Below are 112,014 nucleotides of genomic sequence, written 5' to 3'. Positions count from 1 at the left end.
GTCGTTCCCCAGCTCGGTGCGGACGGCGGCCAGCCACTGCCGCGCGAACTCCAGGTCGGGCGGGAAGGTCACCGCCACCGACCCCGCCTCCGCGGTGGCCGACCCGGCCGCGAACAGCTCCGCCGCGAGCTCGTGCTGCCCCCGCCGGGCGGCCACCACCGCGAGCCCCGGCACCGTGTAGACCAGCGTCCAGGTGGTGCCGACGTCGGCGGCCAGCGCAGCGGCCTCGGTCCACTGGTCGAGCGCGGTCTCCTCGTCGTCGGTGAGGAGGGCGAAGCTGGCCTGCACGTTGAGGACCGTCGCGAGGGTGAACGGGCCCCCCAGCTCCCGGGCCAGCGTCTCGGCCTCGGTGAGGGCGGCGATCGCCGCGGCGGGATCCCCGGCCTGGAAGAGCAGCTGGCTGCGGGCCAGGGCCGCGTGGGCGCGCACCCAGCCCGTACCGGACAGCGCGGCGACCTCAGCCAGCCCGGCTTCCGCCGTGGCGAGGTCGCCCAGGAACGCCGCGGCCGAGGCCGACAGCACGAGCGCCTGGGCGAGCACGTCGTCGTCCCCGATCGGCCGGGCGGCGTCGGCGGCGGCCGTCGCGGAGGTCAGCGTGCCGGGGACGTCGCCCGACGCGAACCGCAGCCCCGCCACGGTCAGGTGCAGCGCGGCCCGGTCGGCGAGGGCGTCGGCGTGGACGCGCGACATCCAGCCGAGGCCCTCGACGGCGTGGGCCCGCAGTGCCCAGTACAGCCAGGTGTCCGCGCCGAGCCGGGCCGCCGTCCCCGCGTCGCCGCGCTCGATCAGCCGGCGCAGCGCGGCGCTCAGGTTGTCGTGGTCGCGGTCCAGGCGCGCCAGCCACTCCGCCTGGTCGGCAGTCCGCAGCCCGTCCCGGGCCGCCGCGGCGAGAGCGGCGAAGAAGTCGGCGGCACGGTCGGCGAGCGCCGTGGCCTCGCCCGCCTCCTCGAGCCGGGACGCCGCGTACTGCCGGACCGGCTCGAGCATCCGGTACCGGTCGCCGTCCTCGGGGATGACCAGCGACTGCTCGACCAGGGCGGACAGCGCCGGAACGACGTCGGCGCCCTCGCCGGCCACCTGCTGCGCGGCGTCCAGGGAGAAGCCGCCGGCGAAGACCGACAGCCGGCGCAACAGGCGCTGCTCGTCCGCGGTCAGCAGCTCGTGGCTCCAGTCGAGGGTCGCCCGCACCGTGCGCTGGCGGGCGGGGAGGTCGCGGCTCAGCGGGGAGCTGATCGCGGAGTCGAGCCGGCCGAGCAGTGCCGCAGGGGACAGGAACCGCGCGTGCGCGGCGGCCAGCTCGAGGGCCAGGGGCAGCCCGTCGAGCCGGCGGCAGATCGCGGCGACGTCGGCGGCGGTCGCGGAGGTCAGGGCGACGGAACGGCCGGCGTCCCGGGCCCGGTCCAGGAAGACCTGCGCCGCGGCGGAGGACGCGACGGCCGCGGGATCGGACCCAGCCGGCAGCGACAGGGGCTCCAGCGGCCGGTCGCGCTCCCCGCGCACCCGAAGCGCCGCCCGGCTGGTGGCCAGCACGACCAGCCCGGGGCAGCGGGCGAGCAGCCCGGCCAGGTCGGCCGCCGCGTCGAGCACGTGCTCCACGTTGTCCAGCACGAGCAGCTGCCGGCGGCTGCCGAGGAACGAGGGGAGCGAGTCGACGAGTGGCGGAGCGAGCTGCGTCGCGCCGAGGGCCCGGGCCACCGTGGGCAGCACCAGCCTCGCCTCGGAGACCGGCGCCAGCTCGGCGAGGGCCACGCCGTCGGGGAAGTCGGCCGCCAGGGCGCGGGCCACGTCGAGGGCCAGGCTGGTCTTGCCCACGCCGCCGGGTCCCGTGAGCGTCAGCAGCCGGGTGGCGCCCGACCGCAGCAGCTCCACGACCTCGGCCCGCTCGGCTTCGCGCCCGATCAGCGGCGTGGCGGGAGCCGGGATCCGCGCAGTGGGGACGGCGGTGCGGGAGTCGCCGGCCCGTGCGGCGGCGGTGAGGGCGTCGCGCTCGCCGTCGTCCAGACCGAGGGCGTCGGCCAGCGCCCGCACCGTGTGCGGATAGGGACGCCGCCGTTCACCCCGCTCGAGGGCGCCGACCGCCTTCCCCGTGAGGCCCGCGCGGGTCGCCAGCTCCTCCTGGCTGAGGGCACCGCGCTCCCGGAACCGGCGGAGCAGCTCGGCGAACTCCGCGGGGCCCTCGCTCACCGGCGGAAGATAACGGACCTCAGGCGGCCGGCGGCGCCCCCCGCAGCCGGACGACGGCGGTGCGGAAATTGCGGCGGCCGACGACGCGCCAGGCGGTGCGGGCGGCGGGGGAGAGACCGGCGAGCAGGCGGGCCCGGTCGAGCGCGCAGGCGTCCTCGAGGGCGAGGCCCAGCACCAGCATCTGCTCGCGGCCCGACAGCGTGCTGACGGCCGCGCGGCGGACCGCCGTCCACTCGCCGTCCGGCAGGTACCGGGCGAGCAGCGGCAGCAGCTCCCTCTCCTCCGCGGCGGTGTGCGCGTCGACGGCGGCGGCGACGCGGGCGCAGGCGCGGACGAAGGCATCCCGGGCGGGGAGCGTCGTGGCCACGGCCCACTGACGCCCGACCGTGGACAGGTCGCGGAGGCCGTGGTCCAGCAGCGCGGCCCGGGTCGTCCAGTCGGCGACGACCACGCGGACGGCGTCCTGTTCCCAGGCGGGCACGGAGGCGAAGAGCGCCGGCCAGAGGTGCTCGCGCTCGGCGGCGTGGTGCTGGATCAGGACGCGGCCGATCAGGTCGGCGTGCCGGGTGAGCTCGGCGGTGCGCTGGGCGTCGTCCGCCGGGGCCCAGCTCGCGAGCTCCGCGAGCAGCCGGAACTCGCGGCGGACGGTCCGGTGCAGGACCTCCTGGTAGCCGACCGCGGCGGTCCGGCGGGGCAGCTTCTCCGTCGACATCCGGGGCATCGGGATGAGTGTCTTGGCGGAGCGGGGGAGGACCGCGGCGGTCATGGAGGCACCTCGGGGGCTCGGCGGAAGCGGACGGCTCACGCTAGGAAGAGGCGCGTCCCGCCCGACAGGTACAGATGTCCCGAGAATCCCGGGAATCCGTCCCGGCGACGGGCCGTCAGAGACGGCTCGTCGTCCCCTCGTCGAGGACGCCGTCGAAGTACTGGTCGAGCACCGCACGGAAGACCGGCTGGTCGGGTGCCGCCTGCGCGAACAGGGTCATGGACGACTGCAGCTTCTGGGCGTCCACCGGGCCGAACACGCGGACGGCGTCCGTCCCCTCCAGAGCGGTCAGCGCACGGGCGCACTCGACGAGCCGGTGGCCCAGCACCGGATGCGCCAGGTAGGCCCGGGCCTCCGCGAGGCCGGAGATCGCGTAGTGCTGGGCCATCGGGCTGCTGCCCAGGCCCTCCACCTGCGGGAAGACGAACCACATCCAGTGGCTGTGCTTGCGGCCGGCCTGCAGTTCGCGCAGCGCCTGGTCGTAGGTGCCGTCGCCGTCCTGCGCCGTGACGAAGCGGTGCAGGCCGAAGGGGTCGCTCACGCTCGCAGGTTGACGCCCTGGGTCATTGTCGGCAACCCGATGACTTCCCCGTCCGCCCGCAGTCTCAAGACACATGCAGACCAAGACTCCTGAGCTGGCCCCAGCCGCTGCCGAGGTCGCCCACGTGGTCGCCGGCGTCCGAGACGACCAGCTCGACGGTCCGACGCCGTGCGCCGGAACCTCGGTCGCCGGTCTGCTCGACCACCTCGTCGGCCTGACCCTGGCGTTCCGGATGGCCGCGGAGAAGACCCCGATGCAGGGCGCTCCGAGCGCCGACGCCGCCCAGCTGCCGGCCGACTGGCGGGAGCGGCTGCCGCAGCAGCTGGACGCTCAGGTCGCGGCGTGGGCGCAGCCGTCGGCGTCGGAGGGGACGGCGGAGGCCGGCGGAGTGGAGATGCCGGCACCGGTGATGGGCATCGTCGCCCTGAACGAGGTGCTGGTGCACGGCTGGGACCTCGCCGTCGCCACCGGCCAGCCTTACCGTCCCGATGCGGGCGCCGCGCAGCGATGCCTCGGGTTCGTCTCCGACTTCGAGAAGGAGGCCCCCGAGGCGCGCGACGGCATCTACGGACCCGTCGTGCCGGTGCCGGAGGACTCCCCGGTGTTCGACCGGCTGCTGGGTCAGACCGGCCGCGACCCGGGGTGGGCCTCCCGGTAGGTCCACCACTCGGCGCTGCGCCGGCCGAGCGCGACGGCGTGGGTCAACCGCAGGCCGCCGCTGAGCCACAGCAGGATGTCGTGCAGCCGCAGGACGGTCAGCGGGGGATCGCCGTCCAGCAGCTCGGCGGCACGCTCCTGCAGGAGCCCGAGCACCGCCTCGTTCGCCCGGACCTCCCGGCGGATCACCGCCTCCACACCGCTGTCGCCCTCCTGCACGTGCGGAAGGAGCTGTCGCCGGGTGCCGCGGCTCAGCAGCGGGAACAGCGAGGGACGGCGGTGGTGCAGGGCCGCGTTGACGTGCTGGGCCGAGACGGCCGGTGTGTCGGAGCAGCGCTCCCAGATGCGGCGGAGGCCGGCGCCGACCGTTCCGGGTTCGGCCAGCACGGAGAACTCGTCGTCCGGGAGCTCGGCAAACGGACGGCCGGCGGCGCGGTCGGTGGCGGCCTCCGCGAGGGGAGCGACGTCGTCCAGAGCCGCCCGCGTCGCCGCCCACGAGTCCGGATCCAGGCGGCCGTGCAGCCCCTCGGCGGGGAGGATGTCCGGCTCGCCGAGAGGCTCGGGAGAACCGGGGCGGCGGTCGAACCGCTCGTAGCCGAAGGCGGGGATCTCGACCCACCGGCCGGTGTGCGCGTTGGGTGCCCGGAAGTACAGCGGTCGCCGTCCCAGGGCGTACCCCAGGATGGCGGCCACCGCGGTGTCGAGGGGAAGCGGTTCGGGGCCGGCGCTCGGCAGGATGAGCTGGTCGTCGTCCACCGGCTCCCCCTCCCGATTCGGTGCGGCCATCGTCGCAGCTACCCCGCCGAGCGATATGCGCGCGAAACACCTATCGCTTTCAGTAGTGGAGTGACTACAGTGCGCGCCATGGAGGTCGAGGCCGTGGGCGCAGTGCCGTCCCCTCGGCGACCCGTCCAGCCGTTCGGCGTGACCGCCGAGCTGGCCGGGACGCGCACCAAGCTGCGCGAGGCGGCACCCCCGGACCGGTGGGACGCCGTCCAGGCGGAGGTGCACCGGCTGCAGTTCGAGCAGGGCATGTCGCCGCTGGCCGCGCTGCAGGCCGTCTACGCGAGGATCGCCTCCGGCTGGGTGCCGACCACCCCTCGCTGACCCCGGGTCAGGTGCGGGACGTCGGCGGCTGGTTCTTGGCCCAGAGCAGGAACTGCGTCGCCAGCTGCAGGTTGGGGATGTCGTTGCCGACCAGCGAGCGGAGCAGGTCGTTGCTCCAGGTGGCCAGGCGCCCGATCGTCCACGACGTCTTCGCGGCCGGGGGCAGGTCCAGGTCGAAGACCAGCTTGGCGATCTCCTTCTTGCCGTCCGCCGGGGCGGAGTACTTGAGAATCGGCAGCCACCGGTCGGGCTCGACGACGCAGAGCACCTTGGTCAGCAGCGGCTCCTTGTTGAACGAGGGGAAGCCGAGCCCCTTCTTGCCCTCGATCAGCTGGGTCAGCCGGTCCTCCAGGCGCAGGCTCTCGGGGCCGTAGAGCAGGTACTCGATCGACTCGCGGACCTTGTGCGCCGCCTTGTCCTGGCCCTGGGTCTTCCACGCGCGGTTGAGCCCGGACATGTTGCCGGGGGAGGCGATCGTGGCCGAGTTGGCGAAGTGCAGCAGGTCGTCGGCCGGCGCCGTCGACAGGTTCTCGCGGCTGAACAGCTCCTGGTAGCGCTTCCGGTAGTCCGCGACCTCCGGGTCGGGCTCGGGGCGGTTGAGCAGGAACTCGGACTCCAGGATCGCCACCCGCTCACGGATCTCGTGGCGGACGGCGGCGGCGGTCGGGAACTCGGCGTGCAGCGAGTCGATCGTCTGCACCGCCGGGCGGCCCGGGTCGCGGCGGGCCTCGCCGCGCAGCCACTCGGTGCCGCAGTCGTTGCAGTGGATCAGCAGCCGGCTGTCCGCCTGGGGCGTGCCGTTGATGTCCTCGCTGTTGCACTTGGGACAAGCGATCAGAGCCATGAAGTTCCCGTTCGTTCGGTGGGTCCGTGCACGAGCACCGGCCGGCCCAGTCGTGCCTCGGTGTCGTCGAGGCCGTTCGGGGAGGACGGCGAACCCTCGCCAGGGGTGCGTCGCCGTCGGTCAGCTGACTGGATCCTCCCACGCCGGGGCCGCCCGGCCGTCCCGCCCGGCTCACCCCGGAACGGCCGACGCGAGATCGGTCACGGCCGGAAGCGTCCCGTGATGCCGGGAAGGGTGCCGATAAGACCAGGGAAGGCGACGGTCACCGCGACCCCGTCGCCAGGGGGTGCACCGCATTGAAGTTCCGACGAGGGCGGATCGGCAACGGCCTGGCCGTGCTGGCCGGCGCGCGACCCGACGTGCTGGTGGCGGCGCCGGGTGCCCGCGCCAAGTTCGTGGCGCTGGGCGGTGTGCTGCTCAGCACGGGTGGGCTCGCCCTGGTCTCCATGGCGTTCGCGGTGCACATGGCCCTCGGTGTGTGGTGGCCGTTCGCGGTGCTGATCGGCCTGGGCTGGGGCTTCGTCGTCGTCAACCTCGACCGGATGCTGCTGGTCGGGATGGCCCACGACTCCTCGCTCAAGCGGAACCTGGTCCTCGCCGTCCCCCGGGTGGGGCTCGCCCTGATCCTCGGCGTGGTCATCGCGACGCCGCTGACGATGCAGGTGTTCTCGAAGGAGATCGACACCGAGATCGTGACGATGCAGTCCGAGTCGGCCGACGCCTATCGGGCCTCGCTGTCGGACGACGCGCGGTTCGCGCACCTCCCGGAGCTGGAGGAGCGGATCGCCCTGTCCGAGGCGGTGGTGGCCAGCGGCGGCCGTGCGGACGACGGCCTCGCCGTGGTGCGCGCCGAGGTGACGGCTCGCCAGGCCGCGCTGGACGCGGAGATCGGTACCGCGCGGGCGCTCGAGGCGAAGGCGCAGTGCGAGCTCGACGGGTCGTGCGGCACCGGCGACGCCGGGACGGGCCAGGCCTACGTGGAGGCCCGGGCCGCGGCCGACGCGCAGGCGGCGGTCGTGGTCTCGGCGCGCGCGGCCCTCGACGACGCCGTCGCTGCGGCGTCGGCGGCCGAGGGGCGCAGCGCCTCCCTGGCCGCCTCGTCGCTGGACACCGACCGGGCCGAGCTGACCCGGCTGACCGAGGAGCAGGACCGGCTGCAGGCGTCGTTCGACGCGTCGAACGAGGTCTCCGGCGGCCTGCTGATGCGGCTGGAGGCGCTGGACCGGCTCGGCGACCGGAACGGCACCCTGGCGGCGGCGCAGTTCATGCTCTCGCTGCTGTTCATGAGCGTGGAGATCCTGCCGGTGCTCATGAAGCTGCTGCTGAACTTCAGCCCGCCGACCGCCTACGACCGGCTCGCGGCGTTGCGCGACACCGGCGACGTGGAGATCGAGGAGCTCGCCCAGGAGTCGCGGAAGACGGTGGCGCGGGCGAAGGAAGAGCTGCTGGTGATGGCCGAGCGGGAGCGGATCGACCGGCAGAAGGAAGCGCTGCTGGCGCGGCGCCGGGCGGCGATCCTCAATCTCACCGCGCCGAAGGCCGAAGCCGCCGCCCCACCGGCTCCCTCGGAACCGTCGCGGCAGATGTGGGACACCGGCCCGATCCGGGAGCTGGCGCGCAACGCCGCCGTCCGGACCGTGCGGAGCGTCCGCCGCCGGCCGCAGGAGCGGGTGCCGGAACCCGTCTGAGGCCGGGCGGTGGTGTCAGGGGCCCGTCTCGTCCAGCTCGTCGGGCGGGAAGCCGAGCTCGTGCCGCACCAGCCGCCGGACGTTCAGCGAGATGATGACTGCGGAGTCGTCGTCCTCCTCGACGTCCAGCTCGAGCCTGTTCACGGCCATGGCGACCCAGCGCAGCGCCTGCTCGAGGTCGCCGGCGAGGTCGAAGTTCTCGGCCATCGCGGCGATGTCGACCAGTCGCGGTCGTGAGTGGCGGAGGTCGTCGGCGACCTGCCGCGCCTCGTCCGGCCGACCCGCCTGGAGCAGCGCCGCGTGCAGCGTGCACCGGGCGTCCGGCGTCGTCGTCCCTTCGGCGTCGAGCGCCCGGCGGTGCAGCGCGAGCGCCGCCTCGGTGTCACCCGCCTGATCGAGATGCCAGCCCGCCGCCGACAGCAGGTCGCCGGGGGTCACGTCGTCGGCCGGGTTCCGTTCCTGCGCCCACTCCACCAGCTGTGCCGCCGCCCGCCGGTGGGGCCTTCGGCGTCCGGGCGGAGGCTTCGACCCGCTCGACGTCGTCGAAGTCCAGCTCGTCGCGCATGCCGGCAACCGTAGGGATCAGGCGCACAGCAGGTCGAGGGCTGCCTGACCGTTCCGGCGGGCGTCCTCGGGGAGCGGCAGCCACGCCGGCGCGGTCGGATCCGCGAGGTGTCGGCGCAGGTGCAGCAGGCGCGACCGGTCGCTCCCGGATGGGGCCCGCTCCTCGAACGGGTCGACGCAGGCCAGCAGGACGGCGGCGTCGGTCAGGTGGCGGTCGCGGTCGCGGGCGTCGGCCCTGTGCGCTGCCGCTTTGAGGATCAGCGCACCGAAGGCGTCCGGCACGCTGACCGTGGTCGGTGCCGATCCGGTGATCCCCAGTTCCGCACGAACCGTCCGCCGGAGCGCCTGGGTCCCGCCCGCGACCTGCACGAGGTCGTATCCCCGGAACCGCTCGAGTGTGCTGGGCGGCGCGTGGTCGGCCGCGACCACGTCGACGACGGAGGGTTCGACGCCGGAGCCCACGAGGTCGACGACGGCCTGACCGCGGACGAACCGGTGCGCCGTGCCGGTGCGGGGATCGATGCTCGGAGCCAGCTCGTATCCCAGTTCCTCCAGACCACGGGCCACCTGCGCGGCGCGCCCTCGCCCGGTCTCGACGTGCAGCAGGACGTCGACGTCGTTGGTGGGTCGTACCACCGGGAGACCCGCGGCGACGCCGTGGAGCTGCACCATCAGTCCGCCGATCAACGTCCATGCGGCCACCGGTACGGCTGCGGCGAGCTCCGCGACGTCCGGCCACGGGCGGCCTCAGCCACCGGCCGGCGTCGGTGGCCGGAGGACCTCAGCCACGCAGTGCCCGCACGGCACGGTCGAGGATGCGCTGGCCGGCCGAGCGCTCACGGGGATCGGTCGAGCCGGCGAGGTCGAGGCCCGCGAGCACGTGCCGGCGGCCGCGCGCGACCTCGGCGACCACGTCCACCGGCATGTCCGTCGTCCGCAGGGTGACGTTGCCGGCCGGGTCGGCGCTCAGGCGGTAGCGCTGCACCAGACGCGGTAGTGCGGACGCGGCGACATATCCGTCGAGCCGGTCCATCGCTGCCGTCAGCCCGCCGACGCCCCGGGTGGCGCCGGACTCGACGATGTCCCGGGCCAGGCGGCCCACGGCCGACGGATGCGCGTGGAAGCGGTGGATCCCGGCCCTATTGCGGCTCCGCGCGGTGAGCTCGACCGCGCTGGTTCCGGCAATGGCGGTCTTCAGGCGGGACCGTTGCGCCTGGCCCAGCCACGTCGCCGCTTCGCCTTCCAGCAGTGCGATCGCGGCCCAGGCCGTCGGCTCCTCCCATGCGCGCAACCGGCTGCCCTCCCGCTGGGCCATCCACTGGGCGACGGACTCGGCGTCGATCCGGTCGGGGCCGATCGCAACCACGTCTCCACCGGCGACCAGTCGCTGGACGTGCCGGACCGATACGCCGAGCCGGTCGGCGGCCTGCTGGGTCGTCACGAGCGCCATACAGACAGTGTCGTCACAGCGACACTGTCCATCAAGTCGAATGTCGTCTCGGATCTGCTCCGGTTGGGGCTGCCGCAGTCCCGGGAGCTGATGCGGTGTCGCCGGGCCGCCGTCAGGGCGTCTCCTCGAGTACGCGCGGACGGGCCGGCACGGTGACGAGCAGGATCGCGGCCGCCACGGCGACGGCGCCGACCACCAGCCCGACGGAGAGCCGCTCGCCGAAGATCAGCACGCCGTAGACGGCGGCGAGGATGGGCACGGCGAAGATGTAGCTGCTCACCACGCCGGCGTCACCCCGCTCCAGCAGCGCGAACTGCAGCAGGTAGCCGATGGCCAGCGAGACCACCCCGGCGTAGAGGACCGACACGACCAGCGACCCGGTCCACCGCACCGGTTCGTCGGCGGTCGTCGCGAAGACGGCCAAGGGCACCGAGCCGTAGACGAACGCGAGCAGCAGCGCCGGCGGCAGGGGCACCGCGCGGGGCCCCGAGGTGACCGCCTTGACCACCACCGTGCCGACGGCGAAGCACACGGCCGAGCCCAGGAAGAGCAGGGCGGCCTGCCACACGCGCGGACCGGGGTCCGCGCCCGACAGCTCACCCAGGACGGCGAGCGCGATGCCCGCCCAGCCGACGAAGAGCCCGACGACCTGACGCGCACTCAGCCGCTCGTTCAGCGTCACGCGGGCGATCCCGGCCACGAGCAGCGGCTGCGCGTAGATGAGCACGACGCCGAAACCGATGCCCGAGAACTCCAGCCCCACCGTGGAGAGCATCAGGAAGCCGGCGACGAGCGTCGCGCCGAGCACCAGGCCGACCACGTGCACGCGGGGCCGGCGGAGCGCTCGGCCGAGCCCGGCCGCGTCCCGGATCAGCAGTGCCGCGAGCAGGACGGGAGCCGCGGCAAGGGCCCGCTGGGCGGCGAAGACCTCGGCCGGGGCGTCGCGCAGGGCCAGCTTGACGAAGATGAACGCCGAGCTCCAGACCAGGCAGAGCACCACGGCCAGCAGCGGAGTGGAGATGCGGGGTCGCACCCGGGCGTCGGCCACCCGGCCATCCAATCCCGAGGCCGTCGACCGACGTGGGCGGGGTCCGCGCTGCGCCCGGTGACCGGGGGAGCGCGGAACGTCGGCCGCCCGCCAACCGGCGCGTCGGGACGGGAGCACGCATTGACCGGGCTGCGCCGCCGTCGGGACGCTGGCGTCCCACGGATGAGGGGAAGCCATGAGCCGCAGCGACATCGACGCCCTGAACGCCACGTTCATGAAGGGGATGGAGACGGGCGACGCCGCCATGATCGCGTCGGTCTACGCACCGGACGCCCGGGTGATGCCGCCGGGCGCGCCGGTGGTCACCGGCGGCGAGATCGAGCAGTTCTGGCAGGAAGCCCTCGGGATGGGGATCACCGGAGGCGCGCTCGAGACGGTCTCGCTCGAGGAGCGCGACGACGTCGCGGTCGAGGAGGGGGTGTACGAGATGCGCGTGGGCGCCGACGTCGTCGACACCGGCAAGTACGTCGTCGTCCACCGCAGGCAGCCCGACGGCGCGTGGCGCCTGAACCTCGACATCTGGAACTCCGACTCGACGCCGCCGCAGGGGTAGCGCCCGCCCGGGATCCGGTCGCCGGACGGGCATGCATTAGACAGTTCGCATGACCGACGTGACGACGGCGACCGACGCTGGCTGGCTCGCACCCGAGGAGATGGACGCCGCCCGTGAGCGGCTGCCGATCCTCTACGTCGACGTGGTGCCCGTGCGGGTGGACGACCACGGCACCGTCACCAAGGTCGGCCTGCTGCTGCGGGCGGGCGGCGACGGGCAGATCAAGCGCGCCCTCGTGTCGGGGCGGGTGCTGTACCACGAGCGCGTGCGGGCGGCCCTGCTGCGGCACATGGAGAAGGACCTCGGTCCGCTCGCGCTGCCGCGGATCCCGCCGGCGCCGCAGCCCTTCACCGTCGCCGAGTACTTCCCGACCCCAGGCGTGACGCCGTTCCACGATCCGCGGCAGCACGCGGTGTCGCTGGCCTACGTCGTGCCGGTCGAAGGGGACTGCGCGCCGCAGCAGGACGCGCTCGAGCTGACCTGGTTCTCGCCGCTCGAGGCCCGCGACCCGGCCGTGCTCGCCGAGTTCGAGAACGGGCAGAGCACGCTGCTGCTGCAGGCGCTGGCGCACCTCGGCGTCTGACCGCCACTCCCGCCAGGTCGCGTCAGCGCGGAGAGGTCGCGGCGCGGCCTCCGTTGAGCCGCAGCCGCCAGCACAGCAGGGCGAGGTCGAGCGCGGTGCGCGTCTCGCGCTGCTCCAGGTCGACCCCGCCCAGCAGCTGGCAGATGCGCTCGACCCGGCCGTAGAGGGTCTGCCGCCGCACGCCGAGCATGTCCGCCGCGCGGCTCTTGCTCATGCCCGCGACGAACAGCGTGTCGAGCGTCATCACCAGGCCGGCGCCGGTCCGGGCGTCGTGCTGCAGCAGCGGGCCCAGCTGCCCGGTGGTGAACTGCTCCAGCGCCGCGTCGTCGACCATGGTGCGGAGCAGCTGGTACAGCGCGACGTCCTCGGACAGCACCAGGTCCGACGCCGTCGCCATGCGGACGGCGAGGTCGGCGGTGTCCAGCGCCGACTGCAGCGACCCGGCCAGGGCGGGGACGTCGTCGACCAGCGGCCCGGCGCACACCAGCACGCCGCCCACCGCGCCCAGCCGGCCGTTCAGGTCGGCGGTCATGGCCGCCAGCTGGCGGCGCGCCGCCGCCGCCGGGACGGCGGCGCCGACGAGCACGTGTCCGTCCTGCTCGGCCACCATCGTGGCGCCGAGGTGGCGGGACGAGGTCTCCTGCACCGTCTGCAGCCACCCGGGCAGCGTCGAGCGCGACGACCGTGGCCGGACGACGCAGCCGACGACGGAGTGCCCCGGGCGGACGGCGAACCCGACGCCCAGCGCCCGCGAGGCGAGATCGCGGGTCGAGGGGTACCGGCCGCTGACCAGGTCGGAGAGCAGCTGCGCGGCGGACAGCCGTCGGCTGCTGGTACCCGCCGGCGAGCGCTGCACCTCCAGCGCGACGAGCGGACCGGCGGCCTCCAGGGTGGCCCGCGCGCGCCGGCCGGTCGGCCCGTGCAGCGTGAGCCGGCCCCAGACCCGCCCGCCGACGACGACGTCGACGCCCTTGTCCTCCCCGTCGTCCTGGCCGCTCTCCGGGACCGACGACCCGGCCACGAGCTCGCCGTCGGCGGTCACGAGGCTGGCCGGCTGCCCGGCCAGCCGGGAGCACGCACCGACCAGACCGACGACGCCGGGGCTCTCGGCCATGGCCTGCAGCAGCCGGGTGCGCTGCTCGGCGACCTCCCGCAGCGCGGTGACCTCCTGGGCGAGGATCGCGGCGTGGGCCTCCTCGGTCACCTCGATGAAGGGCACCACGCCGTGCAGCAGGATCACCGGCAGGCCGACTCGCGCGGCCTCGTCGAGCAGCGCCGGCGGCGCGGTGGGGAAGCTGCGCCCGAGCTCCAGCAGCAGCGCGGCCACCCCCACCCGGGCAAGCGCGGCGGCGTAGGCCCGGTGCCCCTCGGCGGGCAGGGCGACCAGGCCGAGCCCGGTGGTGAGCAGTGCCTCGCCGCCCTTGAGCAGCGGCGCGATGTCGTGGATCTCGCTGGTGTGCACCCAGCGGACGACGCGGCCGTCCAGGCCGTCCCGTGACCCGGCCGGCTCCGGGCGGGCGCTCTGCACCGACGGCAGCGCCAGCAGGTCGCTCAGCGTGAACGGCACGGGCGCACCGTACAGAACGTCCAGCCTTAACCGGCTGGTGATGACGCCGCGTCTCTTGGGTCGGATGCCCCTCGGGCCCTAGCGTGCTGACAGCCGACCGCCGGGGTCGCCTGAGGGAGGGAAGGCCATGTCCTCGATGTCCACCACGCAGCAGCCCATCGCTCGACGGCACCGGAGGACAGCGCTCGTGGCCGGCCTGGCGGCGTCGGCCCTCGTGCTCGCGGCCTGCGGTGGCAACACCGGCGAGGAGGAGGGCGGCGGGTCGTCGTCCGCCGGCGAGGACACGATCTCGGTCTTCGGCGCGTTCGCGACGCCCCTGGAGGAGCCCTGGGACGGCGCCATCCACGCCGCGCTGACCGCCGTCGCCGAGGACGGCGCGATCACCTACGAGCACGTCGACGACCTGGCCACCGCCGACGAGATGGAGCGGTCACTGCGCGACATCATCGCCACCGAGAACCCCGACGTCATCGTGGGCGACGCCTTCGCCGCCGAGGACGCCGTGCGCGAGGTGGCGAAGGAGTTCCCCGACACGGCCTTCGTCTTCGGCTCCGGCGGCAAGGAGCAGGCGCCCAACTTCAGCGTGTTCGACAACTGGCTGCAGGACCCCGCCTACCTCGCCGGGATGATGGCCGGCGGGCTGACGAAGACCGGCACCATCGGCGTGGTCGGCGCGATGCCCATCCCCGAGGTCAACCGGATCGTCAACGCCTTCACCGCGGGTGCCCAGGAGACCAATCCGGCCGCCAGGGTCACCGTCTCCTTCATCAACTCCTTCTTCGACCCGGCGACGGCGAAGCAGGCCGCCGAGGCGGCGATCGCCGGCGGCGCCGACGTGCTGTTCGCCGAGCGCGACGGCGTGATCGCCGCGGCCGAGGAGAACCAGCTGCCGGTGTTCGGGATGATGGTCGACCAGAAGGACCAGGCCCCCGAGTACGTGGTGTCGTCGCTGGTCTGGAACATGCGGCCGACCATCGAGGCGGTCGTCGCCGCGGTCGAGGACGGCAGCTACGAGGCGCAGAACCTGGCCGAGTACTCGTTCCTGAAGAACGGCGGCAGCTCGCTGGCCCCGATCAACACCGAAACGGCCTTCGAGATCCCGGCCGACCTGATCACCATGGTCGAGGAGCGGCAGGCCGAGATCGAGGACGGCAGCTTCACCACCCCGGTGAACGAGGAGGAGCCGGCCGGCTCCACCACGGTCGGGGGGTGACCCCGGCCGACGCGGCCCGGGGTGGGGAGCTCTCCCCGCCGCGGGGCGCCCCGCTGGTCGAGCTGCGCGGGATCACCAAGCGGTTCGGGTCGCTGCTGGCCAACGACGCGATCGACCTGTCCGTCGACGCCGGCGAGGTGCTCGCGCTGCTCGGGGAGAACGGCGCGGGCAAGAGCACGCTGACCCGCATCCTGTACGGGCTCAGCCGGGCCGACGCCGGTGAGATCCGCATCGCGGGGCAGCCGGTGACGGTGAGCTCGCCGGCCGACGCGCTGGCCGCCGGCGTCGGCATGGTGACGCAGGAGTTCACCCTCGTCGGGCCGATGACGGTCACCGAGAACCTGATGCTGGCCGGCTCGCCGCTGGGCCGGGTCGACCGCAAGGCCGCCCGGGCCCGCGTGCTGGCGGCCTCCGAGCGGCTCGGCGTCCCGGTCGACCCCGACGCCGTCGTCGAGCGGCTGTCGGTGGGGGAGCGGCAGCGGGTGGAGATCCTCAAGGCGCTGCTCGGCGACTGCCGCGTGCTGGTGCTCGACGAGCCCACCGCGGTGCTCGTGCCGGCCGACGTGGAGCTGCTGTTCGCCTCGATCCGCCGCCTCACCGCGCAGGGCATGGCGGTCGTGTTCATCTCCCACAAGCTGCACGAGGTGGTCGACCTCGCCGACCGGATCGGCATCCTGCGCCGGGGCAGGCTGGTGGCCGACCTGCCCGCCGAGGGGCTCGACCCGGCGGCGATCGCGGCCCTCATGGTGGGGGCCACGGCGGCGGCCGAGGTCGAGGACGAGGCGCTGGCCACCGCGGTGGGCCTGGACGTGGGGCTCGAGGGTTCCGGCCCCGAGCCGACGGCGCCGGCCCCGGTGGCCGACCGGTCCCGGCCCGCGGCCCTGGAGATCCACGGACTCACGCTGGCCGGCGACCCCCGCCCGCGGGTGGACGACGTCTCGCTGACCGTGCGCGCCGGCGAGATCGTCGGCGTGGCCGGCGTCTCCGGCAACGGCCAGACCGAGCTGGTCGCCCTGCTCTGCGGCACCACCCCGGCCACCGCCGGCACGGTGCACGTCGGCGGCAGCGACGTCACCCGGCTGGACGTGGCCGCCCGGCTGCGCGCCGGGCTGGGCCGGCTGACCGAGGACCGCCGGGGCAGCGTCGTCCTCGGGTTGAGCGTCGAGCAGAACCTGGTGCTGGAGGACCTCGACCGGTTCCGCACCGGCCCCTTCCTCAGCCGCCGACGTGTCCGGGCGCACGCGGAGTCGCTGATCGAGCGCTTCGACATCCGGGCCGCCCCTGCCGACCCGATCCGGTCGCTGTCCGGCGGCAACATGCAGAAGGTCCTGCTCGCCCGCGCCATCGAGCGCGACCCCACCGTGCTGGTCGCCTCGCAGCCCACCCGCGGTCTGGACGTCGGCGCCTGCGAGTACGTCTACGCCCAGCTGCGCGCCCTGCGCGAGGCGGGCAGCGGCGTGCTGCTGGTGTCGGAGGACCTCGACGAGCTGATCGGCATCGCCGACCGGATCGTCGTCCTCTCCGGTGGCCGACTGGTGGGCGAGGTCGCCCCGGCCGACGCGACCCGCGAGGCGCTCGGCGTCCTGATGACCGGCGGCCCCCGGGAGCCCGCGGCATGAGGTTCGTGCTGCGCTCCCGCGAGCCCCGCTGGCTGGCCCCGGCCTCCGTCGGCGTCGCCGTCCTGCTCACGCTGCTGCTGACCGCCGGGCCGATCCGGATGGCCGGGTCTGCGCCGGTGGCGGCGTTCGAGCGGTACGTCGTCACGCCGCTGACCACCCCCAACGGCCTGGCCGAGGTGCTGCTCGCGGCCACCCCGCTGCTGTTCACGGGGCTGGCGGTGGCCATCGCCTTCCGGGTCGGCTACTACAACATCGGTGCCGAGGGGCAGTTCCTCGCCGGCGCGATGGCGACCACCGCCGTCGCCCTCTCCCTGCCGGACCTGCCCACGGTCGCCGCGCTGCCGGTGGGGCTGGTCGCCGGCGCGCTGGGCGGCGTGGCGTGGGCGTTCCTGCCCGCGTTCCTGCGCCGGCGGGCCGGCATCGACGAGGTGGTCACCACCCTGCTGCTCAACCCCGTGGCGGTGCTGCTGCTCCAGGGGCTGCTGAACGGGCCGTGGCGGAACCCCGAGACCGGGTTCCCCGACTCCGAGCGCTTCGGGTCGGGCTACGAGCTGCCGTCGCTGTTCGGCACCCGGGTGCACGCCGGGCTGCTGCTCGGGCTGGTGCTGGTCGCGGTCATCGCCGTCGTCCTGCTCGCGACGCCGCTGGGCGTGCGGCTGCGCGCGGCCGGGCAGTCGCCGTCGGCGGCGGAGTTCTCCGGCGTCCCGGTGGGGCTGCTGCAGTGGCGCAGCGCGCTGGTCTCCGGGGCGCTCGCCGGGCTGGGGGGCGCCTCGCAGGTGATGGGCGTGCAGCACCAGCTGACCGGCAGCCTGGCCGCCGGGTACGGCTACACCGGCGTCGTCGTCGCCACCCTGGGCGGGCTGTCCGCGCTCGGCGTGCTGGCCGTCGCGCTGCTGCTGGGTGACGTCCAGGTCGGGGCGCAGAACGCCTCGATCAGGCTGCAGCTGCCCAGCCAGATGGGCGGCGTCCTGACCTCGGTGCTGCTGCTGACGGTGGTGGCGGCGCTGTCGGTGCGCCACTACCGGCTGGTCCGGCGAACACCCCGATCAGCCGAGCCCCTCCGAGCGGGAGGGGGCTGACCCGTGGACTTCCCGATTCTCGCGGTCCTCGCCGCGACCCTGACCATCGCCACCCCCCTGGTGTTCGGCGGGCTCGGCGCGCTGCTGGGGGAGCGGACCGGCGTCCTCAACCTCGGCATCGAGGGAACGCTGTACGCCGGTGCCTTCGTCGGCTTCCTGGTCGCCTCGCGCACCGACTCGCTGGCGATCGCGACGCTTGCGGCCGTCGTCGCGGGCGCACTGGCCGGTGCGCTGATGGCGCTGCTGACGGTGACGCTGGGGGTGAACCAGCACGTCGCCGGCATCGGCACCACGCTGCTGCTGGTCGCCGCCTGCGACTTCACCAACCGGCTGCTGTTCGGCGGCGGCGAGCGGACCGTCACGGTGAAGTTCGACCGGCTGTTCTCCGGCGGCGGGATCCTCGCCCAGTACCCGATGACGTTCGTGGCATTCCTGCTGCTGGCGCCGGCGGTGTGGTGGGTGCTCCGGTCGACCGGGGCCGGCCTGCGGCTGACCGCCGTCGGCGAGAACCCCGAGGCCGCGGACACCGCCGGCATCTCGGTGGCCCGCACCCGGTGGACGGCGCTGGTCGTCGGCGGGGCGCTGATGGCGCTGGGCGGGTCGTTCCTCACCCTCTCGGTGCTGGGCACCTTCACCCTCGACATCGTCAGCGGGCGCGGCTGGATCTGCATCGCCCTGGTCATCTTCGGCCGCTGGAAGGTGTGGCCGGTGGTGCTGGGTGCGCTGCTGTTCGGCTTCTTCGACGCGCTGCAGCTGCAGTTGGCCATCACGTCCGCCTTCGGCTCGGTCCCCAACGAGCTGCTCATCGCACTGCCCTACCTCGTGGTCATCGCCGCCCTGGCGATCCGCGGCCGCGGGGTGCGCTACCCGGGCTCGTACCTGACCCCCTACCGCCGGGCCTGACCCCTACCTCTCCAGGAGACCCCTCATGACGTCGTCCGCTCCCTCCGCACCCGGGCCGTCCCCGGCCGAGCTGCTGGCCGCCGCCGTCGCGGAGGCCCGCCGCGGTCGCGACGAGGGCGGGGTGCCGATCGGTGCCGCGCTCGTCGTCGACGGCTCGGTGATCGCCGTCGGGCACAACCGGCGGGTGCAGGAGGGCAGCGCCATCAAGCACGGCGAGACCGACTGCCTCGAGGCCGCCGGCCGGCTCCCCGCGTCGGTCTACGCGCGGGCCACGATGGTGACCACGCTGTCGCCGTGCGACATGTGCACCGGCGCGATCCTGCTGTACAAGATCCCACGGGTGATCATCGGCGAGAACCGCACGTTCCTGGGCGGGGAGGAGCTGCTCCGCTCGCGGGGAGTCGAGGTCGTCGTGCTGGACGACGCCGAGTGCATCGAGCTGATGGAGGACTTCATCGCCCGCGAGCCCGCCCTGTGGAACGAGGACATCGGCGAGGAGTGACCCCTGCGCCGCAGGTGGCGACGGGCGCGTCGAGCGCTACTTCCAGCGGTTGATGAACTCGACCGTCGCGGCGTTCACGGCGTCGGGGTCGGTGGCGCTCAGGAAGTGCTGGCCGCCGTCGACGACGCGGAGCTCGGCGCCGGCGCTGTTGACGAAGAGCGTGATCTCGTCCTGGGCGTTGGCCACCGAGTAGACCCGGTCCGCGGTGCCGTGCATCCACAGGACCGGGCACTGCACGCTGTCCAGCCGACCGTGCAGGCCGTCACGGTCACGGAGGTTGATGCTGCTGATCCGGAGCCGCGCACGTCCGTCGTCGCCGGTGTAGTTCTTCTGGTGCGTCTCGTGCCAGAACGCGCGGTCCTCGGCCGGCACGTCCTCGCCGAAGCCCTCCGCGAGGACGGCGTCGACGAGCTCGACCGGGATGACCCAGTCGTCGCTGACAGACGCGGCGAGCGCGTCGATGGCGGGCGTGCAGAACTCGACCCCGTCCCAGCACCCCAGATCGCGACTGCGCTGGCTCTCGAAGTCCATCGAGGTGCCGAGCGGGATGATGCCCTTGACGGTGCCGGGAGCGAGCATGGCCATGCGGGCCGCGATCCACCCACCTTGCGAGGTGCCCAGCACGAACGCCCCGGAGATGCCGAGCGCGTCGAGCACCTGCAGCCCCGCGATGGCCGAGTCCCAGTAGGTGAACTGCCCGTACGTGGCGCGGGTCCGGCCGTGCCCGTACGGCTCGAGCGCGAGCAGGTTGGCCGTGGCGGAGAGCTTCTCGTCGACGAACTGGGGCCGGTACAGCTCGACGGAGGTGCTGAACGAGTTGACCATCACCAGGGTCGGGAGCGACGCGTCGTAGGCCTTGCCGAACCGGTAGCCGATGGTCGAGCCACCGAGGTGGGGAATCTGGATCGTCTCCGTGTCGCTCATGGTCTCCCTCGTCGTCATCGACTGGCGGGCGCAGGTCCGTCGGCGACCTGGTGGATCCGGCCATCGTGGCGTCCAGCTCGACACGGGTCAATCGGCGACGGGAGGCAGCGAGCATCCCGGTGTGGATCAGGCGGTCCCCTCGGTGGCGATCAGCTCGGCGACGTCGTCGGGCATCTCCGAGCAGTCGTCGTCGCTCGCCGGCTGGTCCTGAGCGAGCCCTTCGACGCCGGCGTCCTCGACCGGGGTGAAGCCCTTCTCCTCCAGGTGCCGGGGCACGCGGTTCTGCGCGTTGATCACGTGCGAGCGGGACAGCCAGCCGAGGCCGTCGTCGACCTGGAAGTCGAGCCCGCCGCCGGGTGCGCGCCGGACGTGGCCGGGGGAGGGCAGCAGGCCGACCAGCTGCACGGCCTCGCCGACGGAGAGCGAGGACGGCGGGGAGTCGAAGTAGTACCAGCTGGCCGCGCAGGCGCCGTAGATCGTGGGGCCGAACTGCGCGTAGTTGACGTAGAGCTCGAGCATGCGGCGGTCGTCGACCATCATCGCCAGCTCCGAGGACAGGCCGGCCTCGAGCGCCTTGCGTAGGGCGCTCGGCTCGGCGGTCAGGAAGATGTTCTTGGCCACCTGCTGCGGGATGGTGGAGCCGGACGGGTCCTCGCCGCCGCGCAGGTGCTCGGTCGCGCGGCTGAACATGTCGATCCAGTCGAAGGCGCCGTCGCGGTAGGGGAGCTCGGCGTCCTCGTGAGCGATGACGGCGGCGAGCAGGTTGCGCGAGACGTGCTCGACCGGCACCGACTGCTGGATGGCGTCGCCGGGATTGGCGACCATGAACGCCGTAGTCGGCGGATCGATCCAGCGCAGGGACAGCATCAGGAGCGCCTGGACGAGGAAGGCGATGACCACCACCCGGGCGATGCGGAGCGACAGCCTCCTGCGGCGGCGGGGCTTCGGTGCCTCGGGCGGCGGTTGTTCCCGGCGGCGGCCGAGGAGCGGACGCCGTTCGGGCTGCGGCGGGCCTGGCTCGGCGGGCGGACGTTCCCACGGCTGGGGCTGCGCGGGCGGCCAGTGGTCGTCCGGGACCGGCCGGGGCAAGGGGCGCGTGGCAACCCGGTCGACCGGTGGCTCGGACGATTCCTGGCGACGACGTGGCGCGAAGCGCATGCGCTGCTGTCCCCCTCCGCCGAGAATTTCGAGTGGCCAGGGTACGGGCGGAACCTGTGAGAACCCGGCGCCGTGGCTGCAGCTCGCGGCTCCGCGAAGGTTCAGGCCACCTGGAGGTGGGCGTGCAGGAAGCGGGTCATCGCGCCGGCCAGTTCCTTCCGGGACGTCGTCCGGCGGAAGACGTGCCCCTCGCCGGACAGTTCCAGGTACTCCACCGTCCGGCCCAGCCCCCGCAGGGCCGCGACGACCTGGGAGGCCTCGCCGATCGGCACGTTGGTGTCGTGCTCACCGTGCACGACGAGCAGGGGGACGTCGATGTTGCCCGCCGAGGCCAGCGGTGAGATGTCCTCCAGCAGAGCGCGGTCGCGCTCGGGGTGCCCGTACTTCGTGACCGCGGCGGCGGCGATCCACGGCTCGGTGTCCCGGTAGAAGGTGACCAGGTCCGACATCCCGCAGATGTCGATGCCCGCGGCGAACACGCCGGGGGAGAACGCGAGCGACGCCAGCGTGAGATAGCCGCCGTAGGAGCGCCCGGTGACCGCGACGCGGTCGCGCTCGGCCAGTCCGTGCGCCACGAGGTGGTCGGCGCAGGCCGTAACGTCGGAGAACGCGGCGTACCGGCCGTGCAGGTCGTCGGCGTGCACGAACTCGCGCCCGAACCCGGACGAGCCGCGGATGTTGGGCGCGAACACGGTGATGCCCGCTGCGGCCAGCGCCTGGTGCTGCGGATCGAAGGTCGGGCGTTCCTGCCCCTCGGGGCCGCCGTGCAGGGCCAGCGCCGCGGCGCCGATAGGTGTCGTTGACCGGTACAGCCAGCCGGTGAGCGGCAGGCCGTCCCGGCCGGCGAACCGCTCCAGGGTCGGGACCACCAGCGGGCGGTCGGGCACCTTCGGTCCGTCGGTCACCCGGTGCCAGGCGTGCGTGCGGGTGTCGAGGTGCCACAGCTCGCGCGGCCGCTCCGGACCCTCGACGCCGAGGATCACGCTGGACCCGTCGCGGGAGAGCACCGGCGTGGAGGCGACCAGGCCGGGCAGGCCCCTGATCGGCGTGGACGACCTGGTCGCGGTGTCGAACAGCTCGATCTCGCTCGCGCCGGCCACGTTCCAGACGAGCAGCAGGAGCCGGCCGGCGTCGTCGGCGTCCACCCACTCGAGGTCGGCGTCGTCCCGGGCGGCGAGGGTCCGCGGCTCGCCGCGCCACCCGTTGGGTCCGAACGGCAGCCCGATCAGCACCTTGCGGGGCAGGCCGACGTCGGAGGCGAGGTAGACGTACACCGGGCCGGCGTGGTCCTCGGGGGCCGGCCGGATGAGCCCCTGGTCGGTCGAGCCGGTCGCGCCGTGGGTCAGCGCGCTGAAGTCCTCGTCCATCAGCCGGTCGATGACCGACACGTACTGCTGCCCGCGCTCGCCGTCCTTGAGCACGAGGAACCGCTCCTCGAGCGAGATGTCGAGGACGTGGATGAGGTGCCCCTCGGCGAGCGGGTCGAGCCGGCCGGTCAGCGGGTCGGCCAGGTACGACCTCGTCGGGTGCCCGTTGCTGAGGCCGGGGAAGGTGACCACGAAGCGGTGTCCGCTGCGGGTCCACGGGCCGAGCTCGACGTGGGTGTGGGCGTCGCCGGCGATGCGGCGGGCGTCGGAGCCGTCAGGCCGCACCACCCACACCTGCGTCCGGACGCCGCCGTCCGTCGCGATCAGGCAGGTGAGCCAGCCGCTGTCGGCCGCCCAGCGGACCGCGAGGACCGGGTCCTCGGAGAGCGGAACGTGCCGGGCGGGGGGCGGGGATCCGTCGAGCACGACGTCCTGGACCCACAGCTGCGGGATGCCGGAGCGGTCGCTGATGAAGGCGACCTGTCGCGCGTCCGGCGTCATGTTGGGGCCCCAGCTGCCCCAGGCGTCGACGAGTTCGGACGCGAGCTCGACCGCCTCCTCGACCGTGCCCGTCGCGACCTCTGCCGTCACCGTCCGACGTCCTCCATCTTCTGCAGCCACATCTCCAGCAGAGCAAGCTGCCACAGTGCGTTCGACCCGAGGGTGGTCCGGGTCGCGTTGGGGTCGGCGAGCATGGCCTCCACGGCGTCCGGGCGGAACAGCCCGCGCCGCTTGGCGGCGGGGTCGGTCAGGGCCTCGCGTACTCGCTCCAGGTACGGGCCCTCGAGCTGGCGGATCGCCGGCACGGGGAAGTATCCCTTGGTGCGGTCGATGACCTCGTCGGGCACGATCCCGCGGGCCGCCCGCTTCAGCACGCCCTTCCCGCCGTCGGCGAGCTTGAGTTCCGGCGGGATGCGGCCGGCCAGCTCGACCAGCTCGTGGTCGAGGAAGGGCACCCGCGCCTCCAGGCCCCACGCCATCGTCATGTTGTCCACCCGCTTCACCGGGTCGTCGACGAGCATGATCGTCGTGTCGTTGCGCAGGGCCGCGTCGACCGAGGTCTCGGCCCCGTGGCGGCCGAACTGCTCGGCGATGAAGGCGGTCGGGGCGTCGTCCGCGACCATCCACTCCGGCTCCAGAACCGAACCCATCGCGGCCCAGGGGCGGTCGAAGAAGACCCGGGAGTAGGCCTCGACGGCGCCGTCCCTCGGGACGCCGGACAGCGGCGGGTACCAGTCGTAGCCGCCGAGCACCTCGTCGGCGCCCTGCCCGGACTGCACCACCTTCACGTGCTGCGAGACCTCCTCGCCGAGCAGGTAGAAGGCGACGCAGTCGTGGCTGACCATCGGCTCGCTCATCGCGGCGACCGTGGCGTCCACGGCTGGGAGCAGGCGGGCGCTGTCGATCCGGATGCGATGGTGGTCGGTGCCGAACCGCTCGGCGACCAGGCTGGAGTACTCGAACTCGTCGCCGGACTCGCCGCCCGCCGACTCGAAGCCGATGCTGAACGTGCTCAGGCCCGTCTGGCCGGCCTCGGCCAGCAGCGCCACGACCAGGCTGGAGTCGATGCCGCCGGAGAGCAGCACCCCGACGGGCACGTCGGCGACCATCCGCCGGTCGACGGCGACGCGCAGCTTGTCCAGCAGCGCCTCCTCCCAGTCGCGGGCGGTCCAGCCGCGGCGGTCCGGGTCGCGGGTGAACTCCGGCGTCCAGTAGACGGTGTCGCGGCTGGCGCCGTCCGGTTCGACGACGCGCACGGTGGCCGGCGGCAGCTTGCGGACGCCGGTGAGGATGGTGCGCGGCGCCGGGACGACGGAGTGGAAGGTCATGTAGTGGGCCAGCGCGACGCGGTCGATCGACGTGTCGACGCCGCCGCCCGCGAGCAGTGCGGGCAGCGTCGAGGCGAAACGGATGCGGTCGCCGCGCTGGTCGACGTAGAGCGGCTTGATGCCGAGCCGGTCGCGGGCCAGCACCAGGCGCCCGGTGCGGTGCTCGAAGACGGCGACGGCGAACATGCCGAGGAAGCGGTCCACGAACGCCGTGCCCCACTCGGCGTAGGCCTTGAGCACGACCTCGCTGTCGGACGTCGAGAAGAACCGGTGCCCGGCCGCCTGCAGCTCGGCGCGCAGCTGCTTGTAGTTGTAGATGATCCCGTTGAACACCACGGTGAGCCCGAGGTGCGGATCGACCATCGGCTGGGCGCCGTTGACCGACAGGTCGATGATCGACAGCCGCCGGTGGCCCAGTGCGACGGGGCCGCGCGCCCAGGTGCCGGAGCCGTCGGGGCCGCGTCGCTCCAGGCACCCGGTCATGCGCTGCAGCGTGGCGACGTCGGCGACGGTGCCGTCGAAGCGCAGCTCACCGGCCAGTCCGCACATCAGTGGCCTCCCTCGGTCGGTCCGGTCACGATCCAGGTGTCCTTGGCGCCGCCACCCCGCGAGCTGTTGACGATCAGGCTGCCGGGCGGGGCGACGCGGGTCAGCGCGAGGGGTGCCAGGCGGTAGTCCTCGCGGCGAGGCCCGGTGAGGTAGACGAACGCCCGCAGGTCGACGCGGCGGGGTTCCATCCGGCCGGCCTCCAGGCAGGGCAGCGAGGACAGCGAGACGACCTCCTGGGCCACCCAGGCATCCGGACCGGCCGCGATCTCGGCCCGGCGCTGCGCGACCTCGGCGGCGGTCGCCGCGGGGCCGATCAGCACGCCGGCGCCGCCGTAGCCGTCGACCGGCTTGGTCACCAGCTCGCCGACCCGCTCGAGGACGCCGCGCCGCTCGATCTCGTCGGCGGTGCGGTAGGTGGGCACCGACTCCAGGGCGGGATGCTCGGCGAGGTAGTACGTGATGAGTTCGGGGACGAGGGGATAGGTCGACTTGTCGTCGGCGATCCCGTTGCCGGGGGCGTTGGCGAGGACGACCCGGCCGTCGATCGCGACGTCGAGCAGCTGCTGCCCGATCGGCCGGCCCGATCCGTCCACCAGGTCCCGGAGCTCGACGTCGATGCGCAGGTAGAGGACGCCGATGGGATCGCCGCCGTCGCGGTGCACCACCCGCCCATCAGTGACGTCGAGGTCGTCGGGGAGGACCAGCCCCAGCCCGGCACCGTCGGCGAGGCGGCGGTGCTCGAACCAGGCGCCGCTGCCCGGGCCGCTGGAGAGCAGCACCGCCCGGGTGCCCGGCTGCGCGGACGACAGCAGGGTCGAGCGCAGCAGCTCGTAGGCCGCTGCCGGGTGCGCGAGGCCGGGCGGGCGGGGAAGTTCGGGCAGGACGGCGTCCATCAGCCCCCGGAGCGCGACGGCGTACGCGACGCCGCTGGGGGAGCGCAGGTTGTCCTCGAGCACCCGCCAGCCGCCGTACTCGTTGCGGACGAGGTCGAAGCCCATGACGGGGGCCCGCACGACCCCGGGGGGCAGCCGCGTGGCCTCCTCCGCCCAGCCGGGGCAGCGCCGGACGACGTCCTCGGACAGGACGCCGTCGCGGAGGATCCGCTGCTCGCCGTAGACGTCGCGGAGGAAGGACTCGAGCGCCCAGGCGCGCTGCGTCAGGCCGGTCTCCAGCCCGGCCCACTCGTGCGCGCCGATGACGCGGGGGAACAGGTCGACGGCGAACGGGCGCTCCTCGCCGTCCCGGGCGTACGTCAGGCCTTGCCGGGCGACCCAGTCGTCGCGAACGGAGTCGCGGTCCCGCAGCTCCGCCGGCCCCAGCCCCTGGAGCGTGGCGACGATCCCGCGGTAGGCCGGGCGGGGCACGGATCCGGGCCCGAGGGCCTCGTCGCCGGCCCGGGCCCGGTACCGGCGGAGAGCGGGGGGCGCCTCGTCGGGCCGGACCTCGGAACCGCCGCTCTCCTCGACGACGAGCCGCATGACGTCCTCGAGGCTGCCGCGTTCGGCGTAGGCGGCGCGTTGCCGGTCGGCGGAGTTGCCGCGGGCCAGCACCGTCTCGGTGAGGTCGCTGACGGTCTCCCAGTCGCCGAACTCCTCCAGCTGCGGACGGAGCCGGGAGACCAGGTCGCGGACGACGTCGTGCGCGGGCCGCGGTCGCGGCCGGCCGGTGCCGTCGACGAGCTGCCGGGACAGCCCGCTGCGGGCCGCCTGCCAGATGCCGGCGCGGTGCAGCGGCGCGAGCGGGGCGACGTACGGGCGGCCGGCCTCGATGTCGAGCTCGGCGGCGCGGGCCATGCCGCGGAAGAGGCCGGCGATGAGGACGGCGTCGTCGACCAGGGGGCAGGCGTCGGCGACCCGCAGTTCCAGGGTGGGCGCGTGCGCGGACGGCCGGACGTCGAAGTAGGCCATCTTGGCGTCGGCGATCACGCCGGAACTGATCAGGTCGCCGATCAGCTGGTCGTACTCGGCGGCGGAGGTGACCCGGCCGGGGGAGCCGGCGCTGGGCCACCGCTGCCAGATGATCGTGCGGATGCTGGCGTAGCCGGTGTCCTGGCCGTTCCAGTACGGGCTGCTGGCCGACAGCGCGAGCAGGACGGGGAGGTCGCGGGCGATCCGCTGGCCGATCTCGACGGCCACGTCGCGGTCGGCGACGCCGACGTGGATCTGCGTACCGCAGATCAGCTGCTCGTCGACGAGCAGGCGGTACTGCTCCTGCATCCGGCTGTAGCGGCCGGTGCTGGTCAGCTCGAAGTCGGCGTAGGTCGAGCGGGGTGCCGTGCCGACCGCGGCGACGCCGAGGTTCTCCTTCGCAGCCACTTCGATGACCCCGGCCCGCAGGCGCAGGAGTTCCTCGCGGAGATCGCTCAGGGAGCGGACGACCGCCGTATTTGTTTCAACTGTCGTCCGCTGTATTTCGGCTGAGTAAAATTCGCTGGGCAATCGCGAGAGAATCTGCGGGGCCCTGGCGGACAGTTCCCATCGATCCAGGTCGATGAGGTGCAACTCTTCTTCCGCGCCGAGGGTGAATTCAGCACCCATTCCGAAAACCTAACCACGAAACGGTGCGTTGGCGACTGTCCGCGCTGCTGAAATCTGGCGGGCTGTCGGCCGACGACGTCGCGGCCCGAGACATCGGTCAGACAGTTCCCATGACCGAGATGACGGCGGCGACCGACGCGGGATGGCCGGCCCCGGAGGGGATGGACTCCGGCCGTGTGCGGCTGCCGATCCGCTACGTCGACGTGGTGCCCGTGCGGGTGGACGACCAGGGCACGGTCACCGCCGTCGGCCTGCTGCTGCGGGCGGGCAGCGGTGGGCGTCGGTACATGACGGCCGCTGAGTACGACGACGGGTCCGCCCAGTGGTGGGGAGAATGCAGCTGCCCGGTCGGCGCCGACTGCAAGCACGCCACGGCGGTGCTCATCGTTGCCAGGGAGGCCCTCGACGCAGCGCCCGAAGAGGCTCCGCCCGCCTCGGCCTGGGAGCTGGCGATGGCCGACCTGGCGGAGTCCGCCCCGTCCGCGCACGGCGGAGGCGCCCCGCTCGGGCTGCAATTCGACATCGAGCCGCCGGGCCGCGGCTCCGCAGCCGGGCAGCAGTCGGTGCGCCTGCGTCCGGTCGTGCCGGGAGCGAAAGGCCGCTGGATTCGCACCGGCGTGTCCTGGCGAGGACTGCAGTACGACTATGACCAGCAACGGGATCCCATGCGGGCAGCCGCGCTCCGCGGCCTGTACCGGGCACACGCGGCCGGCGACGACGGTCCCGGCTACTACCACGGCGCCGGCGACGCGCCGGTACGGCTCGAGGACTTCGGTCCGCCCTGTGGCCGGCCCTGCAGCAGGTGATCGACGACGGTGTGCCTCTGCTGACCACGCGCGGCAGGCGGGTGCGCGTCGTCGTCGAGCCGGGAGCGCTCGCCGTCGACCTGCGTGGGGACGGCGACGCCGACCTGCGGGTGGAGCCCGTGGTGGAGCTGGGTCCCGACGATCGGGTCCCGGTGGGGTCGGTGCGGCTGCTCGGCTCCCGGGTCTCGAAGGCGGCTCGTCGTTCGAGCTCACGACCGAAGTTCTGGTGGAGCCGCACAGGACACCGGCTCGTCGGGCGCGGCGAGGCGAGGAGCCTCATCGACAGTGGTCAGCGCGCGGGCGCACTCGACCAGCCGTCACCCCATACGGGATGGGCCAGGTGGGCCGCGCCTCGCCGCGCGGATCGGGAAGCCTTGCGCCATGCCGCTGAGCCCGGGCCCGCGAGCTTGCGGGAGGACGTACCACAGCCGATGGGTGCGCGTGCGCCCGTCCCGCAGCTCGGCGCCGTACTCAGACCATCTCGGGCACCCGCAGGTGGTGGATGGCCACCTCCATCTCGACCACCTCGGTGATGTCGACGCCTATCCGGCCGGCGAACTCGGCGCGCATGCGCCCGGCCGCGTCGCGTGACGCGTCCAGCGCCTGCCGGGTGTCGAAGCACATGGTGCCGACGCCGCGACCGGCGGCGCGGTCGACCATCAGGCTGACGCTGGAGAAGCCGTCGAACTCCTCCATGCGGGGCAGGATGTTCGCTTTCCACGCCTCGATGACGCGGTCGGCCTGACCGGCGTCGTGGAGCCGGCTGTAGGTGAGGCGGGCCCAGGCCCCATCGCCCATGGCGTGGGCACGGTGCATCACCGCGATCTCCCATTCGTCGACGTCGAAGCGGCCACCCATCACGTCGGTGGCCTGCTCGCGCATGGCACGGACCGCTTCCCTGCTGGCGCTCATCGACTCCTCGGAGTCCCAGCTCGTGGTGACGATGCACCGGCCGGAGTCGCGGTCGGAGAGCATGGACAGCCCCATGCAGCCCGGCATGCCCTGCACTGCCGGCATGACCTCGTCGCGGACGTAGCGGATGCCCTCGTCGATGCGCTGCGGGTCGGCGTGGACCGTGGTGGTTCGGGCGTACATGCCGCCCTCCTCTCGGGATGGCGGGCGGCGCCCCAGCGGCGTCGCCGCGAGGGTCATGGTGCTCGCACAGGGGACCCCTGCCCAGTGCCCCCGGCGCGCCCCTCTCGGTCGGTCGCCGGGCCGCTGCCTCCTGGGGTCAGGCCATCTCGGCAGGTCGGAGGTGGCCGATGAACGAGGTCGAACGGCCACCTCCACGACGTGCGGGCCCGCGGTCGAGGAACTCCGCGCGGATCGTGACGGCCTGCCCTTGACGCGGTTCATGGTCTGGCGGCTCTCGTACGTGGCGGCGGTAGCGCTGCCGCCGCTGTCGTGGTCGACCAGGAACCGACGCGGTAGCAGCCGAGCAGCAGCTCGGCTGGGGGAAGACGATGGCACGGAAGCCCTGCACGGTGGAGGCGTGGGTCATCGCGGAGCTGATGCCGCCGCTCGGCCAGTCGGCCAACTCTGCCGCCCGTTCGGCCGTGTCCGGGAGGCTCGGCGGCGGTGGCGGACGGCCACAACGGAGGCCCGGGGCTTGAGTGCGACGAGCCAGGGTCGCTGATGCGAACCGTCGTGGCGTCGCTCCCGGACGTCGACTGGATGAGGTCGCTCGTCCGGGTGACGCCCCCGGCTCCGGGACCGGCTTCGTGTCAGAGGCGTCCGGAACCCTGCTCGCGAGGCATGGTGGTCCGGACGTCATCCGGCCGGACGACGGAGATCGGGAGGCACGGGGCGATGCAGCGACTCGACGGGCAGCTGGTGCTGAGCCCGACCGACCTGACCCACCATCAGGAGTGCCGGCACCTCACCCGGCTCGACCTCGGGGTGGCCACGGGGGAGTGGACGGGGCCGGACGTCGAGGTGTCCGAGGAGCTGCAGTTCGTCTTCGACCGTGGCATCGCGCACGAGGAGAAGTACCTGGCCTCGCTGGAGGCAGCGGGCCGCACGGCCGCGCGGATCGACACCGTCTTCGACGCCGAGGGACGTCGCCGGGCGGAGGAGCAGACCGTCGAGGCGATGCGCCGCGGTGTGGACGTCGTCTACCAAGGCACGTTCTTCGACGGGGCCTGGGGCGGGCAGGCCGATTTCCTGCTGCGCGTCGAGACACCGTCGGACTTCGGTGATTGGTCGTACGAGATCGCCGACACCAAGCTCGCCCGCAAGCTCAAGGTCGCCGCGCTGCTGCAGATGGCCACCTACGCCGAGCGGCTCACCGTGCTCCAGGGGGTTGCGCCGGAGTTCATCCACGTCGTCACCGGGGACGGCGTCTCACGACCGTGGCGGCTGATCGACGTCGCGGCCTACGCCCGCCGCGCGCGGGCTCGGCTGGAGACCTTCGTCGACGCGCCGCCGTCGACGGGCCCGTCGCCGATCGGCTACTGCGAGCAGTGCCGCTGGGCCGATCGGTGCAACACCGAGCTGCGGGATACAGACGACCTCGGCCTGGTCGCCTTCATGCGCGGCGACCACCGGGACCTGCTGCGGGCGGTGGGCATCGCGACCCTGTACGACCTGGCGACAGCGCCCCCGGAGCTGCTGAAGGCATCCGGCATCGGCGCCGACGCGCGCACCCGGCTGCAGCAGCAGGCCGCCGAGCAGCTCAAGGAGCGGACCACCGGACAGCAGTCGTGCACGCTCCTCGCCCCGCAGCCTGGCCTCGGGCTGCTGCGCCTGCCGCCGCCGAGCCCCGGCGACCTCTACCTCGACTTCGAGGGCGATCCCTGGTTCGAGGACGGCACGGGCATCGAGTACCTCGCCGGCCTTGGGGATCGGCTGGGCGGGTTCACGGCGCTGTGGGCGCACGACCGTCCGGCGGAGAAGCAGATGGTCGCCGACCTGATCGACCGGCTGGTCGAGGCCGTGAAGGCCGACCCGGGGATGCACGTCTACCACTACGCGCCCTACGAGGTGACGGCGCTCAAGAAGCTGACCGGCGGCTACGGCGTCCGCGAGGCGGAGCTGGACCAGCTGCTGCGCGAGGAGCGGTTCGTCGACCTCTATCCCGTCGTCCGGCAGTCGATGCGGATCAGCAAGGAGTCGTACTCGATCAAGGAGGTCGAGGCGTTCTACGGCCGGTCGCACGAGGGTGCGGTGGCCAGCGGGTTCGGCAGCGTGCTCGTGTACGAGCAGTGGCTGGCCGACCGCGACCAGCAGAAGCTCGACGACATCGAGTCCTACAACAAGGACGACGTCGACTCGACCCGTGAGCTGCACGACTGGCTCGAGCAGCAGCGGGCCGAGCTGGTGGCGCTGCACGGCCCGCAGCCGCGTCCTTCGTCGAAGGCGGACGAGCCGGTGCAGCCGGTCAGCGACGTCGAAGCCGCGGAGCTGGCGCTCGCGGCGCGGTTGCACGACGCCGGGCACCAGTTGCTCGGCGACCTGGTGGGCTGGCACCGCCGCGAGGACCGCCCGGCGTGGTGGGAGGTCTTCCGGCTGAGCACGCTGGATCAGGAGGCGCTGATCGAGGACGGCGCCGCGCTTGGTGGCCTGTCCGAACCGGTCGACCGCGGCGCGGAGAAGCGCAGTCATCTGTACGAGTACGCGTTCCCGGTGCAGGACACGAAGCTGTCCACCGGGGACGACGCGCTCGACGTCGACACCGCGAAGAAGGCCGGCACGGTCTTCGAGCTGGACGCGGCGGACGGCCGCCTGGTCCTCAAGACGACGGCAGTCTCGCCCCGGCCGCGGGGTCTCGGGCCGGGCGGACCGCTCAACACGAAGAGCCTTCGCGAGGCGATCCAGGCGACGGGGGAGGACGTGCTGGCCGATCGCGACTGCCTCGGGCAGGCGCTGGTCGAGCGACGCGTCCCCGCGGGAACCCAGCTGCGCGAGGGCGAGTCGACGACCCAGGCGATCGTGCGCCTCGGGCTCGCGCTCGACGGCGAGGTGCTCGCGATCCAGGGCCCGCCCGGGAGCGGCAAGACGACCGCCGCCGCTGAGTTGATCCGGCAGCTGCTGGATGCCGGCAAGAAGGTGGGAGTCACGGCGACCTCGCATGCGGTCATCGGCAACCTGCTGAAGGCGGTGGGACGGCCGGCGCTGCAGAAGTGCGACGAGAGCCAGCACTGCGGTTGGGACGACGTGGCGTGGTCTGCCGACAACGCCGTGGTCACGAAGAAGCTGGTGGACGGCGACGTGAACCTCGTGGGTGGGACGGCGTGGTTCTGGACGCGTGCGGGCCTGGCGCAGGCCGTCGACGTGCTGGTGGTCGACGAGGCCGGGCAGTTCTCGCTGGCCAACGCCATCGCGGTGGCGCGGGGCGCGCAGTCGATGGTGCTGCTCGGCGACCCGCAGCAGCTGGCCCAGCCGAGTCAGGCGGTGCATCCGGGCGAGTCGGGCGCCTCGGCGCTGGAGCACCTGCTCGACGGGCACGCGACGATCCCTCCGGAGCGTGGCGTCTTCCTGGATCGGTCGTACCGGATGCATCCGGACCTGACGTCGTTCGTCTCCGACCTGGCGTACGAAGGGCGACTGCGCTCGGCGGACGGCCGCGAACGGGTGACGGTGCTGGGGGAGGGTCCGATGTCCGGTAGCGGTCTGCGCGTGCGCCCGGTCGTGCACGAGCTGACGGCTGCGGACAAGAGCCAGCAGGAGGCCGGCATCGTCGCTCAGCTGTGGCACTCGGTGCAGGGATCGACGTGGCGGAACCACCTCGGCGAGGAGGCGCTGATTGGCCCGGAGCAGGTGCTGGTGGTCGCCCCCTACAACGCCCAGGTTGCCCTCATCAAGGCGGCGCTGCCCGACGGCGCCCGCGTCGGGACCGTGGACAAGTTCCAGGGCCAGGAAGCGCCAGTGGTCATCTACTCGATGACCAGCACAAGCGCTGACGACGCGCCTCGGGGTGTCTCGTTCCTCTACGACCTCAACCGGCTGAACGTCGCGGTGTCGCGCGCGCAGGCCCTGGCATGCGTGGTGCTGAGCCCGCTGCTGCTGGATGCGCCGGTACGCACGCCGGAGCAGCTGCGGCGGGTGAACGCGCTGTGCCGGCTGGTGGAGTCGGCGACGGTCGCGGCGTAGTTCCGACCGCGTGGGCGGGCTTGTCTTGGCGCGTGGTCTGATGCCGGGCAGAAGCGATGGACCGGCGTCGGGGCCGGTCCGCTCGGCAGGAAGGTGGGCTCGCCGCCGGATCCGGTGAAGTGCTGCTCGAAGGTGGACGGCGGCGTCGCGATCGTGACGCTGAACGCCCCGGACCGGCGCAACGCGCTGACTCCCGCGATGGCCGACGAGCGATCGCCACGTTCGACGAGGTAGACGCCAAGCCGGAAGTCGGCGCTCTGGTGGTCCGGGCGGTCGGAAAGTCGTTCTGTGCCGGCGGGGACATCGCGACGCTGACCTCGGCGGGCAAGGACCCGGCGGCGCTCGAGGCCTACGAGGGCATGGGCAAGATCTACGACTCCTTCTACCGGCTCGGGCAGGTCCGCGTGCCCACGGTGGCGGCGGTTCGCGGCTCCGCGGTGGGTGCCGGGATGAACATGCTGCTGGCGGCGGACCTGCGGATCGTGGCCCGTGATGCCCGGCTGCTGTGCGGCTTCCTCAAGCGCGGGATGCACCCGGGCGGCGGGCACTTCGTGATTCTGTCGCGGCTGATCGGCCGCGAGGCGGCGGCCGCAATGGCGTTCTTCGGCGAGGAGATCAACGGCGACAAGGCCGTCGAGCTCGGCCTGGCCTGGGAGTCGGTAGACGACACGGGGGTTGAGGACCGGGCGGTCGAGTTGGCCCAGCGGGCGGCGAGTGACCCCGAGTTGGCGCGAGTCGCGGTCGGCAACTTCCGCAGGGAGGTCGTTAACGGTGCAGTCGCCTGGGACGTCGCCATGCAGTCGGAGCGCCCGGCGCAGATGTGGTCCATGCGAAGGTCAGCCTCCTGATGTGCCGTCCGGGACAAATGCCGTGGACTGCTCAGGAGAAAGCGCACCCCGCCGCAGAGGAATCCAACCCGGACGCCTATCGGCCTGTGTGGGCAACCCCTCGCCCGGCACGGTCGACGGGCCGCTCGGAACACCCGGACACGAGGCACCGACGGTGAGACTGTAATTCGTTAGGCAAGCACTCACCTGCCGCGATGGTCGCCCATGTCGTGATCTTCTAGACGCCAGCCAGGCCTAAGCTCGAGCGTATCCCTGGCCGACACACGCACGCGCATCGACAACCAACCCGGCTCGCGAGCCTCGGAGCGCGTACATTGACACGAACGGTAGCTGTAAGCACGGCGACGGAGGCCAGGGTTGTCCGAAGACGTTCTCGACATTACGCCAGATCCCAAGGTCCTTATCGCTCTCACCCATACGCCCCTGAAGCCCCTGGACGCGTTGTGTGAGCTCATCGATAACGGCATCGATTCCTACCGGGCCGCAGCGATTCAAGGCCTTCCCGTCGCGCATCCACTCATCGACATCCTAGTACCAGGGGCGGGAGAGGCTCGAAGGGGAGAGGGTGCCCTACGACTATGGGACAACGGGGCTGGCCTTGACCGAGAGGGTCTGAGGAACGCCCTCAAGGCAGGCTTCAGCGGAAAGAACCGCTACGACAATCTCGGCTTGTTCGGAATGGGCTTCAACATCGCGACCGGAAAGCTCGGCCGACGGACCACTGTAATAACAGCGCGCAAATCAGATGAACGCGCACTCAGAGTCGTAATTGATCTTCCCACGGTTGTGAACAATAGGAAGTTCGAAGTTCCGGTCGAGACCATCGATAAGCCGGCCAACTTCTCTCACGGCACAATAGTCTCTATCGACCACTGGTGGCCCGAAGGCGACCCAAATGCTGGCTTTATCGTGCAACTGGCTTCAATAGCAAAGCCGAGGCTGCGCGAGCAGATTGGCCGGCGCTACGCCAGTATTCTGCGAAGTGACGATGAGGGACGCATTCGTATTCTTGTAAACAGCGACCCAGTTGTCGGTTTCGAGCACTGCGTTTGGGCATCAGAACGCTTCGTAGAACGCCAGTCCTGGGGCCGTATCCCCGCGCGGATTGACTTCGACGAGGTGATCCACTCCCAGCGCAGATGCGTTTACGATGGGACCGCGGCCGACGATAATGCCGACGAATGCTTGGCGTGCGGCCGGAATGAATTTCGCACACTTGAGGAACGGGTTCGCGGATGGGTTGGCATTCAACGATTCGACGATAACAATCAGTTCGGCATCGATCTGATTCGGAATGGACGCGCGATCCGCGTCGGCGAAAAGGATGCCTTTTTCAATCACCCAGATGATTTGGGTGGAGCTGTAAAGGAGTACCCGACCGATCAGCAAACAGGCAGGATCGTTGGCGAAGTAAACCTGGACCACGTTCCCGTCGACTTCCAGAAGCAGGACTTTCAGCGAAGTGGGGAAGAGTGGCACCGCGCCCTGGACTACTTGCGTGGGGGTTCTCTGCTACCCAGCAACTGGAATGCGGGAGAGAAGAACTCGACTCCGGTATCTAAGCTGTTTCAGGGGTATCGTAAGGTCCGCAACTACGGTCGCCAGGACATGTATATGGGCCGTTTTGATGAGACGCAGCAGAAGGCCGTCCGCATCGCACGCGAGGTCGAAAAGGACTACTATGAACGGTTCCTCAAGAGAGAGCCTGGTTACTATGACGACGCTCGCTGGTGGGAGCTAGTCGAAGAAGCTAATGTGCGGCCGGTCATGGCACTCGAGGAATGCCCGGATTGCGGGTTCCAGAACCGCTCCGGGGTCGAGGTCTGCGAGGACTGCGGTCGCATCCTGCTCGGCAAAACTTGTGCCAACTGTGGCACCGAGATTGTTGCTTCTGCCACCTCATGTTCTGACTGCGGCAGCTCGCAAGTGCCAGAGGTCGTCGAGCCGTGGCGCTGCCTTGTCTGTTCAGCTGTAAACGATGTAGAGGATGAGCATTGCCGCGGATGCGGAAGCGTACGAGGGGCCGAGAATCCGGTGACGCGCGAAGTGCTCTTCAGGGATGCAGAAAAGCTTCCCGAGCTTTCCTTGGACAACAAGACGTTCACGCTGTCCGACGGGCGCCGAACTGAACCTATAGACGTGTCCGTTTATCGCACGGGTCCCCTGCGGCCCGTCTGGAACGGCCAGCCCGTACCCACTATCTCCTACCGTTCGCCAGGCAGCATAGAAGTATTCGTCGATACCGACCATGCGCTCTATTCGCAGATGGGTATCCACCCTCAGGAGTCAGTCGCGATCGAGGTGGCCCAGTATCTATATGTCCTTCATCCTGATCTTCAAGGTCAGCCGGGTCACTCGGTTAACTCAATCGCATGCATCGTGCTCGCTGATAGATGGGGAGACGAACTCACCATCAGGCAGGACCAGTTGAAGGAGGAAATCTCGGGAACATTTGACCGCATTCGTGACCGTCTAGCCGGCAACGTGGACGGCGACGACTTCTTTGACACTCTCGACCAGTTCGAGCAGCGCGATCTTGCCGACAGACTGATAAATGAGCGGCTTCTGGAGCGTCTGTCCGATATGCGTCCTTCGGGGGAGTATCTCCGTTACGTAGCACCGGGGGTGCTCGCGCGCTTCTTCGCCCATGCCCCTGAGGCATGGTTCGGCCTTGTCTGGACGGATCACCTCCCTGATGAGTTGGTCGTCGGGGCCCCCGCCGCAGAGAGCGCGCGCCAGCATCTGGTGGGGGCGTATCGCAGGTGCCTGGAGGACTGCGCGGAGTACTTGCGGTTCCCCGACGAGGAGCCCACAGGAGTCGCGCGCGCTAGGGCCGCATCGGACTATCTCGAGGCACACCTTACGTGACATCCTTCTTGAGCGACTTTTCGCTAAGTGTGAGTTCATGGCAAGCGTTCGAACGACTAATATCTCGCTTGCTCGTCGTCGAGGGCTATAGCTACGTTGCCGTTGTGGGCCAGTCCGGTGACGGTGGTGCCGATGTTCTGGCTACGAAGGCCGGCCGCCGCTGGTTGTTCCAGGTGAAAAAGCTGTCGACGCCGGTGGGTGCAGATGTGGTGGATCGTACAATCGCTGCGGCTCGAAGTTATCGGGCGGATATTCCGGTAATCGTGAGCAAGTCAGGATTCACGAGAGGGCTGCTGGACCTTAGAGCGTCCCTGGCGACCGAAGGTCTTAGGCTGCAACTATGGGATCACGACAGTCTGGTGCGTCGAGGTCAGCGTCTTCCGCGCGAAAGCTTGCGCTTACGAGAGCCCGACCGTTACACGCCGCGTCCCTATCAAGAAGCGGCCGTCCAGAGCCTCGTGAATAGTTACCTGCAAGATCGCGCCGGGAGTGCGCTAGTCGTTCTCGCGACAGGTCTCGGGAAGACCTGGGTAGCGGCTGAAGCGGTGCGCCGGATATCGCAGCTGTCCCAGGGCGGGCGAGTCCTGATCCTCGCCCATACAAATCCCCTCGTGTACCAACTTGAGAGGGCGTTCTGGCCCTTTCTGTCGTCAGATAAGCTTTGTGCAATCGTGAACGGAGACGAGCGCCCTCCCTGGGGCGATCTAGAGCGCTTCGATATGGTCGTCGGTTCGAGGGACACCTTTGCTAACGCCGTAGCATCAGGAGTGTCGTTGCCGGAGTTCCGTGTCGTTGTTGTGGATGAATGCCATCATCTCGGTGCCGATACATACGAGGCGGTGTTAGACGGGCTCAACGTTGGTGGATCCGATGGTCCATTCCTCATCGGTCTTACGGCGACACCCTGGCGTCCTGGCGGTGGAGATCTCGATCATCGGTTTAGTGAGCCGGTAATCTCGATTGACCTAATCAAGGGGCTGCAATCGGGGTACCTGTCCAACGTCGATTATCGTATGTATACGGATAACGTCGACTGGGACGCTCTTAGTCATCTGAAAGGCTCCAAGTTCAGTCCCAGGGCAATCAACCGAACAATGTTCCTTAATCAGTGGGACGACGCGGTCGTCCATCGCACCCAGGAGGCGTGGGCCGAGCTGGGGGAGGGTGCCCGGGGGATCGTGTTCTGCGGAACGGTGGCCCATGCCGAGACAGTGGCAGCCCGCATCAACGCGTTGGGGTTCACGAACGCTGCGCCGATATACTCGCGATCCTCGGCTGGTGTCACGATGAGCCCAGTTGACCGGAATAGTCTGCTCCTTGACTTTGCGGATGGACGAATCGGCATCCTCTGCGCGGTAGACGTCCTCAATGAGGGCGTTGACGTGCCAGACGTCAATCTGGTTGTCTTTCAGCGAGTCACGCACAGCAGGCGGATCTTCGTTCAGCAGTTGGGCCGTGGTTTGCGGCTGGCTGCCGGAAAGACCAAGGTTGTGGTCCTCGACTTCGTATCCGATGTTCGTCGATTCGCCGCCGGCCTGGAGCTTCAGCAGGGCCTTGACCAAGCGGGCCCGCGCCCAGGAAGGCCTGTCCGGCTGGATTTGCCTTCTCGGGTGACGTTCTTGCGGGCGAACGAAGAGGACAGCGATAGTGCGACATTCCTGCGTGAATGGCTGGGCGATCTCGGGGCCGTAGAGGACGCTGGCGAAGACGTCAGTATTCTTCGCTACCCGCCCAAGATCGCATCCGCCCCAAAGGGAAAGAGAGTTAAATGACCGGTGGTTGGCATAAAGCCCGTCAAGAAGCTCTTGAGTCAGTCACATTGCTCGCGGATCTCCTTGCGGATCAGTCGACCGACGAGCATAGGCTAACCCGCGGGTACCTGGAGACAAAGCGGGCTCTGGCGGCGGCCTTCTCGGAGCTGGGCGCCGAGAAGTACTCTGGGGACGAGAGAATGATGGCCGCCAAGGCTGCGATCGAAGTGGTGATGAGAGAGGCGTATCCGCGCCTTAGTAGCCGATACGCATCCGTTCGCGGCTTTGGTCGCATCCACGAGCGCATTCTCAACTTGTTGAGTGAGCGCATTGGCACCGACGTGGGTGGGGACGAACTGCGCCTTCTAGCAGGCGACGCCGTTCACACGGAGCGGCGGGCGCGCGAACTTAGGGATCTCGGCTTCAATCTGGTCACCCGAGACGGAGGCGCGGGCACGGTGTACCGCCTAACTGACGCAAGGCAAGATGTGCTTAGCGCTGCGGCACGCCTGGTCGCACGGAACATTCGCGAAGATAAGAGTCTGTCCGAGGCGGATCGTCGTGAGCTCCTCCTCGGACTTGAAGGGTGATCTGCTCGGTCCCGAAGGGTGGCACGGGCTAAGCTGGGCTCGCTACGGTGGTGTGCGCGCTGACCGCGCCTTCCGTCGGCGTCTGCTTAGGTCGATGCCGCTGCCCATGGGGCGCGAGGGGTGCGAGGGGTGTCGTCGGTCGGGAATGTCGCTGGGGCGGGGATCCGTCGCTTACGGTTGGCGCGCCCGGGAGGCGACGCCATCACCTGGAGGTGTCAGACCCCTCTCTTAGGTTCTTGGCGTGATCGACGGCATGGAGGACAGCCTGCAGCGCATCTTCTGGGGCTTCATGCTCCCAGACCCGCACGACTGTCCAGCCGGCATGGCGGAGGGCGCTATCGGCCCGTCGATCTCGCTCGACGTTGCGCCGCAGCTTCGGGGTCCAGTACCACTCATTTCGCGTGGGCTCCCGCCCATGAGCAGGGCAGACGTGCCAGAAGCAGCCGTCGACGAACACCGCCACCTTGAGGCGGGTGAAGACCACGTCCGGGCGTACGCGGACGTCATCCAGGTCGAGTCTATGGTCCTTCCGGAAGCGGTATCCGAGCGCGTGGAGCGCGGAGCGAAGCCGAACTTCCGGCTTCGAGTTGACCCGCCGGTTCGCCTGCATGTTGCGCGCCCGGCCCGCGTTGAGGGGTTGCGGTTGGCGCTGTCTTGCGGTGACCGCATCGCGTCTCGCCACAAGGGCAGTGTGCGCGAGTTGCACAGCCGGGTGCCAGGTGGGCAGTGAGGGACGCGTCGGGGCCGCCGCGCGGCAGAACCACACAAGGGGGAAGCATGACCGACCTGAACGTCGTTGAAATCTGCGCCGGCGCTGGCGGGCAATCGCTTGGCCTGCATTTGGCCGGGTTTCGTCACAGCCTTGCCGTCGAGCTTGACGCGACAGCAGCGGCCACCCTCCGCTCGAACCTCGCACGGCTTCAGCCGGAGGAGGATTCGGCGAACATCGTTGCCGTGGGCGACGTTGCTAGTGAGGTCACCTGGCGGCCTGAGGACTACAGAGGGAAAGTCTCCCTGCTCGCTGGCGGGGTCCCTTGCCCGCCGTTCAGCGTGGCCGGGAAGCAGCTTGGGGCTGGTGACGAACGGGACCTGTTCGCGTGGGCAGTCAATCTGACCGGCCGTGTGCGGCCCGAAGCGCTACTCCTTGAGAATGTCCGGGGGTTGAGTGACGCCAGATTCGGTGGTTATCGGCAGGCTGTCGTGGATCAGCTCGAGTCTCTGGGATATCGGGCGGACTGGAAGCTCCTTCACGCAAAGGACTACGGCGTCCCGCAGTTGCGCCCCCGCATGGTACTCGTGGCGTTGCGCGAAGAGTGCGCCGACTACTTCGAGTGGCCGGATCCCAAAGAGACTGCGATGACAGTCGGCACCACCCTCGCACGCCTTATGGCAGTGAATGGCTTCCCATACATCGATGAGTGGGTTGAGCGGGCGGACTCCATTGCGCCCACCATCGTGGGAGGCAGCAAGAAGCACGGAGGAGCGGATCTGGGGCCGACTCGGGCGAAAAGGGCTTGGGAAAGTCTCTGGGTCGACGCGCACGGTCTTGCCGATCATGCGCCGGACGAAGCTTGGGACCGTGCTGCCAACCCGCGCGGGCCCAAGCTCACGACCGAAATGGTGGCGCGACTGCAGGGGTGGCTCGACGAGCCCGAATATGAATGGCACTTTACGGGTCTGAAGACAAGCCGATACCGCCAAATCGGCAATGCATTCCCACCTCCCGTGGCAAGGGCCGTTGGCGACAGCATTGCTCGGGCGCTTCGCAAAGAGCGTGCGACTCTTGTACCTCGACCTGACCTGGCAATGCACGACGAGGTTTACCGGGTCCTGCGGGATAGCGGCGAGCGGTTGACTGCATACCGGATTTCTCAGCGGCTGGGTGGCCGCCTCTCGATAGTTGATGTGGAGAAGCGCATCCAGTTGCTCAAACATGATTTCGAGGTGCACGAGTCCGGTGGTAGAGGGCGACGCACCTACATGCTTGGCGACTGGCGGGCCTTCCAGGGGCAGGCTGACCACCTCCGGCATGAAGCTTTTGCAGAGCGCAAACGTCGCGGCCGCATCAGCTAGCTGGCTGGCGTTAGGTGGTCGTGGGCCCCGCTGGCATCCCTGATGTCAGGGGAGTCAGTCTCTAGGGAGGCGCATTCGTTCTAGGGCGTCGGTGAAGCTGACGTTCCAGAGGCCCAGGTGCGGCCAGCGCTCGGCGACGTGAGTCGTCGCCTCGTCGGCCGACATGCCGTCCGTCCGCATGAGCCAGGCCCGCAGCACCAGGCCGGTGCGCGACGCTCCGCCGTGGCAGTGCACTAGCAGCCGGTGGCCCTCCGCCCGTAGCGCCGCCATGTCGTCGAGGACGTCTTCCAGGACGACGTCCAGGTCGCTGTTGTGGTCGTTGTCGGCGATGTAGGCCATGCGCTGCAACTCGTGCGGGAACGGCTCACCCAGCCGGCACAGGGAGATGACCGCGAAGTCGGTCTCGCTGTACCGCGCCCCGTCGAGGTTGGCCGCCCAGATCCCCGGCAGCACCTCCGTCGGACCGATCCGCGGGATCACGCCGGGGTCGTAGCTCTGCAGCGGCTTCCCGTCCAGCGCAGTGGCGAGCTGCTGCAGGTCGGCCACGCGCCACATCTTGTCGCCCTGCCCCGGCACCCGGCCGTGAACCACCGATGCCCACCGACTCGGGATCCCGCCCATGCCGAACACCGCCCCGGCCAGCCCGCCGGCGACGCACGCCACCGTGTCCGTGTCCCCGCCGAGGTCGATGACAAGCCGCATCACCTCGGCGAAGTCGTTCCCGTGCCGCAGCGCCCACACGGCGGAGCCAAGCGTCGGCCACACGGCGCCGTTCGACTCCGTGGCGTCAGCCGGCGTCCAGTCCTCAGCCAGCACCGCCGCCCACCGGTCTCGGTGCTCGTCAGCCACCAGGTCCAGCGCCGACGGAACAGCCGCCAGCGGGTCCTCGCCGTCCAGTGCCACCCGCATCAGCTCGTGGAAGATCGCGCAGCCCTCGCCGGCCGCCGGGTCGCCGTGGGTCAGTGCCGAGAGCCGGCGCGCGGCGTCCATCGTCGTCTCGGTGCCGAACCGCGAGAACCAGATTGCCGCCGGTGTCGTCCGCATCAGCGAGCCGTTGCCGGCCGCCCGGCCGGTCGACCCGAAGTGCTCGGCCGCCGCGACGTCCCAGGGAGGGCCGGACGTCAGCACCGCTCGCGTCTGGCTGCCGACGTCCGGCGGATCCGCCGCTGCCCAGCGCACGAACCGGTCGAACAGGTCCGCCTCGTCCAGCCCGCCGCGCTCCACCAGCGACGCAGCCACCAACAGCGCCAGCTGGGTGTCGTCGGTGAACTCGCCCGGCTCCCACCCCAGCGACCCACCGCCGCACATCTCCGTCCACGAGCCGCGCGCCGGCACCGGGAAGCGCGCGGTGAACTGACCGGCCGGGCCGAATTCGAAGGGCGCGCCCAGCGCATCTCCGACCGCCGAGCCGACCAGCGCACCCGCCACCCGGTGCGAGCGGTGCATGCGAGAGGTCACGGCAGGCCGGTGTGGGGGACCTGGACCTCCGTCGTCACCAGTACGGCCTCGCGCAACGGCGCCCGCGTGTGCTCGTAGAAGTCCGGTGCGCAGCACATCAGCAGCTGGCGGCCGTCGTCCCCACCCAGCGCGCAGGCGTAGACGCCCCTTCCGTCCGGCCCGGCGATCTCGTCGACGATCGCGCCCCCCGGCGCCACCCGCAGCGCCCGCCGCCCGAACCCGTCGGCCACCCAGATGTGCCCCTCGGCGTCCAGCGTGCAGCCGTCCGGCGCGACGACGATCTGCCCCAGCAGCTCGTCCACGGTGGAGCCCACGGGCTCCGGTCCGAACGCGCCCCACACCCGCCGGTTGCCCAGCGAACCGTCGGCGGCGATGTCGAACGCGCTGAAGCGGTTTCCCCACGTCTCGCCGACGATCAGCGTCTCGCCGTCCGGGGTGATCACCGAGCCGTTCGGGAATCGCAGATCGCGAGCCACCACGGTCACCGTGCCGTCGGGGTCCACCCGCTTCACCGAGGCCGACGCCGGAGCCCCGCCGCCCATCAGGTCGAACCCGAAGTCGCCCACGAACGCCCGCCCCGACGCGTCGACCACCATGTCGTTGAGGTGCCCGCTGCAGACGTCGGACAGGTCGGCGTGCGTTGACACCGAGCCGTCGGCGAACCGCAGCACGCGGTGGTCCTTCGTCGAGACGACGAGCAGCGAGCCGTCGGGCAGCCAGCCGAGCCCCGACGGCTGGTGCTCCACCTCGAGTACGACGTCCTCACCGTCGCCGGGCGCCACCCGCGAGACCGTGTGCCGGTAGAAGTCCGACGCCCACCAGGCGCCGTCGTGCCACCGCGGGCCCTCGAAATACGAGCCACCCTCCAGCACCGTCCGGAATTCGCGAACACCCATGGCTCGGGACGCTAACCGTCCCTCCGGGTCGCCACGACGCGGAGCGGACGGAGGTCTTCCCTTGCCGTCTACGGCTGGCCGGCCGTACGCGCGCCGCGGAGCCGCACGCCGGCGCCCCAACGGCAGGCAGCGGGATCGCTCGCGACCGGAGCCAGGTTGCCCGTGTCGATCGCGATCACCTGATCCCACGCCGGCCCGACACCGAACCGGAGGACGTCGCCGAGGTCGCCGGTGAGTACGACGTCCCGGGTCGTCGCCAGCTCGTCCAGCACGGAATCGCAGTCGGCGGCTCCGCACGCGCAGCCGTCGTCGGCCGCGTAGCGCCCCCAGACCATGACGGTCACCCGTTCACCGGGAGCGGTTCCGTGCAGCCGGTGCTCCTTGCCAAACCTGCCGGCCGCAGCCTCGTCGAGCGTGCGGCCGTCCGTGGCCAGCACCTCGACCCGGCAGAGCACTCCCTCGGTCACGCCCATGCCGGGTCCGGGGCCGTGTAGCACCCGCAACGTGCCTGCGGCACCACTGTCGGCGAACCGGCGGTCATCGCCGTCGGTGTAGTCGTACGGGTATTTCCCGGCCTTCCGACGCCGGCCCATGGCTGCACCTCGCTCCGATCTCCCGAACGGAAGTCTGGCCCGAACTGGCACGCTTCGGAACGTGCGCCCCGACCTTGCCGAGCTGCTCGACGCGCTGCGCCGCTCGCGCCGGCCCCGGCTGCTCCGGCTGATCGAGGAAGCCGGACTCGACGCCGGGCCACCCGCTCCCGAGCCTGTCGTCGTGGAGCCCTACCGCTGGTTCCTCGCCCGCCTCGGAGACGGCGTGAAGCTCACCGGGGCGGGTCACCTTCCGCCGGCGCTCGTCGCCGACATCATGCGGTCGCTCGGCTGGGATGCCGACTGGCCGGGAACGAACACCCGCGAGCACCTCACCGTTCCCGTGGCCGAGCTGCGGGACATGGCACGACGACTCGGCCTCGTCCGCGTCCACCGGGGTCGACTGCTGCCGACCACCATGGGAAACGGCGACTCGCCGACGACCCGGTCGGCTTGTGGCGTCACCTGGCGGCGCGCCTGCCTCTGGCGCGAGATGACGCCGACCGCGTCGCGGGTTTGCTCTGGCTGCTCGCGGTCGCCGCCGGTCGCCACCACGCCGAGGACGTCGTGGCCGACGGCCTGACCGCGCTCGGCTGGGTCGCGGGTTCGGGTCGGCCGCTCGACCGCACGACGGCGTTCTTCGCCGTCCGCGACACCACCTGGGTGGTCTTCGCCCGGCTCGGCGTCCTCGGCACCCGGCGCGATCGCGACGCACCACCGACGCCGTCCGCCGTGGCCCTCGCCCGTGCCGCGCTGCTCCACGAGGAACCGCCGGCACCGGTCAAGAGCCTGCCCGCCGTCGAGCTCACCGTCCGCCTCCGGGACGTCGAGCCGCCGGTGTGGCGGCGCATCGTCGCTCCCGAGCGCACGACGCTGGCCGACCTGCACGGCATCCTCCAGGCCGCCATGGGCTGGCAGGACGCCCATCTGTGGCTGTTCGAGCTCGACGGCGTCCGCTACGGCGAGATCGAGAATATGGACGACTTCGGCGACCCACGAGCAGTCTCCGTCGGTTCTATCGCCGACGGCACCTCCTTCCGCTACGACTACGACTTCGGCGACGGCTGGGAGCACGACATCCGTGTCGAGAACCACCGGACAGCCGAGGCGCCGGCGTGCCTGGACGGCGCCCGCGCCTGCCCGCCGGAGGACTGCGGCGGTGCGCCCGGCTATGAGCACCTGCTGGACGTCGCCGCGGATCCTGGCCATCCCGAGCGCACCGAGCTGCTGGACTGGCTCGGCGGCCCGTTCGATCCCGAGGCGTTCGACGCTGCCCAGGCGACCGCACGCATGCGACGGCGGCGGACCCGGCGGTCCTGAGCCGAAAACTGGGAGATGTCGAGGGCTGCCGACCCGACCGCGCCTGTGGAAACACGCACCGCGGGGGTGTCCCCCGGTGTCACCCTCTCCGCGTGCATTCACCCCTTGGCCGGCCGCACCTCGGCGCCCTCCACTCGAATCGGCTGGCCGAGGTGGCCGTCCTGCCGGCCTCTGCTCCGCGAGCCTGTCAGCCCGGCCTGCTGCCTCCCGCCGGTCCCGCACGTCTCGGTCGGGTCGTGCTGGGTCCGGGTCGCCCGGTCCCCGCGAGCGGATCGCGAGCCGGGGGGCAGGCGGTTCTCTGGCTGTCCGACGCCGCCGTGACCGATCCCGCGTCGCTCTGGTGGGCCCTCGCCGAGCAGTTCCCGACCACGGGGCTGTGGCCGCTTCTGCTGCACTTCCTGGAGGGCGAATCCGGCAGGCCGTGGGAGGTCGGCGAGTTCGATCCAGTCGACGAGGCAGAGATCGATGCACTCGACCCACGCCAGGTGCTCGAGACCGGCTGGCACGACGGCGTCGTCCCGATCGACAACCCTTGGCCGCCGGGAACCGGGCCGCTGGCACCGTTCGGCTCGAGGTTCCCGGGGCTCGCGCCGCCGGGGCCCGAGACAGATGCTGTTGCGGTCGAGCTGCCGGCCGGTGGTCGGGCGCGCATCGCCCTGGTCAGCTGTCGGCATCCGGCGGACGCCGTGGCGCTCATCGGCTGGACCGGTGCCGTCAACGTCCGGCCGGCACCAGAGGTCTCCGTCGTCCTGCGCAGCTGGGAGGACCGGTTCGGCGCGATCCTGGTCGGCCTCGGCTTTGCCACGATGACGCTGCTGGTCACCCGACCTCCGACGCAGGCCAAAGACGCCCTCCACCTGGCGGCCGAAGTGGCGGCCTTCTGCCCGGATGCGCTCTGGCAGCCGGAGGAGCAGTGGCCGTACGAGCCACGGGACGCAACTCTCGCCGCACTGTGCCGTCTGGTGCGCGAGCCCGTCTGGCGGCTGTGGTTCGACTGATACCAATCTGATACCATCCGGCCGTGGCTATGACTCTGCGTACCGACGATGAACTGGACAAGGCGCTCTCCGCTCTCGCCGCCGCGGAGGGGACTTCGCGGCAGGAGATCGTCCGCCGCGCTGTCCTCGAGCGCTATGAGCGCAGCCGTCACTCCGCACGAGTGCAGCAGAGTTCCGAACGGCTGATGGACCGGTGGAGCGATGTTCTCCACCGCCTGGGCTCCGTGTGAGCGAGACCGAATATCTCGACCTGGAAGATCTGCTGGGCCTGGTTCGGGCACTGGACACCGGTCCGGTCCGGGATGTGGGACTGCTCGATTCGGCCGCGGGTCGTCCCCGGGCAGGAGCGTTCGGTGAGGACGCCTACCCGACCCTCGCGCTGAAGGCTGCGGCATTGCTGCACTCGCTGGCCCGGAACCATTCGCTCGTGGACGGCAACAAGAGGCTGAGCTGGTTGGCGACCGTCGTCTTCCTGGACCTCAATGGTCATGCCCCGGGAATCGGGGACGACGACGCCTTCCAGTTGGTCATGGACGTCGCCGCCGGGGCTGCGGATGTCGAGGAGATCGCCGACCGGCTCAGCATCGCCCCGAGCTGACCTCCCCTGGGCCGTCGCTCGGCTGCAGAGCTGCTCCGGTGCCGTCAGAACCTGCGTTCAGCCCGGAGCGATCAGGACCGGTGCCTCACGACACCGGGACATGTCCGCCGACACCGTGTTCCTCGGCCCCGGCGGGACGGACTCACCGGGCGAAGGAGTGGACACCTGATGACTTCACAGCCCGTCGCGACCATCAACGGCTCGACCCGCGACGTCCCCGTACCCCGCCCCGCACCGTTCGGACGGCGCACCGCCGTCGTCGCCCTCACCGTCGGCGCGACCCTCAACCTCGCCGAGGCGCTCGTCGGCCGCATTGTCGGTCAGAGCGCGTCGGTCGAAGGCACGCTCGCGGCCTGGGAGGCCAGCCGCACGCTCGCCACCCTCGGCCTCGTCGCCGGCACGCTGGCCGTGCCGTTCCTGCTGCCGGCCCTCGTCGCCATGGCCCAGCTGGTCCGGCCGCGCATGCCGCGACTCGGCACGAGCGCCATGGTCGTCGGCTACACCGGTGGCCTCGGCTTCCTCGGCATCCACGCCGCCTCGATCGTCGACCACGCGGCCGTCGAGCAGTCCGACCGGGAGGCGATGGTCGCGCTGCTCGAGTCGGCGCAGGGCAGCGGGCTCGCCCTGACAGCGGTCTGGACGTCGTCGCCGAGGCGGCCGACGGTCCGGCGGCCGTCGACGCCGTCGTCGCGACCCGCCCCGACGTGGCCCTGCTCGACCTGCAGATGCCGGGGCTGACCGGCGCGAGGTGACCAGGCGGCTGGCCGAGGTCGCGCCGGAGACGCGGGTGCTCGTGCTGACGATGATCGAGGCCGACGAGACGGTGCTGGCCGCCATCCGCGCCGGCGCCTGGGGCTATCTGCTCAAGGGCGCGGGCCAGGAGCAGATCGAGCGCGCCGTCCGCGCCGTCGCCGACGGCCAGGTCGTCTACGGGGCGGGCGTCGCCGAGCGGGTCATGGCCTTCTTCACCGCCCGGTCGAGCAGCGCCGTCACCCCGTTCCCACAGCTGTCCGAGCGGGAGCGGGAGGTGCTTCGGCTCGCCGCGGAGGGACGCGGCAACGCGGACATCGCCCGTCGGCTGTTCCTGTCCGAGAAGACGGTGCGCAACCACGTCTCCAGCATCTTCGCCAAGCTCGGCGTCACCGACCGCGCCTCGGCCGTGGCCCGCGCGCGACGCGGGCCTCGGGGGACCGACCACGGACGTCGGGGGCCGTTGACCCTCGGCCGTGCTCGCTCCACGGTCGCTGACCCGCCCGGCGGCGGTGGCGCTCCGGTCCGCCCACCTCACGGGGCGCGACGGCACGCGTGGTCCGTCGACCGCCGCAATCCCGTCGGCACACAAGCCCTTGAGCGAACCTCGCAGGTAACGAAAGCGTCACGGCCGTCCTGCCAATTTTCAAGTACCGCAGTCGAGGAGAGACCGATGAGCCGCCTGGGAACGATCCGATGAGGCGTTGGGGAGCGGCCGCGGTCGCGGCAAGCGTCGTCGCGCTGGGCATGTCGCCGTCGGTGGCGCTCGCCGACGAACACGACGGCGCCACGACCGTGGCCGAGGGCCTGGGCGGCCCCCGGCAGCTCAACGGCTACGAGGGCGACGACCTCGTCGTGGCCGAGTCCGACACCGGCGAGGTGTCGCGGGTAGGCCTCGACGGTGAGGTGGAGACGCTCCTCAGCGACCTGCCCATCCCGCAGGGCGTGGACTACCAGGACGGCAAGCTCTACGTCACTCTCGGCGAGGCCGGTCCCGACGAGAGCGGCGAAGCACCGCCGGAGCCGGTCGAGGGCGAGCCGCGCGGGTCCACGGTGGTCGTCGCCGAGCCGGGCGGGGACATCGAGGAGACCTACGACCTGCTCGAGTACGAGCTCGAGAACAACCCCGACGAGCAGCCGCAGTTCGCCGAGGACGGGACGCCCTTCGACGCGCTGTCCAACCCCTTCTCGGTGCTGGTGCAGGAGGACCGCATCCTCGTCGCCGACGCCGGAGCGAACGCCCTGCTGGCCATCGACCGGGACAGTGGCGAGATCAGCACCCTGTTCGTGCCGCCGGTGGTCACGCCGGAGGAGGTGCCGGAATGTGCCGAGGCGCAGGCCAACCCCGACGTGGAGGGCTGCGACCCCGTGCCCACCGGCATCGACGAGGAGAACGGCAAGCTCTACCTCAGCACCCTCGGTGCGGAGGCCCCTGGGGCCGCCCGGGTCTACGTGCTCGACCAGGACGGTGAGGAGATCCGGCGGATCGAGGATCTGACCAGCATCACCGGTCTCGCCGTGGACGACAACGGCGACGTGTACGTCTCCGAGCTGTTCTACAACGCTCCCGAGGGCGAGCCGGGGCCGGACTTCGACCCGACCCCCGTCGGCCGGGTCGTGCAGGTCGAGGCGGACGGCGACCGCGAGGCCGCGGCCGTCACCCTTCCCTCGGGTCTGGAGTTCGAGGACGGCGAGCTGTACGCGTCCGCGTGGAGCGTCGCCATCTTCCTGGGGCTCGAGGACAGGGGCGAGGTGGTCCACGTCGGCGACGACGCGTTCCACGACATCGAGGAGTGACCGAACGGCGTCCCCCCGGCGGAACGCCGGGGGGACGCCGTTCCTCGTCGAGCCTCCGACGCGGAACCTTCGGCCGCCGTCGGGCGTGCTCTGAGCAAGGGCGGCCGGACGCCGCCCGGACCTCGCGCGTGGCGCCGTCGCTGCACAGCGCCGTGCGGCCGTCGCCACGGACGGGTGCACAGTGGTTGGCGCATGTCCCTCCGGGGCACGGAAGCGTCCAACCGAACAGAAGGAGGCCGAACATGGCAGGGATGCTCAGGAAGCTGCTGGCGTCGGGCGTTGCGGCGAAGGTGATCCAGGAAGCCCGCAAGCCGGCGAACCAGGCCAAGATCAAGAAGGCCATCGCGGACTTCCAGAACAAGCGTGGCGGCGGCGGCACCCGCCCCGGCGGCACCACCCGCTACTGATCGCCGCCCTCGGCTCCGCGCCGAGGGACGAAGGACCTCGACCCCTGCCCGGACCCTCTGTCCGGGCAGGGGTCGGTCCGTTCCGGGGAGCGGGCGAGCGCCGTGTCGAGTAGACCCGAGCGCATGCACCGCATCGCCGTCCTCGACGACTACCAGTCCGTCGCGGCCACCTTCACCGACTGGTCGCAGGTCCCCGAGCCGGTCGAGGTCGTCGAGTTCTCCGACCACCTGGCCGACGAGGACGCCCTGGCCGCCCGCCTCGAGCCCTTCGACGTCGTCGTCGCCATGCGGGAGCGCACCCCGTTCCCGCGCTCCCTGCTCAGTCGCCTGCCCAACCTCAGGCTCTTGGTCACTACGGGCGCCAAGAACGCGTCCATCGACAAGGACGCCGCCCGCGAGCTCGGCATCACCGTCTGCGGCACCGGCGCGCATCCCACCGGCCCGGTCGAGCTGACCTGGGCGCTGATCCTGGCGGCAGCGCGCCACCTGCCGCAGGAGGACGCGAACGTCCGAGCCGGGGGCTGGCAGCAGACCGTCGGCACCGACCTCGCCGGCGCCACCCTCGGCGTCGTCGGGCTCGGCCGGCTGGGGGAGAAGGTCGCCCGCATCGGCGGTGCCTTCGGCATGGACGTCGTCGCCTGGAGCCAGAACCTCACCGCCGAGCGCGCCGCCGAGGTCGGCGTCCGGCGGGTCACGAAGGACGAGCTGCTCAGCACCTCGGACGTCGTCACGATCCATCTGCAGCTGTCCGACCGCACCCGTGGCCTGATCGGCGCGCCGGAGTTCGCGCTGATGAAGCACACCGCGATCCTCGTCAACACCTCGCGCGGGCCGATCGTCGACGAAGCGGCGCTCCTCGACGCGCTGCGCGACGACCAGATCGCCGGTGCCGCTCTCGACGTCTTCGACACCGAGCCGCTCCCGGACGACCATCCGCTGCGCCGCGAGCCGCGCGCCGTCCTCACCCCGCACCTCGGCTACGTCACCAAGGCGACCTACGAGGTCTTCTACCGGGGCGCCGTCGAGGACGTCGCCGCCTTCCTGGCCGGGGCGCCCATTCGGGTCATCACCTGACTCATGCCAGGCAAAGGGCCTGCTGAACTGCGTCAGTGTGGCCATCCCGTCCGCGATCGGACGACAAGGCGCGAGGGGTCTCTCCGATGGCGCGCGGGCTGGCGTGCGAGCCCACAGTGGTGCGCTGCCGGGTGGACGCCATCACCCCCGCGCATCGAGGAGCTCTCGGTCGAGCCCGCTGCGTCCGTTGGCACCTCTGTTCCGTGCTAGGGGCGGTGTCGTACGCGACCTGCGGAAGTGTGGTGCGACCTTCGACAAGGCGTGCCCAAGGGCGGTCTACGACCACGTCATCGGGAAGGTCGTCGGCTCACCTCTCACGCAACGTCGATGAGCACCTTCCCGACCGCGCCGCCCTCGACGGCGGCGTGTGCCTCCGCCGTGCGTTCCAGCGGGTACCGGTGCAGGGGCAAACCCGCCTCCGCGCCGACTCGCAGTGCGCCTGCGGCCAAAGCCGCCGTCACGTCCACGATCGCGCGCCGCTTCGCGGCTTCCGGCACCGTGTAGAGAAGGATGAACTGCCAGCGCACGTTCCGGAACATGAACGGGCGGATCGGGAGGGTCATCTGCTCGCCGCCGTTGTTTGCGTACACGGAGACGGTGCCGGCGTTTGCGAGGACTTGCTCGTTGAGCGCGGCGTTGATGCTCGGCGCGACCTCGACGACAACGTGTACGCCGTTGGGCGCGATCGCGCGGATCGCATCGGCGGCCCCCTCCTCCCGATAGTTCACGACGTGGTGCGCGCCTGCGGCCGCCGCGAGTTCGGCCTTTTGATCACTGGACACGGTAGTGATCACCGTGGCTCCGGCCCAGCGCGCGAGCTCGATCGCTGCGTGCCCGACCGCGCCTGCCCCGCCCGCGACGAGGACGGCCCTACCGTGCAGCGCGCCGGGGACGAGGTGCTCCGGCCCGTCCTCGGCGACGGTCAGACAGCGATGCGCGGTGATTGCCGGAACGCCGAGGCTCGCCCCGAGGTCGAACGACGCGCGCTCGGGCAGCGGCACGACGTTGCGAACCGGCAGCACGACGTACTCCTGCGCCGTGCCGTCCGCACGCTGCCACGCCGACTCCCACAACCAGACGCGCTGCCCCACGGCCAGGTCCTCGACCTCGGGGCTCACGGCGTCGACCACTCCCGCCCCGTCCTGGTTCGGCACGCGTGCCGAAGCCGGTGCCGCGCCGAAACCTGCGCCGGTGCGGGCCTTCCAGTCCGTCGGGTTCACCCCGGAGACGTGGACACGCACGCGCACCTCGCCGCTTCCTGGCTCGGGTATGGGCCGTTCGGTGAGCCGCAGGACCTCGGGTCCGCCGGTCTCTTCGAAGATGATCGCCTTCATGTCCCCTGCAATCCGTGGGCGTCGTTTCCCAGTGCGAGGAGCTTCTCATCGGGCCCGTCGGGGCTCACCACGAGGAGCAGCTGCAGCCGCCTGACCCGGGCCTGCCCCTCTTCCGCGACCCACGCTTATACGCACAGACGACACTGCCGTCGTAGACCGCCTGCCACCACAGGCTGCCCAGGACGGCTTCGTCGTCCAGAGCCCCCCAATCGTCACCGCCTCGCCTGCAGCTGGTCAGCGATCCGCCAGCGGGACACGCGCCCTCCGTGTCCGGACCGTATCGCGCTGTCACGGCGGCGACTCAGCGCTGCACAGGTGACAACCTGTGCAGTAGGTCGACGTCGGAGCCGTTGCGCCCCCTTTCGCGGTAGAGGGCGTCGATGTGCTGGGTACGGCGAGGAGAGGCGTAGCTCCGGCTGTCGGCGTCGATCAGCTCCGCGCGGGTGCGTTCCCTCACACGGACGTCGCGCCGGATTCGCTCTCGATACACACCGCCGCGGCGACTCTTACGTCCAGAACGATGCGTCGGAGGAAACCTCCGTCGCGCCGCGCTCCCGGGCCTCGCAATGGGTGGTGCACCTCGTTAGCGTCGACCGGGTCTATGTGCGGGAAGGAGGCGGGAGGATGGCCAAGTTCATGTGGCACGGGTCCTACTCAGAGCGAGGCGCCAAGGCGCTCGCCGAGGAGGGTGGGACGAAAAGGCGTGCCGGGGTCGAACAGGCGGTCAAGGCGATGGGCGGCACGCTCGAGTCGATGCACTTCGCGTTCGGCGACGACGACTACTACGCAATCGTTGATCTGCCGGACAACGTGTCAGGGGCCGCGATCAGCCTGGCAACGGCGCTCGCCGGCGCAGTGCGAATCAAGACCGTGGTGCTGCTGACGGCCGAGGACCTCGATGAGGCGGCGAGGCGGGCCCACGAGTATCGGGGGCCAGGCGCTCGCGGATGAACTCGTAGGTCTCTCAGCGTCACTGCGTGAAGGCAGATGAGGTCAGCGCCGTGGCCCGGTGGACCGGGCCACGGCGGAGAGCCGCAGCCCCTTCGACTGGGTGCAAACCGCCGGTCACCACGACGACGAGCTGAATCGACGCCAAGCTGGGCCAGGGGCGGCTACGTCTCCCGCGAGGATCATCGGGCATGTCCTCGGATGGCATCCCGGTCGTCAGGCTCACGTCCATCCGAAGACCTGCCGATAGAGCTTCGGCTACGACTCGCAACCGATTCCGTCCCCGTCCCGGTCGAGGTGCGTTCCGTAGCCGGGCTCGCCGCGTCGGACCGGTGCGGCTCCCGCGGCCTTCGCCGCTGTGCAGTTGGCATAGGCGGTCGCCACGGGCGCAGGTGCCGGCACGGGGGCAGGCGCCGGAGCGGGAACCGGGACCGGGATCGGGGCGGGTGCCCGTCGAGGGGCAGGCGCCGGAGCCGGGGCGGCCGCCGGAGTCGGGGCGGGTGCGGATGTCTGAACCCGCTCAGGAACCTGAGCGACGACGCCGCCGGGCAGCGGTTCGGCCGGGCAGGACGCGAGCACCGTGGCGATGGCGTTCTTCTCCGGCTGGGTCATCCAGAGCCCGTAGGTCACCTTGACCGCCACCTGGCGCGCCACGTAGGCGCAGCGGTAGGCCTTGTTCGGGGGCAGCCAGGTGGCCGCGTCGCCGTCCCCCTTCTGCATGTTCAGCGGACCGTCGACGGCGAGCAGGTTCAGCGGGTCGTTGGCGAAGGCGGTCCGGCGGGCCTTGTCCAGCCGCTGGGCGCCCTTCTGCCAGGCGTCGGACAGCGCGACGACATGGTCGATCTGCACGTCGTCACTGGTGTCCTGGCCCCGGAGGAAGCTGATCGATCGGGCCGAGTACGGGTCCGCCAGCAGACCGGTCAGGACGACGCAGTCGCGGGTGCCCGGCTTGAAGGTCTCGCCCGTGAGGTCGCGAGCGAGGACGTCGTTGCGGGTGTCGCAGCCGTTCCGGTCGGTGTCGACCCAGCCCGACCCGAAGTTGTCCCGGTCGTAGCCGGTCCGGGGCGCCCGGCCCGCGACCCCGACGGCCGCGAGGGCGGCGAGGGCAGTCGTGCGATCGGCGGCCTCGACGGCCGTTTCCGTCGCGCCGTCGCTCAGCAGTCCTGTGGTCGAACCGACCAGCGCGTCGGCCGCGGCTGCCGACTCCGCGGTCTCGAGGTGGGCCAGCACGGCCTCGGCGCGCTCGGCCTCCGCGTCGGGCGACAGGGTCGGCGTGGCCGACGCCGTGGCTGCGGTCGCGGCCGACGAGGCGGCCGTGGGGAGGGTCGGGGTGGCGGTCGCCGTCCCCACCAGGAGGGCCGCCAGCCCGGCGGCCGCCAGGACCCCGCCGATCCTGCGGGTGGAGATGAACGCCCAGCGGGCATGCCCGGCGATCGCGGCGCCGAGGCCCACGAGCACGGCTGCCACACCGAGCATCAGCAGGCCGCCGCCCACACCCGAGGTGGCGATCCCGGCGACGACGAGCAGCAGCACGACCGCTGCGACGACACCGATGACGGTCCATCGCGCCGTGGATCGACCAGCCATGAGCTTCCTCCAAAACCGGAACGAGAACGGTTCGGAAGCTACGGCGACCGGCGGTCGGACGGCCGGTGCGACACGGAGGGAACCCCCGTGCGTCACTCGCGGGCACGACAGTCACTCGTGACGCGGCTGAGTGCCCGGCAGGGTGCTCCGCCGCGCGCGCGACCGGAGCACCCTGCCGATCGGATCAGGCGAGGCGGCGCGCCCCCGAGAACGGCATGTAGCCGATGTCGGTGACCTTCACGACGTCACCGCTGGTCGGCGCGTGCACCATCTGACCGTTGCCGATGTAGATGCCGACGTGGCTGATCGGGCTGTAGAAGAAGACCAGGTCGCCGGGCTGCAGATCGCCGTGTGCCACCAGCGCCCCGACACCCGCCTGCATCCGCGAGGAGTGCGGCAGGCCGATCCCCGCGGCCCCGTAGGCGTACTGGGTGAGGCCCGAGCAGTCGAAGCCGTTCGGACCGGCGGCGCCCCACACGTAGGGCTTGCCGAGCTGAGCCAGGGCCGTGTCGACGGCGACCTGCGCGGCCGCCGTGGGGGCGACGACCGCGGCCGACTGCACCGCGACGGGTGCCGCGGCCGGCGCCGCGAGCGCGGGCAGGGGAGTGAGCGCCATACCGGCGCCGACGGTGAGGGCGATCGCCGCGCGGCGTCCCAAGGAAAGGGGACGACGAGCGGATGAGGACGTGCGTGTAGTCGTCACGGACGACGGTTCTCCTGTTCTCCACGAAACCGCCTACCGAGTTAGCTGACGGGTTCGGGCGGGGAGGACGCCCGGCGCTCCCGGCTCGTGCCGGTGCGCGCTTCACCCCAGTGCTGCGGTGGGTCCCCGGTCCGGGGCGGCTGAGGCCGCTGCCCGGTTCGGCGGTGGTCGGCGGGGTGTCACCCGTGTGCGGTGACGGTTGGGCCCCTGGCCGGTCCGCGACGACGGTATGTGCCCTGCGCGCGTGCTGCAGGACGACCGGAACGGCTCGACCAGCCCCGAAGATGCTGTGACCCGCCGTTCTGCCTTGGCACTTGTTGCGGGGATGACCTCGGCGGACTCCTGCCGACCGTTCAGACCCCTGCCCCCGGACCGACCCGCAAGGCCGGCCATGCTGAACTGCGCGTTCCCGGCGCGGCGGAACACCGCGTCACGGAGTCGGTGCGGTCACGCGCTCGCAGAGGGAGCAGCGGGCAGGAGCAGTGAGTGGTCAGGCCGGGACACGGTCGAGGACGTAGGAGCCCGGCGCCGACTCCAGCGGCGGGTGCTCGGCGCTGCCCAGCTCGGTCCGTGCGGGCACCTCGTCGCCGGACTTCTCGACCGTCCAGGGCGCCCACGATTCCCACCAGCTGCCGCTGTGCTTCTCGGCCGCCTCGCGCCAGGCCTCCGGGTCGGGCCCGGCATCCCCGCCCGTGTAATAGAACATCTTCGGGTTGCCCGGCGGATTGACCAGGCTCTGGATGTGGCCGCTCGAGCTCAGGACGAACGTCGACGGCCCGGACAGCAGCTGCGTCGTCCGGTAGCAGCCGGTCCACGGGGTGAGGTGGTCGGTGGTCGCGCCGGTGACGAAGGTCGGCACCGTGATCCGGCCGAGGTCGACCGGCGTGCCCAGCACCGTCATCTCGCCCGGACGGACCAGCTTGTTGTCGCGGAAGATCTCCAGGAACTGCTCGTGCAGGGCGGCCGGCAGATTCGTCCCGTCGACGCTCCAGGCGAGGATGTCGAAGGCGGGCGGGTCCTCACCCATCAGCCACTGGCGCACGAGGTAGTTGAAGATCAGGTCGTCGGGACGCATCCAGGTGAAGACGGCGCCCATCGACCGGGCGGTGATGACGCCCCGGGCGCGCGACGACCGCCGCGCGAGGCCCACCATGCGCGCCCCGGAGAACGCCCCGATCGGTGCCCGGGTCGCGAAGTCCAGCAGCGTGACGGCGTAGGCGGCGCTGTGCACGCTGTCGTCACCGGTGGCCGCCAGGTGGTTGAGCACCGTCGTCATCACGATGCCGCCGGCGCAGAACCCCAGCGTGTTCACGTCCGGCGACCCGGTGACCTCCTTCGCCACCCCGATCGCCCGGCGCACGCGCTCGGCGTAGGTGTCGAGGTCCCACTCGGCCTGTTGCGGCATGGGGTTCCGCCAGCTGACCATGAACACCGTCAGTCCCTGGCCGACGGCGTACTCGACGAAGCTGCGTCCCGGCCGCAGGTCGAGGAAGTAGAAGCGGCCGATCGGCGGCGGCACGATCACCAGCGGCCGCTCCCGCACCATGGGCGTCGACGGCGCGTACTGGATGAGCTCGATGACCTCGTCCCGGTACACCACCTGGCCGGGGGTGACGCCGAGGTCCTCGCCCACGGTGAACGCGGAGCGGTCGGTCTGCGACGGCAGCCCGCCGTTGTGCAGCAGGTCGCCGACCATGTTGCGGACGCCCCGGACGACACTCTTGCCGCCGGTGTCGATGACCTTCTTCAGCGCCGCCGGGTTGCCGGGCAGCGTGTTCGTCGGGGCGAGCGCACTCACCAGGGCGTTGGCGGCGAAGCGGGCCTTCTCCACGTCCCGCCAGTCGGCGCCGGCGGCCTCGTAGTCGTCGACCAGCCGGGTCAGCGCCCCGCCCAGGGTGACGTAGGCCTGCGCCACCCGGCGGTACGCCGGATTGGACTGCCACGCCGGGTCGGCGAAGCGCTTGTCGCGCTCCGACGGGCCGACGTCGTCGGTGCCGCGGACGATCTTCACGACGTCCCGGCCCACCCGGGCCGCCTCCCGGGCGAGGGGGCGCGGCCGGGCGACCGCGGCGAGCAGCCCGCCGGCCAGGCCACGCGCGGTCGGGACGGGCACGGGCTCGGCGCCGTCCAGCGGCACGTCCGGGTCGCGGTCGGCCACCGGCTCGGCCCGGTTCGGGTCGGCGCGGTCGGCGGAACTCTCGACGGCCGACATGGCGCCTCCCGGTGTGCACCCGCGTGGAGCCCGGAAGCTACCCCGATCGCCGGGCCGGAACCAGGCGGGATGGGGTGGTCCATCAGTCGGGGGGATGGACGGTCCGGTTCACGTCGTCCCTCCGTCTGCTCGCCGGGCCCGGCCAGGACGGACACAAGCGGCGTCACCGCCCCGCGCCGCCGCCTCCCGACCGGGTCGCCCGGACCATCGCATCGTCCGAGTGGGCGGTCCGACGCCCGCGTCACCTAGATTTCCCAGGCGTGACCGCACGAACGGGGACGACCCCGTGACCGAGCCCCAGGTGCTGCTCTGGTGGGCGGACAGCGAACTCGCCGTCGCCGGCCGCCTCGACGCGCTGACCGACGACGACCTGGCTGCTCCGTCCGGCCTGCCCGGCTGGTCGCGGGCCCACGTCGTCGCGCACCTGGCCCGCAATGCCGACGCGCTGGTCAACCTCCTGACCTGGGCGCGGACCGGCGTCGAGACGCCGATGTACCCCTCCCGGGAGGCGCGCGACGCCGGCATCGCCGCCACCGCGGAGGAGCTCCCGGAGGAGCTCCGCGCCGACTACGCGGCCGCCTGCGCTCGGCTCGCCGTCGCCATCGAGACGATGCCCGCCTCGGCATGGACGGCGGAGGTGCGCAACATGCAGGGCCGCACGGTGCCGGCGACCGACGTGCCGTGGTTGCGCGCCAAGGAGATGTGGGTGCACGGCGTCGACCTGCGCGCCGGGCTCTCCTTCGACGACCTCCCGCCCGCCTTCTGCGTCGCGCTCGTCGACGAGGTCCTCGGCCTGTTCGCCGGCCGCGGCGAGGCCCCGGACGTGACGATCGTGGCGATCGACGTCGACCGCACGTGGGGCTCCGGCACGGCGCGGGTCGAGGGCCCGGTGACGGCGGTCGCGGCCTGGCTCACCCGCGCCGACGCCTCCGGTCTGACCGGCGAGGTCCCGGCACCGCCCGCCTGGCTCTGACGAGCGGAATCCGCCCGACGGACCGAGGGTGCATCCTCCCCGGCTCGTCGCCGGTTTGGCTTGTCTCTCCCTGCCTCCTGCCGAAAACAGGATCGGGAGCGGCGCACGAGCTCGTGCGCCCCCACCCCGTCCGTACGGCTCGTCGAGGCAGGAGTGCGCCCCGTGGATCGCTCCGCCGCAGCACGCCCCGGCAGGGCCCGCCGCACGGCGAAGCCGTCCCGGCCTCGTTACCTCGCCGCGGCACTGATGCTGAGCCTGGCGCTGGGCGTCTCGGCCGCCTGCGCCGCGCAGGTCGTGACCCCGGACGCCGCGCCCACCCCGTCGTCGACCCCGAAGGCCACGCCGACACCCACGCCCGCTCCACCGCCCCCGCCCCCGCCCCCGCCGGTCTACTGGCCGCTGACCGGGATCGAGAGCGGCCCGGTCCCCGCCCGACCGGCGCTCGCGGTCAAGATCGAGAACTCCGCCGACGCGCGCCCCCAGACCGGTCTCAACGCCGCCGATCTGGTGTGGGAGGAGGTGGTCGAGGGCGGGATCACCCGCTTCGTCGCCGTCTACCACTCCATCCTGCCGCCGCAGATCGGCCCGGTCCGGTCGGTTCGGCCGATGGACCCCGCCATCGCCGCGCCGCTGCACGGGCTGTTCGCCTTCTCCGGGGGGCAGCAGCCCTTCGTCGACTCCGTCGCGGCCGCCGGGCTCCAGGTCATCAGCTACGACCAGGGCGCGGGCGGGTTCTACCGGCTGAACGGCCGGCACGCGCCGCACAACATCTACGCCGATCCCGCCGCGTTCCTCGCCCAGGCCGACGCCGCGCACCTGGCCGCCCCGGCCGCGCAGTTCACCATCGCCGCCCCGGACCAGCTGCCGAGCGCCATGGTCGCCGGCACCCCCGCCGCCGCGGTGCGGCTGAAGCTCTCCGGCCTCAGCTCGCCGACGTGGACGTGGAGCCCGCCCGACAACCGATGGCTGCGCGCCGAGCGCTCCACCCCGTCGGTCGAGGCCGACGGCACCCGGCTGCGCGCCGACAACGTCGTGGTGCTGCGGGTCGCCGTCGTCAACACGCGGTTCACCGACGCGGCCGGCAACCCGGTGCCGGAGACCCAGATGGTCGGTTCGGGCGAGGCGCTCGTCGCCTCCGGTGGCCACACGCTCGCCGCCACCTGGTCCAAGAACTCGGCCGGCGAGCCGGTGGTCCTGACCGGTGCGGACGGACAGCCCGTCCAGCTCACCCCGGGCACCACCTGGGTCGAGCTCGTACCGAACCGGAGCGGCTCGGTGGCCGTCGGCTGACGCGGTCAGGGCAGTCCGGCGTGCGGCACCTCGACGTCGACCGCCAGGAGCACGGCCTCCCGCACCGGCGCCCGCGTGTGCTCGAGGAAGTCCGGCGCGCAGCAGAGCAGCAGGGTCCGGCCGTCGTCCCCACCGAGGGCGCAGGCGAACACGCCGAGCCCCTCCGGCGCGGCGATCTCCTCGGCGACCGTGGCCCCCTCGGCCACCCGCAGCACCCGGCCGTTCTTCCCGTCGGCCACCCAGAGGTACCCGTCGGCGTCGAGCGTGCAGCCGTCGGGGGCGACGTCGAGCCCACCGAGGACCTCGCCCAGCGACCCGCCGGCCGGCTCCGGCCCGAACTCCGCCCACGTCCGCCGGTTGCTCAGCGACCCGTCAGCGGCCAGGTCGAAGGCGGTGACCCGGTTGCCCAGCGTCTCGTCGACGAGCAAGGTGCCGCCGTCCGGCGTGATCGCCATCCCGTTCGGCGTCCACATCCGCTCGGCGACGACGGTCACCGTGCCGTCCGGGTCGACCCGCTTCAGCGACGTCGGCTCCGGTGTCGCCATGGCCATCAGGTCGAAGGCGAGGTCACCGACGAACACGTGCCCGTGCGTGTCGACGACGAGGTCGTTGAGGTGCCCGCCGCAGTGCTCGGTCAGATCGGCCAGCGTGGTCGTCGAGCCGTCGGCGACGCGCAGCAGCCGGCGGTCCTTCATCGAGGTGACGATCAGCGCGCCGTCCGGCATCCAGCCCAGCCCCGACGGCTGGCCCTCCACCTCCAGGACGACGGATTCCGCGCCGTCCGGCGTCACCGTGCTGACCGTGCGCCGGTAGAAGTCCGACACCCACCAGGTGCCCTCGTGCCACCGCGGGCCCTCGAAGAAGCTGCCGCCCTCGAACACGGTCCTGAACTGCCGATTCGTCATGAGCGGACGGTAAAGGAGCTCCGGGCCGGCTGCTTGCATGCAGTTCGAGGCGACCCCTGCTATTCATGCATGGCGGTGTCCATGACCATCCACGACGTACCGGACCACACGCGGGACGTGCTCGCCGCGCGGGCCGGCATGTCGCTGCAGGAGTACGTGCGGGCCGAACTCAACGCGCTGGCGGAGCGGCCATCTCCCGACGAGTTCTGGGAGCGGGTGCGTACCACCGGCACTCGGCTGCCCGCCGACGTCATCCTCGAGGCGCGAGACCTCGACCGTCGATGACGCTCGTCGTCGACGCCTCGGCCGTCCTGGACGAGATGTCGCGGCGCTCGCCCACGAGGAGCTCGTCGACCTGCGCCACACCGCGTACGCGTTCGACCTGCTCACCACCCGCATCTGGGCGCTGCATCCGAGCGTCACTGCTTACGACGCGGCCTACGTCGCCCTCGCCGAGATGCTGGATGCGTCATTGCTGACACTCGATCGGCGGCTGACCCGAGCCGACGGCCCCAGGTGCTCGTTCCTCTTGCGTCCTGCGTGACGTGCCAGGCTGACACCGTGGTCGACGACCTCCTGGTGGCGCGCAACCCCGATCCGGCCTCCTCCCTGCCCTACCTCGTCCGCATCCCGCTCGGCCCGGCCGGCATCGTCGTCAAGGCCCGTGAGCCGTGGCCGAAGGCCTCGAAGGTCTACTGCCATCGCGCCGACGGCTGGCCGGAGGACGCCGAGATCGTGGAGCGGCACCCGGTGCGCTCGTGCAGCCGGCGTGGACCGGCCATCGACCTCGTGCTCCGGCGGGGCCGGCAGAACCGATCGCAACTCGTGCTCACCCAGGCACACGGCCGAGAAGTCATCTTCTGGCAGTCGCCGTCCACCGCGAAGCAGGCACGTCCCGGCGTGCACCTGCCGACCGCCCGTGCCTCCGGGCAGGTGCTGGAGATCCTGGTCGACAGCGGCGAGAAGTACGCGTATGCGTTCCGGCACCAGCAGGCCACCACCCGGCGGCGGCGGCTCGGTGCCGGCGACTACGCCGTCGAGCTGGACGGCGCGGTCGTCGCCGCGGTCGAACGCAAGAGCGTGAACGATCTCGCGAGCAGCCTGCTGTCCGGCAAGCTGACCTACGCCCTCTCGGAGCTGTCGGCGCTGCCGCGGGCGGCGCTGGTCGTGGAGGACCGCTACAGCAGGCTCTTCACGCTGGAGCACGTCTCCGGTTCCCGCGTCGCCGAGGCGCTGGCCGAGGCGCAGGTCCGCTTCCCGTCGGTCCCCATCGTCTTCTGCGAGACCCGGCCGCTGGCGCAGGAGTGGACCTACCGCTGGCTCGGTGCCTGCCTCGTCGAGCTGACCGCGGCCGCGCGTACGCGTTCGGTCGAGTCCACCTTCTCGCCGGGCGGTGCGGTGCCGCCCGCGCCTGCTCGCAGGCCACGTGCTTCCGCCGTCCGCGCGTGGGCCCGGGAACAGGGGATGGCGGTCAACGACCACGGCCGGGTCCCCGTCGACGTCGTCCGTCGCTACGAAGCCGCCCACGCCAGGGAGCCGGGCCCCTCATCGCCGAGGGTCTTGACCTGAGCGCCGGAGCGGGAGTTGGCTTCCGCCGGGCGGGGCGACCTCTCTGTCGCACCTCCGGGTGCTGACCTCACCGATGCAGCTCGGCTGCCGAGGCGCCCCGCCCCTCACGTCCGGAGGGACTTCGCCGCCTCACGCCGTTTGGCCAGAACTCAGGCTAGAAAAGGGCGCATGACGTCGATCCCGCTCAGTGAGGCCAAGGACAGACTGTCCGCCCTGGTCCAGGCGGTGGAGACGACGCACGAGATCGTCACGATCACCCGGCACGCCGTGCGGCCGCCGTGTTGATGGCGAAGGAAGACCTCGACTCCCTGCACGAGACGATCTTCCGGCTGTCGCAACCCGATGTCCGGCGGGACATCGACGCTGCCCGCGACGAAGCCGAGCGGGGAGACGCCGTGTCGGGCCCTGATCTGAGAGGCGAGTTCGGCCTGGCCGAGTGACCGTTCCGTTCGACGTGCAGGTGGCGTCGGCGGCGCGCCGCCAGCTTCGGCGACTGCCGGACAAGGTGGCGTCGGCCATCGTCGAATTCGTCACGGCAGTCTGCCTGAGAATCCGCTGCGCCTGAGCAAGCCGCTGACCGGGGCGTTGGCCGGCCTCCGTAGCGCCCGCCGGGGGGATTACCGCGTGCTGATCGACGTGAACGAGGACGAGCGGCGGATCCTCGTCGCGCGGATCGCGCACCGGGCTGCCGCCTGTCGTCCGCCGCGGCCGGATGGGCCGGACTGAGCTCAGCTGTCAGCCGTCAGCAGGCCCGAGGGCTGCTCGATGACCTTGCCGCGATCGAGGGCCACCTTCAGCGCCGCCTCGAGCACCGGCGTCACGGCGGCCGCCCGGCGTTTGTAGCCGAACACCGCCGCCGTCTGGGTCAGCAGCTCGTCGCGCCGCATGCCCGCACCCGCCCGGCACAGGGCCGCCATCGCGTTGCCGATCTCCTCCGGCGGCACGTGCTCGATCGGCCGGTCGGTGCTCGACATCTGCCGGCGGAAGCCGTCCCACGCGGCGGGGTCGACGCCCTCGGGCCACACGTAGCCGTCCACGACCGCCGACGGCGGCAGCGTCGACAGCAGCGCGTCCTTCCGCGCCTCGCTGGACCGGGTCAGCCCGAACGCGCCCACCGTCAGCTTCGCCAGCCGGTCGACGTGCACCGGCCCCTCGGCCTTGATCCCGGCCGCCAGCACCCGGCGCACCACCCGCGCGGCCTTGGCCGCCGGCAGCTCGTCGAGCACCGACTTCTCGCCCGCGGTCTTCGGGATCCACGGCACGAACGGCGCCTCGCCGTCCAGCGGCGCGGGTCCGGCCTGCTTCCGGGCAGCCGGCTTCGCAGCCGCCCGCGGGGCAGGAGCAGCGGGAACGGCCACGGACGACGTCACCGAACCCCGCAGCGCGGCCACGCCCTTGAACGACTCGAGGGCCGCCGTCGGCAGGATGATCGGCGCGGCGACCGCTGCCGGGGCCGCGTCCACCGCCGCCACCAGCCGGTCGACCACCTCGGCGGACGACGCCAGCCACGACGGCAGCCACACCCGCTCCACCACAGGCCAGCGCAGCATCTCGCCCAGCACCTCGACCGGCAGGCCGTCGCGGTCGCCGACGGTGCCTCGCTTCGCCCACGCCGGTCCGTCAAGCAGGACCGCCATCACCGGGGTCTCCGGATCGACGAGTCGGGAAACCGACAAGTCGACACGGAACTCCGACAGCCCCACGTCGGTCCGCACCACGAGCCCGCGCTCGCGCAGGGCCGCGGCGATCGACTCCCGGTGCCGGTCGATCACCGACGAGGACCGCGCGTCCCGCGGCAGCACGTCGGTGCCCTGCGCCGCCAGGTCGAGGTAGGCCCGCAGGTGCTTGATCCCGACCGACGACGTCTCCTCGGCCCGCAGCTGCTCCGGGTCGAACGAGGAGAACACGACGACCTGGCGCCGGGCCCGGGTGATCGCGACGTTCAGCCGCCGCTCGCCGCCCGTCCGGTTCAGCGGCCCGAAGTTCAGCGGCAGCGTGCCCGAGGCGTTCACCGAGAAGCCGGTGGAGAAGAAGACGACGTCGCGCTCGTCGCCCTGCACGTTCTCCAGGTTCTTGACGAACAGGCCCTCGCCGTCGGCCCGGTCCAGGGCGGCGGCCAGGCGGTCGTCGTCCGCGTCGCGGAGCAGCGCCTCGATGTAGGCCCGCTGCTGGGCGTTGAACGTCACGACACCGATCGACGGGGCGGCGTCCAGCGAGAGGTCGAACCGCCGGCGGATCTCCGCGACGATCGCCTTCGCCTCGATCGGGTTGGTGCGCAGCAGCCGCCCGGCGCCGGACCGGTGGAAGGTCCCCGGCACCCGCGCCAGCGAGACCCCGCGGCCGTCCGGCTCCGACGACGCCTGCCCGTGCGTGGGCGCCGGGAACGACGACAGCCGGTTCTCGTAGTACTGCGCGTTGCTGAACGCGATGAGCGACTCGTCCTGGCTGCGGTAGTGCCACGACAGCCACTGCCGCGGCACCCGCGCCTGCACGCACTCGCTGAGGATCGACTCCTCGTCCTCGACCGTGGTCTCGGGAAAGTCACCGGACTCGTCGCCGCCGGAGGTCGGCTCGGCGAACGACGTCGGCGGCATCTGCTTGGAGTCCCCGACGACGACCGCAGCCTTCGCCCGTCCCAGGGCCCCGACCGCGTCGGCCACCCGGATCTGCGAGGCCTCGTCGAACACGACGAGGTCGAACTGCCCGGAGACGGCGGGGAAGAACCGCGCCACGGAGTCCGGCGACACCAGCACGCACGGCATCACGCAGGTGATCAGGTCGCCGTACTGCGCCAGTAGCGCCCGCACCCCCAGCCCGCGGCGCTGCTTGGCCAGCTCCCGCTGCAGCGCGCCGACCTGACCCGACCCCGATGCCGCGTCGAACGGCCGTGAGCCGAGCACCCGTGCCGGCAGGGCCGCGGTCAGGTGCTCGCGCACCGCCTTCGACGCGGCGGTGAAGCGGCGGATGGCCTTCTCGTGGGCCTGCTCGTCGAACAGATCGAGCCCGGTCGCGTCCAGCCGCTCGGCGACGGAGGACACCGCGACCCCGCGGTCGAACGCCCGCACCGCGTCGTCGGCCCTTACAGCGCCTGTAACGAGCAGCGTGCGCGCGTCGAAGAGGCCCGCGTAGCGCAGCGGCTCGAGGGTGTCGAGGAACGAGACCCAGCGCCGCAGCGACATCAGCACCAGGTTGTCGACGCCCCGCTCGGGGCGGGTCATCGACCAGCGCAGGACGAAGCCGTCGTCCTCCGTCCAGGCCGCGAGCTGGTCCGGGCTGCTGCGGCAGACCTGCAGCAGCCCGACGAGGGCGTCCCGCAGCCGGGCGACGGCCGGTGCCGCACCGGTCGGGAGACCACGCACGATCAGCTTGCGCAGCTCGACGTGGAAGAGCGTCGACCCGTCGACGGCCGCTCCGGCCCGCCGCAGCCACTGGACCTGCTGCGCCAGCAGATCGGTGTCCAGAAACGGGTTCCAGTCCGACGGCACCGCCAGGCCCGGGATCGAGTCGGCCCGCGCGGCCATCGCGGCCACCGCGGTCTGGACCCGCCACAGCGACTCGACGAGCGCCGGCACGTCCTTGGGCTTCACCACCGCGCCGGGGCGCAGGTAGGGCGCGAGCCGGTCGCGGACGGCGGTCAGCCGGCGCTTGCGGCCGAACCACGACGACGCCGCCGCCGTCTGCGCGGCCACGTAGACCTCGGCCAGCGGGAGCTGCAGCACCTCCGGCGCACACACGTCGAGGCCCGGGTGGCGGAACGCGGTGAACGCGGCGATCTCCCCGAGCACGGCGCTGGTGGACGCCGTCCAGAGCTCGGTGAACGTCTCGTCGATGACGTCGAGGCCGATCCCGGGGCCGCTGAGCACGTGCACGAGGGCGTCGAGCTCGTCCGGCGTCCTCGCGCGGCGGAGCACGCCGGACAGCTCGGGGATCGCCGACACCTCGCGCACCGCGCCGTCCACCGCCGCCGCCGCGGCCTGCGTGGCGGGCAGGTCGATGGCGGGGGAGTCGACGAAGGCCCACGGGTGACGCAGCGAGGGACGGGTCAGGTCGGCGATGTCGGGCAGCAGCGCGAGGGAGCGGCGCACCGAGGTCAGCACGTCGGCCGGGGCGTTGGCGACGAACGGCAGCGGCACCGGCAGCGGGTCGACGTCCGGCCCGGCCGTCAGCTCCGCCGTCCGCGCCGAGTACAGCGACAGTCCCGCGGCGTTGGGATCGTGCAGCCGGTCGGCGTAGCGGGCGAGCAGGCGGCGGGCCGAGCGGAGGTCCTCCGCCGCCACCGAGAGCCCCTGCTCGTCGACGTTGACCGCGTGCTCCAGCGCCAGCCGGATCTGCGCGCGCACCGTGGAGGCGCGCGAGCCCTTGTCGTGCAGGTCGAGGGCGAACATGCCCATGCCGACGGCGTCCAGCCGACGGGCGACGACGTCCAGGGCCGCCCGCTTCTCCGCGACGAACAGCACCCGCTTGCCCTCGGCGACGGCCTTGGTGAGCAGGTTGGTGATGGTCTGCGACTTGCCGGTACCGGGCGGGCCCTCCAGCACGAAGGTGCGCCCGGCGGTGGCCTCGGCGATCGCCCGCAGCTGCGAGGCGTCGGCCGCGGCGGGCAGCTGCGCGCCGAGGTCGTCCAGGTCGACGAACGCGGCGGTGTCGCGGGCCGGGTCGATGAACGCCTCGGTGGGCTGGTGCACGAGGTGGGAGACCAGCGGGTTGTCGGTGAAGTCCGACCAGTGCTCGTCGAGGTCCTTCCACAGCCGGAACTTCGCGAACTGCAGGATCGCGAGGTCCGCGGTCGACTCGACCCGGTAGGGCAGGCCGTGCCCGACCAGGGCCACCCGCATCGCCTCGAACGCGGTGTCGAGGTCGAGCGTCGCGCCGTCGGCCGGCTCGGTCAGGCTCGGGACGACGAGGCCGTGCAGCTGGCGGAGCTTCTCCAGCAGGCAGTAGTTCGGGGTGCTCGTGCCGGCCTCGTCCAGGGTCACCCGGTATGAGCCGGTACGGCCCAGGGGAGTGAGCACGACGGGGATGAGCACCAGCGGTGACCGCAGCGGCCGGCCGTCCAGCTCCCACACCAGGCTGCCCAGCGCCAGGTACAGGTTGTTGGCGCCGGTCTCCTCCAGCACCGTCTTGGCCTTGTAGGCGATGTTGCGCAGCCGGGGGAGGTACCCGCCGGAGGTGACGTCGGCGTGCACCTCGCGGCGCTCGACGAGCAGCTCGGCCAGCTGCGCCTCGGGCAGCTCCCGGGCGCTGGCGACGCCCCGCTCCTTCTGGACGGCGGCCAGCTGGTCGGTCGGCAGCAGGGTGATCGGCGTCCCGTCGTGGACGAAGTTCTCCAGCACCCCGAGGGCGGAGTCCGGCACGGCCAGGGCCAGGCCCGACCGCTCCGTGTAGTTGATCAGCCGGTTGCGCAGGCTGAGGTCGAGCAGCGCGTTCTTCCACTGCTGCACGCGCGGGGGCGCCTCGGGCCTGCTGGACGGCGCGGGCGCCGCCGGCTCGGGCTTCGCGGGGGCGCTGTGCAGGGCGGGCCGGTACTCGACGACCTGCAGGACGCCGTCCTCGTCGCGGGCCCGGGCCGGCAGCGGGAAGATGCCGTCCTTGCGGGCGCGGTGGACGTCGGTGACGCCGAGGATCCGGTCGAGCTCGCCGGTCAGCCAGCCGGTGTAGACGGGCCGGTGCAGGTCGGCGCCGGGCTCGCCGTTGCCGGTGAGCAGCGTCGTCTCGACCAGGCCGATCAGCCCGAGGTCGACCAGGTTGACCAGCGGCGCGGCGTCCGTGGTGGCGGCGCTCTCGGCGCTGCGCTCCTCGCGCCAGTAGCCGAGGAACGCGTGCCCGTCGGCCAGCCACAGCAGCGGCCGGATGCCGGCCTGCTCGAGGGCGGCGGCGAGGACGACGACGGTGTCCAGCGGGGTGCCGACCCGCCAGGTGAGGACGTCGCCCGGCGTGCGCACCTGCTGGCCGAGATCGGACCAGGACAGCGGCGGCTCGCTGTAGCGGATGCCGCGGCGCTGCATCGCCTCGGCGATCGCCTGGACGACCTCGTCGACCCGCTCCGGGGTCGCGGCGTACCCGACGAGCGCGCCGCTGCCGGTCTTCTGCTCCAGGACGCCGGCCGCCTCGCTGACCAGCGCGGTCACCGCCGGGTGGTTGGGCATGACGTGGGCGGCGAGCATCTCCAGCGCCAGCGGCACCGGGGTGGCCAGCCACTGCTGGGCGGCCAGCACCTGGACGACGCGGCTGCCCTCGCCGAGCAGGACGCCGTCGGACTCGACCTCCACGTCGATGACGCCCGGCCGCTGCTCCTCGACGTGCAGCATCGCGGCCGGGTCCATGACCAGGCCCAGGTCGGTGAGCACCGTCGTCCGGCCCTCGTCCAGGTCGGCCAGCAGCTCGACCGGCTTCGCGATGGAACCCTCGGCGTCGCGGACACCCAGCCGGACCGTCGCCGCCCGCACCGGACCGCCGAGGTTGGTGATGGCCAGCCGGGAGACCACGGGGACGCGGTTGTGCGCCAGCGCGTAGCTCAGGACCGGGGTGGAGGTGATCTCGATGGAGACCGCCGGGCGGGGCGCGATCACGTCGCCCAGCTCGAAATCGGCAGTCGTCTCCATGTCACCTGTTTACCCCGTCGGGGGGTTCGGTCCTCCCATGGTCTCCGACGCGTGGGACACGTGTGACGGATGCGGCCACCCGATGTCCGGAATCACACATCGGCTCCCGGCGGCGGTCACGCGCGCCGCCGTGTACGCCGATGGCGTGCTCTTCCTCCTCGGAGCCGTTCGGGAGCGGCGCCGCGGGTTAGCGTCCGCCCGCCTGTCGATCACCTCTGGGGGAGCGCAGCGATGAGCACAGGACTGCCCACCATCCGGGAGCTGGTCGCCGAGGGCGCCGCGACCCTGCCCGAGCCGTTCAGCCGCGCTGCCCTGATCAACTGGATCCACGCCCGGCGGCCCGACGTCGGCGTCGCCTCGATCTCCACCCACATCCAGTCGGCGACGGAGAACTCGGCTCCCCCGACGTCTCCCACGCCCCGCTGCTGCAGCGCGTCGGCCGCGGCACCTACGTCCGGTACCGCCCGCACTCCGAGCACCGGCCCACGGTCGCCGTCGCCTCCCGGGTGGTGCTGATCGGCTCGGCGGGGGAGACCGCGTCCGGCCCCGTGCGCGTCGCGGACCTCTTCCGGAGCGCCGGCTTCGTGCGCGCCCGCGAGCAGGCCGTCCACTCCGGGGTGCCCTGGTTCGTGCTCAGTGCCAAGCACGGGCTGCTCGAGCCCGACGACGTCGTCGCCCCCTACGACCTCGACCTCGGCGACTCCTCGACGGTCTACCGGAGCGCGCGGGGCGAGTGGGTGGCGGCGCAGCTCGGGGAACGGGTCCAGCTCACCGGCGCCACGGTCGAGGTGCACGGCGGCGTCGACTTCGCCCAGCCGCTGCGGCAGCCCCTGGCCAGACGGGGCGCGGCGCTGGAGCTCCCGCTGCCGGGTACCTGGCACGAGGACGACCATTCCGACCACCGGCACGCCGACGGCGGTGGTCCGGCGGGGGCCCTCGGCCGGCTCCGCGATCTGCTGTCCCGCTCCCGGCCGACGGATTCCCGGCACCCGGGACACGACGCGTCCGCCTCGTGACGAATGGTTCCGGATGCGTGCGGCCGCGTGCGACGATCCGGCCCGGCGAGGTGTCGGCCGGACGAGGCGGAGGAGGCGGGATGAGCGAGCGACGCGAACTCCGGGTGTCCGACGACGAGCGGTAGGTCGCCGCGGAACGGCTCCGCGCGGCGCACGACGAGGGCCGGCTCGACCTCTACGAGTACGACAACCGGCTGGCCCAGGCGTACTCCTCGGTGACCTATGCCGATCTGGACCGGCTCTTCGCCGACCTCCCGGTGAGCACGCTCTCCGTCGCCGCCCCCACCACCGAGCCCGCCGTCCGGCCCCGCGGACGGAGGGTGCTCGCGGAACCCACGGTGGTCGCCGGGATGCCGACCGCGCTGAAGGTGCTCTGGACGGTCTGGGCGTCGGTGGTGGCGATCAACCTCACCGTGTGGCTGCTGGTCAGCCTCGGAGGCTCGGACCTCGCCTACTTCTGGCCGATGTGGCTCGCCGTCCCCGGCGTCGTCCTGCTCGGCGCCTCGGCCGCCGTCACCGCCGTGCGCAGCCACCGACGGGACCGCACCGAGGGCTGACGCGCGGTTGCCCGACCGGGCCGTGCACCGGAAGGTGCAGGGCATGACCCGCCACGAGTCCGGACTGGTGGTCGAGACCCAGGGGCACGTCCGCGTGCTGACGCTCGACCGGCCCGAACGCCGCAACGCGCTCTCGAGTGCGATCCAGGCCGACCTGATCGAGGAGCTGCTGCGCTGCGCGGAGGACGGCGTGCGCGCCGTCGTCCTCACCGGCAACGGTCCCGCCTTCTGCGCCGGCTTCGACCTCAAGGAGATCCGCGAGGCCGACCAGCGCGGCGAGCGCTTCCGGCCGCCGATGAACCGGACCACCCGTGCGCTGTTCGAGGTGGTCACCGAGACGCCCGTGCCGATCGTCGCGGCGCTGAACGGCGCGGCCGTCGCCGGCGGGTTCGAGCTGGCGCTGGCCTGCGACCTCCGCGTCGCCGCCCGCGGGATCAAGATGGGCCTGCCCGAGGCGGCGATCGGCATGGGCGCCAACTTCGGGTCCGTCGTCCTGCCCAAGCGCATCCCGATGGGCATCGCCCTCGAGATGCTCCTGACCGCGGAGTACGTCACGAGTGAGGACGCCGAACGGTGGGGCCTGGTCAACCGCCTCGTCGAGCCCGACGACGTCCTGCCGACGGCGCTGCGGCTGGCGGAGCGGATCGCGGCGAACGCGCCGATCTCCGTCCGCCGCATGAAGGAGACCGCCGTCAAGGGCCTCGAGCTGCCGCTGTGGCAGGCGCTGCGCCTCGACGTCGGGCCGAACCCCTACCTCAGCGAGGACCGCGTGGAGGGCATCGCCGCCTACCTGGAGAAGCGCCCGCCGAACTGGAGCGGCCGGTGAGTCCTGGCCTCAGGTCGCGATCGGCGGGAGGTGCAGGTCGAAGCCGAGCAGCACGGCCGGCCACAGCACGATCGCGATGATCAGCGAGAGGAACTCGGACACACCCGCGACGCTGTTGTAGCCGTTCGTCAGGGCGACGACGAGACCGATGGCCAGGTAGATCAGGCCGAAGAGCGAGATGCGCACGGGGTCCTCCTTCGTCCGCGGGCGCCGTCGTCCGGCCCGTCGGGACGAGTGAACCGCAGGAAACCGCCGGGACGGACCCTCCGCCCCGCGAACCACCGCCGCGTCAGCGTCGGGTGAGCGCCTCGAGCGCCGCCCCGATCCGCCGGTGGGTGTCCGCCGACGTCCATCCGGCCAGCACGGCGGCGTCGTCCTCGGCCGTGGTCGCCTCGATCGCCTCGTTCGCGGGGCGGTGCAGCTGTGCCTTGGCCAGCCGGTAGGCCTCGGGTGACCGGGCGGCCAGCTCGGTGGCGAGGGCGAGGCTCCGCGGCAGGAGCTCGTCGGCGCCCGTCACCTCGTCGACCATCCCGAGAGCCAGCGCCCGGTCGGGGCCCACCGTCTCCGCGCCGAGCAGCACGTAGCCGGCGCGGGGTCCGAGGGCGTGCCGCACGATCTCCAGCGCCGACGTCGGGAAGGGGACGCCGACGGCGAGCTCGGCCAGGCCGATCCGCCCGCCCGACATCAGCCGCACGTCGCAGGCCAGCGCCAGCACGCAGCCACCGGCGATCGCGTGCCCGTTGACCGCGGCGACCGTCGGCCGCGGATGGTCGAACACCGCGCGGAACATGCGGGACAGGGCGGTGAGGAACGCCTCGGTGTAGGGCTTGCCGCCGTCGAGGATCCGGCGCAGGTCCACGCCCGCGGAGAACGCCGAGCCGGTGCCGGTGAACACGAGCGCCCGGTCGGAGGCACCGACGGCGTCGGTGAGGGCGTCCAGCAGCTCGGCGTCCATGGCGCCGACCCGGCCGTGCTCGATGCGCACGACGGCGACGTCGTCCCGTTCCTCGATGCTCAGCATGGCGCCATCCTGGCCCGGGAGCGCCCGGCCGGCGCCGCCAGGTCCCTTCCCTGGGCGCCGTGTCGTCCGGGCGCTCGATCAGCTCCCCGTGAAGCGCTGCTCGAGCGACTGGATCTCGGGCAGCCCGATCAGGTCGGTGAACTGCCCGAAGGTCGGCACCGCGTCCAGCGCGGACACCGGCGTGCCCTCCGCCTTCAGCGTCGCCAGCAGCGAGCGGATGCCCGCCGTCGCCGCCAGCAGCGTGCCGATCGGGTAGATGACCAGCGCGAAGCCCAGCTCGGCGATCCGCTCCAGGGACAGCGGTGGAGTGCGGCCGCCCTCGGCCCAGTTGAACACCAGCGGGGCGACGCCGGAGAGCTCCTTCGCGACCCGCGCGATGTCGTCCTCGGACGTCGGCGCCTCGACGAACAGCAGGTCCGCGCCGGCATCGGCGAACGCGCGGGCCCGTTCGATCGCCGCGTCCAGGCCGTCCACCGCCACCGCGTCCGTGCGGGCGATGACCACCAGATCGGGGTCCTGCCGTGCCGACACCGCCGCCCGGATCTTGCCCACCATCTCGTCGGCGCCGATGAGCAGCTTGCCGCTCATGTGCCCGCACTTCTTGGGCATGACCTGGTCCTCGAGCTGGATGCCGGCCACGCCGGCCTGCTCGTACAGCTGCACGGTGCGGACCACGTTGAGGGCGTTCCCGTAGCCGGTGTCCGCGTCGGCGATCACCGGCACGTCGACGGCCGAGACGATCCGGCGGGCGTTGTCCACCATCTCGGCGCCCGACAGCAGTCCGACGTCGGGGCGGCCGATCAGCGACGCCGTCGTGCCGAAGCCGGTCATGTAGACGGCGTCGAAGCCGGCCTGCTCGATCAGCCGGGCCGACAACGCGTCGTACGCGCCAGGCGCCATCAGAGGCGCCCCCGCCGACAGCAGCTCGCGCAGGCGCGCTCGCGGAGCGCGACCGGTGCTCAGCAGATCCGCCACGCCGGCCTCCTCGTTGTATGCAAACGCCTGCGAATTTACGCCCGAACGGGTGGACACGGAACCGCGCCGTCCCTAGGTTTGCACACAATCTTCCGGGGAGTGTGACGGGTGACACGGTCTCTGACGTCCGCCGAGCGGGTGCTGCACGCCCTGCGCGAACTCATCCTCGGCGGTCAGCTGGTCCCCGGCGCGCGGTTGGGTGAGGTCGAGCTCGCCGACCGGCTGGGCGTCAGCCGCACGCCCGTCCGCGAGGCGCTCAGCCGCCTGGCAGCCGAGGGCATCGTCGAGATCCAGCCCAACCGTGGCGCCCGCGTCGCCACCTGGAGCGTCGCCGAGCTTGAGGGCGTCTTCGACCTGCGGTCGACGATCGAGCCGCAGCTCACCGCGTACGCCGTCCCGAACGCCGCCCCGGCCGACGTCGCCGAACTCGACGACCTCGCGCACCGGATGGCCGACGTCGGCTCGCCGGGTCCCCACCAGGACCTCGACGCCCTCGTCCCGCTCAACCGGGCCTTCCACGACCGGCTGGTGACCCTCGCCGACCACCCCACGCTGGCCACCGCGCTCGCAGGCGCGATCCACCCGCCGATCGTGCTGCGCAACTTCCACGCCTACGACGAGGCGTCGCTGCGCCGCAGCCTGGCCCACCACGTCGAGATCGTCGCCGCCCTGCGCGCCGGCGACGCGACGTGGGCCCGCGCGGTGATGACCGCGCACATCCACAACGCCCGCGCGGTCATGGTCCGCGCCGCGATCGAAGCAGCCGGTGCCGAACCGGCGGCTGCACCGCCCAGGAACGAGGAGGCCTCATGAGTTACCGGCTCGGTGTCGACGTCGGCGGCACCTTCACCGACGTCCTGCTGGTGGACGAGGACAGCGGCTCGACCTGGCGGGCCAAGACCGCGTCCACCCCCCAGGACCAGGCGATCGGCGTCCTCAACGGCATCGGCAAGGCCTGCGCCGAGGCCGGGATCGGGATGAGCGAGATCGCCCAGGTGCTGCACGGGACCACGGTCGCGACCAACGCCATCCTCGAGGGCAAGGGCGCCACGGTCGGCCTGGTCACCACCAAGGGCTTCCGCCAGGTGCTGCAGATCGCCCGCTCCTACGTGCCCGGCGGCCTGGCCGGCTGGATCATCTGGCCCAAGCCCGAGCCGCTGGCCGACCTGGAGAACACCGTCGAGGTCGACGAGCGGATCGCCACCGACGGCGCGGTCGTCCGGGAGCTCGACGAGGACGACGTCCGTGCGCAGCTGGCCAAGCTGGAGGGCCGGAACATCCAGGCTCTCGCGGTCAGCCTGATCAACTCCTTCGCCGACCCGGCGCACGAGAAGCGGATCGCCGCGATCGCCGCCGAGGTGCTGCCCGGCGTCCCGGTGTCGCTGTCGTCCGACGTGCTGCCGGAGATGCGCGAGTACGAGCGCACGCTGACCACCGTCGCCAACGGCTACGTCCAGCCGCAGGTGCAGAAGTACGTGCAGACCCTCTCGGCCAAGCTGGGCGAGGGCGGCGTCACCGGCGAGCTGGCCATCCTGCGCAGCGACGGCGGCCTGCAGTCGGCGGCCGCCTCCACCGCCGCCCCGGTCACGATGCTCATGTCCGGTCCGGCGGGCGGCGTCACCGGCGCGGTCTGGGTCGCCGAGCAGTGCGGCTACCGCGACCTGATCACCTTCGACATGGGCGGCACGTCGACCGACGTCGCGCTGGTCCAGGACCTGAGCGCGCGGATCGGCCGGGAGACCAAGGTCGGCGACCTCACCGTCCGCGCCTCCAGCGTCGACGTCCGCACGGTCGGCGCCGGCGGCGGCTCGATCGCGCACGTACCCGAGCTGACCAGGGCGCTGCGCGTCGGTCCGCAGTCCGCCGGCGCGGACCCGGGCCCCGCGTCCTACGGCAAGGGCGGTGTGGAGCCGACCGTCACCGACGCGAACGTCGTCCTCGGCTACCTGCCCTCGGCGCTGGCCGGCGGCGAGATCACGCTCGACGTCGAGGCCTCCCGGGCGGCGGTGGGCAAGGTGGCCGAGGCGATGGGGCTGGAGTCGCCGGAGGCCGCGGCCGCCGGCATCGTCGACATCGTCAACGAGAACATGCTCGGCGGCCTGCGGCTGGTCTCGGTGCAGCAGGGCTTCGACCCGCGGGACTTCGCGCTGGTCGCCTTCGGCGGTGCCGGCCCGCTGCACGCGAATGCGCTCGGGAAGCTCACCGGGGCCTGGCCGGTCATCGTGCCGCCGTCCCCGGGGGTGCTCTGCGCACTCGGCGACGCCACCACGAGCCGCCGCGACGAGTCGGCCCGCACGGTGCTGCGCCGGTTCGCCGACCTCACCGGCCAGGACCTGGTCACGATCCTGCGGGAGCTGGCCGACGACGCCGGTCAGCGGCTGGCCGACCAGGGCACCCCGGCGGAGGACCAGACGGTCCTGTACTCGGTCGACGTCCGGTACCACGGGCAGGGTTTCGAGATCCCGGTGACGGTGGACGCGGCCTGGCTGGACGACCCGGACGGGTCGTTCGCGCGGCTGGGGGAGACCTTCGACGCGGAGCACAGCCGGCTGTTCTCGTTCCTGCTCGACGTGGACCACGAGCTCGTCAACGCACGGGCGACCGTCACCGGCCCGCGGCCCGACGTCACCCCGGTGCACCTCGAGCGGGGCGACGGGGACCCGAAGGCGGCGCTGGTGACCGAGCACCCGATCCACGTCGGCGGCGAGCAGGTGACCGCACGGGTCTACGACCGGACGAGGCTCCGGGCGGACGACGTCGTCGAAGGTCCCGCGATCGTCACCGAGATGGACTCCACGACCCTCGTCCTGCCCGGCCACGCGGCCGTAGTGCACGCGTCCGGATCCCTGCTGATCAACCCCGGAAAGGGCTGAGCGACATGGCGCAGATCATCGAGACCGCGACCGGCACCGTCGAACGGGTCGAGGTCGACCCGGTGACCCTCGACCTCATCGAGAACGGGCTGCGCAACGCCCGCTACGAGATGGACGAGGTGCTCTTCCGGACGGCGCTGTCTCCGGGCATCCGCGAGCAGCACGACGAGTTCCCGCTGATCGGCGACCCCGACGGGAAGATGGTCGTCGGCCAGTTCGGGCTCTCGATCCCGGACTTCCTCGAGGGGTTCGACGACACCGTCGAGGAGGGCGACGTCCTGCTGACGTCGGACCCGTACGCCTGCGGGGCGGCGATCAGCCACGCCAACGACTGGCTGCTGGTCGTGCCGATCTTCAAGGACGGCCGGGTCGTCGGCTGGGCCTCGATGTTCGGCCACATGTCCGACGTGGGCGGCAAGACGCCGTCGTCCATGCCGACCGACGCGCGCACCATCTACGAGGAGGGCGTGGTCATCCCGCCCTTCAAGCTCTACCGCAAGGGCGAGCTCAACGAGGACGCGCTGCGGATCATCCTCAACCAGGTGCGCAAGCCCGACTGGAACCGCGCCGACCTCAACGGACTGGTCGCCGCCTGCCGCACCGCCGCCCGCCGGGTGGTCGAGATGTGCGACCGCTTCGGCACCGCCACCTACCTGTCGGCGCTCGACGCGCTGCTGCAGCGCAACTACGACGCCATGAAGGTGCTGCTGTCGATGGTGTTCGAGGAGGACCGCACGCTCTCCTTCACCGACTACATCTGCGACGACGGCATCGGCAACGGGCCCTACGAGCTCAAGCTGTCGCTGACCCGCACCGGCGACAAGGTGCACCTGGACTTCACCGGCTCCTCGCCCCAGGCGGCCGGGCCGATCAACTACTACATCAACGAGAACCTGACCCGGATGTTCTTCGGGATCTACATGATCACCGTCGCCGATCCGCAGATCCTCTGGAACGATGGCTTCTACCCGCTTGTCGACGTCACGATCCCCGACGGCTCGTACTGGAAGCCGAAGTTCCCGGCCGCGCTGTCGGGCCGCAACCACGGCATCGGCCGGGTGTTCGACCTGTTCGGCGGGCTGCTGGGGCAGACCAACCCGGCCCTGCTCAACGCGGCCGGCTTCTCCTCGTCGCCGCACTTCATGTACTCCGGGCACTACTCGACCGGGGAGCGGAAGGGCGAGTGGTTCCAGCTGTACTCGATCGGCTTCGGCGGCATCCCGGGCCGGCCGCTCGGCGACGGCCCCGACGGCCACTCGCTGTGGCCCTCGTTCGTCAACATCCCCTGCGAGTACCTCGAGTCCTACTACCCGCTGCGGATCGAGAAGTGGGAGACGGTCGCCGACACCGGGGGCGCGGGCGTGCACCGCGGCGGCAACGGCGTCGACGTCGCCTACGTCTTCGAGGAGCCGGGCACCATCGCCATCCACGACGACCGCTGGCTGACCTATCCGTGGGGCGTCAACGGCGGGCTCCCCGGCGCCCGCGGCACCAAGTGGGTCGAGCGGGCCGACGGCACCCGGCAGGTGCTGCCCAGCAAGTGCCACGACGTCCCGGTCTCGCCGGGTGACGTCCTGCACTTCGTCACCTGGGGCGGCGGCGGCTGGGGGGATCCGCTCGAGCGCGATCCGGAGTTGGTGGCCCTCGAGGTACGGCGCGGCCTGGTGACGGCGAAGGGCGCGGAGCGCTACGGGGTCTGCGTCGACGAGGACGGCAGCGTGAACGCCGAGGCCACCGAGAACCTGCGCGACCAGATGCGCGCCGACCGCCCCGCCGAGCTGCCGGTCTTCGACATGGGCCCGCCGATCGAGCAGCTGCTCGAGCGCTGCGAGGAGGAGACCGGGCTGCCCGCGCCGAAGCGCCCGGTCTGGGTGTGACGACGGTGGGCCTGGTGGGGGAATGACCGGCCCGCACGGGTCGGCGTTCTCGGGCCGGGTCGGGTGGGGCTCGACGCCGGCGGTGGTGGTGATCGACCTGGTCCGGGCCTACATCCACCCGGACGGGCCGTTCGCCCTGCCCGGCGCCCGGGCCGCCGTCGAGGCCGCCGCGGAGCTGGTCGAGACGGCGCGGGACAAGGACGTCCCGGTCGTCTGGACGGTCGTCCGCTACGCACCCGGCCTGGGGGACGGCGGCCTGTTCGTGCGCAAGGTGCCGGCGCTGGCCTGCTTCGCGGAGGATGCGCCCGGCGACTGGGGCGAGCTCGCGCTCGAACCGGAGGCCGGCGAGGTCGTCGTCGTCAAGCAGTACGCCTCGGCGTTCTTCGGCACCTCGCTGGCGCCCACGCTGCACACCGCGGGCATCGACACGGTCGTCCTCGCCGGCGTCTCGACGTCGGGCTGCGTGCGGGCCACCGCCATGGACGCGATCAACTCGGGCTTCCACCCGATGGTCGTGCGGCAGGCCTGCGCCGACCGGACGGCCGGGCTGCACGAGAACAACCTCGCCGATCTCGACGCGAAGTACGCCGACGTGATCGACCTCGCCGAGGCACTCGACAGGCTGTGAGCGGTGGCGGACGACGTCCGGCTCAGGGGCCCAGGAACCAGAGCATCTGCGTCCGCGTCCGCGGGCTGTTGCACTCGCCGATCAGCAGGGCGCCGTCCCCCGCGGCGACCATGCTGCGGACGTCCTGGCCCGCGCAGCCGACGTCCACGGGCCCACGGATCTCCCCGGTGGTGAGATCCACCGCCCGCGCGCCCTCGTAGGCCGGCAGCAGCGCCCACACCTGCGCCGCCTCGACGGACAGGGCGTAGTCGTAGAGGTGGTCGGCGAGCTGCACCAGGACCGGACCGGCGCCGCCGGCGTCGGGCACCGCCATGATCCAGGCGCCCTCGGTCACCTCGACGACAAGGAAGACGGTGCCGTCGGCCCCCGCCGTGACCGCCTGCGTCTCCCCGCCCTCCGACAGGGTGGTGACCCCCACGGGTTCGCCCACCGGCGCGAGCTGCGCGTCGAAGGTCAGCAGCGTCGGGACGCGGTCCCGTCGGGTGGCCTCGGGTGTGGCGTCGAAGGCCAGCGTCACCCCGCCGCCCGGCCGCGCCACCAGCCCCGCCACCTCGTGGCCGACGGGCACCTGCGACACGGCGGCGACGTCGTCCCCGAGATCGCGCTCGGCGAGGACGCCGCCGCCGGCCGGGTCGACGGCGAGCAGTCGCTCCCGCGACGCCGCCTGGGTGTTCACGGAGAGGAAGAGGTAGAGCGTCCGGCCGTCCGCGGCGAGCGCCGACCGGCCGAACGCGGTGACGGCGCCGTCCCCGTACGGCACCGGGGTCGTCCGCGCCGTGCCCGCCGCAGGGTCGACGACGTGGAAGCCGTAGCCGCCGCCCGGCACGCCGGCGGACTGCAGCCGGCCGGTGACCGCCACCGTGCCGTCCGGGAGCAGGTGCAGGGCCGAGACGTCCTCGATCGCGGGGATCGGCACCGACCGGACGATGCCGAACCCGCCGGCTGCCCCGGAGACCGTGACCAGCTGCTGCTCGGGGCCGGGTTGCTCGGGGCTGACCACGACGAAGGCGCCGCCGTCGGGTCCGCCCACGACCGCCTCGGCGCGGGTGAAGTACCCCGGGATGGCCCGGCTCACGTCCACCGCCCCGCGCACCGAGGTCAGTGGTCCCGCAGTGGGCGGCGCGCCGGGCGGAGGACCGGCGTAGACCGGCGCCGGCGGTGCGGTCGGGCGTCCCGGCAGCTCGCTCGCGGACGACGTCGACGGCGCGGCGACGGACGGCGGGGACGCGGGGCAGCCGGTCACCAGGAGGAGCAGCCCGGCCAGCGCGCCGGCCCGCAGCCCGGGCGCGACGCATGGACGGCTCACTGCGCCGCTGCCAGGACCCACAGCGTCGGGTGCCCGCCGTCCGGGGTGCTGCACCGGCCCAGTATCAGGGCGCTCGCCGCGCCGCGGCCCGGCAGCAGCTGGGTGACCTCGACCGGGCAGCCCAGGTCGACCGGAGTGCTGCCGCCGGTGGCGAGGTCGACCGCCCGGGCACCTCCGGCGGCCGGCAGCAGCACCCATCCCAGCGCGGGGTCGACGACGATCGCGTCGTCGGCGTCCTGCCCGCCGAGGTCCAGCAGCTGCGTGCCGGACGAACCTCGCGGCGCGAGGGCGAGCAGCCAGTTGCGGGCCTGGGCCTCGACGCGGGCGAACACCGTCCCGTCGGGAGCCCCGGCGACCGCCCGGAGCTGGGCGCTGGCCGCCTCCCGGGTCAGCGCGACGGGTCCGCCCACGGGTTCCAGCAGCTCGTCGTAGCGGACCGCGGTCGGCACGCCGAGGATGCCCGCACCCGGCGGGTACGCGTCGAAGACGACGGTCACCCCGCCGTCCGGGCGGGCGAACAGCCAGGTCGACCACGGGCCGATCCCGGACTCCGAGACGGCCCGCACCTCCTCGAAGAGATCCCGCCCGCCGAGGATCCGCCCGTCCGAGGTCGCCGCGGACATCAGGAGGTCGAGCCGCCGCCCGTCGACGAAGCTGCTGAGGAAGAGGGTGACCGTCTCTCCGTCGGGTGACAGCACCGACGAGCCGAACGCGAGGTCCGTCCCGTCCTCGAACGGGATGACGACCGTCGCCCTGACCTCGCCCCCGGCCGGGTCCACCGAGAGGAAGCCGTAGCCCGGTTCCTCGCCGCGGAACTGGCCCGAGACCAGCGCCGTGCCGTCCGCGAGCGCGTGCAGGTCCCAGATCGGGCGGAGCCGGGGGACCGGGACCGAGCCGGTGACCGCGTATCCGCTGCCGGTGCGGGCGACGGTGGCGAGGTAGTGGGGAACAGCGGGATCGGGCGGGCTCAGCAGCACGAACGCACCGCCGTCGGGTGCCCCGACAGCCGCGGCCGCGGTCGTCGGGACGCCGGGGACGGCGGGGGAGAGGTCGACGGCCCCGAGGAGCGTGGTCAGCGGCCCGGGGCCCCTCGGCGCGTCCGCCGTGGGGGCGGCGACGACGGGAGGACCGGCAGCGGGATCGCCGGCGGTGCACCCGGTCAGCACGCAGAGGGCGACCGCGAGGCCCGCCGCGAGGCGGCGTCGGTGCCGCATGCGACTGGTCTAGCACCGGGGAGCCGACCGTGGCGCCCGGCCGGTCGCGAGGATCCGGTACGTCTCGGTCCGGTCACATCTCGTCCCAGCGCCACCTTCACGTAGCGGCGGCGCGATGCCGCCTGCGACTCTTCCGCGCCCGCACCGGCGGGCCAGTTCAGCTCGGGGAGGCACACCATGACGTGTTCGCACTGCAGCGCCGCCGACCAGCGGGGCCGCTACTGCGTGGGCTGCGGCACGCTTCTGCCGCCGTCGTCGACGCCGCCCCGCCGGATCCACGTGGCCCCCCGGCCGGCCCTCGACGACACGCAGCCGGTGCTCCGCTTCCGCGCGAACGGCCGTCCGCTGGTCCGTGCCCGTCAGGAGCCGGCGTCGGCCTGATCGCCGCTCGGACGTTCCGCGCCGAGAGTCCCGCGCCCCCGGGGACTTTCGGCGCGGAAGGTCGCGGGGGAGTACCGCCCGCCGTCCCCGTGAGCGGCGGCGCGGTCGGCGAGAGCCGCGGCGCAACCGCGAGAGCCGCGCTACGGGGCGGCTCCGGCGCTTGCGCGGCGGCCCCGACCGGCGCCGGCGTGACGCAGTTCACTGCTTGCAATCCGCTTGCTGGAGTTAGCACGACGGATCCATGGGCATAGAGAGCTCATGGCTCACAACACAAAGATCATCAACCAGTTGCGCGCCCTCGTCCTGCTCACGCAGACCGAGGAGCAGGTCGCACGGACGCGGATCTCCCAGGCCCGTACCGACGCCGTGCGCCGCGAGCTGACCCAGAACGCCGACAACGCCGCCAAGCGGTCGCTCGAGATCACCGAGCAGCTGCGCTCCCTCGGGGGCGTGCCGGACGTCGTCACCCCGGCCATCGGCCGGCTCGGCGCCATCCTCAAGGCCACCTTCGAGCAGGCCGCCCCGTTCGAGGAGGCGCTGCTGAGCGACCTCGCGCTCGAGCACCAGCTGCTCGACCGCGCCACCTACGTCAAGGTGCTCGCCGACCAGGCCGAGCTGACCCAGGTCCGTCAGCTCGCGGAGAAGCTCATCACCGCCCACGAGGCGACCGTCGAGTGGCTGACCGTCGTCCTCGCCGAGGAGGCCCTCGGTGGCCCCGCCGCGCTTGTTGCGACGCCGCTGCAGAAGGTCGCCGGCGGTGTGGCCCGCGCGGCCAACGCCCCGGTCCGCTTCGTCGCCAACACGGTGAACAACGTCGTCGACACCGTGCAGAACGCCGGTGAGGAGACCTCGGACACCGTCCGCGGTGTCGTCGGCCGGGTCGGCGCTCTCGCCGACGCCGCCCGCGAGACGCTCACCGCCGGCCGCAGCGCCTCGCTGCGTCGCGCCGAGCAGATCGCCCGTCGTGAGGGCAACAAGGACGCAGCCGAGGCGGCCAAGACCGCCCGCGAGGAGCTGGGCGACGTCTCCGCCGACGAGCTGCCGATCAAGAACTTCGACCAGCTCTCCGTCGGTGACGCCGTCAAGGCGATCAAGAACCTCAAGGACGCCCACGAGATCCGCGTGGTCATCCGCTACGAGGAGACCCACAAGGACCGGTCGAACGTGGTCAGCGCCGCGCAGACCACCCTGGCCGACCTGGCCAAGGACGCGGTCGGCGTTCCCAGCTGATCCCGCACCATCCCTTCGGAGGGCCCGCATCCCACTCGGGGGTGCGGGCCCTCCGTGCGTTCCCGTGTCCGTCGCGTCGCGGCACGCGCGGCGCAGGGACGTCGTCGGTGTCACGCCGCCGGGTCGTTTGGGGTTACGGGGGCCGACGGGTAAGGCTCAGGACATGAGCATCACCCCCGACGCCCTCGAGCCCGAGTTCTCGTTGACCACCGCCGCGACCCGGCTGGACTTCCTGAGCCGCCGGGACAACGGGGACACCGCGCTGAACGTCGTCCGGGACGACGACGAGGACTCCTGGCGCTCGTTCCGGGTGGCCGAGACCTCGCTCGACGTCGACGAGGCGCTGGAACTGCTCGCGCTCGGCGAGGTGGTGTCGCGCAAGGCCCACGGCAGCCGCCTGGTCGGCATCCGCGCCGCGCTGCGCGGCGGGGCCGGCTGGGAGCAGATCGCCGCCGCCCTCGACGTCACGACGCAGGAGGCCTGGGACGCCTATCAGGAGTCGATCGCCGGACAGCTGGACGACGACGCCGCGACCGCCGCCCGGGACCTGGCCGGCTCCCGCCCGAGCTGACCCTCGTCGTCCCGCCCGGCGTCGGTGGCAGCATGCCGGGCGTGACATCGCCGCCGGCAGAAGGCCCAGGTCCCCGGCTCAACGCCACCGCCGCCGCCCTGCTGGGTCTCCTGCTGGAGAAGGAGATGACCGGCTGGGACCTCATCGCGGCGGCGCAGGAGCGGATCGGTGAGTTCTGGTCCCTCACGCAGAGCCAGGTGTACCGGGAACTCGCCGCCATGGCCGAGCGTGGACTGGTCAGCGCCGGCCCGCCCGGACCCCGGGAGCGCAAGCCGTACGCGGTCACACCCGCCGGCCGCTCGGCGTTCGCCGAGTGGCTGGACGGCGAGCCCGGCGCCGACCAGGTGCGCATCCCGCTCCTGCTGACGATCGCCTTCGCCGGCCATCTGGCCCCGGGCCGCCTCGGCGAGATCGTCGACGCCCAGCGGGCCGTGCACGCCGAGCGGCTGGCGCGTTATCGCGCCGCTCAGGAGCAGCTCGCCGGCGCGCGGACCGTGGATCCGGCGCGGCTGGCGACGCTCGAGTTCGGGCTCCGCCACGAGCAGGCGGTGCTGGACTGGTTCGCCGCGCTGCCGGGGATCCTCGCGCCGCACCCTTGACATCCCACTGTGGAAGGTCGAGCCTGGCGACCACACGCCGGCCCCGGGGAGCGCACATGGCCAACACCCTGTTCATCACCCTGCACGCCGTCGCCGCGACCCTCGCGTTCGGGGCGGGCGTCCTCTCCGCGGAGTCGGGCCGGTTCCTCGGCGTCTACCGCGCCGCCATGGCGGTGATGCTCGCCGCGCTGGTCCCGGCGGTCCTGGTCGACTGGGCGATCACGGACACCACGGCGCGGGCGGTGTTCGCCGGCCTGATCGGCCTCGCCGGCGTCATGGTGGTCCGGGCGGAGCTCGCCGTCCGCCGGAGCCCCGTGCGGACCGGCGGGCCGACCGCCGCCTACCTGGAGCACCTCGGCTTCACCCTGATCGCCCTCGCCGACGGCTTCGCCGTGGTCGCGGCGGTCCGGGGCGGGGCGCCGGGATGGGCCGTCGGTGTGCTCGCGGTGGGCGTGGTCGCAGTCGGCCACCTGACGCTGCAACTCGCGAAGCGGCGGCTGGTCTGCCAGGCGGTGGCAGTCGGCGCAGCCTGATCCCCGTGTGGCTACCGGACCTCGACGCCCTTCCAGAAGGCGACCCGGTCGGTGATCTCCGTGGCGGCGTCCTTCGGCTGGGGGTAGTACCAGGCGGCGTCGCGGTTGGTCTGCCCGTCGACCTCGAGGTGAAAGTAGGAGGCCGTGCCCTTCCAGGGGCACAGGGTGTGCGTGGCTGAGGGCCGCAGGACGTCCTCGCGCACGGCAGCGCGCGGGAAGTAGGCGTTCCCCTCGACGGTCACGATGTCGTCGGACTCGGCGATCACGGCGCCGTTCCAGATTGCTGTGGTCATGCCCCCGTGCAACGAAGGGCGGCGCACGGGTAGTCCTGCATCACCAGCGGAGGGGGTACATCTCCCGCGACTGGGCGGTGCGGCACGCGCGGCAGTGGCCCCAGCTGACGATGCTCAGCGGCGTCGTCGACGCGCCGCACTCGGGGCAGTCGACCGACTCCTGGGAGTGGGACCGGGCCTCGCTGATCTCCTTCGACCGCTCCTCGTGGATGGTCCGGTCACCCCGGCAGGGGCAACCCAGATGTGCTTCTGCGCAGCGTCCAGGCCATGTGGTGACGGGGTGCCTCCTCGGGAAAACAGGTGTACGTGTCGACGCTACTCGGGTGCGCCAGCCCCACCGGGCTGTTCGCGAACCGTCGAGAGGGCCGACGGGTCGACATGTCGGCCTGTCGAGACGGCGACCCGGGGGTCCGGGCTTGACCTCGACACGCCGCTGACCTGCGGGTTCCCGGCGGCTGACGAGAACGAACGGCCACGAAGGTTGCTGATGCGCTCCGTCCGGGCGGCGCCCCCGTCAGGAATGTCATCGGCAGCCGAGGGGCCCGCTGCCACCCGGTCGGGTGACGCGGGCGACTCCGGAGCGCTGCGATCCGGCGTCAGTGGTGCAGGAGGGCGAACGTGGCGACGGCGTGCACGAGGCTGCGGTCGTCCTGCTCGACGTCGGCCTCGCAGACCGTCAGGTGCTCTCCCCGGGTGCGGACCTTCGCGGTCACCTCCAGCCGGCCGGGCCGTCCCGGGCGGAGGTAGGTCACGGTCAGCTGGCTGGTGGCCGGGACGTCGCCGTCGTCGGTGGTGCTGCGCACCGCCGCCCCCATCGCGGTGTCCACCAAGGTGGCCAGCACCCCGCCGTGCAGGGTGCCGGCCCCGTTCAGGTGCTCCTCACGGGCGGTGAAGCGGACCCGCGCCGAACCGTCGTCGGCGATCTCGACCTCCGCACCCAGTCGCTCCGCGAATCCACCGGTGCCCTCGCTGTCCGCCACGGCAGCTTCCTACCCCACTCGACGGCCGAAAAAATCTTGTGGAGTCGTGTCGATCCGGGCGAAGGTCGTTCGACGTGTGAGTAGAGCGGGCTCCGCGCCGGTCAGGACGACCGGCCCCCGCCACGGAACAGCACACGACAGGAGACTCAGCGATGCGCTTCATGGTGATCGTCAAGGGCAGCGAGGACTCGGAGAAGGGCGTTCTGCCCACCGAGCAGGAGCTCACCGAGATGGGTGCGTACAACGAGGAGCTCGTGAAGGCCGGCGTCATGCTCGCCGGCGAGGGGCTGCTCCCCAGCTCCAAGGGGGCCCGCGTCCGGTTCGACAAGGACGGCAGTTCGACCGTCGTCGACGGGCCGTTCGCCGAGACCAAGGAACTGGTGGCGGGCTTCTGGATCCTGGAGGTCTCCTCCCGCGAGGAGGTGCTCGAGTGGGTCAGGAAGGCGCCGTTCCGCGACGGCGAGGTCGAGGTCCGGCAGGTCGCCACCGCCGACGACTTCGGCGACGCGATGACCCCGGAGCTGCGCGAGCAGGAGGACCGGCTGCGCGCCACCTCCGAGGCCCAGCACGGGGCCTGATGCCCATCGTTGTTCCGCCCGGACGGCGTCGATGAGCGCGGACATCACCCGCGTCGTCGACGCCGTCTGGCGCATGGAGTCGGCGAAGCTGATCGCCGCCCTCACCCGCGTCACCGGCGACGTCGGCCATGCCGAGGAGCTCGCGCAGGACGCATTGGTCGCGGCGCTGGAGCGGTGGCCGGAGACCGGCGTGCCGGCCAAGCCGGGCGCCTGGCTCATGGCCACCGCCAAGTACCGGGCGATCGACGCGTTCCGCCGGTCCGAGCGGCTGGAGCGCAAGACCGCCCTGCTGGGCCGGGAGCTCGCCGAGGCCGAGGAGCCGGACTGGGCCGCCGCGCTCGACGAGGTGGTGGAGGACGACCTGCTCCGGCTGGTCTTCATCTCCTGCCACCCGGTGCTGTCCCGGGAGGCGCGGGTGGCGCTGACCCTGCGGCTGCTCGGCGGGCTCACCACGGAGGAGATCGCCCGGGCGTTCCTCGTCGCGGAGCCGACGGTCGCGCAGCGGATCGTGCGCGCGAAGCGGACGCTGACCGCCGCCCGGGTGCCGTTCGAGGTGCCCACCGGCCCGGACTTCACCGCCCGGCTCGGGTCGGTCCTGGAGGTCGTCTACCTGATCTTCAACGAGGGGTACTCGGCGACGGCGGGGGAGGACTGGGTGCGCCCGGCCCTGTGCCAGGAGGCCCTGCGGCTGGGCCGGATCCTCGCCGAGCTGACACCGGGGGAGGCCGAGGTGCACGGCCTCGTCGCGCTCATGGAGATCCAGGCCTCCCGGCTGCGGGCCCGGGTGACCCCCTCGGGCGAGCCGGTGCTGCTGCCCGACCAGGACCGTGGCCGGTGGGACCACGTGCTGATCCGCCGCGGCCTCGCGGCGCTGGACCGCGCCGAGCAGCTGGGCCGGGCGCTCGGTCCCTACGGGCTCCAGGCGTCCATCGCCGCCTGCCATGCCCGCGCCGGCAGCGTCGAGGACACCGACTGGGCACGCATCGCCGCGCTGTACGAGGCGCTCGCCGAGGTGTCGCCGTCCCCGGTGATCGAGCTGAACCGCGCGGTCGCGGTCTCCCGCGCGTACGGACCGCAGGCCGGCCTCGAGCTGGTCGACGCACTGCTCGACGTCCCCGCCCTGCGCGGCTACCACCTCCTGCCCAGCGCCCGCGGCGATCTGCTGGCCCAGCTCGGCCGCTCGGACGAGGCCCGCGCCGAGTTCGAGCGCGCGGCCTCGCTCACCCGCAACGAGCGCGAGCGGGCGCTCCTGCTCGACCGGGCCGCGGCGTGTGGTCCCTCCCGCGAACTGGGCACCTAGCGACCACAATGGCCATAGTGGCCGGTCGGGGCTCAGCTCCGGAGGAGATGCTCCGCGTGGTCGCGTTCCTCGGGCCGGACGGGGGAGGGGCCGGCCCGGAGCAGCCGCCACGACGTCCGGACGCCGTTGGGGTCCGCGCCCTCACCGCGGGCAAGTGCCTCCTCGATCAGCGCCCGGACCCGCGCCTCGTCGCCCGGTGCCGCTGCGAAGAGGAGGCGCAGGGTGAGCTCCGCCCCGGATCGCCGGGCACCGGTGTGGTGCGGGGCGAGCGGGCACGGCGGCTCGTGCGACCAGCTCCCGCAGAGCGCCACCGTGATCTCCCCGCCGGGGACCCGGTCGTCGCCGTCAGAGGCCAGCGCGAGGACGGCGTCGTGGGCGAACGCCTGGCGCCCGGTCATCGGCCGACGGCGTCCGACCGGGTCTCCGCGGCGGCGCGGAGGCGTTCGAGAGTGGTGCGCATCCCATCGCGCAGCGCCGCGCGGCGGTCGCCGCCCCGGAACACCCTCTCGATGACGAACCAGCCCAGCCGGCTGACCGGCCGCAGCACCTCGTAGCTCTCCACCACGCGCGTGCCGTTCTCGACCGGCTCGAAGCGGTAGCGCCAGGCGATCGACCCCGCGAACGGCTCGGTGCGGACGAAGGCGAACTCCCGGCCGGGGTCGGCGACGGTCACGACCGGCCGGTTCCGCCAGGTCTTCCCGGCCGCGCTTCCGTTCACCGCCTCGAACCGCGCGCCGACGGCGGGTCCGGCGGCCCCGTCCAGCCACCTGCAGCTCGACACCTCCGGACTGAACTCGGGGGTGCGGGTCACGTCCGCGATCAGCGCATAGACGGCCTCCGGCGGCGCGGCGACGACGGTGCTGACCTCGTCGCGGTCGAGCGTCTGCATGGCGACTCCTCAGGAGAAGTGGGGCGAGAGGAACGAGTCGATCGCGATCTCGGTGAGCCGGCTGAAGACGCCCTCGGCGTAGGTCGCGCCCGGCTGGTTGGCGAGCTGCTGGGAGATCAGGCCGGACAGGACGACGGTGTAGAGCCGGACGACCTCGTCGGAGTCGGCGCCGGGCGCGAGCTGGCCCAGCCGCACGGCCTCCGCGAACTCGGCGCGGACGTCGACCATCTCGCCCTCGGCGGGGGCGAAGACGCCGGGGGAGGGCTCGAAGCCGGGCACCGGCCGCCAGTGCAGGAGCTGTGCCAGGGCCGGGTGCTCCACCGCCCAGCGGACGACGGCCGTCGCGCCGGCCCGGATCCGCGGCACTCCGCGCGGCACACCGTCGACGGCGGCACGGACTGCCGCCTGCTGACTCGCCAGCCCGCGGGCGAACAGGGCGTCGTAGAACGCGTGCCGGGAGGGGAAGTACTTGTAGAGCGAGGGCCCGCGGATGCCCATCCGCCGGGCCACCTCAGAGACGCTCAGCGCGCCGACGCCCTGCTCGCTCATCAGCGCCACGGCGTGGTCGAGCGCTTCGTCCATCACGGCGGCCCGTCGGTGCCGCACGCGCGTCCATTGGCTGGAGGTCGTAGCCACGGCTAGAGGGTGTAGCCGTCTGCCCCCGGCGTCAAGAGGGATCAGTCCGGCTGCGCGTTCTCCTCGAGCTGGGCCAGCAGCCGGCGCAGCGTTCGCACGTCGTCGTCGTCCAGGCCCGCGCGCAGTCGGCCGTCGAACGCCGCCGCTGCCCGGCGCAGCCGCAGGAACAACTGCTCCCCGGCTTCCGTCACAGCGATTCGCTGCACCCGCCGGTTGCCCGGGTCGCGACTCCTCGTGACCAGGCCGGCCCGCTCGAGTCCGTCGAGATGGTGGGTCAGGGTCGGCTGCTTGATGCCGAGAACCGTCGCGAGTTCGCCCTGGGTGCCGACCTCCGCGGACTTCACCGCCCGGAGGACCAGCCAGCTCGGGGAGGACCCACCGACGGCGGCCAGCGCGTCGTCGAATGCCCTGCTCAGAGCCTTGGCGGACGCGGCGACGGCGAGGCCGATGGGAGGTTCGGAGGGCGGCACCGAGCAAGCTTAGCCATCGAAGCGTTAGTCATCTATGAAAGGTGACCAGGGGAAAAGCCTGGCCCTGACAGGGCGGTCAGGGCAGGCGGTCGAGCAGGGCTCGGGCCAACACCGTCGCCGCCGGGTCCACCGGGTGCACGGATGCTGCGGCGCGCAGCCAGGCGGCCAGTGGGGCGGCCAGCGCGGGGGAGAGGGCGGCGATCCAGGCGGCGGTGTTCGCCCGCGCCTCGGCGACGTGCTCGGTGCTCCCGTCGGAGCGGTGTGCCACGACCTCGGGGCGACTGGCCAGGAGCCCGCTCGCCCGCCAGTCGCCCGAGGTCGTGCGGGCGGCGAGGGCGTCCAGCCGGTCGGCGGCCGTCCGGAGCAGCTCCCCGGGGTCGGTGCTCACGCCGGCTCCCGCCGCATGGGCACGTGCGGGATGCCGTCCTCCACGTAGCCCGGCCCGCTGCGCCGGAAACCGAACCGCCCGTACCAGCCCTCTAGGTGGGCCTGGGCGCCCAGCGTGATCGGGAACCCCTCGCACAGTGCGATGCCCTGCTCCATCAGGCGGGCGGCGAGTCCCCGGCCGCGGGCGGACGACGCCGTCGCCACGCGGCCGATCGCCCGCGTCCCGCCGTCGTCCAGCACGCGGATCGTGGCCAGCACCACGCCGTCCTCCTCGAACCACACGTGCACGGTGGCGGGCTCGGCGTCGCGCCCGTCGAGCTCGGGATAGGGGCACTGCTGCTCGACGACGAACACGTCGACCCGCAGCCGGCACAGGCCGTAGAGCTCGAACGGCGTGAGGTCGGCGAAGCGGGCGCGGCGCAACGACGGCGGCGCGGGGGTCGCGGTCATGCCGGAGTTCTACCCAGCCCGGGCGGGAGCCCCGGGGGGTGGGGTGCCCGACGCGCCGATAGCTCTGGTTAGGTGTGCCTTGCCTATCTACGCTGTGGACATACCCACGGACGGGCCCATTCGCAGGAGGACCAGCACGTGACCCACCGCCTGACACTGCCCGGGCGGGCGATCGCCACCCTCGTGTCCGTCGCCGGCGTCACGACGGCGCTCGCCGCGTGCGGGGACGCCTCCGGTGCCGAGAAGCTGACGGTCTACAGCGCCCAGCACGAGAGCCTGGTCCGCGCGATGCTCGAGGGCTTCACCGACGAGACCGGCATCGAGCTGGAGTTCCGCGACGCGAACGACTCCGAGCTGGCCAACCAGATCGTGGAGGAGGGCGAGGCCTCGCCGGCCGACGTCTTCCTCACGGAGAACAGCCCCTCGATCGACGTCGTCGACAAGGCCGGCCTCCTGGCGCCGCTGGACGACGCGACCCTCGAGCAGGTCGGGGAGGAGTACCGCCCTGACTCGGGCACGTGGGTCGGGTTCGCCGCGCGATCCACCGCCCTGATCTACAACCCAGCGGAGATCCCCGAGGACGAGCTCCCGGCATCGATGCTCGACCTCGCCGACCCCGCGTGGGACGGGCGGGTCGGCATCGCGGCCGGCGGCGCGGACTTCCAGGCAATCGTCAGCGCCGTCCTGGCCCTGGAGGGCGAGGACGCGACGCGGGAGTGGCTCACCGGGCTGGAGCGCAACGCCGAGATCTACGCGAGCAACACCGCGATCATGAAGGCCGTCGACGAGGGCGAGGTCCCGGTCGGCATCACGTACCACTACTACTGGTTCCGCGACCAGGCCCAGAACGGCCTCATCGGTGACGACGCGAAGCTCCACTACTTCGGCAACGCCGACCCGGGCGCCTTCATCAGCGTCTCCGGGGCCGGGGTGCTCGCGTCCTCCGACCAGCCCGAGGAGGCCCAGCGCCTCGTCGCCTACCTGACCTCGCAGGTCGCTCAGGAGAAGCTGGCCGAGAGCTCCGCGCTGGAGTACGCCGTCGGCACCGGCGTGGCCTCGGCCGAGGCCCTGCCTCCGCTGGAGGAGCTCGGCGCGCCCGACGTCGACCCGGGCTCGCTCGACGCCCCGCTGGTCACCGAGCTGATGCAGGAAGTGGGCCTGCTCTGACGACGCTCACCCCCACTCCGGCCGTCAGCCCCGGGACCTCGCCGTCCCGGGGCTCCCGGCCGTCCGGGGGTCCGTCGGGGGCCCGGCTGCGCCGGTCGCCGGTGACGCTGGCGCTCGCGATCTGCGTGGCCGCGCTCGCGCTGCTGCCGCTGGGGTACATCGCCGCGTCCACGGTCGACGTCGGCTGGGCCGGCATCCGGGAGCTGGTGTTCCGGCCGCGGGTGGGTGAGCTGCTCTGGAACACCTCCCGGCTGGTGCTCGGCACCGTCGCCGTCTGCGCGGTGCTCGGCGTCGGCGCGGCCTGGCTCGTCGAGCGATCCTCGGTCCCGGCGCGGCGGGTCTGGCACGTGCTGCTGGTCGCGCCGCTGGCGGTGCCGGCGTTCGTGAACAGCTATGCCTGGATCTCGCTGCTGCCGGGCCTCGACACCTACGCCGGAGCGCTGCTGGTGGTGTCGCTGTCCTACTTCCCGTTCGTCTACCTGCCGGTCGCCGCCACATTCCGCGGGCTGGACCCGGCCCTGGAGGACACCGCCCGCGGGCTGGGCCTGTCCAGCTGGGCGGTGTTCCGCCGGGTGCAGCTGCCGCAGCTGCGGGTGGCCCTGCTCGGGGGCAGCCTGCTCGTGGCCCTGCACCTGCTGGCCGAGTTCGGCGCCCTGCAGATGCTGCGGTACCCGACCTTCACCACCGCCATCTACGACCAGTACCGCGCGACGTTCAACGGCGCCGGCGCCACCATGCTGGCCGGCGTCCTCGTGCTCTTGTGCCTGGGCCTGCTGCTGGCCGAGCTGCGGCTGCGCGGCCGGCGCGGCTACGCCCGCACGGGCGGCGGGGCGGCGCGGCCCGTCCGGCCGGTGGCGCTGGGGATCCTGACCCTTCCGGCGCTGGCCGGGCTGGCCGCGCTGGTCGCCCTGGCCCTGGCGGTGCCGCTCGCGAGCCTCGGTTACTGGATGGCGGCCGGGGCCTCCGCGGGGCTCGACCTGGGGCTGCTGGGCGCCACCACCGGGACGACGCTCGGCCTCGCCGCGGCCGCGGCGGTCGCGGCGGTCGCCATGGCGCTGCCCACGGGCTGGCTCGCCGTCCGCGCACGCGGCCGCGTGGCGACGCTGCTCGAGCGCAGCGCCTACCTGGGCAGTGCCGTGCCGGGGATCGTCGTCGCCCTGGCGCTGGTGACGCTGAGCATCCGGGCCACGCCCTGGCTCTACCAGACCGTGCCGGTGCTGCTGGCCGCCTACGCGATCCTCTTCCTCCCGCGGGCCATCGTGACGGTGCGCGCCGCCGTCGAGCAGTCGCCGCCGGTCTACGACGACGTCGCGGCCTCCCTCGGCGCCTCGGCGCCCGACCGGCTCCGACGGGTCACCCTCCCGCTGCTGGCGCCCGGCATCGGCGCCGGTGCGGCGCTGGTCTTCCTGGCCGTGGTCACCGAGCTGACGGCGACGCTGCTGCTCGCCCCCACGGGAACGACCACGCTGGCGACGGCGTTCTGGTCGGCGAGCAGCGCCCTGGAGTACGGGGCGGCCGCCCCGTACGCCGTGGTCATGGTGCTGCTCTCGGCCCCCGCTACCGTGCTGCTGTCCCGCGACGCCCGACGAGGTCTGACCACATGAGTTCGCTGACCGTGACGGACCTGACCAAGTCCTTCACCACCACCCCGGTGCTCACCGGGCTGGACCTGCACGTGCCGAGCGGCAGCCTCACGGCCCTGCTCGGCCCCTCGGGCTGCGGCAAGACGACCCTGCTCCGCCTGATCGCCGGCTTCGACGACCCCGACGCCGGGACGGTGGCGCTCGGGGACCGGGTGGTCGCCGGCGCCGGTCGGAGCGTGCCGGCCCGCCGGCGCGGCATCGGCTTCGTGCCCCAGGAGGGCGGGCTGTTCCCGCACCTCTCGGTGGCGGCCAACATCAGCTTCGGCCTCCCGCGCCGCCAGCGCCGGGACGGCGGACGGGTCCGCGAGTTGCTCGGCCTGGTGGGCCTCGGCCCCGAGCTGGCCGACCGGCCGCCGCACCAGCTCTCGGGAGGCCAGCAGCAGCGCGTGGCGCTGGCCCGCGCGCTGGCGCCCGAGCCCTCCCTCGTGCTCCTCGACGAGCCCTTCTCCTCCCTGGACGCCGCCCTGCGCGAGGAGACCCGGCTCGCGGTCGCCGAGGCGCTGCGGGCCTCCGGCGCCACGGCGGTGCTGGTCACCCACGACCAGGCCGAGGCGCTCTCGATGGCCGACCAGGTGGCGGTGCTCCGCGGCGGCCGGCTGGTGCAGCTCACCGACCCGCGCACGCTCTACCGCCATCCCCGGGACCTCGACGTCGCCACCTTCGTCGGGGAGGCGGTGATCCTCGACGCCGACATCCGCGACGGCCGCGCGGCCTGCGCGCTGGGCTCGCTGGCGCTGGAGCGGAGCTGCCCCGCCGGCCCCGCCCGCGTGCTGCTCCGACCCGAGCAGCTCCGGCTCTCCGCGCCGACGGAGACGGGCCCGGTCGCCCGGGTCCGCAGCGTCGACTTCTACGGCCACGACTCCCGGGTCTGGCTCGACCTGCCCAGCGGCGTCACGGTCAGCGCGCGGCTCGAGGGAACCGACGTGCCGGTCGTCGGGGACGCCGTCACGATCACCGTGCGGGGCGCCGTCCTGCCCTTCCCGTCGGATCCAGCGGGCCCCCAGCACAGTCGCGAGGGGACGGCGCCGGCCGGGACGTTCCTCGACGAGGACGTGTCGACGGAGCCCGCCCGCGTCTCCTGACGCGACGCGTCAACGGGGGTGTCTGCGGCCGCGTAGTTAGGAAAGCCTAAGCTGCCCTACCGTGGACCTCTTCCTCTTCACCGTGGACCCGCGCTGGGGCCGTGACGTCGTCGCCGCCGGAGCGGCGGGGATCGTCGTGGACTGGGAACGGCGCGGCAAGGCGCGGCGGCAGCTGGGGGAGGGCACCCAGATCAACGCCGACACCCCGGCCGACCTCGCGCGGATGCGCGCGGCCACGTCCGGGCGGCTGCTGTGCCGGATCAACGGCTTCGGGCCGTGGACGGGCGGAGAGGTCGACGAGGCCGTGCGGCGCGGCGCGGACGAGATCCTGCTGCCTATGGTGCGCACGGCCGAGCAGGTGGACCGCACCCTCGAGCTCGTCGACGGCCGGTGCGGGCTCGGGATCCTCATCGAGACCCAGGACGCCGTGGACGGCGCCGCCGGGCTCGCGGGGCGGCCGCTCTCGCGCGTCTACCTGGGCCTCAACGACCTCCGCATCGACCGCCGCTCGACCGAGCTCTTCCGGCCCCTGGTCGACGGCACCGTGGACGCCGTCCGCGCGGAGGTGGCCCAGCCCTTCGGCGTCGGCGGCCTGACCCTGCCCGGCCGTGGCTTCCCGGTGTCCAGCGACCTGCTGGCCGCCGAGCTCGTGCGCACCGGCGCGGACTTCACCTTCCTGCGGCGGTCGTTCACCGCCGACATGGCCGGCCGCGACCCCTACGTCGAGGTGCCCCTCGTGCTGGCGTCGGTGGACCGGTTGCGCCGCGCGTCGCCGGCCGAGGCGGTCGCCGCCCGCTCGGCGTTCGTGGCCGCCGTCGCCGGATCGGCGGTCCCGGCGCTCGTGGACGCGGTGGCGCTGCCCGCGTGAGGGCGCTGGTCACCGGCGCCGGCGGGTTCGTCGGCCGGCACCTGGTCGCGCGCCTGCGGGCCGACGGCTGGGAGGTCGTCGGGCTCACCCGGCGCGAGGTCGACCTGACCGATGCGGCCGCGGCGTCGGCCGCGGTGCGGGCCGCCGACCCGGACGTCGTCTTCTCCCTGGCGGCGGGCCGGGCCAAGGCGACGGCCGCCGAGCGGGCCGCGACGGTCGCGGTCAACACCAGCCCCTGGCTCGTCGACGCCCTGCCCGACCGGTGCCGCGCGGTGGTCCGGCTGGGCTCCTCGACCGAGTACGCCGCGGCTCCGCACCCCCTCGCCGAGGACGCCGCGCTGGAGCCGCGCGGGTTCTTCGGCGCCACCAAGGCCGCCGGGTCCCTGCTGCTCCAGGCGGCCGCGGCCGAGCGCGGGATCCGGGCCGCCGTCCTGCGTGCCTTCCAGGTCTACGGGCCGGGGGACCACCCCACCCGCCTGGTCCCCGTGGTGCTGGACGCCGCCCGCACCGGCGCGACCGTGCCCCTGCCCGCCCGGCTCAGCCGGCGGGACTGGGTCTGGGTGGGGGACGTCGTCGACGCCTGCGTCCGGGCGGCCGTGGACGCGTCGCTGCCCCCGGGTGCCGTGCTGAACATCGGCACCGGCGCGCAGACCAGCACCGAGGAGCTGGTCGCCACCGCCGAACGGGTCACCGGACGGCGGATCGCCACCGCCGCCGGCGCCCACCCCGGTCGCTCCTGGGACACCGCGGACTGGGTCAGCGATCCGCGGGCCGCCGCCCGGCTGCTCGGGTGGCGGCCGACGGTGGACCTCGCGGAGGGGCTCGCCCGCACCTGGGCGGCGACGTGACGCGGGTCGCCGTCGTCGTCCCGGTGTACGGCAACGAGCCGACGCTGCGGCCGCTGGCCGACCGGCTCGCCGCCGCGCTCGAGGGACGCGACTGGCGGCTGCGGCTGGTCGTCGACGCCTCGCCCGACAACAGCGTGGCGGTCGGCCGCGCGCTGGCGACGGGCGATCCGCGGGTCGCGGTCACCGAGCTGGCCGTCAACGTCGGCCAGCACCGCGCGCTGGCGCGAGGGCTCGCCCACGAGCCGCAGGCCGACGCCTGGGTGTGCCTCGACGCCGACCTCCAGGACCCGCCCGAGGCCGTGCCGCTCCTGCTCGACCGGCTCGCCCGCGGCGACGTCGGCGCGGTGTTCGCCGGGCGGCGGGGGAGCTACGAGTCGAGGACGCGGCGGCTCACCGGCACGCTGCACCGCCGGCTCGCCGCCCGGCTGACCGGGTTGCCGCCCGATGCGGGTGCCTTCCTCGCGATGGGGCCGGGGGTGCGGCGGGCGGTCGTGACCGCCGTCGAGGACGGCGCGCCCAGCGTGGTGCTGGCCGTCGCGCGGGCGGGGGAGCGGACCGTCAGCCTGCCGGTTCCGCGGGACGTCCGGCCGGCAGGGCGATCCGCCTGGACCGGGCGGGCCCGGCTCCGGCAGTCGGTGCGGTCGCTCGCCTGGGCGGTCCGCCGCCGCGAGTGAGCCCCCCGGCGTGCGGATGAGGCCACGAGCGTGCTTTCGGCCCCTGGGGTGAGCGGTTCTCAGCGCTCCCACAGCTGGAGGACCAGGTGGGTCTTGGTCGCGGGGAAGTCGTCCACGCGGGTGAGCGTCAGGCCGGCGTCGCGCAGGATCGCGTCGTCGTCGGTCGGTTCGGGCTCGCCGTCCAGCAGCCGGCGGACCACCCACACGCGCTCGGCATCGGCGGGGGCGTCGTCCGGCGGCAGCACCACGTCGGGGCGCAGCTGCGGCTCGAGCGTGCGGACGTAGTGGTCCAGGCCGATCGCCGAGCGCTGGTCCGCGGCGACGATCGGCTCGTCGTCGCCGTGCACCTGCGCGAGGTGGCGCACCAGGTCGTCCCCGCGCTCGCGTGGGCCGCGGTCGAGCAGCGGCGCGCTCGCCAGCAGGGTGCAGCCGAGGAGGAGGACGGCGACCGGGATGCGGGCGGGGCGGGGGACGGTCAGGGCACCGGCCGCGGCCAGCACCCCCAGCCCGAGGAGGCCCGCGAGCAGGTACCGGGGGAGGTAGACCGGCCGCACCAGCTCCGCGGTCAGGAGCAGCAGGAGGGGGACGAGCAGCCAGGCGATGCCGGCCACGCGCACCCCGCGCGCCTTCAGCCCGCCCAGGACGGCGAGGCCCACGGTGAGGTAGAGCACCGGCGTCAGGCCCCCGGTCCACGCCGCGGCCGCCCGCTCGGCGAGGGTGCCCTCGGTGTCGCGCAGGTGCTCGGCGTTGCGCGCGCCCGTGCCGTTGAGCAGGTTCAGCGCGACCATCAGCAGCGTCGGCAGCGCGGCCGCGGCTCCGGCGAGCACCACGGGCCACGCGCGCCGTCCGCGCAGCAGGAGCGCGGCGACGACGAACGCCGCCAGGACCGTCGCGGCGTACCAGTGGGCCAGGCCCATGCCGGCGCCGGCGAGGCCGAAGAGCAGCAGCCCCCGCCCGGGCTCCTGGAGCCACCGCACGAGGCCGAGGAACGCCCCGCCGGTGGCGAGGACCGCCAGGCCGTAGCTGCGCGCCTCCACCGCCTGTTCCAGGAGCAGCGGGCTGCCGGCCAGCACCAGTCCGGCCAGGATCCCCGTGGGACGTCCGGCCAGCCGGGCGACCCCGCGGGTGATCAGCGCCAGCCCGCCCGCGGTCGCGAGCAGGGAGAGCACCCGCAGGGAGGTGTCCCCGCCGAGGCCGGGCAGCGACGTCCAGGCGGCGACGACGAGGTAGTAGGGCGCGTTGTAGGAGGGCGGCACGCCGGCCAGGTAGGACGTCGTGCCGCGGCCGCTGGTGATCGCCGCGACGATCTCGCCCAGCGGCAGCCGGCCCACCTCCGCGGTGAACAGCTCGTCGAACCACAGGGCGTGCCCGGGCAGCAGGAGCACCGTGCCGAGGGCGACGACCAGGGCCACGGGGAGCAGTTCGAGCGCGGACCAGCGCGGAGCACCGGGGCCGACGGTGCCGGGCGCGGACGTCGCGGCCCGGTCGGTCGTCGCAGCTTCCACGCCCTGCAGGTTAGGCGACCCTTCGGTCAGGCCCGGTTCTCGCTCTGCAGGTCCTCCTGCGTGCTGTGGGCGCGCTGCCAGAACGGCACGACCACCCACCACCAGACGAGCAGCGCAGCCACCGCGCCCGCGGTGACCCACGCCTGCGTGCGGCTGAAGAGCATGTCGGTCACCAGCAGCACCGCACAGGTGATCGCGAACGCGAGGACGACCAGCCCGGCATAGGCCGACCGGCTGCTCCTGTGCAGCAGGCCCTCCTTGTCGTGCATGCGGAACAGCACCCGGTGCTGGGCGGCGGGGGCGATCAGCAGGCCCGTGGCGACGCAGACACCGAGCAGGGTCAGGAAGTACACGTCCCGCTGGAAGGCGTCGGTCCGCGCGGCCGACTGCTGGAAGGGGACGATGAGCAGGAACGCGAAGAGGATCTGCACCCCCGGCAGGGCCACCCGCAGCTCGTTCAGCAGTTCGAGGAGCTCCCGGTCGACCCGCTCCTTGCGGGTCTCACGGGCGGACTCCTCCGCTCCGGGGGCACTGCCGCCCCCGGTCCGTGCTTCGCTCATCCGCCTCACCGTCCCTCCGCCGTCCCACGTGTTCTTCCACACGGACGGCCCCGCCAAGCCCGGTCACGGCGGGCGAGGCCGGGGATCCACCGGTCCGGGTGTCCGGAGCGCCCCGAACCGGTGACGAGGGAACCCCCTCAGAGACCGAGCGCGGACCTTCCCCGGTCGACGAGGTCGAAGTGGCCGACCGCCCAGACCACGGCAGCCACCGCGGCCAGCCCGCCGACGGTGACCGCGGCCGAGCTGACCGGGTGCTGCTCGGCGTGCCGCCAGGCGTCGCGGCCCTTGCGCGCGAAGGTCGCGAACACCCGCCGGGCCCAATCGAACTCGGTCGACCACACCCACAACCCGACGAGGACGGGCGGGATGGTGAGCGGGCCGGGCAGCACCGTCAGAGCCAGGCCGAGCAGGATGAACAGGAGCCCCACGACGAAGACCCCGATGCGCCAGGCGAGCAGGCGCCCCGGCTTGCTGTGCACCTTCTCCCGGAGGGATCCCGGCTTCGGCGGCCGCCGCTGCCCCAGTCCGCCGGTGCTGTCGGGGGAGCGGGTTGCGCCACGGGCGGGAGGAGTCGAGGCCGTGCCGTCCGCGAGGCTGCGGGTCACTGGATCAGGTCTTCTGCCGTGCGTCGGGTGGTGGCGGGAACGGTGATGCCCTTGGCGACCTCACTGGGGCGCTGCTGCTCACCGGCGTAGGAGCTGACCGCCACCAGGGCACCGGTGAGCGCGGGGATGACCCACTGCAGGGTGTCCAGCTGCTCCTGGGCCGCGGCCACGTCGGGCGCGAGGGCCTTGGTCCGCCGGCTGGGCTTCGTGCCGCGCCGCGACGGCGGGTTCTCGGCGGCCGAGACCCGCTGGCCCAGGACGCGGCTGTAGGCGGTGGCGCCCAGGGCGGCCGCGGTCAGCAGCGTCTTGAGCGTCGACATGCCCGCGACACCCTGCTGCTGGGCGACGCGCTGCTTGTTGGCCCTGAGCTGGCCGACGCTGCCGACGAGGTGGGCGCCGATGGCGACGGCGTTGATCGGCGTCCACCGGTCCCAGCCGGCGTTGGCGACCCGGCCGGTGGCGGCGTCGGTGCCGGCCTCGGCGGCGGCGGCGTTCAGGGCGACGGCGTTGGCGAGGGTGCCGCCGAACCAGGCGGAGAGACCGAGGTCGTGCAGGGCGCGGGACATCGTGTTGCGGGCCACGGGGGCTCCTCGGATGGGTTCGCGGTGCCTGCCCCCTACCCGCATCTAGAGCGGGCCATGCCCGTTGTGCGCAATCGAACCGCTGGCGCCTACGTGCCGTACCGGAGGGCCGCGCGCTCCCGGGCCTTCGCCGCCTCGACCTCCCGGTCCTTCGGCGGCGCGGTGGTGACGAGGGAGTCGAGGAGCCGGGTCGAGGCCGCGGCCACCTCGGCGACCGCCCGGTCGAACGCCTCCGCGTTGACCCGTGACGGCTTCGTCACCCCCGCGATCTTGCGGACGTACTGCAGCGCGGCCGCGGAGATCTCGTCGTCCGTCGCCGGGGGCTCGAAGTTGGACAGCGGTCGGATGTTCCGGCACATGCCCGCAGCGTAGGAGCGCCCTGGGGGCCGGAACACCCCCGCCAGGACGCGACGCGGCCCCGGACAGCCAGGCTGTCCGGGGCCGCGTCGAGGCGGATCAGGCGGTGAAGCCGGCGCGGTCCACCTTGCGGTGGAAGTGCTCGCCGAGCTTGCCGCCGAGGACGGCCCCGAGCAGCGTGACGAGCAGGATCGCCACCAGCGTGATGATCCCCGCGGTCGTCGCGGTGCCCTCGTCGATCGGGATGCGCGGCAGGTTCAGCTGCTGCAGCACGTTGTACTGCGAGCCGAGGATGCCGCCGGCCGCGGCGAGCAGCAGGACGACGATCAGGCCGACGAGCCACACGGCGAGGCCCTGACGGGCGCCGTCGAAGCGGGACATCCGGCCGGCGACGTAGCCGCCGGCCAGGTAGGCCAGGAACAGGACGACGAGGATCGCGATGCCGCCGCCGATGCCGATCTCGTTCGCCTGGTCGACGGCCTCGTCGGGGGTGTTCACGCCACGGGCCAGCCCCAGGGCCAGGCCACCGGCGGACAGCAGCGCGACGAGGATGACCGCCAGGCCGTTGGCCGACAGCCAGCCGAAGAACGCCGCTCCCCACTTGATGCCGCCGAAGCGGTCGTGCTGCCGGGCCACGGAGTCCCGCTCCAGTCCGCGCGACGCGGAGGCGCCGTCGGTGCGCATGGTCGTGGTCTGCTCGCGGAGCGAGTGGTCGTCGTGCTGCGGGTCGTCGTGACGCGCCATGGCTGGGCTCCTTCGTGCGGTTCGGGTCCGCGGTGGTCCCCTGCAGATCAGGGAGTGGATGCCCTGAAGGGGAGGCAGCAAACGACGGGAAGATCGTTTCGCCCGTACGGGGGACGGCGGGAAGCCCTCCCCCTCACGTCAGGAGGACGCGGCGACGGTGCTGCTGGTCGACGCGGCCAATGTGGTGGGTGCCCGGCCGGACGGCTGGTGGCGGGACCGTGCCGGTGCGACGGTCCGCCTGCTGGCGCGGTTGGCCGGCGCGGAGCTGACGGCGCCGGACGGGAGCCGGTTCACCCAGGTCTTCGCCGTCGTCGAGGGACGGGCCCGCGACGTGCCCGCGCCGGACGGGATCCGGGTCGTCCGGGCCGAGGGCAGCGGGGACGACGCGCTGGCCGCCTCCGCGGAGGAGCTCGCCGAAACGAGGACGCCGTTGCTGGTCGTCACCGCCGACCGAGGGCTGCGCGCACGCCGGCCGGCCGGCGCCGTGGTGGCCGGACCCGGCTGGCTCCTCGGGCAGCTGGACGCGGCAGAAGGATCGGGCGCAACATGACCGTGCTCCGCATGAGTCCGGCCGCCCCGGGGTAGCCAGAGCCCGACGCCGAACCGAGGCGGGCGCGCAGCCCCTCTCACCGCCCCTCAGGAGCTGAGCACCTGCATGTCCGTTCCCGGCACGCCCCAGACCGTTCTCGTCACCGGCGCCTCGAGCGGCATCGGCCGCGCCACCGCCGTGGAGCTGGCCGGACGGGGCGCGCACCTGATCCTGGTCGCCCGCGGGAAGGAGGCCCTCGAGGCCACCGCCGACGAGGCCCGCGCCGCGGGCGCCGCCGAGGTGCTGGTGCACCCGGCCGACGTCGTCGACGAGGACGCGATCACGGCGGCCGTCGAGGACGCCGTCGAGCGGTTCGGCCGCCTCGACGCCGTCGTCCACGCTGCCCAGGTGATGGCCTACGGGACGATCGAGGAGGTGCCGCGGCGGGTCTTCGAGACCGTCGTGGAGACCGCCGTGCACGGCACCGCCGTCGTCGCCCGAGCGGTCCTCCCGGTGTTCCGTCGGCAGGGCGAGGGGCAGCTCGTCGTCGTCAATTCGCTGCTCGGGCAGGTCGCGACGCCGCTGCTGGGCAGCTACATCGCGGCGAAGTGGGGACAGCTGGGACTGGTCCGCGTGCTCCAGCAGGAGACCCGGGACGTCCCGGGCATCTCGATCTCGATCCTCCAGCCGGGCGGGGTCGACACCCCGATCTACTTCCAGGCGGCGTCCTGGGCCGGCAGCACGGGCCGCCCGCCGCCGCCGGTCTACTCGTCGCAGCGGCTGGGACGGCGGGTCGTCGCGCTGCTCGACCGGCCCCGGCGCCAGGTGCAGGCGGGCATCCTCAACCCGCTGATCACCGCCGCCTTCCGGCTGGTCCCCGGCGTCTTCGACGTCCTGGTCGGCCCGATGATCCAGCGGCTGGCGATCGCGAACGACGACGTGCAGCCCACCGACGGCAATGTGTTCGCCTCGCAACAGGACGGCAACGCGACCGCGGGGCGCTGGCGCAGCATCTGACGAGCACGATCCCTCCACTTGGCGACATGTGACGGAGGGCGTGGCCACTCTCACGAGATGGGGCGGCGAGGGGGCAAGCGCAGGCGACGCGACCCTGACACGGTGGAAGACGGGTGCCCGAGGTCGTGTGCTCTTCCCCTGCCCTCGTGGGCACCCGGCCGGGTGCCCGGCGTTCCCCCTGAGGTCTCGTCATGTCCACACCCGTCTTCCTCTCGCGTGCCCGCGTTCCGGTCGCCGGACTCGTCCGCTCCGCCGCGACGCGCGTGCCCCGAGTTCCCTCCCCGTCGGTCGCCCGCCTCCGGACGGCGGTCACCGCCCTGTTCGTCCTGGACGGTGCGGTCTTCGGCAGCTGGGCCTCCCGGGTCCCCGACGTCGCCGCCGGCGTCGGCGCCGGGCACAGCACCCTCGGCATCGCGCTGCTCTGCCTCTCGCTGGGGGCGCTGGTCTGCATGCAGGTCACCGGCGCGCTGTGCGCCCGCTTCGGGCCCGGTCCGGTGAGCACGCTCGCCGCCCTGGCCGTCTCCGCAGGTGCGGTGCTCCCCGGCCTGGTGTCCTCGGTGGCGGGTCTGTGCCTCGCCCTGTTCGTCTTCGGCGCCGCGACCGGCATGGTCAACGTCGCCGCCAACGCCCTGGGGGTCCAGGTCGAGGAACGGGCCGGGCGGCCGCTGCTCTCGGGCCTGCACGCCGGCTTCAGCTTCGGCGGGCTCGGCGGCGCCCTCGTCGGTGGCATCGCGGCGTCGGTGATGGGCGTGGCCTGGCACCTCGTCCTGGTGGCTGCGGCCGGCCTGTTCCTGACGGCATGGATGCTTCCCGCACTCATGGCGGCCGGCCGGCCGGACGCCGCTCCGCGCTCCGACGGCCCGGAGGTCGGCGGTCGGCGGAGGCCCACCGCCGTGCTCGTGGTGCTCGGCGCGGTCGCCGGCTGCACGGCGTTCGGCGAGGGGGCGCTCACCGACTGGGGTGCGCTCCTCCTGCGCCAGGACCTGGGCGCGCCGACCACTCTCGCCGCGGCCGGGTACGCCGGCTTCGCCCTGGCCATGGCCTGCGGGCGGCTCTTCGGTGGGCGCCTGCTGACCGGGCTCGGCGAGCGGCGGCTGCTGGTCGGCGGTGCCCTGCTGGCCGCCGCGGGCGCCCTGGCCGCGGTCACGACGTCGTCGCTGGTCGTCGCCCTGTCCGGCTTCGTGGTGGTCGGTCTCGGCCTGGCCAACGTCTTCCCCCTCGCCATCGCGCGGGCCGGGCAGCTGGGCGGCGCGCCGGGCATCGCGCTGGCCACGACCGTGGGGTACACGGGGCTGCTCGGCGGCCCGCCCGCCATCGGGCTCCTGGCGGAGTACGCCGGTCTCCCCGTCGCGCTCAGCTCGGTGGCCGCGCTGGCGCTCGTCGCCGCCGTGCTCGTGCTGACGGTCTCCGGCGAGCGGGTCCGGCTGCCGCGGCCGAGCGCCCTGCTCGACCGGGCCGTCGCGACCGTCGGCGGGAGGCTCCAGCCCGTCGTGTCCGGCTTCGGCCACGGCACCGGCGTCTACGTGCGGGACCTGCAGGCGCTGTGGCCGGAGCCCGCCGGCCGCTGACCCCCGGGCCCGATCGACGAGGGCCCCGTGCTCCCGTCCGTCGCCTGGGTGGCGGGGCGGGGGCGCGGGGCCCTCGATGATCGTGCGGTCCGGTCAGCCTCCGTCGCCGCCCCCGTCCGCGTCGACGTTCCCCGGGTTCCGGGAAGACGTGGACCGCCCGGGGTTGCGCGGGTCGTCCCCGCTGTGCCGCTCGACCGACACCGCGCTGGTCAGCCCGTGGTGGTGGTGCGCCTCCTCGATCTCGTGCGCTGCTTCGGCCAGCACCGGCACGACGGCCCTGCGGGGCAGGAACCGCCGGATCACCGGGTACAGCAGGATCAGCGCGAGGATGACGTAGATCACGACGGACATCGGGTCGACCAGGCCGCTGAGAGCGCCATTGCTGATCTGCAGGGCCTGCCGCAGCTCCTCCTCCGCGAAGGGGCCGAGGATCACCCCGATGATCGCCGGCAGCATGGGGAGGCCGTAGCGCCGCATCATGAACCCGAGCCCGCCGATGATCAGCAGCAGGAAGAGGTCGAACGTCGAGGCGTTCGCGGCGTACGCGCCCAGGCTGGAGAAGAACAGGATCCCGGCGTAGAGGTAGGAGCGGGGGATCCGCAGTAGCCGGGCCCAGACCGGCGCGAGGGGGAGGTTGAGCAGGAGCAGGGCGGTGTTCCCGATGAAGAGGCTGGCGATGAGCCCCCAGACGAGCACGGGCTCCGTCTCGAAGAGACGCGGGCCAGGCTCGATCCCGTAGCTCGTGATGGCGGCCAGCATGATGGCGGCCGTGGCCGTCGTCGGGATGCCGAGGGTGAGCAGCGGCACCAGACCGCCGGCGGCCGAGGCGTTGTTGGTCGCCTCCGGGCCGGCCACGCCCTCGATCGCACCCTTGCCGAACTCCTCGGGATGCTTGGAGAGCTTCTTCTCGGTGACGTAGGAGAGGAAGGTCGGGATCTCCGCCCCACCGGCCGGCACCGCGCCGAAGGGGAACCCGATCGCCGTGCCGCGCAGCCACGGCTTCCAGGACCGTTGCCAGTCCTCGCGGCTCATCCGGGGGGTGCCGACCGCGATCACCTCGACCGGCTTGCGGCGCAGGTGCGCGGCGGTCCAGAGCGCCTCTCCGACGGCGAACAGCCCGACCGCGACGACGATGACGTTGATGCCTTCGGCCAGCTCGGGGATACCGAAGGTCAGCCGCTGCTGACCCGAGGTGAAGTCGATGCCGATCAGGCCGATCATCAGGCCGAGGCCGAGTGAGGCGAGACCACGGACCCGTGAGCTCCCGAGCACCGACGTCACCGCGATGAACGCGAGCAACATCAGTGCGAACGTGTCGGCGGGCGACACCTCGATGGCCAGCTTCGCGACCGTCGGCGCCAGCAGCGCGAGCAGGAGGGTCGCGATCGTGCCCGCCACGAAGGAGCCGATCGCCGCGGTGGCCAGAGCCTGGGCGGCCCGCCCGGCCTTCGCCATCTGGTTGCCCTCGATGGCGGTCACCACCGACGCGCTCTCGCCGGGTGTGTTCAGCAGGATCGACGTCGTCGAGCCGCCGTACATGCCGCCGTAGTAGATGCCGGCGAACATGATCAGTGCGCTGGTCACCTCGACGCCGCGGGTGAGGGGCAGGAGCAGGGCGATGGTCATGGCCGGGCCGATGCCGGGCAGGACGCCGATCGCGGTGCCGAGGAGTACGCCGAGCAGGGCGAACCCCACATTGGTCGGCGTCAGCGCAGTGCCGAAGCCGCCGATCAGATCGGTGAGTGCGTCCATCAGAGGATCCCCTCCAGGATGCCCACGGGCAGGCTGGTGCCCAGGCCGAGGACGAACAGGTACCAGCTGCCCACACCCATGACGATTGCGATGGCGGCGTCGCGGACGTAGTGCCGGCTGCCCAGGGCGAAGGCGCACCCCCAGAACAGGATGGCCCCCGAGATGGGCCAGCCGAGGCTCTCGATCAGGAGGGCGTTGGAGAGGAATGCGGCCACCAGGATGGCGACCGTCTTCCAGTCGCTGCTGCCGGTGAGCTCGATGTCCTCGCCGCCCTCCGGCTCGCCGCGGCCGCCGCGCCACACGTCGACGGCGAGGAAGCCCGCGACGATGACGAGCAGTGAGCCGACCACGATCGGCACCGCGCCGGGGCCCACGGGACCGCGGGCGATCCGGCTCTCCGGCAGGAGCAGGGCCTGCACGATGACGAGGATCCCGAGAGCCCCGAGGAACAGGGCCACTCCGAGCTCGGAGCGGCCCTGCTCCTGGGTGCCGCCGGGGGCGGCGGCGCTCATACCAGGCCCAGCTCGCTCATGACGCCCTCGACGCGGTCGCTCTCCTCGGTGAGGAAGGTCCCGAACTCGTCGCCGGTGATGAACGCGTCGGTCCAGCCCTGGTCCTCGAGCACCTGCTGCCAGGCGTCGCTGCCGTGCATCTCGGTGAGCGTGTCGACGAACTTCTTGGTCTGCTCCTCGGAGATCCCGGGAGCCGCCACGATGCCGCGCCAGTTGGCGAAGACCAGGTCCACGCCCTCCTCGGTCAAGGTGGGGGCGTCCACGCCCTCGACCGGCTCCTCGCTGGTCACCGCCAGGATCCGGACGTCGCCGCTGGCGGCCGACTCGGCCACCTCCCCCACGCCGGTCGCGGCGAACGCCACGTCGCCGCCGAGCAGGCCGGCGAGCAGCTCGCCGCCGCCGTCATAGGGGACGTAGTTGACGTCGGTGGGAGTGACCCCGACCTCCTGAGCGAGCAGCATCGGGGTCAGGTGGTCCGGGCCGCCGGGGTTGGACGCGCCGCCGACGGGGGTGTTGCCGGGGTCGGCCTTCCAAGCGGTGACGAGGTCGTCGATGGTCTGGAACGGGGAGTCCGCCAGGACGACGATCGCCTCGGCCTCCTCGATCAGCTTGGCGATCGGCGTCGTCTGGTCGAGGGTGGCCTCGGACTGGTTGCTGAACTGCGCACCGACCACGCCGAGGCCCATCTGCATGAGCATCTCGGCGTTGCCCTCCTCGTTCACGAGGCGCTGCAGGCCGACGGTGCCGCCGGCGCCCTCGAGGTTGAAGACCTCGATGGATTCGGAGAGCTTCTCGCTCTCCAGGACCTTCGCGACCTCGCGGCCGGTGGTGTCGTAGCCGCTGCCGGCCGAGTTCGGGATCAGCATCCGGAGCCCGCTGATCGGACCTTCCTGGGCGGCGCCCTCGGCGGCGGAGCCGCCCTCGGCAGTGGTGCCGCAGCCGGTCAGCACGAGGCCGGCGGCGACGGCGCCGACGGTGAGCTTCCGCAGGGAAGCAGTGCGCATGGTGTCCTCCTGTGTGTCCGGCGGGTTCCCGCCGTCGAAAGGAAAGATGGAGAACGCAGTGGCCCGTGTCACGCTTGCGTGCGCAATGAGCTTTGTGGTCGTTGTGTCCACGGCTTCCGGGGACCACGCTCCGTGCTGGACTTGCCGCGTCCCGCCCACCGATGTCAGGAGACGTACGTGACCCGGCGGCTCTCGCTGGCCGGCCAGCTGCTGGCGCTGCAGGTGGTGATCATCCTCGTCGTCCTCGTCGGTGTCACGGCGGTGACGGTGGCCCAGTCGACGCTTCGTGCGCAGGAGTTCGAGGGCCGGCGGGCGCAGGCGGTCGCCGAGACGCTCGCCGGCTCGCGGGCGCTGCGGAACTCCCTGGCGGACGGCGGGGTCGCGTACGCCCCGATCGCCGCGGAGACCGCGCGCAGCAACTCGGGCTCGGCCTCGGTGGTGGTGGCGCTCCCCGACCGCACCGTCATCGCCAGTGCCGATCCCGGCGAGCTCGGCAGGCGCTACGACGTCGGCGACAGCCCCGTGCTCGAGGGGGACGGCTGGCTGGGCGAGCGGGAGGTCGACGGCGGTCATGCCGCGGTGGCCATGGCACCCATCCTGACCGCCCCGAAGGAGGAGATCGCCGGGTTCGTCGTCGTCACCCGGTTCTATCCCTCGGTGCTCGACGGACTGGCCGCCGCCGCACCCAACTTGCTGACCTATCTGGGCCTGGCCAGCGCGCTCGGGATCGGCGGCTCCCTGCTCCTCGCTCGCCGGGTCAAGCGGCAGACCCTCGGCATGGAGCCGACCGAGATCGCGGGCCTGGTGGAGCACCGCGACGCGATGCTGCACGGCATCCGCGAGGGCGTGGTCGGCCTGGACCTGCTGGGCCGGGTCACCCTGATCAACGACGAGGCGATCCGGCTGCTGCACATCCCCGGCGACGCGCTCGGGCGGACGCTGGAGGATCTGGGCGTGGGGGAGGAGATGCGCGACGCCCTGCTCCGCGGCGAGGTGGAGCGCGACCGCGCCGTCGCCAGCGCCGGACGGGTGCTCGTGGTCAACCGGCTGCCGATCGCCAGCCGCGGGCGGTCGATCGGTTCGGTGACGACGCTGCGCGACCGCACCGAACTGCTGGAACTGCGCCGCGAGCTCGACCTCACCCGCCACGTCACCGACACCCTGCGCGCCCAGGCCCACGAGTTCAGCAACCGGCTGCACACCATCGCCGGGCTGATCGAGCTCGGGGAGTCCGAGGAGGCGGTCCGCTTCGTGCACCGGGTGAGCTCCAGCCGGTCGGAGTTCAGCGAGACGGTGACGGCGGCCGTGCGGGATCCCTCCGTGGCCGCGCTGCTCATCGCCAAGGCAAGCCAGGCCGCCGAGCTCGGTGTCGACCTGCGCATCGCGCCGGAGTCGGCGCTCCCGGCACTGGACGACGAGCTGAGCACCGATGTCGCCACCGTCGTCGGCAACCTCCTCGACAACGCCATGGACGCCGCGGCGGAGGCGCCGCAGCGCTGGGTGGAGGTGTCCCTCGGGGTGGTCGACGGAGAGGTCGACGTCGTGGTGCGCGACTCCGGCGCCGGCGTGCCCCCGGGCATGGAGCGGGAGATCTTCCGCCGCGGCATCTCGACCAAGGACACGGCCGGGTCCCGTGAGCGCGGGATCGGGCTGTCCCTGGTGCACCTGGTGTGCACCCGGCGCGGCGGCGACGTGACCGCCTCCTCGGCCGGTGGCTCCACGTTCACGGCCACCCTGCCGGCCGCGAACCAGGTGGGCGTCTCGTGATCGGCGTGCTGATCGTCGACGACGACTTCATGGTGGCGAAGGTGCACGCCGGGTTCGTGTCGGCGCTGGAGGGCTTCGAGGTCGTGGGCACGGCGTCGTCCGGCGCGCAGGCACTGACGGAGATCGACCGGCTCGGTCCGGACCTCGTCCTGCTCGACGTCTACCTGCCCGACATGACGGGGCTGGAGGTCCTCCGACGGCTGCGGGCCGGCGGGTCACCGGTGGACGTCATCGTCATCAGCGCCGCCCGGGACGTCGAGAGCATCCGGAGCGCGCTGCACGGCGGGGTGCTGCACTACCTCGTGAAGCCGTTCGACCGCCGGGCCTTCGAGACCCGGCTGCGCGACTACGCGGCACTGCGCGGTGAGCTGGAGGACCTGGGGGAGGCGGCCCAGCCGGACGTGGACCGGATGTTCGGCATGTCCCGAGGGGGGCTGCAGCCGTCGTCGGTGGCGACCCCCAAGGGGATCGCGCCCGAGACGCTGGAGCTGGTGCGGAAGACCCTGGAGGAGGTGGGGCCGGACGGGCTCTCGGCCAGCGAGTGCAGCGAACGCACCGGGCTGGCCCGGGTGAGCGCACGGCGGTACCTCGAGCAGCTGGTGACACAGCAGGAGGCCGACGTCCGCCAGCGCTACGGCTCGGCGGGCCGGCCGGAGCGGCGGTTCACGCCCCGGTCGCCGCGCCGTCCCGGCTGAGTCCGTGCGACAGGGACGAAATGACCGAAACGTCCGTTAGGTCCGCAATGCTGACGTTCTCCGGCCGGTCGGCAAGGCTGTCGGCATGACCATCGTCGTGGGCTACGTCCCCACCCCCGAGGGCGAGGCGGCGCTCACCGCCGCGATCAGCGAGGCGCAGCTCCGCGAGGAGCCGTTGCACATCGTCAACAGCTCGCGCGGCGACTCCCTCGCCGACAAGCGCTACGCATCCGAGGACAACCTCGACGAGGTCCGCGCCCGGCTGGACCGGACCGGCGTCGCGTACGAGATCCACCAGATGGTGCGCGGCCACGAGGCGTCCGACGAGCTCGTCGAGGCGGCCGACCGGATCAAGGCGAGTCTCATCGTCATCGGGCTGCGCCGGCGGACGGCGACCGGCAAGCTGCTCACCGGCAGTCAGGCGCAGCGCATCCTGCTGGACGCGCACTGCCCGGTGCTCGCGGTGAAGGCCGCGCACTGACTCCCTGAGGGGCCATGAGCGTGCTTTCGGCCCCTCAGCCTCTAGTTCAGGTCGAGGCCGGCGCCGGGGCCGGAGGCCAGGTTGCGGAAGATCGTCGCGACGGACTGGGCCAGGTGCTCGGCGGTCCTGCGCGCTGCCTCGTCGGCGTCCCCGCCCAGCACCGCGTCGCAGATGACCAGGTGCTCGGCCACCGAGACGTCGACCCGCTGCGGGTCCACGTGCGAGAGGTTGCGCAGGCGGGCCGTGTGCGGCCGCAGCTCCGCGATCGTGCGCCGCAGGTGCTCGTTGCGGGTGGCGCCGATGACCGCCCAGTCGAACCGGTCGGCCAGCTCGTAGAACGCCCGGGAGCGCGCCTGCGAGGGGGCCCGCCGCTGGATGCGGACGAACTCGCCGCGCATGGAGGAGAACGCCCGCCGGAGCTCCGGGTCGGCGCCTGCCGCCTCGGTGGCCTGCCGGATGGCCGCCGGCTCCAGCAGGCCGCGGAAGTCGAACAGGTCCCGGACGCTCTGCAGGGACACGCGCGAGACCCGGGCCCCCTGTCGCGGCACGAGGTCCACCAGTCCCTCGGCGGCCAGCCGGCGCAGCGCCTCCCGGACCGGAGTGCGGGACGCCCCGGTGCGCTCGACCAGCGAGAGCTCCGACAGCGGCGTCCCGGGCGCCAGCTCCCCGAGCTCGATCTCCTCCTTGAGCCGGCGGTGGACGAGGTCGGCCTTGCTGAGGTCGGCGTCCGGGCCGTCGGGCACCGCGGCGGTCATCGCGCGTCTCCGACCGGGAACGGCACGTCGGTCTCCGCGGCCAGGTCGCGCAGGTCGGTCATCGACTGCTCGGCCAGGACGACGCCGCCGGCCGCGAGGTTCGCCGCCTCGGCGCGGTCCTCCACCTCACCGGGGTAGAACACCTCGTCGAAGCCCTGGGCGAGGGGGACGTCCTTCACCTCGGCGATCAGCTGCTGGACGCGGGCCTCGTAGCCCGCCCGGTCGCCGAACGCCTCCGGGTCGAGGGCGAGGAAGAGGTGGCCGGCACCGCTGCGCTGGTCGGCCTCGTACGGGCCGTGCACCCCCGTGCCCACGGCGCTGCCGGTCAGCGCACCGGAGAGCACGTCCATCAGGAACGTGATCGCGTAGCCCTTGTGGCCGGCCATCGGCAGGATCACGCCGAGCACTCCTTCGGCCGGATCGGTGGTGGGGGCCCCGTC

General features: G+C 72.6%; 112 protein-coding genes, 1 pseudogene and 1 riboswitch (2 of these 114 cut by a window edge). Of the genes and pseudogenes, 64 read left to right on the top strand and 49 right to left on the bottom strand.

Translation table 11 applies throughout. The features are described from left to right. From E4P39_RS13115 to E4P39_RS13105, 3 genes are all read right to left on the bottom strand, one after another. Positions 1–2,184 carry the 5' portion of a helix-turn-helix domain-containing protein gene (locus E4P39_RS13115; protein ID WP_167761840.1) on the bottom strand. Its footprint begins 96 nt before the window's first position, so only the first 2,184 of its 2,280 coding nucleotides appear in the window; the start codon lies at positions 2,182–2,184; its stop codon lies off the left edge, out of view. A gap of 19 nt (positions 2,185–2,203) precedes the next feature. After that, entirely contained in the window at positions 2,204–2,950 is a 747-nt protein-coding gene (locus E4P39_RS13110) for a hemerythrin domain-containing protein (protein ID WP_135137020.1), read from the bottom strand. Positions 2,951–3,065: 115 nt separating this feature from the next. After that, on the bottom strand, positions 3,066–3,491 hold the full coding sequence (locus E4P39_RS13105) for a DUF1810 domain-containing protein (protein ID WP_135137019.1): 426 nt from the start codon (positions 3,489–3,491) through the stop codon (positions 3,066–3,068). A gap of 73 nt (positions 3,492–3,564) precedes the next feature. Here E4P39_RS13105 and E4P39_RS13100 point away from each other — a divergent pair, with 73 nt between their 5' ends. Then, entirely contained in the window at positions 3,565–4,149 is a 585-nt protein-coding gene (locus tag E4P39_RS13100) for a TIGR03086 family metal-binding protein (RefSeq protein WP_135137018.1), read from the top strand. Here the strand turns inward: E4P39_RS13100 and E4P39_RS13095 are convergent. After that, positions 4,113–4,934, bottom strand: coding sequence for a DUF6308 family protein (locus E4P39_RS13095; protein WP_135137017.1), 822 nt, complete (start codon positions 4,932–4,934; stop codon positions 4,113–4,115). The genes E4P39_RS13100 and E4P39_RS13095 overlap by 37 nt on opposite strands. Positions 4,935–5,012: 78 nt before the next feature. Between E4P39_RS13095 and E4P39_RS13090 the strand changes: the two genes are divergently transcribed. Next, positions 5,013–5,255 carry a hypothetical protein gene (locus tag E4P39_RS13090; protein WP_135137016.1) on the top strand — a complete coding sequence of 81 codons (243 nt, stop codon included), beginning with the start codon at positions 5,013–5,015 and terminating at the stop codon, positions 5,253–5,255. Between the two features lie 7 nt (positions 5,256–5,262). On the opposite strand, the gene E4P39_RS13085 is transcribed toward E4P39_RS13090, so the two are convergent. Next, the gene (locus tag E4P39_RS13085) at positions 5,263–6,099 is read right to left on the bottom strand and encodes a hypothetical protein (RefSeq protein ID WP_135137015.1); all 837 of its coding nucleotides are present in this window, start codon (positions 6,097–6,099) and stop codon (positions 5,263–5,265) included. Positions 6,100–6,395: 296 nt separating this feature from the next. On the opposite strand from E4P39_RS13085, the gene E4P39_RS13080 reads away from it, so the two are divergent. Next, the gene (locus E4P39_RS13080) at positions 6,396–7,787 is read left to right on the top strand and encodes a DUF4407 domain-containing protein (protein WP_135137014.1); all 1,392 of its coding nucleotides are present in this window, start codon (positions 6,396–6,398) and stop codon (positions 7,785–7,787) included. 15 nt (positions 7,788–7,802) lie between these two features. Here the strand turns inward: E4P39_RS13080 and E4P39_RS13075 are convergent, their stop codons facing one another. The 4 genes from E4P39_RS13075 to E4P39_RS13060 form a co-directional block, all read right to left on the bottom strand. Beyond that, a complete protein-coding gene (locus tag E4P39_RS13075; protein WP_167761839.1) occupies positions 7,803–8,261 on the bottom strand; it encodes a tetratricopeptide repeat protein in 459 nt (152 codons plus the stop codon). A 108-nt stretch (positions 8,262–8,369) separates the two neighbouring features. After that, positions 8,370–9,053: a hypothetical protein gene (locus E4P39_RS13070; protein WP_209306519.1), complete on the bottom strand. Its 684-nt coding sequence runs from the start codon at positions 9,051–9,053 to the stop codon at positions 8,370–8,372. A gap of 79 nt (positions 9,054–9,132) precedes the next feature. After that, positions 9,133–9,801: a type IV toxin-antitoxin system AbiEi family antitoxin gene (locus E4P39_RS13065; RefSeq protein ID WP_135137012.1), complete on the bottom strand. Its 669-nt coding sequence runs from the start codon at positions 9,799–9,801 to the stop codon at positions 9,133–9,135. A 112-nt stretch (positions 9,802–9,913) separates the two neighbouring features. After that, positions 9,914–10,849 carry an EamA family transporter gene (locus E4P39_RS13060; protein ID WP_167761837.1) on the bottom strand — a complete coding sequence of 312 codons (936 nt, stop codon included), beginning with the start codon at positions 10,847–10,849 and terminating at the stop codon, positions 9,914–9,916. Between the two features lie 175 nt (positions 10,850–11,024). Here E4P39_RS13060 and E4P39_RS13055 point away from each other — a divergent pair, with 175 nt between their 5' ends. Continuing rightward, the gene (locus E4P39_RS13055; protein WP_135137010.1) at positions 11,025–11,402 is read left to right on the top strand and encodes a DUF4440 domain-containing protein; all 378 of its coding nucleotides are present in this window, start codon (positions 11,025–11,027) and stop codon (positions 11,400–11,402) included. A 49-nt stretch (positions 11,403–11,451) separates the two neighbouring features. After that, positions 11,452–11,985, top strand: a complete 534-nt coding sequence (locus E4P39_RS13050) for an NUDIX hydrolase family protein (RefSeq protein WP_135137009.1) — start codon at positions 11,452–11,454, stop codon at positions 11,983–11,985. A gap of 22 nt (positions 11,986–12,007) precedes the next feature. Here E4P39_RS13050 and E4P39_RS13045 read toward each other — a convergent pair whose 3' ends face one another. Beyond that, a complete protein-coding gene (locus E4P39_RS13045; protein WP_135137008.1) occupies positions 12,008–13,552 on the bottom strand; it encodes a PucR family transcriptional regulator in 1,545 nt (514 codons plus the stop codon). Between the two features lie 127 nt (positions 13,553–13,679). On the opposite strand from E4P39_RS13045, the gene E4P39_RS13040 reads away from it, so the two are divergent. From E4P39_RS13040 to E4P39_RS13020, 5 genes are read left to right on the top strand one after another with little or no spacing between them, the layout of a single operon-like run. Further along, positions 13,680–14,765, top strand: coding sequence for a BMP family protein (locus E4P39_RS13040; RefSeq protein WP_135137007.1), 1,086 nt, complete (start codon positions 13,680–13,682; stop codon positions 14,763–14,765). Next, positions 14,762–16,384, top strand: coding sequence for an ABC transporter ATP-binding protein (locus tag E4P39_RS13035; RefSeq protein WP_135137006.1), 1,623 nt, complete (start codon positions 14,762–14,764; stop codon positions 16,382–16,384). Before E4P39_RS13040 ends, E4P39_RS13035 begins: the two co-directional genes overlap by 4 nt. Further along, positions 16,381–17,463, top strand: coding sequence for an ABC transporter permease (locus tag E4P39_RS13030; protein WP_135137005.1), 1,083 nt, complete (start codon positions 16,381–16,383; stop codon positions 17,461–17,463). Before E4P39_RS13035 ends, E4P39_RS13030 begins: the two co-directional genes overlap by 4 nt. Before the next feature lie 3 nt (positions 17,464–17,466). Further along, positions 17,467–18,366 carry an ABC transporter permease gene (locus E4P39_RS13025; protein WP_135137004.1) on the top strand — a complete coding sequence of 300 codons (900 nt, stop codon included), beginning with the start codon at positions 17,467–17,469 and terminating at the stop codon, positions 18,364–18,366. 25 nt (positions 18,367–18,391) lie between these two features. Then, positions 18,392–18,868, top strand: coding sequence for a nucleoside deaminase (locus E4P39_RS13020; protein ID WP_135137003.1), 477 nt, complete (start codon positions 18,392–18,394; stop codon positions 18,866–18,868). 36 nt (positions 18,869–18,904) lie between these two features. Here the strand turns inward: E4P39_RS13020 and E4P39_RS13015 are convergent, their stop codons facing one another. From E4P39_RS13015 to E4P39_RS12995, 5 genes are all read right to left on the bottom strand, one after another. Then, a complete protein-coding gene (locus E4P39_RS13015; RefSeq protein ID WP_135137002.1) occupies positions 18,905–19,792 on the bottom strand; it encodes an alpha/beta hydrolase in 888 nt (295 codons plus the stop codon). 126 nt (positions 19,793–19,918) lie between these two features. Then, positions 19,919–20,695, bottom strand: a complete 777-nt coding sequence (locus E4P39_RS13010; RefSeq protein WP_245159804.1) for a transglycosylase domain-containing protein — start codon at positions 20,693–20,695, stop codon at positions 19,919–19,921. 356 nt (positions 20,696–21,051) lie between these two features. Beyond that, the gene (locus E4P39_RS13005) at positions 21,052–22,908 is read right to left on the bottom strand and encodes a prolyl oligopeptidase family serine peptidase (RefSeq protein WP_245159803.1); all 1,857 of its coding nucleotides are present in this window, start codon (positions 22,906–22,908) and stop codon (positions 21,052–21,054) included. After that, positions 22,905–24,695, bottom strand: coding sequence for an N-acetylglutaminylglutamine amidotransferase (locus E4P39_RS13000; protein ID WP_135137000.1), 1,791 nt, complete (start codon positions 24,693–24,695; stop codon positions 22,905–22,907). The genes E4P39_RS13005 and E4P39_RS13000 overlap by 4 nt, the downstream gene beginning before the upstream one ends. Then, positions 24,695–27,232, bottom strand: coding sequence for a carboxylate--amine ligase/circularly permuted type 2 ATP-grasp protein (locus E4P39_RS12995; RefSeq protein WP_135136999.1), 2,538 nt, complete (start codon positions 27,230–27,232; stop codon positions 24,695–24,697). The genes E4P39_RS13000 and E4P39_RS12995 overlap by 1 nt, the downstream gene beginning before the upstream one ends. A 110-nt stretch (positions 27,233–27,342) precedes the next feature. Here E4P39_RS12995 and E4P39_RS12990 point away from each other — a divergent pair, with 110 nt between their 5' ends. After that, complete coding sequence (locus E4P39_RS12990) at positions 27,343–28,038, top strand: DUF4916 domain-containing protein (RefSeq protein WP_135136998.1); 696 nt, start codon at positions 27,343–27,345, stop codon at positions 28,036–28,038. 471 nt (positions 28,039–28,509) lie between these two features. Here the strand turns inward: E4P39_RS12990 and E4P39_RS12980 are convergent, their stop codons facing one another. Further along, positions 28,510–29,133: an antibiotic biosynthesis monooxygenase gene (locus E4P39_RS12980; protein ID WP_135136997.1), complete on the bottom strand. Its 624-nt coding sequence runs from the start codon at positions 29,131–29,133 to the stop codon at positions 28,510–28,512. Positions 29,134–29,847: 714 nt separating this feature from the next. On the opposite strand from E4P39_RS12980, the gene E4P39_RS12975 reads away from it, so the two are divergent. From E4P39_RS12975 to dcm, 7 genes are all read left to right on the top strand, one after another. Further along, positions 29,848–33,129 carry a TM0106 family RecB-like putative nuclease gene (locus E4P39_RS12975; protein ID WP_135136996.1) on the top strand — a complete coding sequence of 1,094 codons (3,282 nt, stop codon included), beginning with the start codon at positions 29,848–29,850 and terminating at the stop codon, positions 33,127–33,129. A 56-nt stretch (positions 33,130–33,185) separates the two neighbouring features. Continuing rightward, positions 33,186–33,977, top strand: a complete 792-nt coding sequence (locus E4P39_RS12970) for an enoyl-CoA hydratase/isomerase family protein (protein ID WP_245159802.1) — start codon at positions 33,186–33,188, stop codon at positions 33,975–33,977. A gap of 357 nt (positions 33,978–34,334) precedes the next feature. Continuing rightward, positions 34,335–36,845 (top strand): ATP-binding protein, encoded by a 2,511-nt coding sequence (locus tag E4P39_RS12965; protein ID WP_135136995.1) that lies wholly within the window; start codon positions 34,335–34,337, stop codon positions 36,843–36,845. Then, positions 36,842–38,617, top strand: a complete 1,776-nt coding sequence (locus E4P39_RS12960) for a DEAD/DEAH box helicase family protein (protein ID WP_135136994.1) — start codon at positions 36,842–36,844, stop codon at positions 38,615–38,617. The genes E4P39_RS12965 and E4P39_RS12960 overlap by 4 nt, the downstream gene beginning before the upstream one ends. Next, positions 38,614–39,186: a hypothetical protein gene (locus E4P39_RS12955; protein ID WP_135136993.1), complete on the top strand. Its 573-nt coding sequence runs from the start codon at positions 38,614–38,616 to the stop codon at positions 39,184–39,186. The genes E4P39_RS12960 and E4P39_RS12955 overlap by 4 nt, the downstream gene beginning before the upstream one ends. A gap of 241 nt (positions 39,187–39,427) precedes the next feature. Further along, positions 39,428–39,916 carry a hypothetical protein gene (locus tag E4P39_RS22925; RefSeq protein WP_245159801.1) on the top strand — a complete coding sequence of 163 codons (489 nt, stop codon included), beginning with the start codon at positions 39,428–39,430 and terminating at the stop codon, positions 39,914–39,916. Positions 39,917–39,963: 47 nt separating this feature from the next. Beyond that, positions 39,964–41,259, top strand: a complete 1,296-nt coding sequence (dcm, locus tag E4P39_RS12945; protein ID WP_135136992.1) for a DNA (cytosine-5-)-methyltransferase — start codon at positions 39,964–39,966, stop codon at positions 41,257–41,259. 54 nt (positions 41,260–41,313) lie between these two features. Here the strand turns inward: dcm and E4P39_RS12940 are convergent, their stop codons facing one another. From E4P39_RS12940 to E4P39_RS12930, 3 genes are all read right to left on the bottom strand, one after another. Further along, complete coding sequence (locus E4P39_RS12940; RefSeq protein ID WP_135136991.1) at positions 41,314–42,717, bottom strand: ADP-ribosylglycohydrolase family protein; 1,404 nt, start codon at positions 42,715–42,717, stop codon at positions 41,314–41,316. Then, positions 42,714–43,613, bottom strand: coding sequence for an SMP-30/gluconolactonase/LRE family protein (locus E4P39_RS12935; protein ID WP_135136990.1), 900 nt, complete (start codon positions 43,611–43,613; stop codon positions 42,714–42,716). The genes E4P39_RS12940 and E4P39_RS12935 overlap by 4 nt, the downstream gene beginning before the upstream one ends. A gap of 68 nt (positions 43,614–43,681) precedes the next feature. Then, a complete protein-coding gene (locus E4P39_RS12930) occupies positions 43,682–44,206 on the bottom strand; it encodes a hypothetical protein (RefSeq protein ID WP_135136989.1) in 525 nt (174 codons plus the stop codon). A 61-nt stretch (positions 44,207–44,267) separates the two neighbouring features. On the opposite strand from E4P39_RS12930, the gene E4P39_RS12925 reads away from it, so the two are divergent. The 10 genes from E4P39_RS12925 (at position 44,268) to E4P39_RS12885 (ending at position 51,147) form a co-directional block, all read left to right on the top strand. Continuing rightward, positions 44,268–44,786 (top strand): hypothetical protein, encoded by a 519-nt coding sequence (locus E4P39_RS12925; protein ID WP_135136988.1) that lies wholly within the window; start codon positions 44,268–44,270, stop codon positions 44,784–44,786. After that, on the top strand, positions 44,720–45,523 hold the full coding sequence (locus E4P39_RS12920; protein ID WP_209306516.1) for a plasmid pRiA4b ORF-3 family protein: 804 nt from the start codon (positions 44,720–44,722) through the stop codon (positions 45,521–45,523). The genes E4P39_RS12925 and E4P39_RS12920 overlap by 67 nt, the downstream gene beginning before the upstream one ends. 317 nt (positions 45,524–45,840) lie before the next feature. Next, positions 45,841–46,521, top strand: a complete 681-nt coding sequence (locus E4P39_RS22365; RefSeq protein ID WP_167761835.1) for a DUF4253 domain-containing protein — start codon at positions 45,841–45,843, stop codon at positions 46,519–46,521. Between the two features lie 29 nt (positions 46,522–46,550). Beyond that, complete coding sequence (locus E4P39_RS12910; protein ID WP_245159810.1) at positions 46,551–46,751, top strand: CopG family transcriptional regulator; 201 nt, start codon at positions 46,551–46,553, stop codon at positions 46,749–46,751. Next, positions 46,748–47,119 carry a Fic family protein gene (locus E4P39_RS12905; protein WP_135136985.1) on the top strand — a complete coding sequence of 124 codons (372 nt, stop codon included), beginning with the start codon at positions 46,748–46,750 and terminating at the stop codon, positions 47,117–47,119. The genes E4P39_RS12910 and E4P39_RS12905 overlap by 4 nt, the downstream gene beginning before the upstream one ends. A 168-nt stretch (positions 47,120–47,287) precedes the next feature. Continuing rightward, complete coding sequence (locus E4P39_RS22360) at positions 47,288–47,857, top strand: hypothetical protein (protein WP_167761833.1); 570 nt, start codon at positions 47,288–47,290, stop codon at positions 47,855–47,857. Positions 47,858–47,867: 10 nt separating this feature from the next. After that, positions 47,868–48,569, top strand: coding sequence for a response regulator transcription factor (locus E4P39_RS12895; protein ID WP_135136984.1), 702 nt, complete (start codon positions 47,868–47,870; stop codon positions 48,567–48,569). Further along, positions 48,566–49,666: a ScyD/ScyE family protein gene (locus E4P39_RS12890; protein ID WP_135136983.1), complete on the top strand. Its 1,101-nt coding sequence runs from the start codon at positions 48,566–48,568 to the stop codon at positions 49,664–49,666. Before E4P39_RS12895 ends, E4P39_RS12890 begins: the two co-directional genes overlap by 4 nt. 242 nt (positions 49,667–49,908) lie before the next feature. After that, the gene (locus E4P39_RS22355) at positions 49,909–50,073 is read left to right on the top strand and encodes a hypothetical protein (RefSeq protein WP_167761831.1); all 165 of its coding nucleotides are present in this window, start codon (positions 49,909–49,911) and stop codon (positions 50,071–50,073) included. 123 nt (positions 50,074–50,196) lie between these two features. After that, on the top strand, positions 50,197–51,147 hold the full coding sequence (locus tag E4P39_RS12885; RefSeq protein WP_135136982.1) for a D-2-hydroxyacid dehydrogenase family protein: 951 nt from the start codon (positions 50,197–50,199) through the stop codon (positions 51,145–51,147). Between the two features lie 314 nt (positions 51,148–51,461). Here the strand turns inward: E4P39_RS12885 and E4P39_RS12880 are convergent, their stop codons facing one another. Further along, complete coding sequence (locus E4P39_RS12880) at positions 51,462–52,481, bottom strand: NADPH:quinone reductase (RefSeq protein ID WP_135136981.1); 1,020 nt, start codon at positions 52,479–52,481, stop codon at positions 51,462–51,464. 624 nt (positions 52,482–53,105) lie between these two features. Here E4P39_RS12880 and E4P39_RS12875 point away from each other — a divergent pair. Beyond that, positions 53,106–53,432 (top strand): GYD domain-containing protein, encoded by a 327-nt coding sequence (locus E4P39_RS12875; protein WP_135136980.1) that lies wholly within the window; start codon positions 53,106–53,108, stop codon positions 53,430–53,432. A 255-nt stretch (positions 53,433–53,687) separates the two neighbouring features. On the opposite strand, the gene E4P39_RS12870 is transcribed toward E4P39_RS12875, so the two are convergent. The 3 genes from E4P39_RS12870 to E4P39_RS12860 form a co-directional block, all read right to left on the bottom strand. Next, positions 53,688–55,016: a DUF1524 domain-containing protein gene (locus E4P39_RS12870; RefSeq protein WP_245159800.1), complete on the bottom strand. Its 1,329-nt coding sequence runs from the start codon at positions 55,014–55,016 to the stop codon at positions 53,688–53,690. Between the two features lie 184 nt (positions 55,017–55,200). Then, positions 55,201–55,632: a C40 family peptidase gene (locus tag E4P39_RS12865; protein WP_135136979.1), complete on the bottom strand. Its 432-nt coding sequence runs from the start codon at positions 55,630–55,632 to the stop codon at positions 55,201–55,203. A 102-nt stretch (positions 55,633–55,734) separates the two neighbouring features. Continuing rightward, positions 55,735–55,893, bottom strand: a riboswitch (cyclic di-AMP (ydaO/yuaA leader). Between the two features lie 316 nt (positions 55,894–56,209). Further along, positions 56,210–57,931, bottom strand: a complete 1,722-nt coding sequence (locus E4P39_RS12860; protein ID WP_135136978.1) for an alpha/beta fold hydrolase — start codon at positions 57,929–57,931, stop codon at positions 56,210–56,212. Between the two features lie 286 nt (positions 57,932–58,217). Here E4P39_RS12860 and E4P39_RS12855 point away from each other — a divergent pair, with 286 nt between their 5' ends. Both E4P39_RS12855 and E4P39_RS12850 read left to right on the top strand, forming a co-directional pair. Continuing rightward, positions 58,218–58,904 (top strand): maleylpyruvate isomerase family mycothiol-dependent enzyme, encoded by a 687-nt coding sequence (locus E4P39_RS12855; protein WP_209306515.1) that lies wholly within the window; start codon positions 58,218–58,220, stop codon positions 58,902–58,904. A gap of 162 nt (positions 58,905–59,066) precedes the next feature. After that, entirely contained in the window at positions 59,067–60,194 is a 1,128-nt protein-coding gene (locus E4P39_RS12850; RefSeq protein ID WP_245159799.1) for a DUF3048 domain-containing protein, read from the top strand. 5 nt (positions 60,195–60,199) lie between these two features. On the opposite strand, the gene E4P39_RS12845 is transcribed toward E4P39_RS12850, so the two are convergent. After that, on the bottom strand, positions 60,200–61,099 hold the full coding sequence (locus E4P39_RS12845; RefSeq protein WP_135136976.1) for an SMP-30/gluconolactonase/LRE family protein: 900 nt from the start codon (positions 61,097–61,099) through the stop codon (positions 60,200–60,202). A gap of 69 nt (positions 61,100–61,168) precedes the next feature. On the opposite strand from E4P39_RS12845, the gene E4P39_RS12840 reads away from it, so the two are divergent. The 6 genes from E4P39_RS12840 (at position 61,169) to E4P39_RS22920 (ending at position 63,394) form a co-directional block, all read left to right on the top strand. After that, the gene (locus E4P39_RS12840; protein ID WP_135136975.1) at positions 61,169–61,384 is read left to right on the top strand and encodes a hypothetical protein; all 216 of its coding nucleotides are present in this window, start codon (positions 61,169–61,171) and stop codon (positions 61,382–61,384) included. Positions 61,385–61,660: 276 nt separating this feature from the next. Then, positions 61,661–62,668: a histone-like nucleoid-structuring protein Lsr2 gene (locus E4P39_RS12830; protein ID WP_135136974.1), complete on the top strand. Its 1,008-nt coding sequence runs from the start codon at positions 61,661–61,663 to the stop codon at positions 62,666–62,668. Between the two features lie 168 nt (positions 62,669–62,836). Further along, entirely contained in the window at positions 62,837–62,953 is a 117-nt protein-coding gene (locus tag E4P39_RS22655) for a type II toxin-antitoxin system Phd/YefM family antitoxin (RefSeq protein WP_209306514.1), read from the top strand. Next, complete coding sequence (locus E4P39_RS22650; protein WP_209306513.1) at positions 62,953–63,108, top strand: hypothetical protein; 156 nt, start codon at positions 62,953–62,955, stop codon at positions 63,106–63,108. The genes E4P39_RS22655 and E4P39_RS22650 overlap by 1 nt, the downstream gene beginning before the upstream one ends. Continuing rightward, positions 63,105–63,233: a hypothetical protein gene (locus tag E4P39_RS23230; protein WP_280790855.1), complete on the top strand. Its 129-nt coding sequence runs from the start codon at positions 63,105–63,107 to the stop codon at positions 63,231–63,233. Before E4P39_RS22650 ends, E4P39_RS23230 begins: the two co-directional genes overlap by 4 nt. Positions 63,234–63,253: 20 nt before the next feature. Then, positions 63,254–63,394, top strand: coding sequence for a type II toxin-antitoxin system RelE/ParE family toxin (locus E4P39_RS22920; protein ID WP_245159798.1), 141 nt, complete (start codon positions 63,254–63,256; stop codon positions 63,392–63,394). A gap of 2 nt (positions 63,395–63,396) precedes the next feature. Here E4P39_RS22920 and E4P39_RS12815 read toward each other — a convergent pair whose 3' ends face one another. Beyond that, the gene (locus E4P39_RS12815; RefSeq protein WP_135136973.1) at positions 63,397–69,270 is read right to left on the bottom strand and encodes a DUF4011 domain-containing protein; all 5,874 of its coding nucleotides are present in this window, start codon (positions 69,268–69,270) and stop codon (positions 63,397–63,399) included. A 231-nt stretch (positions 69,271–69,501) separates the two neighbouring features. On the opposite strand from E4P39_RS12815, the gene E4P39_RS12810 reads away from it, so the two are divergent. The 4 genes and pseudogenes from E4P39_RS12810 to E4P39_RS12795 all read left to right on the top strand — a co-directional run bounded on the left by E4P39_RS12810 (position 69,502) and on the right by E4P39_RS12795 (position 71,669). Beyond that, a complete protein-coding gene (locus E4P39_RS12810) occupies positions 69,502–69,786 on the top strand; it encodes a hypothetical protein (RefSeq protein WP_135136972.1) in 285 nt (94 codons plus the stop codon). Next, entirely contained in the window at positions 69,780–70,286 is a 507-nt protein-coding gene (locus tag E4P39_RS12805) for a DUF6884 domain-containing protein (protein ID WP_135136971.1), read from the top strand. Before E4P39_RS12810 ends, E4P39_RS12805 begins: the two co-directional genes overlap by 7 nt. A 140-nt stretch (positions 70,287–70,426) precedes the next feature. Further along, a pseudogene (locus E4P39_RS12800) lies at positions 70,427–70,843 on the top strand (DUF1707 domain-containing protein); the annotation flags it as partial. Between the two features lie 43 nt (positions 70,844–70,886). Beyond that, positions 70,887–71,669: an enoyl-CoA hydratase/isomerase family protein gene (locus E4P39_RS12795; protein WP_135136969.1), complete on the top strand. Its 783-nt coding sequence runs from the start codon at positions 70,887–70,889 to the stop codon at positions 71,667–71,669. Between the two features lie 9 nt (positions 71,670–71,678). Here the strand turns inward: E4P39_RS12795 and E4P39_RS22350 are convergent, their stop codons facing one another. The 3 genes from E4P39_RS22350 to E4P39_RS12785 form a co-directional block, all read right to left on the bottom strand. Beyond that, positions 71,679–71,855 (bottom strand): hypothetical protein, encoded by a 177-nt coding sequence (locus tag E4P39_RS22350; RefSeq protein WP_167761829.1) that lies wholly within the window; start codon positions 71,853–71,855, stop codon positions 71,679–71,681. 103 nt (positions 71,856–71,958) lie between these two features. Continuing rightward, positions 71,959–72,690 (bottom strand): enoyl-CoA hydratase/isomerase family protein, encoded by a 732-nt coding sequence (locus E4P39_RS12790; RefSeq protein WP_135136968.1) that lies wholly within the window; start codon positions 72,688–72,690, stop codon positions 71,959–71,961. Between the two features lie 78 nt (positions 72,691–72,768). Beyond that, the gene (locus E4P39_RS12785) at positions 72,769–73,665 is read right to left on the bottom strand and encodes an isocitrate lyase/PEP mutase family protein (RefSeq protein WP_135136967.1); all 897 of its coding nucleotides are present in this window, start codon (positions 73,663–73,665) and stop codon (positions 72,769–72,771) included. A 108-nt stretch (positions 73,666–73,773) separates the two neighbouring features. Between E4P39_RS12785 and E4P39_RS12780 the strand changes: the two genes are divergently transcribed. Genes E4P39_RS12780 through E4P39_RS12765 form a run of 4 tightly spaced genes read left to right on the top strand, consistent with a single transcriptional unit; the run spans position 73,774 to position 79,043 of the window. Beyond that, entirely contained in the window at positions 73,774–74,478 is a 705-nt protein-coding gene (locus tag E4P39_RS12780) for a GntR family transcriptional regulator (protein WP_135136966.1), read from the top strand. Further along, on the top strand, positions 74,475–76,538 hold the full coding sequence (locus tag E4P39_RS12775; protein ID WP_135136965.1) for a hydantoinase/oxoprolinase family protein: 2,064 nt from the start codon (positions 74,475–74,477) through the stop codon (positions 76,536–76,538). The genes E4P39_RS12780 and E4P39_RS12775 overlap by 4 nt, the downstream gene beginning before the upstream one ends. Before the next feature lie 5 nt (positions 76,539–76,543). Further along, entirely contained in the window at positions 76,544–78,415 is a 1,872-nt protein-coding gene (locus E4P39_RS12770) for a hydantoinase B/oxoprolinase family protein (RefSeq protein WP_135136964.1), read from the top strand. 22 nt (positions 78,416–78,437) lie between these two features. Continuing rightward, positions 78,438–79,043, top strand: a complete 606-nt coding sequence (locus E4P39_RS12765) for an isochorismatase family protein (protein WP_135136963.1) — start codon at positions 78,438–78,440, stop codon at positions 79,041–79,043. Positions 79,044–79,065: 22 nt separating this feature from the next. Here the strand turns inward: E4P39_RS12765 and E4P39_RS12760 are convergent, their stop codons facing one another. Both E4P39_RS12760 and E4P39_RS12755 read right to left on the bottom strand, forming a co-directional pair. Beyond that, positions 79,066–80,349, bottom strand: coding sequence for a hypothetical protein (locus E4P39_RS12760; RefSeq protein WP_135136962.1), 1,284 nt, complete (start codon positions 80,347–80,349; stop codon positions 79,066–79,068). After that, positions 80,346–81,563 carry a hypothetical protein gene (locus E4P39_RS12755; RefSeq protein WP_135136961.1) on the bottom strand — a complete coding sequence of 406 codons (1,218 nt, stop codon included), beginning with the start codon at positions 81,561–81,563 and terminating at the stop codon, positions 80,346–80,348. The genes E4P39_RS12760 and E4P39_RS12755 overlap by 4 nt, the downstream gene beginning before the upstream one ends. Positions 81,564–81,740: 177 nt before the next feature. Here E4P39_RS12755 and E4P39_RS12750 point away from each other — a divergent pair, with 177 nt between their 5' ends. The 5 genes from E4P39_RS12750 (at position 81,741) to E4P39_RS12730 (ending at position 84,877) form a co-directional block, all read left to right on the top strand. Beyond that, complete coding sequence (locus E4P39_RS12750; RefSeq protein WP_135136960.1) at positions 81,741–81,944, top strand: hypothetical protein; 204 nt, start codon at positions 81,741–81,743, stop codon at positions 81,942–81,944. Between the two features lie 258 nt (positions 81,945–82,202). Beyond that, on the top strand, positions 82,203–83,174 hold the full coding sequence (locus E4P39_RS12745; protein WP_135136959.1) for a ferritin-like domain-containing protein: 972 nt from the start codon (positions 82,203–82,205) through the stop codon (positions 83,172–83,174). A 163-nt stretch (positions 83,175–83,337) separates the two neighbouring features. Next, entirely contained in the window at positions 83,338–83,745 is a 408-nt protein-coding gene (locus E4P39_RS12740) for a hypothetical protein (protein WP_135136958.1), read from the top strand. Positions 83,746–83,786: 41 nt separating this feature from the next. After that, the gene (locus tag E4P39_RS12735; RefSeq protein WP_209306512.1) at positions 83,787–84,344 is read left to right on the top strand and encodes a PadR family transcriptional regulator; all 558 of its coding nucleotides are present in this window, start codon (positions 83,787–83,789) and stop codon (positions 84,342–84,344) included. A gap of 56 nt (positions 84,345–84,400) precedes the next feature. After that, entirely contained in the window at positions 84,401–84,877 is a 477-nt protein-coding gene (locus E4P39_RS12730; protein ID WP_135136956.1) for a hypothetical protein, read from the top strand. 11 nt (positions 84,878–84,888) lie between these two features. On the opposite strand, the gene E4P39_RS12725 is transcribed toward E4P39_RS12730, so the two are convergent. Continuing rightward, positions 84,889–85,170, bottom strand: a complete 282-nt coding sequence (locus E4P39_RS12725; protein WP_135136955.1) for a DUF427 domain-containing protein — start codon at positions 85,168–85,170, stop codon at positions 84,889–84,891. 596 nt (positions 85,171–85,766) lie between these two features. Continuing rightward, positions 85,767–86,150: a PaaI family thioesterase gene (locus E4P39_RS12720; protein ID WP_135136954.1), complete on the bottom strand. Its 384-nt coding sequence runs from the start codon at positions 86,148–86,150 to the stop codon at positions 85,767–85,769. A gap of 152 nt (positions 86,151–86,302) precedes the next feature. On the opposite strand from E4P39_RS12720, the gene E4P39_RS12715 reads away from it, so the two are divergent. Together E4P39_RS12715 and E4P39_RS12710 are read left to right on the top strand one after the other, a co-directional pair. Continuing rightward, positions 86,303–86,728 carry a YciI family protein gene (locus E4P39_RS12715; protein ID WP_135136953.1) on the top strand — a complete coding sequence of 142 codons (426 nt, stop codon included), beginning with the start codon at positions 86,303–86,305 and terminating at the stop codon, positions 86,726–86,728. Between the two features lie 31 nt (positions 86,729–86,759). Next, entirely contained in the window at positions 86,760–88,028 is a 1,269-nt protein-coding gene (locus E4P39_RS12710) for an RNA polymerase sigma factor (RefSeq protein WP_135136952.1), read from the top strand. A gap of 32 nt (positions 88,029–88,060) precedes the next feature. On the opposite strand, the gene E4P39_RS12705 is transcribed toward E4P39_RS12710, so the two are convergent. The 6 genes from E4P39_RS12705 to E4P39_RS12680 all read right to left on the bottom strand — a co-directional run bounded on the left by E4P39_RS12705 (position 88,061) and on the right by E4P39_RS12680 (position 90,860). After that, positions 88,061–88,426, bottom strand: a complete 366-nt coding sequence (locus E4P39_RS12705; protein WP_135136951.1) for a hypothetical protein — start codon at positions 88,424–88,426, stop codon at positions 88,061–88,063. Then, positions 88,423–88,917 carry an SRPBCC family protein gene (locus tag E4P39_RS12700; protein WP_135136950.1) on the bottom strand — a complete coding sequence of 165 codons (495 nt, stop codon included), beginning with the start codon at positions 88,915–88,917 and terminating at the stop codon, positions 88,423–88,425. Before E4P39_RS12700 ends, E4P39_RS12705 begins: the two co-directional genes overlap by 4 nt. 9 nt (positions 88,918–88,926) lie before the next feature. Then, the gene (locus tag E4P39_RS12695) at positions 88,927–89,553 is read right to left on the bottom strand and encodes a TetR/AcrR family transcriptional regulator (protein ID WP_135136949.1); all 627 of its coding nucleotides are present in this window, start codon (positions 89,551–89,553) and stop codon (positions 88,927–88,929) included. A gap of 41 nt (positions 89,554–89,594) precedes the next feature. Continuing rightward, entirely contained in the window at positions 89,595–90,023 is a 429-nt protein-coding gene (locus tag E4P39_RS12690; RefSeq protein WP_135136948.1) for a MarR family winged helix-turn-helix transcriptional regulator, read from the bottom strand. A 76-nt stretch (positions 90,024–90,099) separates the two neighbouring features. Further along, on the bottom strand, positions 90,100–90,411 hold the full coding sequence (locus tag E4P39_RS12685) for a hypothetical protein (RefSeq protein ID WP_135136947.1): 312 nt from the start codon (positions 90,409–90,411) through the stop codon (positions 90,100–90,102). Then, complete coding sequence (locus E4P39_RS12680) at positions 90,408–90,860, bottom strand: GNAT family N-acetyltransferase (protein ID WP_135136946.1); 453 nt, start codon at positions 90,858–90,860, stop codon at positions 90,408–90,410. Before E4P39_RS12680 ends, E4P39_RS12685 begins: the two co-directional genes overlap by 4 nt. A gap of 138 nt (positions 90,861–90,998) precedes the next feature. On the opposite strand from E4P39_RS12680, the gene E4P39_RS12675 reads away from it, so the two are divergent. The 6 genes from E4P39_RS12675 to E4P39_RS12650 all read left to right on the top strand — a co-directional run bounded on the left by E4P39_RS12675 (position 90,999) and on the right by E4P39_RS12650 (position 97,142). Beyond that, on the top strand, positions 90,999–92,027 hold the full coding sequence (locus E4P39_RS12675; protein ID WP_167761828.1) for an iron ABC transporter substrate-binding protein: 1,029 nt from the start codon (positions 90,999–91,001) through the stop codon (positions 92,025–92,027). A 101-nt stretch (positions 92,028–92,128) separates the two neighbouring features. Beyond that, a complete protein-coding gene (locus E4P39_RS12670) occupies positions 92,129–93,631 on the top strand; it encodes an iron ABC transporter permease (RefSeq protein WP_135136945.1) in 1,503 nt (500 codons plus the stop codon). Beyond that, positions 93,628–94,752: an ABC transporter ATP-binding protein gene (locus E4P39_RS12665; protein WP_135136944.1), complete on the top strand. Its 1,125-nt coding sequence runs from the start codon at positions 93,628–93,630 to the stop codon at positions 94,750–94,752. Before E4P39_RS12670 ends, E4P39_RS12665 begins: the two co-directional genes overlap by 4 nt. Positions 94,753–94,813: 61 nt before the next feature. Next, complete coding sequence (locus E4P39_RS12660) at positions 94,814–95,620, top strand: aldolase/citrate lyase family protein (RefSeq protein WP_135136943.1); 807 nt, start codon at positions 94,814–94,816, stop codon at positions 95,618–95,620. Continuing rightward, positions 95,617–96,468 carry an NAD(P)-dependent oxidoreductase gene (locus tag E4P39_RS12655; RefSeq protein ID WP_135136942.1) on the top strand — a complete coding sequence of 284 codons (852 nt, stop codon included), beginning with the start codon at positions 95,617–95,619 and terminating at the stop codon, positions 96,466–96,468. Before E4P39_RS12660 ends, E4P39_RS12655 begins: the two co-directional genes overlap by 4 nt. Continuing rightward, a complete protein-coding gene (locus E4P39_RS12650; RefSeq protein WP_135136941.1) occupies positions 96,465–97,142 on the top strand; it encodes a glycosyltransferase in 678 nt (225 codons plus the stop codon). The genes E4P39_RS12655 and E4P39_RS12650 overlap by 4 nt, the downstream gene beginning before the upstream one ends. Before the next feature lie 59 nt (positions 97,143–97,201). Here E4P39_RS12650 and E4P39_RS12645 read toward each other — a convergent pair whose 3' ends face one another. The 6 genes from E4P39_RS12645 to E4P39_RS12620 form a co-directional block, all read right to left on the bottom strand. Continuing rightward, the gene (locus E4P39_RS12645) at positions 97,202–98,647 is read right to left on the bottom strand and encodes a glycosyltransferase family 39 protein (RefSeq protein WP_135136940.1); all 1,446 of its coding nucleotides are present in this window, start codon (positions 98,645–98,647) and stop codon (positions 97,202–97,204) included. Positions 98,648–98,673: 26 nt separating this feature from the next. Next, positions 98,674–99,207, bottom strand: coding sequence for a DUF6328 family protein (locus E4P39_RS12640; RefSeq protein ID WP_135136939.1), 534 nt, complete (start codon positions 99,205–99,207; stop codon positions 98,674–98,676). 137 nt (positions 99,208–99,344) lie between these two features. Then, on the bottom strand, positions 99,345–99,812 hold the full coding sequence (locus tag E4P39_RS12635; protein WP_135136938.1) for a PGPGW domain-containing protein: 468 nt from the start codon (positions 99,810–99,812) through the stop codon (positions 99,345–99,347). Then, positions 99,809–100,393 (bottom strand): hypothetical protein, encoded by a 585-nt coding sequence (locus E4P39_RS12630; RefSeq protein ID WP_135136937.1) that lies wholly within the window; start codon positions 100,391–100,393, stop codon positions 99,809–99,811. The genes E4P39_RS12635 and E4P39_RS12630 overlap by 4 nt, the downstream gene beginning before the upstream one ends. Before the next feature lie 89 nt (positions 100,394–100,482). After that, positions 100,483–100,752 carry a DUF2277 domain-containing protein gene (locus tag E4P39_RS12625; protein WP_135136936.1) on the bottom strand — a complete coding sequence of 90 codons (270 nt, stop codon included), beginning with the start codon at positions 100,750–100,752 and terminating at the stop codon, positions 100,483–100,485. 97 nt (positions 100,753–100,849) lie between these two features. After that, positions 100,850–101,494 carry a hypothetical protein gene (locus E4P39_RS12620; protein ID WP_135136935.1) on the bottom strand — a complete coding sequence of 215 codons (645 nt, stop codon included), beginning with the start codon at positions 101,492–101,494 and terminating at the stop codon, positions 100,850–100,852. 157 nt (positions 101,495–101,651) lie between these two features. Between E4P39_RS12620 and E4P39_RS12615 the strand changes: the two genes are divergently transcribed. The 3 genes from E4P39_RS12615 (at position 101,652) to E4P39_RS12605 (ending at position 104,608) form a co-directional block, all read left to right on the top strand. Next, entirely contained in the window at positions 101,652–102,044 is a 393-nt protein-coding gene (locus tag E4P39_RS12615; protein WP_135136934.1) for a hypothetical protein, read from the top strand. 105 nt (positions 102,045–102,149) lie between these two features. Further along, positions 102,150–103,040 carry an SDR family NAD(P)-dependent oxidoreductase gene (locus tag E4P39_RS12610; RefSeq protein ID WP_135136933.1) on the top strand — a complete coding sequence of 297 codons (891 nt, stop codon included), beginning with the start codon at positions 102,150–102,152 and terminating at the stop codon, positions 103,038–103,040. Between the two features lie 191 nt (positions 103,041–103,231). Next, complete coding sequence (locus tag E4P39_RS12605; RefSeq protein ID WP_135136932.1) at positions 103,232–104,608, top strand: MFS transporter; 1,377 nt, start codon at positions 103,232–103,234, stop codon at positions 104,606–104,608. Positions 104,609–104,701: 93 nt separating this feature from the next. On the opposite strand, the gene E4P39_RS12600 is transcribed toward E4P39_RS12605, so the two are convergent. From E4P39_RS12600 to E4P39_RS12590, 3 genes are read right to left on the bottom strand one after another with little or no spacing between them, the layout of a single operon-like run. Continuing rightward, positions 104,702–106,360, bottom strand: a complete 1,659-nt coding sequence (locus tag E4P39_RS12600; RefSeq protein ID WP_135136931.1) for a tripartite tricarboxylate transporter permease — start codon at positions 106,358–106,360, stop codon at positions 104,702–104,704. After that, complete coding sequence (locus tag E4P39_RS12595) at positions 106,360–106,872, bottom strand: tripartite tricarboxylate transporter TctB family protein (RefSeq protein ID WP_135136930.1); 513 nt, start codon at positions 106,870–106,872, stop codon at positions 106,360–106,362. Before E4P39_RS12595 ends, E4P39_RS12600 begins: the two co-directional genes overlap by 1 nt. Next, positions 106,869–107,876, bottom strand: coding sequence for a tripartite tricarboxylate transporter substrate-binding protein (locus E4P39_RS12590; RefSeq protein WP_135136929.1), 1,008 nt, complete (start codon positions 107,874–107,876; stop codon positions 106,869–106,871). The genes E4P39_RS12595 and E4P39_RS12590 overlap by 4 nt, the downstream gene beginning before the upstream one ends. A 177-nt stretch (positions 107,877–108,053) precedes the next feature. Between E4P39_RS12590 and E4P39_RS12585 the strand changes: the two genes are divergently transcribed. The 3 genes from E4P39_RS12585 to E4P39_RS12575 all read left to right on the top strand — a co-directional run bounded on the left by E4P39_RS12585 (position 108,054) and on the right by E4P39_RS12575 (position 110,819). Continuing rightward, on the top strand, positions 108,054–109,643 hold the full coding sequence (locus E4P39_RS12585) for an ATP-binding protein (RefSeq protein ID WP_135136928.1): 1,590 nt from the start codon (positions 108,054–108,056) through the stop codon (positions 109,641–109,643). Then, positions 109,640–110,338 carry a response regulator gene (locus E4P39_RS12580; protein WP_209306511.1) on the top strand — a complete coding sequence of 233 codons (699 nt, stop codon included), beginning with the start codon at positions 109,640–109,642 and terminating at the stop codon, positions 110,336–110,338. The genes E4P39_RS12585 and E4P39_RS12580 overlap by 4 nt, the downstream gene beginning before the upstream one ends. 85 nt (positions 110,339–110,423) lie before the next feature. Next, the gene (locus tag E4P39_RS12575) at positions 110,424–110,819 is read left to right on the top strand and encodes a universal stress protein (RefSeq protein WP_135136927.1); all 396 of its coding nucleotides are present in this window, start codon (positions 110,424–110,426) and stop codon (positions 110,817–110,819) included. A 41-nt stretch (positions 110,820–110,860) separates the two neighbouring features. Here E4P39_RS12575 and E4P39_RS12570 read toward each other — a convergent pair whose 3' ends face one another. Together E4P39_RS12570 and E4P39_RS12565 are read right to left on the bottom strand one after the other, a co-directional pair. Beyond that, positions 110,861–111,574, bottom strand: a complete 714-nt coding sequence (locus E4P39_RS12570) for a GntR family transcriptional regulator (RefSeq protein WP_135136926.1) — start codon at positions 111,572–111,574, stop codon at positions 110,861–110,863. Then, positions 111,571–112,014, bottom strand: the final stretch of a protein-coding gene (locus tag E4P39_RS12565) for an Ldh family oxidoreductase (RefSeq protein WP_135136925.1). The gene runs 618 nt beyond the window's last position; the window shows 444 of its 1,062 coding nt (coding positions 619–1,062); its start codon lies off the right edge, out of view — the gene reads right to left on this strand; it ends in the stop codon at positions 111,571–111,573. The genes E4P39_RS12570 and E4P39_RS12565 overlap by 4 nt, the downstream gene beginning before the upstream one ends.

This window comes from Blastococcus sp. CT_GayMR19 (genome assembly GCF_004570385.1).
GTDB lineage: Bacteria > Actinomycetota > Actinomycetes > Mycobacteriales > Geodermatophilaceae > Blastococcus_B.
This window is presented reverse-complemented; position numbering and strand designations above follow the sequence as displayed.

Coding starts and splice junctions, on each gene's coding strand:
- E4P39_RS13110 (WP_135137020.1), bottom strand. CDS start 2,950: ATGACCGCCGCGGTCCTCCCCCGCTCCGCCAAGACACTCATCCCGATG.
- E4P39_RS13100 (WP_135137018.1), top strand. CDS start 3,565: ATGCAGACCAAGACTCCTGAGCTGGCCCCAGCCGCTGCCGAGGTCGCC.
- E4P39_RS13095 (WP_135137017.1), bottom strand. CDS start 4,934: ATGGCCGCACCGAATCGGGAGGGGGAGCCGGTGGACGACGACCAGCTC.
- E4P39_RS13090 (WP_135137016.1), top strand. CDS start 5,013: ATGGAGGTCGAGGCCGTGGGCGCAGTGCCGTCCCCTCGGCGACCCGTC.
- E4P39_RS13085 (WP_135137015.1), bottom strand. CDS start 6,099: ATGGCTCTGATCGCTTGTCCCAAGTGCAACAGCGAGGACATCAACGGC.
- E4P39_RS13065 (WP_135137012.1), bottom strand. CDS start 9,801: ATGGCGCTCGTGACGACCCAGCAGGCCGCCGACCGGCTCGGCGTATCG.
- E4P39_RS13055 (WP_135137010.1), top strand. CDS start 11,025: ATGAGCCGCAGCGACATCGACGCCCTGAACGCCACGTTCATGAAGGGG.
- E4P39_RS13050 (WP_135137009.1), top strand. CDS start 11,452: ATGACCGACGTGACGACGGCGACCGACGCTGGCTGGCTCGCACCCGAG.
- E4P39_RS13040 (WP_135137007.1), top strand. CDS start 13,680: ATGTCCTCGATGTCCACCACGCAGCAGCCCATCGCTCGACGGCACCGG.
- E4P39_RS13030 (WP_135137005.1), top strand. CDS start 16,381: ATGAGGTTCGTGCTGCGCTCCCGCGAGCCCCGCTGGCTGGCCCCGGCC.
- E4P39_RS13020 (WP_135137003.1), top strand. CDS start 18,392: ATGACGTCGTCCGCTCCCTCCGCACCCGGGCCGTCCCCGGCCGAGCTG.
- E4P39_RS13015 (WP_135137002.1), bottom strand. CDS start 19,792: ATGAGCGACACGGAGACGATCCAGATTCCCCACCTCGGTGGCTCGACC.
- E4P39_RS13000 (WP_135137000.1), bottom strand. CDS start 24,695: ATGTGCGGACTGGCCGGTGAGCTGCGCTTCGACGGCACCGTCGCCGAC.
- E4P39_RS12995 (WP_135136999.1), bottom strand. CDS start 27,232: ATGGGTGCTGAATTCACCCTCGGCGCGGAAGAAGAGTTGCACCTCATC.
- E4P39_RS12990 (WP_135136998.1), top strand. CDS start 27,343: ATGACCGAGATGACGGCGGCGACCGACGCGGGATGGCCGGCCCCGGAG.
- E4P39_RS12980 (WP_135136997.1), bottom strand. CDS start 29,133: ATGTACGCCCGAACCACCACGGTCCACGCCGACCCGCAGCGCATCGAC.
- E4P39_RS12975 (WP_135136996.1), top strand. CDS start 29,848: ATGCAGCGACTCGACGGGCAGCTGGTGCTGAGCCCGACCGACCTGACC.
- E4P39_RS12970 (WP_245159802.1), top strand. CDS start 33,186: ATGGACCGGCGTCGGGGCCGGTCCGCTCGGCAGGAAGGTGGGCTCGCC.
- E4P39_RS12955 (WP_135136993.1), top strand. CDS start 38,614: ATGACCGGTGGTTGGCATAAAGCCCGTCAAGAAGCTCTTGAGTCAGTC.
- dcm (WP_135136992.1), top strand. CDS start 39,964: ATGACCGACCTGAACGTCGTTGAAATCTGCGCCGGCGCTGGCGGGCAA.
- E4P39_RS12935 (WP_135136990.1), bottom strand. CDS start 43,613: ATGGGTGTTCGCGAATTCCGGACGGTGCTGGAGGGTGGCTCGTATTTC.
- E4P39_RS12930 (WP_135136989.1), bottom strand. CDS start 44,206: ATGGGCCGGCGTCGGAAGGCCGGGAAATACCCGTACGACTACACCGAC.
- E4P39_RS12910 (WP_245159810.1), top strand. CDS start 46,551: ATGACTCTGCGTACCGACGATGAACTGGACAAGGCGCTCTCCGCTCTC.
- E4P39_RS22360 (WP_167761833.1), top strand. CDS start 47,288: ATGACTTCACAGCCCGTCGCGACCATCAACGGCTCGACCCGCGACGTC.
- E4P39_RS12890 (WP_135136983.1), top strand. CDS start 48,566: ATGAGGCGTTGGGGAGCGGCCGCGGTCGCGGCAAGCGTCGTCGCGCTG.
- E4P39_RS22355 (WP_167761831.1), top strand. CDS start 49,909: ATGGCAGGGATGCTCAGGAAGCTGCTGGCGTCGGGCGTTGCGGCGAAG.
- E4P39_RS12885 (WP_135136982.1), top strand. CDS start 50,197: ATGCACCGCATCGCCGTCCTCGACGACTACCAGTCCGTCGCGGCCACC.
- E4P39_RS12880 (WP_135136981.1), bottom strand. CDS start 52,481: ATGAAGGCGATCATCTTCGAAGAGACCGGCGGACCCGAGGTCCTGCGG.
- E4P39_RS12875 (WP_135136980.1), top strand. CDS start 53,106: ATGGCCAAGTTCATGTGGCACGGGTCCTACTCAGAGCGAGGCGCCAAG.
- E4P39_RS12870 (WP_245159800.1), bottom strand. CDS start 55,016: ATGGCTGGTCGATCCACGGCGCGATGGACCGTCATCGGTGTCGTCGCA.
- E4P39_RS12865 (WP_135136979.1), bottom strand. CDS start 55,632: ATGGCGCTCACTCCCCTGCCCGCGCTCGCGGCGCCGGCCGCGGCACCC.
- E4P39_RS12860 (WP_135136978.1), bottom strand. CDS start 57,931: ATGTCGGCCGTCGAGAGTTCCGCCGACCGCGCCGACCCGAACCGGGCC.
- E4P39_RS12845 (WP_135136976.1), bottom strand. CDS start 61,099: ATGACGAATCGGCAGTTCAGGACCGTGTTCGAGGGCGGCAGCTTCTTC.
- E4P39_RS12840 (WP_135136975.1), top strand. CDS start 61,169: ATGGCGGTGTCCATGACCATCCACGACGTACCGGACCACACGCGGGAC.
- E4P39_RS22655 (WP_209306514.1), top strand. CDS start 62,837: ATGACGTCGATCCCGCTCAGTGAGGCCAAGGACAGACTGTCCGCCCTG.
- E4P39_RS22650 (WP_209306513.1), top strand. CDS start 62,953: ATGGCGAAGGAAGACCTCGACTCCCTGCACGAGACGATCTTCCGGCTG.
- E4P39_RS12815 (WP_135136973.1), bottom strand. CDS start 69,270: ATGGAGACGACTGCCGATTTCGAGCTGGGCGACGTGATCGCGCCCCGC.
- E4P39_RS12810 (WP_135136972.1), top strand. CDS start 69,502: ATGAGCACAGGACTGCCCACCATCCGGGAGCTGGTCGCCGAGGGCGCC.
- E4P39_RS12795 (WP_135136969.1), top strand. CDS start 70,887: ATGACCCGCCACGAGTCCGGACTGGTGGTCGAGACCCAGGGGCACGTC.
- E4P39_RS12790 (WP_135136968.1), bottom strand. CDS start 72,690: ATGCTGAGCATCGAGGAACGGGACGACGTCGCCGTCGTGCGCATCGAG.
- E4P39_RS12775 (WP_135136965.1), top strand. CDS start 74,475: ATGAGTTACCGGCTCGGTGTCGACGTCGGCGGCACCTTCACCGACGTC.
- E4P39_RS12770 (WP_135136964.1), top strand. CDS start 76,544: ATGGCGCAGATCATCGAGACCGCGACCGGCACCGTCGAACGGGTCGAG.
- E4P39_RS12765 (WP_135136963.1), top strand. CDS start 78,438: ATGACCGGCCCGCACGGGTCGGCGTTCTCGGGCCGGGTCGGGTGGGGC.
- E4P39_RS12755 (WP_135136961.1), bottom strand. CDS start 81,563: ATGCGGCACCGACGCCGCCTCGCGGCGGGCCTCGCGGTCGCCCTCTGC.
- E4P39_RS12750 (WP_135136960.1), top strand. CDS start 81,741: ATGACGTGTTCGCACTGCAGCGCCGCCGACCAGCGGGGCCGCTACTGC.
- E4P39_RS12745 (WP_135136959.1), top strand. CDS start 82,203: ATGGCTCACAACACAAAGATCATCAACCAGTTGCGCGCCCTCGTCCTG.
- E4P39_RS12740 (WP_135136958.1), top strand. CDS start 83,338: ATGAGCATCACCCCCGACGCCCTCGAGCCCGAGTTCTCGTTGACCACC.
- E4P39_RS12730 (WP_135136956.1), top strand. CDS start 84,401: ATGGCCAACACCCTGTTCATCACCCTGCACGCCGTCGCCGCGACCCTC.
- E4P39_RS12725 (WP_135136955.1), bottom strand. CDS start 85,170: ATGACCACAGCAATCTGGAACGGCGCCGTGATCGCCGAGTCCGACGAC.
- E4P39_RS12715 (WP_135136953.1), top strand. CDS start 86,303: ATGCGCTTCATGGTGATCGTCAAGGGCAGCGAGGACTCGGAGAAGGGC.
- E4P39_RS12710 (WP_135136952.1), top strand. CDS start 86,760: ATGAGCGCGGACATCACCCGCGTCGTCGACGCCGTCTGGCGCATGGAG.
- E4P39_RS12705 (WP_135136951.1), bottom strand. CDS start 88,426: ATGACCGGGCGCCAGGCGTTCGCCCACGACGCCGTCCTCGCGCTGGCC.
- E4P39_RS12700 (WP_135136950.1), bottom strand. CDS start 88,917: ATGCAGACGCTCGACCGCGACGAGGTCAGCACCGTCGTCGCCGCGCCG.
- E4P39_RS12680 (WP_135136946.1), bottom strand. CDS start 90,860: ATGACCGCGACCCCCGCGCCGCCGTCGTTGCGCCGCGCCCGCTTCGCC.
- E4P39_RS12665 (WP_135136944.1), top strand. CDS start 93,628: ATGAGTTCGCTGACCGTGACGGACCTGACCAAGTCCTTCACCACCACC.
- E4P39_RS12640 (WP_135136939.1), bottom strand. CDS start 99,207: ATGAGCGAAGCACGGACCGGGGGCGGCAGTGCCCCCGGAGCGGAGGAG.
- E4P39_RS12625 (WP_135136936.1), bottom strand. CDS start 100,752: ATGTGCCGGAACATCCGACCGCTGTCCAACTTCGAGCCCCCGGCGACG.
- E4P39_RS12620 (WP_135136935.1), bottom strand. CDS start 101,494: ATGGCGCGTCACGACGACCCGCAGCACGACGACCACTCGCTCCGCGAG.
- E4P39_RS12610 (WP_135136933.1), top strand. CDS start 102,150: ATGTCCGTTCCCGGCACGCCCCAGACCGTTCTCGTCACCGGCGCCTCG.
- E4P39_RS12605 (WP_135136932.1), top strand. CDS start 103,232: ATGTCCACACCCGTCTTCCTCTCGCGTGCCCGCGTTCCGGTCGCCGGA.
- E4P39_RS12600 (WP_135136931.1), bottom strand. CDS start 106,360: ATGGACGCACTCACCGATCTGATCGGCGGCTTCGGCACTGCGCTGACG.
- E4P39_RS12595 (WP_135136930.1), bottom strand. CDS start 106,872: ATGAGCGCCGCCGCCCCCGGCGGCACCCAGGAGCAGGGCCGCTCCGAG.
- E4P39_RS12590 (WP_135136929.1), bottom strand. CDS start 107,876: ATGCGCACTGCTTCCCTGCGGAAGCTCACCGTCGGCGCCGTCGCCGCC.
- E4P39_RS12575 (WP_135136927.1), top strand. CDS start 110,424: ATGACCATCGTCGTGGGCTACGTCCCCACCCCCGAGGGCGAGGCGGCG.
- E4P39_RS12570 (WP_135136926.1), bottom strand. CDS start 111,574: ATGACCGCCGCGGTGCCCGACGGCCCGGACGCCGACCTCAGCAAGGCC.